Origin of the sequence: Cupriavidus sp. KB_39, assembly GCF_052114485.1 — a bacterium.
GTDB lineage: Bacteria > Pseudomonadota > Gammaproteobacteria > Burkholderiales > Burkholderiaceae > Cupriavidus.
Genome location: NZ_JBFREV010000018.1, coordinates 1 through 114,062, shown reverse-complemented (window position 1 = coordinate 114,062; position 114,062 = coordinate 1). Strand labels below are relative to the sequence as shown.

98 protein-coding genes and 1 pseudogene are annotated in these 114,062 nt (G+C 66.6%); 52 read left to right on the top strand and 47 right to left on the bottom strand.

Features of this window, described 5'->3' with window-relative positions; all coding sequences use genetic code 11:
• Positions 1-532: 532 nt before the first annotated feature.
• Both AB4Z27_RS15525 and AB4Z27_RS15520 read left to right on the top strand, forming a co-directional pair.
• Complete coding sequence (locus AB4Z27_RS15525) at positions 533-820, top strand: hypothetical protein (RefSeq protein ID WP_441644751.1); 288 nt, start codon at positions 533-535, stop codon at positions 818-820.
• 314 nt (positions 821-1,134) lie between these two features.
• Entirely contained in the window at positions 1,135-1,419 is a 285-nt protein-coding gene (locus AB4Z27_RS15520; protein WP_441644750.1) for a hypothetical protein, read from the top strand.
• 69 nt (positions 1,420-1,488) lie between these two features.
• On the opposite strand, the gene AB4Z27_RS15515 is transcribed toward AB4Z27_RS15520, so the two are convergent.
• The 10 genes from AB4Z27_RS15515 to AB4Z27_RS15470 form a co-directional block, all read right to left on the bottom strand.
• Complete coding sequence (locus AB4Z27_RS15515) at positions 1,489-2,481, bottom strand: zonular occludens toxin domain-containing protein (protein WP_441644749.1); 993 nt, start codon at positions 2,479-2,481, stop codon at positions 1,489-1,491.
• Positions 2,478-2,816 carry a hypothetical protein gene (locus AB4Z27_RS15510; RefSeq protein WP_441644748.1) on the bottom strand — a complete coding sequence of 113 codons (339 nt, stop codon included), beginning with the start codon at positions 2,814-2,816 and terminating at the stop codon, positions 2,478-2,480. The genes AB4Z27_RS15515 and AB4Z27_RS15510 overlap by 4 nt, the downstream gene beginning before the upstream one ends.
• 11 nt (positions 2,817-2,827) lie before the next feature.
• Positions 2,828-4,369 carry a hypothetical protein gene (locus AB4Z27_RS15505; RefSeq protein ID WP_441644747.1) on the bottom strand — a complete coding sequence of 514 codons (1,542 nt, stop codon included), beginning with the start codon at positions 4,367-4,369 and terminating at the stop codon, positions 2,828-2,830.
• 75 nt (positions 4,370-4,444) lie between these two features.
• A complete protein-coding gene (locus AB4Z27_RS15500; protein ID WP_441644746.1) occupies positions 4,445-4,714 on the bottom strand; it encodes a major coat protein in 270 nt (89 codons plus the stop codon).
• Between the two features lie 337 nt (positions 4,715-5,051).
• A complete protein-coding gene (locus AB4Z27_RS15495) occupies positions 5,052-5,258 on the bottom strand; it encodes a hypothetical protein (protein ID WP_441644745.1) in 207 nt (68 codons plus the stop codon).
• A gap of 9 nt (positions 5,259-5,267) precedes the next feature.
• Positions 5,268-5,465 carry a hypothetical protein gene (locus AB4Z27_RS15490; protein WP_441644744.1) on the bottom strand — a complete coding sequence of 66 codons (198 nt, stop codon included), beginning with the start codon at positions 5,463-5,465 and terminating at the stop codon, positions 5,268-5,270.
• 2 nt (positions 5,466-5,467) lie between these two features.
• On the bottom strand, positions 5,468-5,770 hold the full coding sequence (locus AB4Z27_RS15485) for a hypothetical protein (protein WP_441644743.1): 303 nt from the start codon (positions 5,768-5,770) through the stop codon (positions 5,468-5,470).
• Positions 5,754-7,115, bottom strand: a complete 1,362-nt coding sequence (locus AB4Z27_RS15480) for a replication initiation factor domain-containing protein (RefSeq protein WP_441644742.1) — start codon at positions 7,113-7,115, stop codon at positions 5,754-5,756. Before AB4Z27_RS15480 ends, AB4Z27_RS15485 begins: the two co-directional genes overlap by 17 nt.
• Positions 7,112-7,300 (bottom strand): hypothetical protein, encoded by a 189-nt coding sequence (locus tag AB4Z27_RS15475; RefSeq protein ID WP_441644741.1) that lies wholly within the window; start codon positions 7,298-7,300, stop codon positions 7,112-7,114. The genes AB4Z27_RS15480 and AB4Z27_RS15475 overlap by 4 nt, the downstream gene beginning before the upstream one ends.
• A complete protein-coding gene (locus AB4Z27_RS15470) occupies positions 7,300-7,422 on the bottom strand; it encodes a hypothetical protein (protein WP_441644740.1) in 123 nt (40 codons plus the stop codon). The genes AB4Z27_RS15475 and AB4Z27_RS15470 overlap by 1 nt, the downstream gene beginning before the upstream one ends.
• Before the next feature lie 121 nt (positions 7,423-7,543).
• Here AB4Z27_RS15470 and AB4Z27_RS15465 point away from each other — a divergent pair, with 121 nt between their 5' ends.
• Positions 7,544-7,942 carry a helix-turn-helix domain-containing protein gene (locus AB4Z27_RS15465; RefSeq protein WP_441644739.1) on the top strand — a complete coding sequence of 133 codons (399 nt, stop codon included), beginning with the start codon at positions 7,544-7,546 and terminating at the stop codon, positions 7,940-7,942.
• Positions 7,943-8,002: 60 nt separating this feature from the next.
• Here AB4Z27_RS15465 and AB4Z27_RS15460 read toward each other — a convergent pair whose 3' ends face one another.
• The 4 genes from AB4Z27_RS15460 to AB4Z27_RS15445 form a co-directional block, all read right to left on the bottom strand.
• A complete protein-coding gene (locus tag AB4Z27_RS15460; protein WP_441644738.1) occupies positions 8,003-8,464 on the bottom strand; it encodes a group III truncated hemoglobin in 462 nt (153 codons plus the stop codon).
• Positions 8,465-8,551: 87 nt separating this feature from the next.
• Positions 8,552-9,046, bottom strand: coding sequence for an RrF2 family transcriptional regulator (locus tag AB4Z27_RS15455; RefSeq protein WP_092297930.1), 495 nt, complete (start codon positions 9,044-9,046; stop codon positions 8,552-8,554).
• Between the two features lie 127 nt (positions 9,047-9,173).
• Positions 9,174-11,291 (bottom strand): TonB-dependent receptor family protein, encoded by a 2,118-nt coding sequence (locus tag AB4Z27_RS15450; RefSeq protein ID WP_441644737.1) that lies wholly within the window; start codon positions 11,289-11,291, stop codon positions 9,174-9,176.
• A 139-nt stretch (positions 11,292-11,430) separates the two neighbouring features.
• A complete protein-coding gene (locus AB4Z27_RS15445) occupies positions 11,431-11,826 on the bottom strand; it encodes an RrF2 family transcriptional regulator (RefSeq protein WP_177219975.1) in 396 nt (131 codons plus the stop codon).
• A 374-nt stretch (positions 11,827-12,200) separates the two neighbouring features.
• Here AB4Z27_RS15445 and AB4Z27_RS15440 point away from each other — a divergent pair, with 374 nt between their 5' ends.
• The 8 genes from AB4Z27_RS15440 to ccsB all read left to right on the top strand — a co-directional run bounded on the left by AB4Z27_RS15440 (position 12,201) and on the right by ccsB (position 23,112).
• Entirely contained in the window at positions 12,201-13,139 is a 939-nt protein-coding gene (locus tag AB4Z27_RS15440) for a multicopper oxidase domain-containing protein (RefSeq protein WP_092297921.1), read from the top strand.
• 20 nt (positions 13,140-13,159) lie between these two features.
• A complete protein-coding gene (locus AB4Z27_RS15435) occupies positions 13,160-13,864 on the top strand; it encodes a c-type cytochrome (protein ID WP_441644736.1) in 705 nt (234 codons plus the stop codon).
• Complete coding sequence (locus AB4Z27_RS15430) at positions 13,861-14,232, top strand: c-type cytochrome (protein WP_441590912.1); 372 nt, start codon at positions 13,861-13,863, stop codon at positions 14,230-14,232. The genes AB4Z27_RS15435 and AB4Z27_RS15430 overlap by 4 nt, the downstream gene beginning before the upstream one ends.
• Before the next feature lie 26 nt (positions 14,233-14,258).
• On the top strand, positions 14,259-15,182 hold the full coding sequence (locus AB4Z27_RS15425; RefSeq protein ID WP_441644735.1) for a multicopper oxidase domain-containing protein: 924 nt from the start codon (positions 14,259-14,261) through the stop codon (positions 15,180-15,182).
• Between the two features lie 72 nt (positions 15,183-15,254).
• Positions 15,255-16,679: an efflux RND transporter periplasmic adaptor subunit gene (locus AB4Z27_RS15420; protein WP_092297912.1), complete on the top strand. Its 1,425-nt coding sequence runs from the start codon at positions 15,255-15,257 to the stop codon at positions 16,677-16,679.
• A gap of 66 nt (positions 16,680-16,745) precedes the next feature.
• A complete protein-coding gene (locus tag AB4Z27_RS15415; RefSeq protein ID WP_441644734.1) occupies positions 16,746-19,898 on the top strand; it encodes an efflux RND transporter permease subunit in 3,153 nt (1,050 codons plus the stop codon).
• Entirely contained in the window at positions 19,895-21,931 is a 2,037-nt protein-coding gene (locus tag AB4Z27_RS15410) for a cytochrome c biogenesis protein ResB (protein WP_441644733.1), read from the top strand. Before AB4Z27_RS15415 ends, AB4Z27_RS15410 begins: the two co-directional genes overlap by 4 nt.
• Complete coding sequence (ccsB, locus tag AB4Z27_RS15405; protein ID WP_441644732.1) at positions 21,928-23,112, top strand: c-type cytochrome biogenesis protein CcsB; 1,185 nt, start codon at positions 21,928-21,930, stop codon at positions 23,110-23,112. Before AB4Z27_RS15410 ends, ccsB begins: the two co-directional genes overlap by 4 nt.
• A gap of 24 nt (positions 23,113-23,136) precedes the next feature.
• Here the strand turns inward: ccsB and AB4Z27_RS15400 are convergent, their stop codons facing one another.
• On the bottom strand, positions 23,137-23,277 hold the full coding sequence (locus AB4Z27_RS15400) for a hypothetical protein (protein ID WP_441644731.1): 141 nt from the start codon (positions 23,275-23,277) through the stop codon (positions 23,137-23,139).
• Between the two features lie 114 nt (positions 23,278-23,391).
• Positions 23,392-24,303 (bottom strand): LysR family transcriptional regulator, encoded by a 912-nt coding sequence (locus AB4Z27_RS15395; RefSeq protein WP_092297906.1) that lies wholly within the window; start codon positions 24,301-24,303, stop codon positions 23,392-23,394.
• A 142-nt stretch (positions 24,304-24,445) separates the two neighbouring features.
• Between AB4Z27_RS15395 and AB4Z27_RS15390 the strand changes: the two genes are divergently transcribed.
• The 6 genes from AB4Z27_RS15390 to AB4Z27_RS15365 all read left to right on the top strand — a co-directional run bounded on the left by AB4Z27_RS15390 (position 24,446) and on the right by AB4Z27_RS15365 (position 33,012).
• Positions 24,446-25,210, top strand: a complete 765-nt coding sequence (locus AB4Z27_RS15390; protein ID WP_441644730.1) for an SDR family oxidoreductase — start codon at positions 24,446-24,448, stop codon at positions 25,208-25,210.
• A 19-nt stretch (positions 25,211-25,229) separates the two neighbouring features.
• The gene (locus tag AB4Z27_RS15385) at positions 25,230-26,129 is read left to right on the top strand and encodes an SDR family NAD(P)-dependent oxidoreductase (protein ID WP_441644729.1); all 900 of its coding nucleotides are present in this window, start codon (positions 25,230-25,232) and stop codon (positions 26,127-26,129) included.
• A gap of 582 nt (positions 26,130-26,711) precedes the next feature.
• Entirely contained in the window at positions 26,712-28,061 is a 1,350-nt protein-coding gene (locus AB4Z27_RS15380; protein WP_441644728.1) for an HlyD family secretion protein, read from the top strand.
• Positions 28,062-28,193: 132 nt separating this feature from the next.
• Complete coding sequence (locus AB4Z27_RS15375) at positions 28,194-29,459, top strand: hypothetical protein (RefSeq protein ID WP_369823508.1); 1,266 nt, start codon at positions 28,194-28,196, stop codon at positions 29,457-29,459.
• Between the two features lie 2 nt (positions 29,460-29,461).
• Positions 29,462-31,444 carry a glycosyltransferase family 2 protein gene (locus tag AB4Z27_RS15370; protein WP_441590897.1) on the top strand — a complete coding sequence of 661 codons (1,983 nt, stop codon included), beginning with the start codon at positions 29,462-29,464 and terminating at the stop codon, positions 31,442-31,444.
• Between the two features lie 5 nt (positions 31,445-31,449).
• Positions 31,450-33,012 carry an efflux transporter outer membrane subunit gene (locus tag AB4Z27_RS15365; RefSeq protein WP_441644727.1) on the top strand — a complete coding sequence of 521 codons (1,563 nt, stop codon included), beginning with the start codon at positions 31,450-31,452 and terminating at the stop codon, positions 33,010-33,012.
• On the opposite strand, the gene AB4Z27_RS15360 is transcribed toward AB4Z27_RS15365, so the two are convergent.
• Positions 32,984-38,479: a trifunctional serine/threonine-protein kinase/ATP-binding protein/sensor histidine kinase gene (locus AB4Z27_RS15360; RefSeq protein WP_441644726.1), complete on the bottom strand. Its 5,496-nt coding sequence runs from the start codon at positions 38,477-38,479 to the stop codon at positions 32,984-32,986. The two genes, AB4Z27_RS15365 and AB4Z27_RS15360, sit on opposite strands and share 29 nt — an antisense overlap.
• A gap of 277 nt (positions 38,480-38,756) precedes the next feature.
• Here AB4Z27_RS15360 and AB4Z27_RS15355 point away from each other — a divergent pair, with 277 nt between their 5' ends.
• The 10 genes from AB4Z27_RS15355 (at position 38,757) to AB4Z27_RS15310 (ending at position 50,497) form a co-directional block, all read left to right on the top strand.
• Positions 38,757-39,128 (top strand): c-type cytochrome, encoded by a 372-nt coding sequence (locus AB4Z27_RS15355; protein WP_441644725.1) that lies wholly within the window; start codon positions 38,757-38,759, stop codon positions 39,126-39,128.
• Positions 39,129-39,179: 51 nt separating this feature from the next.
• The gene (locus tag AB4Z27_RS15350; protein ID WP_441644724.1) at positions 39,180-41,558 is read left to right on the top strand and encodes a DNA polymerase II; all 2,379 of its coding nucleotides are present in this window, start codon (positions 39,180-39,182) and stop codon (positions 41,556-41,558) included.
• A 113-nt stretch (positions 41,559-41,671) separates the two neighbouring features.
• Positions 41,672-43,363, top strand: a complete 1,692-nt coding sequence (locus tag AB4Z27_RS15345; protein WP_092297888.1) for an MBL fold metallo-hydrolase — start codon at positions 41,672-41,674, stop codon at positions 43,361-43,363.
• A gap of 18 nt (positions 43,364-43,381) precedes the next feature.
• Positions 43,382-44,326, top strand: a complete 945-nt coding sequence (locus AB4Z27_RS15340) for a LysR family transcriptional regulator (protein ID WP_441590888.1) — start codon at positions 43,382-43,384, stop codon at positions 44,324-44,326.
• 84 nt (positions 44,327-44,410) lie between these two features.
• Positions 44,411-44,848 (top strand): hypothetical protein, encoded by a 438-nt coding sequence (locus AB4Z27_RS15335; RefSeq protein ID WP_441644723.1) that lies wholly within the window; start codon positions 44,411-44,413, stop codon positions 44,846-44,848.
• Positions 44,849-45,042: 194 nt separating this feature from the next.
• Positions 45,043-45,192, top strand: a complete 150-nt coding sequence (locus AB4Z27_RS15330) for a hypothetical protein (RefSeq protein WP_177219971.1) — start codon at positions 45,043-45,045, stop codon at positions 45,190-45,192.
• Positions 45,193-45,455: 263 nt separating this feature from the next.
• Positions 45,456-46,694: an AI-2E family transporter gene (locus AB4Z27_RS15325; protein WP_441590886.1), complete on the top strand. Its 1,239-nt coding sequence runs from the start codon at positions 45,456-45,458 to the stop codon at positions 46,692-46,694.
• 155 nt (positions 46,695-46,849) lie between these two features.
• The gene (locus AB4Z27_RS15320) at positions 46,850-47,911 is read left to right on the top strand and encodes a cyclase family protein (protein ID WP_092297876.1); all 1,062 of its coding nucleotides are present in this window, start codon (positions 46,850-46,852) and stop codon (positions 47,909-47,911) included.
• 59 nt (positions 47,912-47,970) lie between these two features.
• Positions 47,971-49,221 carry an ABC transporter substrate-binding protein gene (locus tag AB4Z27_RS15315; protein WP_092297873.1) on the top strand — a complete coding sequence of 417 codons (1,251 nt, stop codon included), beginning with the start codon at positions 47,971-47,973 and terminating at the stop codon, positions 49,219-49,221.
• Between the two features lie 169 nt (positions 49,222-49,390).
• The gene (locus tag AB4Z27_RS15310; RefSeq protein ID WP_441644722.1) at positions 49,391-50,497 is read left to right on the top strand and encodes a porin; all 1,107 of its coding nucleotides are present in this window, start codon (positions 49,391-49,393) and stop codon (positions 50,495-50,497) included.
• Between the two features lie 190 nt (positions 50,498-50,687).
• Here AB4Z27_RS15310 and AB4Z27_RS15305 read toward each other — a convergent pair whose 3' ends face one another.
• A complete protein-coding gene (locus AB4Z27_RS15305; RefSeq protein ID WP_092297973.1) occupies positions 50,688-51,575 on the bottom strand; it encodes an RNA polymerase sigma-70 factor in 888 nt (295 codons plus the stop codon).
• A gap of 169 nt (positions 51,576-51,744) precedes the next feature.
• On the opposite strand from AB4Z27_RS15305, the gene AB4Z27_RS15300 reads away from it, so the two are divergent.
• Positions 51,745-52,062 carry a hypothetical protein gene (locus AB4Z27_RS15300; protein ID WP_441591168.1) on the top strand — a complete coding sequence of 106 codons (318 nt, stop codon included), beginning with the start codon at positions 51,745-51,747 and terminating at the stop codon, positions 52,060-52,062.
• A 27-nt stretch (positions 52,063-52,089) separates the two neighbouring features.
• Here the strand turns inward: AB4Z27_RS15300 and AB4Z27_RS15295 are convergent, their stop codons facing one another.
• Entirely contained in the window at positions 52,090-53,769 is a 1,680-nt protein-coding gene (locus AB4Z27_RS15295; protein WP_092297867.1) for a thiamine pyrophosphate-binding protein, read from the bottom strand.
• Between the two features lie 279 nt (positions 53,770-54,048).
• Here AB4Z27_RS15295 and AB4Z27_RS15290 point away from each other — a divergent pair, with 279 nt between their 5' ends.
• The 5 genes and pseudogenes from AB4Z27_RS15290 (at position 54,049) to AB4Z27_RS15270 (ending at position 58,815) form a co-directional block, all read left to right on the top strand.
• A complete protein-coding gene (locus AB4Z27_RS15290) occupies positions 54,049-55,044 on the top strand; it encodes a Bug family tripartite tricarboxylate transporter substrate binding protein (protein ID WP_092297864.1) in 996 nt (331 codons plus the stop codon).
• 3 nt (positions 55,045-55,047) lie between these two features.
• On the top strand, positions 55,048-56,142 hold the full coding sequence (locus tag AB4Z27_RS15285) for a malate/lactate/ureidoglycolate dehydrogenase (protein WP_441590879.1): 1,095 nt from the start codon (positions 55,048-55,050) through the stop codon (positions 56,140-56,142).
• 22 nt (positions 56,143-56,164) lie between these two features.
• Positions 56,165-56,953 (top strand): 2-dehydro-3-deoxyglucarate aldolase, encoded by a 789-nt coding sequence (garL, locus tag AB4Z27_RS15280; protein WP_092297858.1) that lies wholly within the window; start codon positions 56,165-56,167, stop codon positions 56,951-56,953.
• Between the two features lie 21 nt (positions 56,954-56,974).
• Positions 56,975-57,880, top strand: a pseudogene (locus tag AB4Z27_RS15275) (2-hydroxy-3-oxopropionate reductase); the annotation flags it as partial.
• Positions 57,880-58,815: a LysR family transcriptional regulator gene (locus AB4Z27_RS15270; protein WP_441590877.1), complete on the top strand. Its 936-nt coding sequence runs from the start codon at positions 57,880-57,882 to the stop codon at positions 58,813-58,815. The pseudogene AB4Z27_RS15275 and the gene AB4Z27_RS15270, both read left to right, overlap by 1 nt.
• A gap of 31 nt (positions 58,816-58,846) precedes the next feature.
• Here the strand turns inward: AB4Z27_RS15270 and AB4Z27_RS15265 are convergent, their stop codons facing one another.
• Positions 58,847-59,185, bottom strand: coding sequence for a hypothetical protein (locus tag AB4Z27_RS15265; RefSeq protein ID WP_092297967.1), 339 nt, complete (start codon positions 59,183-59,185; stop codon positions 58,847-58,849).
• 313 nt (positions 59,186-59,498) lie between these two features.
• Between AB4Z27_RS15265 and AB4Z27_RS15260 the strand changes: the two genes are divergently transcribed.
• A complete protein-coding gene (locus AB4Z27_RS15260; protein ID WP_092297849.1) occupies positions 59,499-59,984 on the top strand; it encodes a GFA family protein in 486 nt (161 codons plus the stop codon).
• A gap of 89 nt (positions 59,985-60,073) precedes the next feature.
• Entirely contained in the window at positions 60,074-61,408 is a 1,335-nt protein-coding gene (locus AB4Z27_RS15255; RefSeq protein ID WP_441644721.1) for a PQQ-dependent sugar dehydrogenase, read from the top strand.
• 96 nt (positions 61,409-61,504) lie between these two features.
• Here the strand turns inward: AB4Z27_RS15255 and AB4Z27_RS15250 are convergent, their stop codons facing one another.
• The gene (locus AB4Z27_RS15250; RefSeq protein ID WP_441644720.1) at positions 61,505-62,566 is read right to left on the bottom strand and encodes a porin; all 1,062 of its coding nucleotides are present in this window, start codon (positions 62,564-62,566) and stop codon (positions 61,505-61,507) included.
• A gap of 202 nt (positions 62,567-62,768) precedes the next feature.
• Here AB4Z27_RS15250 and AB4Z27_RS15245 point away from each other — a divergent pair, with 202 nt between their 5' ends.
• Both AB4Z27_RS15245 and AB4Z27_RS15240 read left to right on the top strand, forming a co-directional pair.
• Positions 62,769-63,473 carry a response regulator gene (locus AB4Z27_RS15245; protein ID WP_092297840.1) on the top strand — a complete coding sequence of 235 codons (705 nt, stop codon included), beginning with the start codon at positions 62,769-62,771 and terminating at the stop codon, positions 63,471-63,473.
• Positions 63,474-63,492: 19 nt separating this feature from the next.
• Positions 63,493-64,899 (top strand): sensor histidine kinase N-terminal domain-containing protein, encoded by a 1,407-nt coding sequence (locus AB4Z27_RS15240; protein WP_441644719.1) that lies wholly within the window; start codon positions 63,493-63,495, stop codon positions 64,897-64,899.
• On the opposite strand, the gene AB4Z27_RS15235 is transcribed toward AB4Z27_RS15240, so the two are convergent.
• On the bottom strand, positions 64,896-65,423 hold the full coding sequence (locus AB4Z27_RS15235) for a DUF3016 domain-containing protein (protein ID WP_441590870.1): 528 nt from the start codon (positions 65,421-65,423) through the stop codon (positions 64,896-64,898). The genes AB4Z27_RS15240 and AB4Z27_RS15235 overlap by 4 nt on opposite strands.
• A 233-nt stretch (positions 65,424-65,656) precedes the next feature.
• On the opposite strand from AB4Z27_RS15235, the gene AB4Z27_RS15230 reads away from it, so the two are divergent.
• On the top strand, positions 65,657-65,932 hold the full coding sequence (locus AB4Z27_RS15230) for an FmdB family zinc ribbon protein (protein ID WP_092297832.1): 276 nt from the start codon (positions 65,657-65,659) through the stop codon (positions 65,930-65,932).
• A 27-nt stretch (positions 65,933-65,959) separates the two neighbouring features.
• On the opposite strand, the gene AB4Z27_RS15225 is transcribed toward AB4Z27_RS15230, so the two are convergent.
• From AB4Z27_RS15225 to AB4Z27_RS15195, 7 genes are all read right to left on the bottom strand, one after another.
• A complete protein-coding gene (locus AB4Z27_RS15225; RefSeq protein ID WP_441644718.1) occupies positions 65,960-66,790 on the bottom strand; it encodes an alpha/beta fold hydrolase in 831 nt (276 codons plus the stop codon).
• A gap of 30 nt (positions 66,791-66,820) precedes the next feature.
• Entirely contained in the window at positions 66,821-67,555 is a 735-nt protein-coding gene (locus tag AB4Z27_RS15220; protein WP_441644717.1) for a sensor histidine kinase, read from the bottom strand.
• A gap of 131 nt (positions 67,556-67,686) precedes the next feature.
• Positions 67,687-68,349 carry a response regulator transcription factor gene (locus AB4Z27_RS15215; RefSeq protein ID WP_441644753.1) on the bottom strand — a complete coding sequence of 221 codons (663 nt, stop codon included), beginning with the start codon at positions 68,347-68,349 and terminating at the stop codon, positions 67,687-67,689.
• Between the two features lie 86 nt (positions 68,350-68,435).
• Complete coding sequence (locus tag AB4Z27_RS15210) at positions 68,436-69,719, bottom strand: MFS transporter (RefSeq protein WP_092297826.1); 1,284 nt, start codon at positions 69,717-69,719, stop codon at positions 68,436-68,438.
• A gap of 21 nt (positions 69,720-69,740) precedes the next feature.
• Entirely contained in the window at positions 69,741-72,566 is a 2,826-nt protein-coding gene (locus AB4Z27_RS15205) for a molybdopterin-dependent oxidoreductase (protein WP_441644716.1), read from the bottom strand.
• On the bottom strand, positions 72,547-73,401 hold the full coding sequence (locus tag AB4Z27_RS15200) for an FAD binding domain-containing protein (protein WP_441644715.1): 855 nt from the start codon (positions 73,399-73,401) through the stop codon (positions 72,547-72,549). Before AB4Z27_RS15200 ends, AB4Z27_RS15205 begins: the two co-directional genes overlap by 20 nt.
• Positions 73,402-73,403: 2 nt before the next feature.
• Positions 73,404-74,096: a TetR family transcriptional regulator gene (locus AB4Z27_RS15195; RefSeq protein ID WP_092297817.1), complete on the bottom strand. Its 693-nt coding sequence runs from the start codon at positions 74,094-74,096 to the stop codon at positions 73,404-73,406.
• Positions 74,097-74,430: 334 nt separating this feature from the next.
• Between AB4Z27_RS15195 and AB4Z27_RS15190 the strand changes: the two genes are divergently transcribed.
• Positions 74,431-75,828 carry a GAF domain-containing sensor histidine kinase gene (locus tag AB4Z27_RS15190; RefSeq protein ID WP_441644714.1) on the top strand — a complete coding sequence of 466 codons (1,398 nt, stop codon included), beginning with the start codon at positions 74,431-74,433 and terminating at the stop codon, positions 75,826-75,828.
• A gap of 6 nt (positions 75,829-75,834) precedes the next feature.
• Here AB4Z27_RS15190 and AB4Z27_RS15185 read toward each other — a convergent pair whose 3' ends face one another.
• Together AB4Z27_RS15185 and AB4Z27_RS15180 are read right to left on the bottom strand one after the other, a co-directional pair.
• Positions 75,835-76,794, bottom strand: a complete 960-nt coding sequence (locus AB4Z27_RS15185) for a quinone oxidoreductase family protein (RefSeq protein WP_441644713.1) — start codon at positions 76,792-76,794, stop codon at positions 75,835-75,837.
• A 49-nt stretch (positions 76,795-76,843) separates the two neighbouring features.
• Positions 76,844-77,410: a TetR/AcrR family transcriptional regulator gene (locus tag AB4Z27_RS15180; RefSeq protein ID WP_441644712.1), complete on the bottom strand. Its 567-nt coding sequence runs from the start codon at positions 77,408-77,410 to the stop codon at positions 76,844-76,846.
• Positions 77,411-77,551: 141 nt separating this feature from the next.
• Here AB4Z27_RS15180 and AB4Z27_RS15175 point away from each other — a divergent pair, with 141 nt between their 5' ends.
• Positions 77,552-78,385 (top strand): class I SAM-dependent methyltransferase, encoded by an 834-nt coding sequence (locus AB4Z27_RS15175; RefSeq protein ID WP_441644711.1) that lies wholly within the window; start codon positions 77,552-77,554, stop codon positions 78,383-78,385.
• A gap of 134 nt (positions 78,386-78,519) precedes the next feature.
• Positions 78,520-78,912, top strand: a complete 393-nt coding sequence (locus AB4Z27_RS15170) for a lysozyme inhibitor LprI family protein (protein ID WP_441590861.1) — start codon at positions 78,520-78,522, stop codon at positions 78,910-78,912.
• Positions 78,913-78,938: 26 nt separating this feature from the next.
• On the opposite strand, the gene AB4Z27_RS15165 is transcribed toward AB4Z27_RS15170, so the two are convergent.
• The 4 genes from AB4Z27_RS15165 to AB4Z27_RS15150 form a co-directional block, all read right to left on the bottom strand.
• Positions 78,939-80,519, bottom strand: a complete 1,581-nt coding sequence (locus tag AB4Z27_RS15165; protein ID WP_441644710.1) for an EAL domain-containing protein — start codon at positions 80,517-80,519, stop codon at positions 78,939-78,941.
• A 104-nt stretch (positions 80,520-80,623) separates the two neighbouring features.
• On the bottom strand, positions 80,624-81,472 hold the full coding sequence (locus AB4Z27_RS15160; RefSeq protein WP_092297796.1) for a tetratricopeptide repeat protein: 849 nt from the start codon (positions 81,470-81,472) through the stop codon (positions 80,624-80,626).
• A 21-nt stretch (positions 81,473-81,493) separates the two neighbouring features.
• Positions 81,494-82,414, bottom strand: a complete 921-nt coding sequence (ku, locus tag AB4Z27_RS15155; protein ID WP_092297794.1) for a non-homologous end joining protein Ku — start codon at positions 82,412-82,414, stop codon at positions 81,494-81,496.
• Between the two features lie 136 nt (positions 82,415-82,550).
• Positions 82,551-83,489, bottom strand: a complete 939-nt coding sequence (locus AB4Z27_RS15150) for an AraC family transcriptional regulator (RefSeq protein WP_441644709.1) — start codon at positions 83,487-83,489, stop codon at positions 82,551-82,553.
• 150 nt (positions 83,490-83,639) lie between these two features.
• Here AB4Z27_RS15150 and AB4Z27_RS15145 point away from each other — a divergent pair, with 150 nt between their 5' ends.
• Positions 83,640-84,176, top strand: a complete 537-nt coding sequence (locus tag AB4Z27_RS15145) for a carboxymuconolactone decarboxylase family protein (protein ID WP_092297788.1) — start codon at positions 83,640-83,642, stop codon at positions 84,174-84,176.
• A 35-nt stretch (positions 84,177-84,211) separates the two neighbouring features.
• Here AB4Z27_RS15145 and AB4Z27_RS15140 read toward each other — a convergent pair whose 3' ends face one another.
• Positions 84,212-85,411 carry a BamA/TamA family outer membrane protein gene (locus AB4Z27_RS15140; RefSeq protein WP_255370910.1) on the bottom strand — a complete coding sequence of 400 codons (1,200 nt, stop codon included), beginning with the start codon at positions 85,409-85,411 and terminating at the stop codon, positions 84,212-84,214.
• A 483-nt stretch (positions 85,412-85,894) separates the two neighbouring features.
• On the opposite strand from AB4Z27_RS15140, the gene AB4Z27_RS15135 reads away from it, so the two are divergent.
• Positions 85,895-86,335 carry a MarR family winged helix-turn-helix transcriptional regulator gene (locus AB4Z27_RS15135; RefSeq protein WP_441644708.1) on the top strand — a complete coding sequence of 147 codons (441 nt, stop codon included), beginning with the start codon at positions 85,895-85,897 and terminating at the stop codon, positions 86,333-86,335.
• A gap of 31 nt (positions 86,336-86,366) precedes the next feature.
• Here AB4Z27_RS15135 and AB4Z27_RS15130 read toward each other — a convergent pair whose 3' ends face one another.
• Both AB4Z27_RS15130 and AB4Z27_RS15125 read right to left on the bottom strand, forming a co-directional pair.
• Positions 86,367-88,220, bottom strand: coding sequence for an NAD(P)-binding protein (locus tag AB4Z27_RS15130; protein WP_441644707.1), 1,854 nt, complete (start codon positions 88,218-88,220; stop codon positions 86,367-86,369).
• A gap of 4 nt (positions 88,221-88,224) precedes the next feature.
• A complete protein-coding gene (locus AB4Z27_RS15125; RefSeq protein WP_441644706.1) occupies positions 88,225-89,502 on the bottom strand; it encodes a cytochrome c in 1,278 nt (425 codons plus the stop codon).
• Between the two features lie 188 nt (positions 89,503-89,690).
• Here AB4Z27_RS15125 and AB4Z27_RS15120 point away from each other — a divergent pair, with 188 nt between their 5' ends.
• Positions 89,691-91,103: an aminotransferase-like domain-containing protein gene (locus tag AB4Z27_RS15120; RefSeq protein WP_441644705.1), complete on the top strand. Its 1,413-nt coding sequence runs from the start codon at positions 89,691-89,693 to the stop codon at positions 91,101-91,103.
• An 18-nt stretch (positions 91,104-91,121) separates the two neighbouring features.
• On the opposite strand, the gene AB4Z27_RS15115 is transcribed toward AB4Z27_RS15120, so the two are convergent.
• The 3 genes from AB4Z27_RS15115 to AB4Z27_RS15105 all read right to left on the bottom strand — a co-directional run bounded on the left by AB4Z27_RS15115 (position 91,122) and on the right by AB4Z27_RS15105 (position 96,197).
• On the bottom strand, positions 91,122-92,603 hold the full coding sequence (locus AB4Z27_RS15115; RefSeq protein WP_441644752.1) for an ABC transporter permease/substrate-binding protein: 1,482 nt from the start codon (positions 92,601-92,603) through the stop codon (positions 91,122-91,124).
• Between the two features lie 100 nt (positions 92,604-92,703).
• Positions 92,704-93,099: a cupin domain-containing protein gene (locus AB4Z27_RS15110; RefSeq protein WP_441644704.1), complete on the bottom strand. Its 396-nt coding sequence runs from the start codon at positions 93,097-93,099 to the stop codon at positions 92,704-92,706.
• Between the two features lie 32 nt (positions 93,100-93,131).
• Positions 93,132-96,197 carry a DNA translocase FtsK 4TM domain-containing protein gene (locus AB4Z27_RS15105; RefSeq protein WP_441644703.1) on the bottom strand — a complete coding sequence of 1,022 codons (3,066 nt, stop codon included), beginning with the start codon at positions 96,195-96,197 and terminating at the stop codon, positions 93,132-93,134.
• Between the two features lie 173 nt (positions 96,198-96,370).
• Here AB4Z27_RS15105 and AB4Z27_RS15100 point away from each other — a divergent pair, with 173 nt between their 5' ends.
• Complete coding sequence (locus tag AB4Z27_RS15100; protein WP_441644702.1) at positions 96,371-97,609, top strand: EAL domain-containing response regulator; 1,239 nt, start codon at positions 96,371-96,373, stop codon at positions 97,607-97,609.
• Here AB4Z27_RS15100 and AB4Z27_RS15095 read toward each other — a convergent pair.
• The 3 genes from AB4Z27_RS15095 to AB4Z27_RS15085 form a co-directional block, all read right to left on the bottom strand.
• A complete protein-coding gene (locus AB4Z27_RS15095; RefSeq protein WP_441590842.1) occupies positions 97,566-98,165 on the bottom strand; it encodes a DUF4136 domain-containing protein in 600 nt (199 codons plus the stop codon). The two genes, AB4Z27_RS15100 and AB4Z27_RS15095, sit on opposite strands and share 44 nt — an antisense overlap.
• A 4-nt stretch (positions 98,166-98,169) precedes the next feature.
• Positions 98,170-98,583, bottom strand: a complete 414-nt coding sequence (locus AB4Z27_RS15090; protein ID WP_092297765.1) for a DoxX family protein — start codon at positions 98,581-98,583, stop codon at positions 98,170-98,172.
• Positions 98,584-98,704: 121 nt separating this feature from the next.
• Entirely contained in the window at positions 98,705-99,724 is a 1,020-nt protein-coding gene (locus AB4Z27_RS15085; RefSeq protein WP_092297762.1) for a LysR substrate-binding domain-containing protein, read from the bottom strand.
• A gap of 155 nt (positions 99,725-99,879) precedes the next feature.
• Here AB4Z27_RS15085 and AB4Z27_RS15080 point away from each other — a divergent pair, with 155 nt between their 5' ends.
• The gene (locus AB4Z27_RS15080) at positions 99,880-100,500 is read left to right on the top strand and encodes an FMN-dependent NADH-azoreductase (RefSeq protein WP_092297759.1); all 621 of its coding nucleotides are present in this window, start codon (positions 99,880-99,882) and stop codon (positions 100,498-100,500) included.
• Positions 100,501-100,783: 283 nt separating this feature from the next.
• Positions 100,784-102,073, top strand: a complete 1,290-nt coding sequence (egtB, locus tag AB4Z27_RS15075; RefSeq protein ID WP_092297757.1) for an ergothioneine biosynthesis protein EgtB — start codon at positions 100,784-100,786, stop codon at positions 102,071-102,073.
• Positions 102,074-102,208: 135 nt separating this feature from the next.
• Here egtB and prpR read toward each other — a convergent pair whose 3' ends face one another.
• A complete protein-coding gene (gene prpR / locus AB4Z27_RS15070) occupies positions 102,209-104,143 on the bottom strand; it encodes a propionate catabolism operon regulatory protein PrpR (protein WP_369823506.1) in 1,935 nt (644 codons plus the stop codon).
• Between the two features lie 351 nt (positions 104,144-104,494).
• Here prpR and prpB point away from each other — a divergent pair, with 351 nt between their 5' ends.
• The 5 genes from prpB (at position 104,495) to AB4Z27_RS15045 (ending at position 111,922) form a co-directional block, all read left to right on the top strand.
• Positions 104,495-105,403 (top strand): methylisocitrate lyase, encoded by a 909-nt coding sequence (gene prpB / locus AB4Z27_RS15065; RefSeq protein WP_441590839.1) that lies wholly within the window; start codon positions 104,495-104,497, stop codon positions 105,401-105,403.
• 89 nt (positions 105,404-105,492) lie between these two features.
• Positions 105,493-106,647 carry a bifunctional 2-methylcitrate synthase/citrate synthase gene (gene prpC / locus AB4Z27_RS15060; RefSeq protein ID WP_092297748.1) on the top strand — a complete coding sequence of 385 codons (1,155 nt, stop codon included), beginning with the start codon at positions 105,493-105,495 and terminating at the stop codon, positions 106,645-106,647.
• A gap of 66 nt (positions 106,648-106,713) precedes the next feature.
• Positions 106,714-109,311 (top strand): Fe/S-dependent 2-methylisocitrate dehydratase AcnD, encoded by a 2,598-nt coding sequence (gene acnD, locus AB4Z27_RS15055; protein ID WP_441644701.1) that lies wholly within the window; start codon positions 106,714-106,716, stop codon positions 109,309-109,311.
• A 28-nt stretch (positions 109,312-109,339) separates the two neighbouring features.
• On the top strand, positions 109,340-110,536 hold the full coding sequence (prpF, locus tag AB4Z27_RS15050) for a 2-methylaconitate cis-trans isomerase PrpF (protein WP_441644700.1): 1,197 nt from the start codon (positions 109,340-109,342) through the stop codon (positions 110,534-110,536).
• 237 nt (positions 110,537-110,773) lie between these two features.
• A complete protein-coding gene (locus AB4Z27_RS15045; protein WP_255370909.1) occupies positions 110,774-111,922 on the top strand; it encodes an asparaginase in 1,149 nt (382 codons plus the stop codon).
• A 43-nt stretch (positions 111,923-111,965) separates the two neighbouring features.
• On the opposite strand, the gene AB4Z27_RS15040 is transcribed toward AB4Z27_RS15045, so the two are convergent.
• Positions 111,966-113,156, bottom strand: coding sequence for an SEL1-like repeat protein (locus AB4Z27_RS15040; protein WP_441644699.1), 1,191 nt, complete (start codon positions 113,154-113,156; stop codon positions 111,966-111,968).
• A gap of 66 nt (positions 113,157-113,222) precedes the next feature.
• Positions 113,223-114,062, bottom strand: an 840-nt coding sequence (locus tag AB4Z27_RS15035; RefSeq protein ID WP_441644698.1) for a phospholipase D-like domain-containing protein, incomplete at its 5' end; no start/stop codon positions are given.

Here is a 114,062-nt window from a genome sequence, read left to right as displayed (position 1 = left end):
CAACTTCGCGCATGCTCATGGTCACCAATCCTTGTCTGTGCATGGCTGCCTCCCAAAGCGCCCGACGAAACTCGGAGCGTACGGGGAGGCAGCCTCAGGTGACATCTCTATTCGTCGCAAAGGTGACATTACTAATAACGGCCAACATCCCTTATACGCATAATGCGTATTATGTYAAATGCGACGGGTGTCAAAGAAGCCGATGCGAGCAATCGAGGCAAGCCCGAAAACAGCACCGGCCTGACCGACAACACATCAGCAGATCTAGTACCTCCCTCGTTGAAACGCCTGCCTCGTGCAGGCGTTTTTTCTTGGCCGCGATCTGCCGGTAATAGCGCCGCCGAGCTGCGTCTTGCAAGCCGCGACGAAGCGTTCGAATGAAGTAGTACAGATGCCGGATCTCCCGCGCCACGGCTCGCGTTTCTTCTTCGGTCATTCAAGGAGCATCGACATCTGAAACAACGCCTATATGCGTCGTGAGAGGGATTGACGGAAAACGCTACAATCTGCCGAAAACGACAAGGGGTCAGATATGGGCATCTATGACAGAGACTGGTGGCGGGATCGGTACAACGAACGCACCGGCCGCGACGAGTCGAAGGATTCCGCGTGGAGAAAGCCGGCATCCGGACCGAAACGCAGCGGAACGCCGCCGCCGAGCACGAACGACAGCTTCCAAAACGTGCCGCACGTTCCTCCGCGCCGCCCGCCGGATCTCCCCGGTGCAAACTGGCATTGGACAATCAAGCTACTCGCATTCACGTGGTACGCCACGCTCATGTTCCTACTGGCCAAGTACATCGCGCCGCTGCTCCGTTGAAACATGAAATGAGGGCTTCGCCCTGTGGGCGCTCGCCGCGCGGCGTCCCCGGTCGCCCTGCCGAGGCGTCATCAGCCCACTGAGCCCGCCGTCCCAAACCGCGAACCATAGCCGACTGCTGGCGAACTTTCGCGGCATATCCTCCCTACGCTTCGCTGCGGTCCGGTATTCCACGTTTCGCCATCAGCCGGCTATCGGATCGCAGGGACGACGAACTCAGCGGACTGATGCCGAAATCCCCTCGGCAGCACGCCCGGAGACCAGTACGTCCGGGACTCAGAATCTAGCGGCCCGATGCCTGAAAGGAGCAAACCATGGAACAAATGAGCCTGAAGTTGATCGGTGGTGTATGCAACGCTGTGTGGCTGTCGGCAGCAAAACGGAAGCGCATCAAGCGCGCGCTTGGCCTGTTCCGCCCGATGGTCCAGCTCCGCCTGAAGTTGTACGTGCGCAAGCTGGTGCGCATGAATAAGGGTTTCGTTTGGACCCGCCCGGATGGCAAACAATTCTTCTGCAAGACGCTGCGCAGTCTCGCAGCTCGTGTCATGGACTATGACGGAGCGATGCTGCGCGGTCTGCTCAAGATGGTGACGAAATGATCGGGTTCCTTTGGGGCTTCCTCGGTGGCGTGGGAATCGGACTTATCGTGATCGCGCTGTCAATGGCAACTAAACGTTAGCAGCTGCAAGAACCCTACGCATACGCTCCCGCCGTTCAGCCGCGGTCATGCCATAACCTGGCCTCGCAGCTCGTCGCTCACGCCGGTACAGCGCTTCGATCAATCGTTGACGCTTCTCCGGATCTTTCTCTCGCTGGTACACCAGCATCACAGCGCGCCGGTTCTTAACCTGCGTCATGCGCACCTTTGGCTTGAAGATGCTCAGCAGATTTCGCGCGACACGAATCCATGCGGGCACCTCTGTCTTATGTTTGTAGCCCTCAAGATGCCAATGCGACAGGTACGAAAACACGCCGTGCGCGTAGTTCTCTTCGAACACCTGCGTCGTGTCGTATCCTGCATGGATGCCCTTCCCTGTGAATGTCATACGATCACACACAAGGCCAGCCGGATCTACACCGAGCCGCATCACGCCAATGTGAAAACGCGGCAGCGTGCCCTTGCTCTGATAGGCCGTGGCGAACTTAATCAACGGCGTAATGAGCGGAAAGGCGATCTTGTCAACGCGGTGAAAACGCACGGTGTATTCAATCAGTGACTCACGCAACTGACGGTCGACCTGATTCACGTTCTGCATGATGTAGTACACATCCCAGCCGTACTTGCGTGCATGCACAAGCCAGTCCAGAACCGGCATCCGCTCCTTGTCCTGAAATGCCCGAGCATTCAGCCATGTCCCCATTTCGTCCAGGACAAGCTTGCCGTTCTCGTCTTCGTTGAAATCGGTCGTCAGCCGCGGCTGACCATCAGCTCCAATCACAATCCCCGGATTCCCGCTCCCCAACGCTACGAGATCCGCAACCGTTGGCTTGTCAGGAAGCCGTATAGCGCTCGCTCTGCAATCCCGAGGGGTAAGCTTGTCCAGATGCAAATTTAAGTTCGTAGCGACGCGCTGACCACGCAGCATGGCCTTACGCATGATGATGACCGCCCCAGACGATTTCCCGGTGCCCTTCTTCCCAACTAGTGCATAGTCGCTCATAACATGTTCACCAGCTGGTCAAGCACCTTCTTCTTCCACACATACACCGTAATAGCAGTGAACCCAGCTACCCAGCACGAGAACGCCGCAGCTGTGGCGCCATTCCATATCAAGCCCCAGCCCATCGCAACATACTGCGCCAGCTGACCAGCTCCACCCAAGGTGGGCACGCATGCATCAATACAGGCCGTGACCGCGCTGTACAGCCCTACAAGCAGCCCCAGTGACACTACGACGATGGCAAGTATCCACGCCTTGCGCACATCGAAGAACTTCATAAACACCGTGAGCAAAAAATTGAACAGCGCCAACAACAAACCGGACAGAATCGGCATACCCCCTCCCCTTACGTCTTGATCGCTTCGCGAACATCAAAGGCCAACGCCACCAAGAAACCTAGCGCGATGAACACCGCAAACACATCCTTCGCCATGTAGTAATGCGGACAGATGTCAAAGGTCAGATCTCGGTTTGACGCCGTATCGTGAATAGTCGGCGGCTGACAAACCTCGCTGCCATATGTGGGCAACACGTTAAACAGCTTGATCCAATGCGCCGAGGCTTCACGTGCCTTGGCATCGATCTCCGATACTTTGCCGTCGAGCAACGTACTGTTATCGGTCTTCATCTGATCAAGCGACTGCGTGGCACTCTTCGCTAGCTGCGCGGCGTCGTCAGCAGTCTTCGTGTCCGTCTCATCAATCTTGCACGCCGGCTTCCCCGGCAATCCGCAAGTCTCGACCTTCACCGGCTCGCTACCGGTCGCCGGAGCAGTACTCTCTTCCGTCGTTTCTGTCGACGTTGTGCCATCTGGATTCGTTGTGGTCGTAACGCACTTCCGACCCACGTTCAGAGGTGTTTCTTTGGCCGTCGCCATGTTGCTATTCGCAGTGCCTGTATAGGTGCACGTGGTCTGTTTCTTCGTGACCTTGCCAGCCGAATCGGTATTCGTCGTCGTGGGCCCAACATCCTGAACGGTGCCCGTACCAATTACCTCCGCCAGCTGCGCCATCGCTTTGGCCCACTCTTCATTCTGCTGCGCCGGATCTTCAAAACCCCAAGTCTGCTGTTGGAGATATGGATTTGCCTGCATGGCACGCTGCCATGCTTGATTGATCTCATCAGACGTAGCAGGCGTCGGCTGCGTCCCCGGGGTGTAACCCGGTGGAATGCATTCCGTTGCCGTCTGTGCGTAGCCAGCAGGACAACCACGCGGATGTTGCCCCAACGGACCGTCCCAGACATAGCCGGTGTTATCTTTGATCGCGCAATAGAACTGCGTGAAGGTCGACAGATCACCGTTAGCAACGCGCCAACTCACATAGCTCCAACCGCGCGTTGGCTGTTGGCCATTCCAGTAACCGACATCCGCCTGACAAGCAGCCTCCGGCGTCGGATAAAAGCCGGTGGTGTATCCGGAAACGTAGTAGCCGCCTGCAATAGGAAACGGCTTACCGTTTGGCGCCTGCTCCCCCTGCCCTGGCTTACACCATGTGCCATCGGCACACTTCTCGAGTCCGTATTGCAGCAGCACCGTAGCGCCAATCGCGATCATGCCGGGAATCGACACAGCACGGCCAGCCATGGTCGCCAGATCGATCAGCCTCTTTTCCTTCAGCGCAATCGACCCAACCTTGCGAGCTCCATTGATAATGTCAAGCGTGCTGTTGGAACTCACCTGCAAGCCCGATGCCGACCCCGCGATAATGCGCGACATCGACCGCTGATAGTTGTAGTCAACCCCTGCCGCCCCGCTGAGCTGGGCATGTGCCGGCAACGGGATGAGCATCGAAAGAAGAAGGGCCAGCGCGATAATGGCTGGCCCTAAGAAGAGATCAATCCCGGTAGACGCAAAAGCTTGCCGCGTCCGGACATCGTAGGCGTGCATGGTATGGATCCAAGTAGCTACAAGCGGTGAGGAAGAACCCCACCGCCACCAACAGCGCAGCGGTGAGGCGTCGCATTACTTCGCCTTGCCCGAGATCTTCTTGTACATACCCATGCCCCAGTAGCCGGCCACGACGATGGTCAGCACCGCGAAGCCAGCGGCGATATACGAAGTAGCCGACGACTTGAGCGTGTCGATTGCAGCCAGACCCGGGTCGGTCGGCGTGGTTTGCGCCAGCGCATTGCCCATGGCAATGACAATACCGCCGGTGACAAGACCCACCTTGCTCATGGCGCGGCCCGAGGCTTGCTTGGCGTTCAGAATTGCTTGCTTGAGTGCGTTCATTTTTCCGTCCTTGAAAAGTTGATGTATGGCGAAGGTCGCCACCCTTACCCCAACGATGCCTCCACGGCCCGTATGAAGATCCTGTGCTGCGTACCAGCGGCCCAACCAATCGCCCAGGCACACAGAGCCCATCCAATCACCGCCGTCACAGCTTTTCCTTGATGTAGATGATGAAGTCCACGGCCATGCCGCCGAAGAAGCGTATGGCCACCATTGCAGCCACGTACGGCCAAATTTGGCCGAGCACGTCACCGAATGCGCCCACCGATGTACCCGAGCGCGAACAGACCCACGAGCGCGAGATAGAACACCAGCTCGCCATTGTTGAGTCCGTACATCATTGACCCCTTTCCCGCCGCACAATCGCAGCAGACTTACGACGCTGGCGCCGCCTATCCCCGAACAGCTGCACCAGCTGATGCAACGCATCCCAGAGCATCAGCGCCCCGAGCGCGCCGCAAAAGCTGACGACAAGCAAGACCATCGAGAGCCGATTCACCAGCTCCACCGCATCCTGTTGCGTCAGCATCACGACTGCATCCATGTGACCCCCTTACGCTCTTCCCGCCGACACGATCGCCACCACGTCGAAGCCTTCATCGCAATGGTCTACCGCCGTCTCGATCGCTTCTTCGCGCGTGGCGAACGTGCCCGCCTCTCTCAGCCGGCGCGTAACACCCACGTCACCACCAGCTGGGCACAGGAAATAGCCCGAATGGACCTCCTGTACGACGAACACGACGCCGCCCATGATTAGGCCGCTGCCTTGGCGGTGGACAGCGGCACCAGCGAATGCACGATGGTCTTCATCGTCTTGCCATTCGTGGTGATCTCCATATCGGCCTTCGCCTTGAACGGCAGTTCGATCTTGGCGTACTTGTCGTACTCGTCCGACTTGCCGATGGTGTATTCCGCCGTGGCAGCACCGCGCGCCGTGCCCTTGGACTCATCGAACGGTGTCAGCACGTAAGCCTTGCACGAGTCATAAGCGACGCCTTCCATATCGCCCTTGGATGCCTTGAGGCCGTACACGATCACTTCACTGGTAAAGCGCATGGTCATTTCCTTTCGCGGCTGGTGGCATGACCGATTCCTCTGTCCAGCCATCATCAGAGGGGTCAAGATCGTTGTGACGCGGATAGCGCGGTCGCTGGTGCAGCGGGGTGTCGCAGAACTCGTGACCTGGCACCTTCAAACGCTCGGGCCAGTCATCGGTTTTTGCCATCACGCGCTGAATGAAGGTTTCCTCGCCGAGCAAGCCCACCAGCACGCGTACGTACTTGCCGTAGCTGGCTCGGATGTTGTCAAGCGATGCATCGACGTTGATCTGCGCGGTCTTCCGCTTGATCTCCATACGCTCTGGCTGGCGACCCGGATCGATGAACCGCATACAGGGATAGGACGCGACAAAGAAGGCAGAAGGGTCGATAAGCACATCGAACGGGATAATCCGCTTCACGTTGCGATACTCGACCTCGATCCGCACCCACTCCGAGCTAGCATCACCCTGCTCCATACCCTTCTCGTAGATGCGACACAGCTTGCCGTTGCGGCGTAAGCCGATATAGAGCGAACGACCCTTGCCGTTGGGCTTCTTCCAGTTGCCCTTGTACTCGTGATGCGGAGCGTTCACCGATGCCGTGAACAGGCCATCGTCGTACCACTGGTCCGCCTGATCAACGGTAACTTCGCCACGAAAACAGTCATGCGCGAGGTCTACCCGCGTAATGCTCGGACGCTTGGCCTTGCCGACGAGGAACTGGTGCAGACGGTGCTCCCATCCGTCTTTCGCCGCGATGCAGCCTGCCCCGTTGATGCTGACCATGATCGTGGAGCGCTGGTTCATCCCGCCGATGCCGACATGGCCATAGTTGTCGCCCAACTCCCACGCGTTGAGGTAGAAGTCCCGCGACCGCTTGAGATCCTGTGTCACGCCATAGCCGAGGATCTCCGTCRGCTGCTCTGACAGCGCCATGATGTAGCCGAGGTCATCCACCGCGCCATTCACCACGTCATGCCGGAATGTCTCTTCGCCAACGGTGAAGCGCAGCGTGTCAATCATGGCCACCTGACCATTGACCGGTACGCGGACCATAACGGCTTTGACTTCGCCCGAGTCCGTCATAACCAGCTGCATTTCGGTCGGTTGCGCTACTGCCGCCGTGTCCGTTCCCCCCGTGTTACTAGAGGGGGGGGCAGAAGCCGCACCGGCGCCCGCCGCCCTGCTGCGCATGACAGCGAGCGCCCCCGCGCTCTGCACCACCTGAGCAACGGGAGTCTTCTGTTTGATGGGGCTGGTCTGGTCCGGGCGAGCGCGGCCAGTCTGGCGGGCTTGGACGTCAGCCAGCACGTATGGCTGGTCCGAGAGCGTTGCGTACGAAGGAGCGCGAGTCTTGCTCATGCGCGCACCTTGGGGATGCCAGCTCGTACGACTGCAATAGCAAGCAGCAGACATGCGAGCCCGAAGCAAAAGCGGATGAACATCACAGGTTCGATACCCATTGCCCAAAGCAGTGAATACCAGCCATTGCTATCCACGATGACCGCGAACAGCGCGATGAGGAACGACAAGAGAATCAGGCCCATCACATGCCCCACACGTCGCCGAGGATCTCAGCTGCGAGCAGCTCGGCCAGCTTCTTGCCGACCGACACTGCCAGCACGCTGGGCAGTACCACCGCCACCGCCACCCCCAAGAAACTCGCCATCGTTTACCCCTCGCGGTTTACCGACTATGATTCGGACATTCACAGTCCGAGAGAACTTATCACGGGCCGAGAATAGTTCACGGACCGAGAGAATTGCAAGCACTACCTTCGAGGGGTATCTATGAAACTGGACAGCTATCTGAACGCGCTGATCGCAAAGCAAGGGCTAAAGAACGACCGCGCCCTCGCGGATTACCTCGGCGTCGGCAACAACACGATCAGCCAATGGCGTAATGGCGTGCGCTCGCCCGACAACGAGATGTGTCTGCGCTTGGCTATCGAACTGAATGAAGATCCGATGCGGATCATGATGGCCGCTGGAATGGACCGTGCGGAGCGCACCGGTCAGCGGTCACTGTGGGAGGTTTTTTCGAAGAGGATGCACGGCCACGCCGCGCCGGCAAGCCTCGCAGTCCTGGCGGCGCTGGTGGGCGGTAGCGTCACAAAATTTGTGACATCCCCTGCCCTGCAAGCCAGCACTGACGCCATTTTGTGGGTCAAGGACTGCGTATTATGTTAAATCAATGATCCGAGGCCGAAAGCCCTGCAGGCAGCCTTGCCCCGGCCATGCTGCGGCTGGCTACCTGCCTGTGTACCGTTCCAGCAGCTCCCGTTGCCCGGCTGGCACCTCGTAGGACATGCCGTACATCCCCAACTGCAGGCTCTTGGCAATGCGCAATGCCGGCCGCACGAACTCGGCTGCTATTGGTTTGTTGAAAGTGGCTTGTGCCGTGTCGATGAAGAGTTCGAGCCAGCGGTCGAAATGATGGCCCTCGATCCCCGCGAGCATCATATGGCGGGACAGGACATGCCCCCGGTAGCGCTTGCTCCCAAGGACAATGCTTGACCAGAACGTGTCCATCGTTGTGAGATGCTGGTCCCATCGGCCGGAGATGACTCGGTCGAAAAGCGGGCCGATACTCTCGTCGGCGCGAACCCGCRCGTAGAAGGCACGGACAAATGCCGATATTTCGGCTTCGTCGGGCAGATGCGCGCCTTGGGCCACGGCGTCGCTGGCGGTCTGAAGGTTATTCCCGGGCATCGTCAYCCCTAAAAGATGCATCAAGAATGCATCTTATCATCTATATAGTCGGGGCTGACGAATGCGCAGATAAACCCCTGCCCTTCGTCAGGTCTTCGCAGCTTGCCTCGAGACCTTGACGGGGATCCGCGCCAGCACAGACGCGGCAGCGTGCTCGTCCAGCACGCGCTGCATCATCTTCGGCTTGAGAATGAGATCTTCGAGCGTGTGTTCGTCCAACACCCGGAAGTATGCGTCCAGCGCCGCGTGCAGCACGCCGCGCAAGCCACATATCGGGGTGATGACACATTGATTGCCTTCCGCGTGGAAGCATTCGACCATCGCAAAATCACTCTCCATCGTGCGAATCACTTCGCCGACGTTGATCTTGGACGCGGGACGGTTGAGCTGGACGCCGCCGGAGCGGCCCCTGAGGGTATGCAGGAAACCCTCCTGCCCCAGCCGGTGCACGATCTTGATCAGGTGGTTCCTGGGAATGCTAAAGCTGTCCGCAATCCGCTGGATCGTCACCAGTTCGTCCGGGTGCGCAGCAATGTAGATTAACGTACGTAGTGCATAGTCGGTGTAGTCGGTCAGTCTCATCTTCGATCCCCACTCGCCTCCAGGACGGGACGCGTCAGTATATCTTACGCGCCAAATGCATCTTTTAGGGAATCGACCCCCGAGTCAAGTGGAATGCGGCCGCCAGGACCGCCGCATCCCACCACGATCAGAACTTGTACTTCACCCCCGCATACAACGCGCGTCCGACCCCTGGGTAGAAAACCGCCGTGTTGGCAGTGCGCGCATTCGCCACGGTGCCGAAGTCACTGACGTAGCGTTTGTCGGCCAGGTTGCGGGCGTCGAGGAACAGCGTGACGCCGCGCTGGAATTCGTAGCTGGCCTGGATGCCGAACAGCACGTAGGCCGGCACCTTCATCGTGTTGGCGTAGTCCACGTAGGCGCCGGTCGGCACCCAGTCGATCGTGCCCGCCACGCGCGCGGAGCCCCTGTTGTAGGCCACGGTCGTGCGGAGCACATGCTGCGGCACGCCCGCGATGCGGTTGTTGCCGTAAACCGGATCGTTGTCGAAGCGGAAATCGCTGTAGTTCCACATTTGCGACAGCGTGAGCCGGTCGCCTGCGCCAATGATATTGCGCAGTATCTCGGCGCTGGCGCCCAGCTCCACGCCCTGCAGGATGGTCCGGTTGGCGTTGAACGTGGAGGCTGGCACGTCGGGGCTGACCGTGTACTGCAGCATYTGGTCGCGCACCAGCGAACGATAGAGTGTCARGTCCCAGCCGAAGCGGTCCAGTTGCCCGCGCGTGCCCGCCTCCACCGTCCAGCCGCGCTGCTGCGCCAGTGGCACGAACTGGTTGGTCGCGCCGATGGTCTGGTTCAGGTCCGAGAAGTCCGGCACGTCGGCGCTGCGCGTGATGTCGACGAAGGCCTGCACGTCCTTGCGCGGCTCCCACAGCACGCCGAACTTCGGGTTCACGCCGCTGTAGGTGGCGCTGTCCGACTTGGCCGTTGGGCTGGCGGACAAGCCGCCGTAGTCCTGGTACTCCCGCCGGTTGCGGTACGCCTTCGCTCCCGCCATCAGCGCGACCGTAGGCCGCACGTACAGCCGGTCTTCGAGATAGGCCTCGTAGTTGAAGGCATCCTGCCGGGCGTTCAGCGTCTGTGCGCCGCGGTCGCCATTAACGTTGACGTATTGGCGGGCATTGTTGTTGCCACCAAAGAAGCGTGCCCCGGCGATCAACTGGTTGCGCATGCCGCCCAGCGTGAAGTTGCCGGTGTAGCGCGGCGCAAAGCCGTAGGTCCAGTAGTCCTGATCGATGACCTGAAAGATCGGGTGGTACAGGCTCTTGTGGATGATCCAGGTGCTGAAGTCCAGCTGGCCGTTGTCCAGCTTCACGCTGGTCACGTTGGCCAGCCGCTCGGTGCGCGTGTTACGTGCCTGGTCCCCTGCCAGCGCACTGGCGGACGCCTTGCGCGGATCGTTGAGCGCCTCATTGAGCGTGAGCGTGCCTGGCAGCAGYTGGTCGACCACGTAGGCCCCGAAGTAGAAACGCGTTTCCACGGCCGGGCTGAAGCGGTAGCCGAAGTTGGCGTTGAGCTGTTCGTACTGCCCGCGTTCGTGATTGCGGTAGCCCTCCGAGTGATTGACGCTGAGATTGGCGAGGAAGTCGAATGCGCCGATCTGTCGCGATACCTGGCCGCTGGCGCGCGCGGTGCCGAAGCTGCCACCGTCCACGCGCAGCATGTTTGGCGCATCCGCCGTCAGCGCGGTTGGCGTGGTGAAGTTGACGGCGCCGCCCAGCGTCGAGCTGCCGAATGCCAGSCCGTTGCCGCCCTTGTAGACCTCGGCCGCGGAAAGTCCGATGGGATCGATCTGGTAGTAGTCACCGCTGCCGTCCGCGAAGTTGGTCGGCACGCTGTCCTGCAGGATTTCCAGGCCACGCGTGTGGAAGCCGCGCGAGATGCCGGAGCCGCGGATCGACAGGCGCAGCTCCTGGCCGTAGCGCTCCTGTACGTAGACCCCGGGCGAGTCCTTGAGGACATCGCGCAGATTGCTGGCGTAGGTATCGGTGTAAGACTGCGCATCGACAAATCCGACCGACCCGGCCGATTGGAACAGCGTGTCACGCTGGCGGGCCACGCCGGGCACCGTGAGTGAACCCTCGGCTGGCGCCGCTGCGCTGACGGTGATGGTGGGCAGCGTGGGGAGTGGCGCGTCATTGGATGCCTGCGTGGCGTTGGTTTGCGCGATGGCCGCGCCGCTCAGCGCGAGCGTCTGTACGACTACAGCAATGGCGGTCTTGCGCCAGGCTTTTTCAGATCTCATTTTGTTCTCGTCTACGTTTCAGGTGCCGTGGTATGGACCCCGGGCAAGCAACGGAAGCATACGAAGCACGTATCGGCCTGCGCCATGCGACATGGCAGCGCACGGCATTGAAAAGGTCTATTGCGATGTCGGGCATCGATCAGGGCAGCAGATCCGCTATCGAGTAGCCATCGAGCACGGTGAGGTAGGCCACCAGCGCCCCACTCAGCGCCGCGTGACAATCGGCAACGCTCGAGACCACGCAAAATCCCCCGGCGCGAAAGCACGCCATCAAGTCCAACCTGTATTCCAAGACCCGGACCACGTCGCCCACAGTGATGGCCGATGCAGGACACGCCAGGCGTGTTCCACCGATACGCCCGCGCGCGGTGTCGAGGTAGCCAGCACGGCGCAGCGCGTGGACGATCTTGACGACGTGATTGAGCGGCAGCCCAATGGCGTCGGCGATGTTCCTCGCCGTCTGCGGCCTGCCATCGTTGCGCGCGAGATGGACCAGCGCATGCAGTCCGTACTCGGTATAGACGGTCAGGCGCATCACGCATTCCGGCAAGGCGGCACCGTCGGATGGCGTAAAAAGACAGCGACATAGGTATCCATTTGCTCGCAAGACTTCCCGWTCCATGTTTCGATGAAGTCTATTAAAGATGCATAMCCAATACAACATAAATGCTMTGCATCGGATAAARAGGCAAATTTCCGTTGCATGGAGGACGCGATAGTCCTCACGGGTGGTGTGGCTTAACCCGCTCTGCCGCATCTAAAGATGTATAGTGAATGCATCTTTAAAGGCGAAGGCCGGCCACTCAAACAATCGGGGGTACCAAGTTGAAGTCCTTACTTTCCGCAATCCTTGCCACATCGGCGCTTCTGACGGCGCACGGTGCTTGCGCGGCAACCCGGAACTTCGAGATGAACATCGAAGACACCCGGGTCACGTTGGTAGACAAGCAGCAATTCCATACGTTTGCATTCAACGGGCAGGTGCCAGGCCCGCTGTATGTGGTGGATGAAGGCGACGATGTCAACGTCACCGTCAACAACCTGACCGCCCTGCCCCACACCGTGCACTGGCACGGCATGTACCAGAAGAACTCCTGGAAGAACGACGGCGTGCCGGGTGTYACCCAGGAGGCCATCAAGCCCGGCGACTCTTTCAAGTATCAGTTCAAGGCGGCGCCGTCCGGCACCATGTGGTACCACTGCCACGTCAACGTCAATGAACACGTCGCCCTGCGCGGCATGTGGGGTCCGTTGATCGTCCGGCCGAAGAATCCGACCGCTCTGGAGAAGAAGGTCACCAAGGAATTCATCCTGATGTTCTCCGAGTGGGACTCCAAGTGGGCGGACAAGCCCGGCTTCGGCGGCCTGCCATCAGACAAGCCCGACTACTTCACGATCAACGGCAAGGCTTATCCGGACACCCAGCCCATCCGTATCGAGAAAGGCGACGTGGTCCGCCTGCGCCTGATTGGCGCTGGCGACGGCACGCACAGTTTCCACCTGCACGGGCACAGCTTCAAGATCGCCTTCAAGGATGGCTTCCCGCTGGCCAACCCCATCATGGCCGACACCGTGCTGTTCGGGCCCGGTGAGCGCTACGACCTGATCTTCGAAGCCGACAACCCTGGCCGCTGGATGGTTCACGACCACGTCGACTCCCATACCGTCAACGGCGATCGTCCGATGGGCGGAATCATGAGCGTCGTGGAGTATGCGGGCGTGCCTTCGGACCCCTGGTACGACTGGGCCGGCAAGAAGTACCAGCCCAACTTCTACTACGAGGAATCGCTGAAGAAGGGTCCCGGTCAGTACAGCAACGACTTGCTCAAGGGCAAGGCCGTCCAGTAATCGACCCAGGAACGATCTCGATGAACATCCCTCACCTCACGCGCCTTGCCGTGGCCGCCCTCGCCTTCACGGCGGCGGGCACCGCCGCCCAGGCGAAAACCGGGCAGGAAGTCCTGCAGGCGCAATGCGTGGCCTGCCACGCCGTCACGAAACCCCAGAAGCTCGATGTGGATCGTCTGTGGCAACGCAAGGGCCCGGACCTGTACTACGCGGGCGTCAAGTTCAACCAGCCATGGCTGGAGAAGTGGCTGCAGAGCCCGACCACCATCCGCCCCGCGGGGGTGATGGTGGCCCGGGCGGTCAAGGCCTCTGCCGACAAGGGGCCCGACACCATCGACCCCGCCGCGCTGAGCCCGCACCCGAAGCTGGACAAGGACGAGGCCGCCGCCGTAGCCGCCGAGTTGATGAAGCTCRGCGGCGATGCCGGCCTGGTGGAGAAAGGCGGCTTCAAGAACGATCCRCCCAACGCCTCCATGGCCAGCCTGCTGTTTGCCAAGCTGCGCGGCTGCGCCTCCTGCCATTCGGCCAAGCCGGGCAACGGCGGCAGCTCTGGGCCGGAGATGGTGGATGGTGGCGCGCGGCTGCAGCCGGACTACGTGGTCGCCTACATCAAGGATCCACAGAAATTCGACCCGCATGTCTGGATGCCGCGCCTCGACCTCAATGATGCCGATATCCAGAAGCTGGCCGGATACATCACCACGTTGAAGGGAGAGCCGAAATGAGGCGCCAGACGACTTTCCTGATGCTCGCGCCGCTGCTTGTGGCCGCTGGCATCAACCGTGCGCATGCCGACGACCAGTTCGCGCATGCCACACGGCTCTACAACACGTATTGCGTGCAGTGTCACGGTGTGAACCGTGACGGCAACGGTGTGAACAGCCGCGACATGGCGGTCAAGCCGCGCGATCACACCGACACCAAGGCTATGGGTGACACACCGGATGAAACGCTGTTGAAGGCGATCAAGGGAGGTGGTCTCGCTGTAGGGAAATCCGTTCTGATGCCGAAATGGGAGGGCCTGCTCACCGACGACGACATGAAGGAAATGGTCAGTTACCTGCGCTTCGTAAGCAAGACTGGCACCAAGTAATACGCAACCGAGGAAACACAAGACAAATGAAAGCCMTTCCAACCCTGCTCTTTGCCGCCGCCGCTCTCCTGGCCGGCGTGCAGGCGCATGCGAAGACCGTCAAGGTCACGATGACAGCCAAGGAGATCGACCTGCCTATCGACAACAAGGGGACGATGTACCGCACCTGGACCTTCGACGGCCAGGTGCCGGGCACCGTGGTCCATGTCACCGAAGGCGACACGATCGAGTTCACACTGATCAACGACAAGGCGAACAAGAACTCGCACTCGATGGACTTTCACGCGGCACGCGTGGATGTCGTCAAGGACTTCGAGGCCGTGAAGCCGGGTGAAGAAGCCCACTACACGTTCACTGCCGACTACCCGGGGGTGTTCTTCTACCACTGCGGCGCGGACCCGATGATCCAGCATATCGCACGCGGCATGTACGGCACGATCATCGTGGATCCGAAGGATTCCAAGGCCATGCCGAAGGCGGATCGCGAGTATGTGCTGATCCAGTCCGAGCTGTACGCGAATCCGGACAACCAGGCGGACATGATGGCCAACAAGTGGACCAACGTCATGTTCAACGGCAGCATCTTCAAGTACGACCCGGTGCATGATCCGAGCGCCACCCGCGTGCTGCAAGCCAAGCCGGGCGAGCGCGTGCGGATTTACTTCGTCAACGCCGGTGTGAACGAGTTCTCGTCGCTCCACCCCATCGCGGGTATCTGGGATCGCGTCTACGGCAGCGGCAACCCCAAGAACGTCCACGTGGGCATGCAGAGCTTCGTGGTTGGGCCGGGCGATGCCGCCACGTTCGACCTGATCTCGCCGAAGGAAGGCGCCAACGCCATCGTGTCGCACTCGCTGCGTCAGGCGCTGTCGGGCGCCATCGCCATCATGCAGTTCTCCAATGATGCCGATCCGAAGGCCGGCAAGGGCGACAACATCCTCGTGAGGTAAGCAGCGCGGGGCTAACGGCTGGCCGAGGCGGGGACATCGTCGCGGCCGGCCACAGAGAGCAAGGTGAAAAACATGAAAGAAGGTGCGATGCTGGGCATCGGCGGCGCTACCGTGGCACTGCTGGCTGGTGTGGTGGGAATGGTGGCTTCGTACGACTACGTCAACGATCCACTGATCAGCCAGGCGCGGGCGGTGACCGCCGATGCTGGGGCGCATGCGGATGGCGGGCACGACCAGATGCACGGTCGACCTGAAGCCGGGAATGCACTGCTGACGGCGGCAACCAAGTCCGCCAGCGGCGTCACGCAGTACACCTGCCCCATGCATCCGAACATCGTCACGGCCCAGCCGGGCAGCTGCCCGATCTGCGGCATGCACCTGGTCAAGGCCGGCGCCACCCAGTCGATGCCGCAGCACCAGCACGCGCAGCAATCCGCTGCCGCCGCGCCGATTGCCGTGACCGTGGGCGATGCCGCCTACCGGCAGATGGGCATCGCGGTGGAGGTCGTCACGCACCGCCAGTTGAAGCCGGTCATCAACACCTATGCCGTGCTCGAATCTGACCAGGGACGTGCCACGTCCGCCACGCCGAAGTTCGAGGGCTGGATCAAGCGCCTGGGCGTCGCCGCAACCGGCGAGCGGGTGCGTCAGGGCCAGGTGCTTTACGAGATCTACTCCGCCGAGGCGCAACAGCGCCAGCGCGACTACCTCGACCTGCTGACCCGCCGCGACGGCCTGACCTCCGGCGGCATGGCCGCGCTGGAACAGAGCAACGCGATGCTCGGCAGTCTTGCGCGCGAAATTGCCCGCCAGCGGGACCGCCTGCGCGAAGCCGAGATTCCGCCGGCGGTCATGGCAAAGCTCGATACGGAGCGCCGCATTACCGAGGTCATTCCCGTGCTGGCGCAGCGCGACGGCATCGTTTCCGCCATCAATGTCAGGCCCGGCGGCTTTGCCGGACCCAGCCAGCCGGTGCTGACCTACGGCGACCCGCGCGGCACTAGCGCCACGCTGTCGCTCTATCCCGATCAACTGCCACTGCTTGCGCAGGGTGGCCAGCTCACGCTGACCTCGGACACCGTGCCCGGCTGGCGCGCCACCGCGCCGCTGCGTGCCACCACGGCGGAGGTGGACCCGGCCACCCGCAAGGCCCGTGTGCGCGTGACGCTCAACCAGGTGCCCGCCGCCCTCGTCGCCGGCACCTTCCTCCATGCCATCGTCGAGGTCGCGGGCGAGACCACGCTAACGGCACCGCGCGATGCCGTGCTGCGCACCGGCCACGGGAGCTTCGTCATGGTCGCGCTGGGCGAAGGACGTTTCGTGCCGACCGAGGTGCGGCTGGGCAAGGAAGACGCCGAGCGCGTTGAGATTGTCGACGGACTGGCCGAAGGCGCGGCAATCGCCGTGAACGGCCAGTTCCTGCTCGGTGCGGAGGCTTCTCTGGCGGCCACGCGCCAGCGCATGGGCGGCGGCGCGGCCGCGAAAGAGATCCTGTAACGACAAGGCGACAGCGCGGCGGCAGCGCATCCGCCCCAATGACATCGGCATGACGGAGAACATATCGTGATAGGACGCATCATCGACTGGTCCATAGCGCATCGCGCGGCCGTCCTGCTTGCCGCGGCGATGCTTTGCACGGCGGCCATCGTCTCGCTGCGCAGCTTGCCGCTCGATGCCCTGCCCGATCTCTCCGATACGCAGGTCATCGTCAAGACCGACTACACCGGGCAGCCGCCTCAGCTGGTCGAGGATCAGGTGACCTATCCGCTGGCCAGCGCGATGCTGTCCATTCCGGATGCCGACGCCGTGCGCGGCTTCTCCATGTACGGCCAGTCCTACCTGTACATCGTCTTTCGTGATGGCGTGGCGCCTGCCGTGGCGCGTGCGCGCGTGACCGAGCAACTCAACCAGATCCGCGACCGCCTGCCCGCCGGCGTGTCGCCCACCTTGGGTCCGGATGCCTCGGGCGTGGGCTGGATCCTCGAATACGCGTTGGAGGACCCATCCGGGCAGGTGCCGCCGGATCGGCTCAAGGCACTGCAGGACTACTATCTCGCGCCGGAACTCCGCGCCATCCCCGGCGTGGCGGAAATCGCGGGTGTGGGTGGCAAGGGTCGGCAGTACGAGATCCAGGTGGATCCGCAGCGGCTGGCATCGCTCGATCTCTCGATCGCGGATGTTGCCGGCGCCGTGCGCGAGAGCAACCAGGCCATCGAGGGCGGCGCGTTCGAGCTGGCGCGCTCGCGACTGGTGGTGCGCGCCAATGGCCTGCTGCGCAAGCCTGCCGACCTGGCCGAGATTCCCGTGGCGAACAGTGCAGACGGCGGCGCGATCCGGCTCCGGGATGTCGCCACCATCGCCACCGTGCCGCGCCCCACCGAGGGTGCCGTCGACGTGGACGGCCACGGCGATGCCGCCAGCGCCATYGTGGTCATGCGCCAGGGCCAGAACACCCTCGACACCATCGAGCGGGTCAAGACGCGCCTGGGCCAGTTGCAGGGCGGTCTGCCGGCGGGCGTGAAGGTGACCATCCAGTACGACCGCTCCTCGCTCATTCTGCGCGCCGTCGATACCCTGCGCACCAAACTGATCGAGGAATCGCTGGCCGTCGCGCTCGTCTGCCTGGTGTTCCTGCTGCACCTGCGCTCGTCGCTGACCGCCATCGTCACGCTGCCGGTCGGCATTCTCGGCGCCCTGCTCGTGCTGCGGTTGCAGGGCAGCACCGCCAACATCATGTCGCTGGGCGGCATCGCGATTGCCGTGGGGGCGATGGTGGACGCCGCCATCGTCATGGTGGAAAGCATGCACCGGCGCCTGGAAAAGGAACCCGACCCCGCACCCGCGCGCCGCTGGGAGATGGTGCGCGCCAGCGCGAACGAGGTGGGTCCCTCGCTGTTCCTCTCGCTGGTGGTGATCGCCGTGTCCTTCCTGCCGGTCTTCGCGCTGCAGGGGCAGGAAGCGAAGCTGTTCTTCCCGCTGGCCTTCACCAAGACCTATGCGATGGCCTTCGCGGCCGGGCTGGCCATCACGCTGACGCCGGTGCTGATGGGCTACGCGGTGCGCGGCAAGATCCGTGGCGAATCCCGCAACCCCGTCAGCCGTGTCCTGCGTGCCGTGTATGCGCCGCTGCTCTTCGGCACGCTGCGCCATGCCCGTCTGGCGCTGGTCGCCGGCCTCGCCCTGGTGCTGAGCGCCGCGTGGCCGCTCTACCGGCTGGGCAGCGAGTTCATGCCGCCMTTGGACGAAGGCGACCTGCTCTACATGCCGACCACGCTGCAATCGGTCTCCGCCCCCGAGGCGCAGCACATCCTGCAGATGACCAATCGCATGATCCTGCAGGTACCGGAGGTCGAGCACGTGTTCGGGAAGGTGGGTCGTTCGGACTCGGCCACTGATCCGGCGCCGCTGTCGATGATCGAGACCACTATCCGCCTGCATCCGCGCGACCAGTGGCGCCCCGGCACGTCGATCGAGGACGTGATCGCAAAGCTGGACGCCGCCGTGCGCGTGCCAGGCCTGACCAACTCCTGGGGCTATCCCATCCGCACGCGCATCGACATGGTGTCTACCGGCATCCGCAGCCAGCTCGCGCTCAAGGTCAGCGGGCCGACACTCGCGGGCATCGACACCATGGCCGGCGAGATCCAGGCCGTGCTCAACCGGGTGGAAGGCACGCGCTCGGTGTTTGCGGAGCGCGCGGGCAGCGGCCGTTATCTGGATATCGACATCGACCGCGCCGCGGCCGGGCGCCTCGGCATCCGCATCGCGGACATCCAGGGTGTGATCGAAGGCGCGCTCGGCGGCCAGCAGTTGACGGTGATGACCGACGGGCGGGAGCGCATCCCCGTGACGCTGCGGCTGCCGGCCTGGCAACGCGAGACGCCGGACGCCATCGGCGCGCTGCAGGTCAAGGCGCCATCCGGCGCGCTCGCGCCACTGCGCGATCTGGCGCACATCCGCATCAGCGATGGCCCCACCGAGATCAAGAGCGAGAACGCCAAGCTGATCGGCTACGTGTTCGTCGACGTGGCTGGCGCCGATATCGGCGGCTACTACCGCCGCGCCAGCGCCGCGCTGGCGGCGGCCGGCATCCACCAGCAGGGTTACACCGCCACCTGGACCGGGCAGTACCTGCAGTTCGAGAACGCGTCCGCCAACCTCGCACTGATCGGCATCGCCACGGCTGCGCTGGTGCTGGGCCTGCTCTACCTGCACTTCCGCAGCCTGCGGCGCGTGCTGCTGGTGCTGCTCTGCCTGCCCGCCGCCGTGGCCGGGGGCGTGTGGCTGGTGTGGTGGCTGGAYTACCAGATGTCGGTCGCGGTTGTGATCGGCCTGATCGCGCTGGCCGGGGTGGCCACCGAGTTCGGCGTGGTCATGGTGCTCTACCTCGACCAGGCGGTCGGCCGCTGGCGGCATGATGGCGGGCACCTCGGCTCGGCGGGCTTCTACCGCGCCGTGGTGGGCGGCGCGCTGCTGCGGCTGCGGCCSAAGGCCATGACGGTYTCGGTGATCCTTGCCGGGCTGCTGCCGGTCATGCTGTCCGACGCCACGGGCGCTGACGTGATGAAGCGGATCGCCGCACCGCTGCTGGGTGGGATGCTGTCGGCGCCGGTGTTCTCGCTGCTGCTGATGCCGGCGCTCTACGTCATGCTGTTCCGCGAGCGTGCCGCCCGCGCGCCGCGCCTCGGCACACTGGATAGGGAGGTACGGGTATGAGCACGAACGCCCCMACCCGGCCATCGGCCCACCCCGCACCCATCGCACTCGGGGAACGGGTGCGGAAGGCGGCCCGCGCGTTGTATCACCTGCTTGGCTCGATGCGCTTCGCCGTGGCGATCCTCGTCATCGTGGCGCTGGCGGCCTGCATCGGCAGCATCGTGCCGCAGAACGCCGGGCCGGCCGCCTATGTCTCCCAATACGGCACGACCTGGACGGCGGTGCTGGTGTTCCTCGGCATGACCGACGTCTACCACGCGAGCTGGTTCGGCGCGCTGCTGGTGGTCATGTCCACGTCGACGGCGATCTGCGTGGTGCGCAATACGCCCGCCATGCTCCGGCAGGTCTTCGATCGGCAGGATCAGGTGAACCGCAAGTTCGTCGAGACCCTGCCCTGCCGCGTGCGCTTCCGTCACGACGCAGGCGAGGCCGCACTGCTGGCCACCCTGATGCCGGCGCTGCGGCGCGAGCGCTTTCGTGTCGCCACACGGCGGACTGCCGATGGGGCGCTGCTGGTGGCGGCGCGGCGCGGTGGCGCGCGGCGCGTCGGCTATATCCTGACGCACGCCGCAATCGTCCTGATTACCGTGGCTGCGTTCCTTGACAGCGATCTCGCCGTRCGGGGCCGCGTGCTGGCCRGCCTCCAGCAGATCGAGACCCGCGACCTGCCCGTCGATGCCGTGCCGCCCAGCAGCGTGCTGCCGGCCGGCACGCTCAGCTATCGCGGCCAGCTCACCCTTGCCGAAGGTGAATCGGCCAGCAACGCCATCGTCCCCATCGGGGATGGCTATCTGGTCCAGCCGCTGCCGTTCACCGTGCGGCTGCACCGCTTCCACATCGAGCGCTATCCCAACGGCCAGCCCCGGGACTTCRTCAGCGACCTGGAGATCCAGTTGCCCGGGCAGCCGCCGACACGCCACGCGCTGCGCGTCAACCATCCGCTCGCCGAGCACGGCGTCACGCTCTACCAGTCCGGATTTGCCGATGGTGGCAGCACGCTGAACCTGCGCATGCTCTCCCGGACTGGCGCGGCGGTGCCGCTGGCGGCCACCGTGGGCAGCGATGTGCCGCTGCTGATCGATAACGCGCCCTGGACGTTCCAGGCGAGCGACCTGCGCATGGACAACATCCAGGACACCGGCAACGCGCCGGCACAGGGGCTGCTGCGCCGCTACCTCGAAGGCCGGTCCGGCACCGTCGCCGACCTGGGACCGACCATCGAATACGTGCTGCGCGACCCGGCTGGCCAGCCCCGCACCATGGTGACGTACCTGCGGCCGCTGACCTTTGGCGGCGACCGCTACTTCGTCAGCGGCGTGCGCCGGGCGGATGGCGAGGGCTACGAGTACATCCGCGTGCCTGTCGATGCGGACGGATCGGCGACCACGTTCGAGCGATTCGAGCGCCAACTGCAGGATCCCGCCGCGCGGCAGCGTGCGGCGCGCCGGATACTGGCCAAGCCCTCCGCGGAAATGGCGGACGTGGCGGCCCGTGCGCTGGAGGTGTTCGCCCATGACGGCTCGCCCGGCATCGCCGCGCTGGTGGAGGCGACGGTGCCCGAGGCGGAACGCGGCGCAGCCACCACGCTGCTCTCCGGCCTGGTGGTGCGCGCCGCGCGCGCGCTGGCCGCCGAGGACGACGAGCAGGGTCCACAGGACGCCTCCGCCCGGCGCCGCCTGCAGGACCTGCTGAACGCCCACGACGACATGGTGGCCAGTGACGCGCCCGCGTGGGCGCTGGCCGGCACCGTCAGCCAGCGCGCCGCCTCCGGCCTGCAGGTCGCCCGGCGTGGTGGCGATGCGCTGTTGATCGTCAGCCTGTCGATGCTGGCCATCGGCGTGTGGCTGCTGTACGCGGTGCGCGAGCGGCGCCTCTGGCTGTGGTGGGACCCMGCCAGCCGCGTGGCGGTGGCCGGTCTGCGCGCCAATCGCAAGATGCCCGGGCTCGAAGCGGAACTGGCTGCATGGCTGGCGCCGCTCGGCCCCCTCCCGCCGGTGGGCGCCGGCAACCGTGACTTATCGGAACCATCATGAAAACTGCCATTGCAGAGCCCGCCCCGGCGGGTGCCTCCGCCCCCGCCCTGAACGCCGCTGCGGTGGGAAACCCGCCACCGGCGGGCGCCTTCCCCGGCAAGCTGTTCGCCATCGCGCTGGCGGGCGGGGTCGCCGTCTGCTACGCACGCTGGTGGGCGGCCATGGACGGCTACGAGGTCGTGATCCTCGCGCTGGCCGCCGCCGGGCTGGTCTATGCCGGCAACGCGTGGCCGCCCCTGCGGGCGTTCATGGCCGGCACGGGTGCCGTGGCATCGCTGCTCTGCTGGCAGCTCGGCCGCGATATCGGCGGCGCCGTGGCCGTCGRCAACCTCGCCAGCGGCCCGGTGAGTCAGCCGGTGTTGCTGGGCTCGGGCGCGCTGATCGGCGTTGCCACGCTGGCCTCCATCGCCGGCTGGGTAGGACAGCGGGCGCRCCTGGCCGCGATCGGCCGTGCTGCCACGTGGAGCGGGCTGGGGCTCGCGGCTGCGGCCTTCCTCACGCGCTGGTACGAGTCGTACCGCATCGGTGCCGGCATGGGCCACATACCGGTCAGCAATCTCTATGAGGTGTTTGTCGTCTTCATCATCCTGACCGGCCTGATGATGCTGTACATGGCGTCCCGCTATCGCGCGGCGGGGTTCACGGTGTTCACCCTGCCGCTGCTGTGCGCGGCCTACGCCTTCCTGTTCTGGTATGGCGGCGCGCGCGGCGCAGGCGCGATCACGCCGTTGATTCCGGCGCTGCAGTCGTATTGGATGAAGCTGCACGTGCCGGCGAACTTCCTCGCCTATGGCGCGTTCTCGATCGCAGCCATGCTCGGCGGCGCGCGCCTGCTGTCGGGACGGCGTTTCATGAGGTCGCGCATGCCGGATCCGGCATGGATCGACGAAGCGGTGTACCGCGCCATCGCGAGCGGCTTCGCCTGCTTCACGGTCGCCACGATCCTCGGCGCGCTGTGGGCGGCGGAAGCCTGGGGCGGCTATTGGTCATGGGACCCCAAGGAAACCTGGGCCCTGGCGGTCTGGCTGAACTACGCGGCGTGGCTGCACCTGCGCATGCTGGGCAAGGTGTGCGCGCGCGTGCTGGCGTGGTGGGCGGTGGCCGGCCTGTTCGTCACGCTCTTCGCCTTCCTTGGCGTCAACATGTACCTGGCTGGCCTGCACTCGTACGGTTCACTCTGAACGCGGCCGACGGTTACAAAGCGCTCACACCGCGCGCACGTCCACCAATTCGCCTGCCGCGCCACGCTCCCCTTGGGGATCGACGAKATCGGCGATGGCCATGGTGACGCTGACGCCCGAGAACAGGAAAGCGACGGCRAGGGCGAAAAGGGTGGCGACTTCCATGAAGCACTCCAGCTACGTTTAGGAGTTTCCATTATATGATGCGTCGCACCATCTGYAAATATTTTGTATGTGGTATATCACGAGAGATTGAGCATCTCGCCTGGAAATGATCGATCAGTCGCTTTCCGTCTCTTTTCTGCATCGATCGGCGAATTCCCGGGCGGCCCAGTCGAGAAACGCCCTCACCCGTGGCGATAGCTGCCGGGACCGCTGATACAACAGCGAGACCGGCGCCGAAGGCGGCGGCGTGTCCGGCAGGATCTCCACCAGTTCGCCATCGGCCAGTTCCCGTTCGATATGGAAGCGCGGCACCTGGGCCAACCCTAGCCCCAGCTTGATCCCGGCCAGGTAGCTTTCCGTCCCGGTCACGGTCAGTACGGCCGGTATCGATACGGCCTGTATTTCCCCGTGGACGTCGAACTCCAGCGGCGTGACATTCCCCGTCGTAACCGATCGGATGCCCACCATCTGGTGCCCGTCGAGCGATGCCAGGCTCGTTGGCGTGCCGAACCGCGCCAGGTAAGCCGGCGTGGCGCAGGTCAGCCGGTCCAGGGTCGCCACTTGCCGCGCCACCAGCTCGCTATCGGGCAATTTGCCATAGCGGAGCACGCAATCGACGCCCTCCTGCACCATGTCGACCCAGCGGTCGCCCTCGCTCATCGAGATCTGGATATGCGGATGCCGGGCGAGGAAGTCCGGAAATCCCGGCAGCAGGAAATGGCGCGCGATTGTGCCCTGCACCTCCAGCCGCAGCAGCCCCTTCGGCTCGGCGCCGTTGAAGGCGCCCTCGGCGTCCTCGATGTCGTCCAGGATGGTCAGGCAGCGCCGGTAGTACGCCTCCCCGTCCAGCGTCGGCCGCACTACGCGCGTGGTCCGCTGCAGCAGCCGAACTCCCAGCCGCCCCTCCAGATCGTGGATGACCTTGGTCACCGTCGATCTCGGCACCTCCATGTCGTGCGCCGCCAGCGTAAAGCTGCGCCGCTCCACCACCCGCGTAAATAGCCGCATTGCGTCGAACCGGTCCACCCCACCCTCCGCCGATTGTTTCCCTGCCAGAACAAGTGCGGGCAATTTTAGACCGATTATCTATCCGCTCCAATCGCGCATAGTTCACTCAACCCGCAGCGCCACACAGCGAATGGCGGCCACCCAACCCCGGAGAAGAACCATGAGCACCACCCAGAACAGCACCCAAGCCAAGTCCAACCAGCAGGTCGCCATCGTGACCGGCGCCTCACGCGGCATCGGCGCCGCCATCGCCCGCCGGCTGGCGCAGGASGGCTTCACCGTCGTCGTCAACTATGCCGGCAGCGCTGGCGAAGCCGAGGCGCTGGTCGCCGAAATCGAAGCCGCCGGCGGCCGSGCGATTCCGGAGCAGGCCAATGTGGCCGAYCCGGCCGCCGTGGCGCGYATGTTCGATGCCGCCGAAGCCGCTTTCGGTGGTGTGGACGTCCTCGTCAACAACGCCGGCATCATGAAGCTGGCGAAGCTGGCCGACAGCGACGACGCCTTGTTCGACAGCCAGATCGCCATCAACCTCAAGGGCACGTTCAACACGCTGCGCGAAGCGTCGCGCCGCCTGCGCAACGGCGGCCGAGTGATCAACCTGTCGTCGAGCGTGGTCGGCCTCTACCAGCCCGCCTACGCGGTGTACGCCGCCACGAAGGCCGGCGTGGAAGCCATGACGCATGTGATGACGAAGGAAATGCGCGGCCGGAACATCACGGTGAACGTCGTGGCACCCGGCCCCACTGCCACCGCCCTGTTCCTCGACGGCAAGCCGCAGGAAGTCATCGACAACCTCGCCCGGCTCGCCCCGCTGGAGCGCCTGGGCGCGCCGGAGGACATCGCCAACACCGTGGCCTTCCTGGCTGGCCCCGATGGCGCCTGGGTCAACGGGCAAACCATCCGCGTCAACGGCGGCATCATCTGATGCAGGAGCGGAGTCCATCATGAAGAAAGTCATCCTCATCACTGGCGCGTCGAGCGGCTTCGGCCGCCTGACCGCCGAGGCCCTCGCCAAGGCCGGCCACACGGTCTACGCCTCCATGCGCAACACGGCCAGCCGCAATGCCGAAGTCGTGGCGCAAATGGCTGCGTTCGCCCGCAGGCATGACGCTGATCTGCGTACGGTGGAGCTGGACGTACAGTCGCAGCCGTCCATCGATGACGCCGTGGCCAGCATCCTCGCCGCCACGGGCCGCATCGASGTGCTGATGCATAACGCGGGCCACATGGCCTTCGGCCCCGCCGAGGCGTTCACGCCGGAACAATTCGCCCAGCTGTACGACATCAACGTGCTCAGCACCCAGCGCGTGAACCGCGCGGTGCTGCCCCATCTGCGCCGCCAGAAGCAAGGGCTGCTGGTCTGGGTCTCGAGCAGCAGCTCGGCCGGCGGCACCCCGCCCTACCTCGCCCCCTACTTCGCGGCGAAGGCGGCGATGGATGCCATCGCGGTCCAGTACGCGCGCGAGTTGTCGCGCTGGGGCATCGAGACATCGATCATCGTCCCGGGCGCGTTCACCAGCGGCACCAACCATTTCGCGCACACGGGGTTGCCTGCCGATACCGCGCGCGCGGAGGAATACGAGTCGGGCCCTTATCCCGGCTTTGGCGATGAAATCCAGCACGCGTTCGCCGGCATCGTGCCGCCCGATGCGGATGCGGGACAAGTGGCCGACGCCATCGTCGATGTCGTCAACGCGCCGTTCGGCAAGCGGCCGTTYCGCGTGCATGTCGATCCGACGCAGGACGGCGCCGACGTCGGCTTCGCCGTGCTGGACCGCCTGCGTGCCGAGATGGTCCATCGCGTGGGCATGGGAGATCTTCTCGTGCCGCGCGTCGCGCAGTGAGCACGCTGCAATCTCTACGACCTCGTAACATTTTCCCCCACGCTTCTTCCATCACAACTGCACCGAGACACTGCATCATGCCCTGATGCAGTGCTCTCACGTCACCGCTTCATTACTAGTGTTGCGTGACGCGCGCATGACCCTTGTCGCACGCGGCCAACCGAACGGCCGTACTAAGTATYGCGATATACAGTCCTTACACTTCCTTACAGCACGCCCCCGTCAAACTGACTACCTTTGAATCGCTCCGGCAATGCCATGCCGATCCCATCCGCGATATGGTGTGACGGAGCATCAATGGGCGTGTATCGCCTCGCTGTACCGGTCCGCTWTTGTGGGCCTCTCAAATGACCGGCCTGCCTGCCCGGTCTGGAAGTAAAGCCAGTTCCGGCGCGTAGCAACAGCCCGGGACCACGCGCATAAGAACTACCTGGGGACGACGACGTTGCGCCTCCGCGCGCGCCAACACCGCGTGCGGGGTGCAGCTTTTGCCCGTGATTTCCGCGATTCCGCTCCGGCCATCGCGGTGGGGACGCTTTTGCCCGTTTTTTGACGGGCGCTGACTATTGTTCGGAGGATGGCATGCAGAACGACAAGCCCGACAACAAACCAACGTTGCCGACGCGCCGGCCCACCTCCCCCGCGCCCCCGCCCGGCGGTAAGCTCGACGACCCCCTCGTCGCGCGGCGTGGCGGCACGCTGAGCCTGCGGCCGCTGTGGCAGATCGTGCCGCGGCTGGCCAGCTACGGGATGGTGGCCTTCATCATCTGGGTGGTCCTCTCCGTGATGTTCCCGCCCGTGTTCACGCGGTCTTCCGAGCGCGCCGTGGTGAACAGCCCCGTGAACCTCGTCACCACGCCGGTCGAAGGCATCGTGACGAAGCAGATCGTGGCTGTGGGCAGCACCTTCGCGCAGGGGCAGTCGCTGATGACGCTCCAGAATCCCAATATCGACCGCTCGCTGCTGGTGGAACTGCTCGGCAAGCAACTCGACAACCAGAAGCGCTATGAAGCCGCCAAGGCCAAGCTCGAGGGCAACCAGGCGCGGCTGGCGTCCACCGGCGACGACATCAAGCGCTACCAGTCGGCGGCGCAGCGCGAGCATGCGTCCAAGCTGCGCGGCATCGAGGCGCGGCTCTCCGTGGCCAAGCAGCAGATCGACCAGCAGACCGACCTCGTCAATCGCAACCAGGCCATGCAGTGGGCCGGGGCGGTGAGCCAGGCCTATACMGATGCCTCGCGCAACCAGCTCACCGTGCTGGCCGGCAATCGGGATGCGATCCAGGCCGAACTGGATACCGCACGCGGCAGCAGCGAGGCGGCGCGCGGCAAGGTGTACATGTCGAGTACCGACGGCGCGCTGGGCTCGCTCGCGCAACGGCAGGACGAGTTGCGCGCGGAGAACGTGCAGCTCGAAGCCGAGATCAAGCAGTTGGAGGAGTACGGCCAGTCGGTCGACAAACTCGTCGCCGCCGAGCAGGAGCGCGTGGAGCGGGTCACCAACCTCGACATCAAGGCCTATGGCGGCGGCATCGTCGAGGATGTGACCGCCCCGCCGGGTACGCGCGTGGCGGCCGGCGCCACCTTGATGCGCACCACCAACTGCGCCCAGCCGAGCGTGGTGGCGGTGTTCCCGCGCAGCCTCAGCAAGGACCTCCTGCCCGGCGCCAAGGTCAAGGTGCAGGTCGATGGCGTGGCCGTRCCGCTGTCGGGCGCSGTGTCCGAGATCCTGCCGCGCGCCCCCGATGGCGACCAGGCGCGCTACTTCGTGCCCTTCCCGCCCATCGAGAAGAACGAGATCTATCTGATTGCCAAGCTGAACAAGCCTCTGCCTGACTTGCCCGGCAGCAGCGGCAGCGGCACGGACCGCTGCGCGCTCGGCCACTGGGCCAAGGTCAGCCTCGATCGCCCGTGGTTCAAGAGCCTGATCTGAGATCGATTGCGTTCGATTGCGTTCGACTGGATCGGCAATCCGCCACGTTCCCCACGCCCGCAGGAAGGAGACCTCGCCGTGCAGCGTTATTCCCTACCCTCCCAAGCGCTGGCGTGCGCGGGGGCGTGCCTGATGGCCGCCGCGCTCGCCACGCCGCCCCCCGCCATGGCCGCGCCCCCGGTTCCGCCCGACGCCGCGCGCCAGCAATTGCGCGATGGCGCCTGCCAGGCGCTGACCGCGCGCGTCGGCGCCTTGCCCGGCAAGGGCCCGGTCATGCTCGGCAGCTACGAGCCGGCCCCCGGCGGCGAGCCCCTGCCCGCCCCGCTGCGCCAGTCGGCCTTCGTCTATGACAACGCGCTGGCCGGCATCGCCCTCATTGCCTGCGGGCAGCCCGCCGCCGCGCGCCGGATTGCCGATGGCGTGGTGGCCGGCGTCACGCGTGACCGCCACTACCACGATGGCCGCGTGCGCAAYGCCTACCGCGCCGGCGCCGTGCCCGATGGCCCGGTGCCGCTGCCGGGCTGGTGGGACGAGCCGAGCAAGAAATGGTTCGAAGACCGCTACCAGGTGGGCACGGCCACCGGCAATGTCGCCTGGGCCGCGCTGCTGCTGCTGGCGGTCTATGAATCGACGCAGGACCGYCGCTACCTGGACACCGCCGGCACGCTGATGGGCTGGATCGACAAGCAGACCTTCGCCAGCGAGCCCCCGGCGGCCTTTATCGGCGGCTTCTTCGGCCATGAGCCCGCGCCGCAGCGGCAGGGCTGGAAGTCCACCGAACACAATGTCGATGCCTACGCGGCGTTCCGCTGGCTGGGCCGCTACAGCGATGACCCGCGCTGGCGCACCGGCGCGGACCGCGCCAAGCGCTTCGTGGAGGCGATGTGGCAGCCCGGCGAAGGCCGCTTCGTCATCGGCACGCGCGACGATGGGCGCTCGCTCAACGCCGGGCCGTCCGCGCTCGATGCCTCGCTATGGCCGCTGATCGCCGTGCCCGAATCGGCCAATACCTGGCGCCGCGCGCTGGACTGGACGCGGAGCCGCCACGCCGTGGGCGGCGGCTACGGCTTCAACGCCAGCCCCGATGGCGTCTGGACGGAAGGCACCGGACAGGCCGCGCTGGTCCTGCGCGCCATGGGCCGCGAGGACGAGGCCCGCCCGCTCTGGCCGCTGCTGCTGGCCCAGCGGGCGCCCTCGGGCTACCTCTTTGCCACGCCCGAGCGCCGCATCCGCACCGGTCTCCAGATCGGCCCGGACAGCACCACCGACGATTTCTACTACTACCACCTGCCCCACCTCGGGGCCACCGCGTGGGCCATCCTGGCCGCGGCCGGCTGGAATCCGTTCCAGCCCGGCGGACGACAGGCCGACACCGCCAATGTCGCCAACAAGGAGTGACGATGTTCGCCGATTTTCTCGAAAACCGGATGCTGATGGAGATCAACGCCGGCGCCTTCCTGATCGCGGTGCTATGCCTGCGCGGCAGCCGCCATCGCGCGGCGGACCGTTGGCTGTTCGGCATCGCCGCCGGGGTGCTGCTGTCGTGCTACTACGTCTGGCGCTGCACGCAGACCCTGCCGGACTGGCGCATGGACTTCCCGAGCGTGTGGTCGTACGCGTTCTTCGGCTTCGAGACCCTGACGATTGCCTACACGCTGATCTCGATCGTCACGCTGACGCGCACCTCGGACCACAGCGCGGCGGCCGATGCCGGCGAGGCGGTCCTGCGCCGCAGCCCCGAGGTGCCGCAGGTGGACATCTTCATCGCCACCTATAACGAGGGGCTGGACGTACTCGAAAAGACCATCGTCGCCGCACTGGCCATCGACTATCCCAACTTCCGCGTCTGGGTGCTCGACGATACCCGGCGCGACTGGCTCAAGGACTTCTGCGGCACGGTCGGCGCGCGCTACGTGACCCGTCCGGACAACACCCACGCCAAGGCTGGCAACCTCAATAACGGGCTGCAGCACAGCGCGGAGGCGGGYGGCGCGCCGTTCATCATGGTCCTGGACGCGGACTTCGCGCCGAACCGGAACATCCTGCTGCGCATCATCGGCCTGTTCGACGACCCCGTGGTCGGCGTGGTGCAGACGCCGCAGTTCTACTACAACGCCGACCCGATCCAGTACAACCTGCGCTCCACCGAATGCTGGGTGGACGAGCAGCGGGCCTTCTTCGACGTCATGCAGCCGGCCAAGGACGCCTGGGGCACCGCGTTCTGCATCGGCACTTCGTTCGTGGTGCGGCGCGACGCGCTGACCAAGATCGGCGGATTTCCGACCGGCACGGTCACCGAGGACATCCACCTGACCTACCGCCTGATGCCGCACGGCTACATCACGCGCTGGCTCAACGAGCGGCTCAGCGTGGGCCTGTCTGCCGAAGGGCTGCCTGARTACATCAGCCAGCGCAGCCGCTGGGGGCTGGGCACGATCCAGGTGGCGCTCACCGCCGATGGYCCCCTGCGCGGGCGCGGCTATTCGCTGCGGCAGCGGCTGCACTACGTGCACGGCCTGCTCCACTGGCTGAGCCGCCCGTTCACCTTGATGCTGCTGGCCGGCCCCCTGCTCTACTGGTATTTCAACGTGCCGACGCTATATGGCGATCCGGTCCAGTTCCTCGCCTATGGCGTGCCGGCGCTGCTGCTGTACTGGGCCTACAGCATCTGGATCACCGGCTCGCGGGCGATGCCGATCTTCACCGAGGTCACCCAGATCGTGGCGGCACTGGCGGTGACCGCCACGCTGGCCAGCGCCGTGTTCAAGCCGTTCGGGCGACCGTTCAAGGTCACCAACAAGGGGCTGGACCGCTCGAAGCTGGTGATCCACGGCAAGTTCGCCGCGCTCTACGGCGGGATGTTCCTGCTCACCGGCATGGGGCTGGCCCGCGCGGTGGCCGCCGATGGCTCGGCGCCCGGCCTCGCCTTCAACATCGGCTGGACGCTGGTGTCGATGGTGCTGTACTTCGCCTCCCTGCTGGTGTGCTTCGAGCTGCCGCGCCCCCGCAAGGAAGAACGCTTTCCGCACCGGGAGCGCGCCGTGCTGCGGCTCTTCGGCAAGGATGGCAACGCYTACGAATTCCACGGCACCACGCGCGACCTCTCCTGCAACGGCGCGGGCCTGCTGCTCGACGGCAACGCGGCCGTCACGCGCGGCATGGACGGCGCCGAAGGGGCGATCTGGCTGGAACCGCTGGGCTGGGTGCCCTGCCGCGTGGCGCGTGCGCGCGGCAACCTCGCCGGCGTGGCGCTGCGCCCCGACACGGCCGCCCGCCACCGCCTGATCCGCCTGCTGTTCAGCGAGCCCGCACACAACATCGCAGACCGTGGCCGGCCCGGCGTGGCCATCGCCCAGCTGCTGCGACGCGCTTTTTCGGGATAACCACCATGACCAAGACAATCACGACGATGCGCTACCTAGTCCCCCTGCTCCCGCTGGCGCTGGTCGCCTGCACGCTCGAACCCACCTACCAGCGGCCCGAGTCGCCGGTGCCCCAGCAATGGCCGACCGGCGCCGCGTACCAATCTGGCGCATCCGGTGCCCAGGCGGCCTCACCGGGGCAAGCGCAGGCGCAGGCACCCGCCGCCAGCCTGGGCTGGGAAGATTTCTTCACCGATGCGCGCCTGCGCCGGCTGATCGAACTCGCGCTGGCCAACAATCGCGACCTGCGCATTGCCACGCTGTCGATCGACCAGGCGCGCGCGCAGTACCGCATCCAGCGGGCGGCGCAGTTCCCGGCCATCAATGGCAGCGCCGGCTTCGCCAGTTCGCGCATCAGCGGCGACCTGCGCCCGCCGGGGCAGGACCCGATCATCAACGCGTGGACCGCCGGCGTGGGCTTCAACGCCTTCGAACTGGACCTGTTCGGCCGGGTGCGCAGCCTCAAGCACGAGGCGCTGGAGCAATACCTCGCCATCGAGGAGGTGCGCCGCAGCGCGCAAATCAGCCTCGTGGCCGAGGTTGCCAGTGCCTACCTGACGCTCCGGGCCGATCAGGAACTGCTGAAGATCTCGCAGGACACGCTCAAGGTGCAGGAAGACGCCGCGCAGATGATCGACCGCAGCAAGCGCGCGGGCGGCATGGCCCAGCTCGACACCCATCGCGCCCAGACCCAGCTGGAGACGGCGCGCGTGGGCGTGGAGCAGTACACGCGCCAGGTGGCGCAGGATGAAAACGCGCTGGCGCTGCTGATCGGCGGGCAACTGCCGGCCGACTTGCCGGCGCCGCAGCCGTTCGAGAACAATTCCTTCGTGGCCGAATTGCCGGCCGGGCTGCCCTCCACCGTGCTCGAGCAGCGGCCAGACATCATGGCCGCCGAACACCGGCTCAAGGCGGCCAACGCCAATATCGGCGCGGCGCGGGCGGCCTTCTTCCCGACCATCTCGCTGACCGCCAGCGTCGGCGCGGCCAGCAGCACGCTGGCGGGGCTGTTYTCGGGCGGCATGGCCTGGGTCTTCGCGCCGCAGATCACCCTGCCGATCTTCAAYGCGGGCGCCAATCAGGCGCGCCTGACCGTCTCCGAGGTGCAGAAGGACATCAACGTGGCCGCCTACGAGAAGACCATCCAGGGTGCGTTCCGCGAAGTGGCCGACGGGCTGGCCGCGCGCGGCACCTACGACCGCCAGACGGCTGCGCAGGAGGCGCTGGCGAAGGAGATTACCGAGACGCGGCGCCTGTCGGAAATCCGCTTCAAGAACGGGGTGGATGACTACTTCGGCGTCTTCGATGCCCAGCGGCAGCTCTACAACGCCCAGCAGACGCTGGTGACGATCCGCCTCGCGCGGCTGACCAGCCGGGTGGGCCTGTACAAGGCGCTCGGCGGCGGATGGACGCAGGCGACGGTGGCCCAKCCGGCCCAGCCCGCACCCGGCGCGCCAGCCGCGCCAGCCGCCCCCGCCGCGAAAGCTGCCACGCCGGCCGTCACGCAGCCGGTTGCGCAGGCACGGTGAACTGGACCACGGCGCCCCGGGGCTGGTTCGGGCTCGCCCAGAGCCGGCCGCCGTGGGCCTCGATGATCGACCGGCAGATCGACAGMCCCATGCCCAGGCCCGTGGCCTTGGTCGTGTAGAACGGGGCGAACACGCGCTCGGCGTCTTGCGGCGCAAAGCCCGGGCCGGTGTCGCTCACCGTCACCAACACGCTGCCGGCCTCGGCCTGCACGGTGCGGATAAGCAATTGCCGGGCACCGTCGCCGCTGCCGCCCATGGCCTCCAGCGCGTTCATGATCAGGTTGAGCAGCACCTGCTGCAGTTCCACGCGGTCGCCTTCGATGGCTGGCAAGCCATCCGCAAGCTGCGCCTGCACCGTGGCGCGGCCCTTGTCGGCTTCGCCACGGGTCAGCTCGACCACCTCGCCGATCGCCTGATTGATGTCCACCAGCTCCTTGCGCGGCGGCGCCTTCTTGATCAGYTGGCGGATGCGCCCGAGCACGTCCCCCGCGCGGTTGGCGTCCTTGACGATACGGGTGAGCGCCTGGCCCACCTCGTCGATATTGGACGGTTTGGCGCCCAGCCAGCGCAGTGCCGCCTGCGCATTGGTCACCGTCGCCGCAATCGGCTGGCTGACTTCGTGCGCGATCGACGCCGCAAGCTGCCCCATGGTGGCCACGCGGTTGGCGTGCGCCAGTTCRGCCTGGACTTCGCGATAGCGCTGCTCGCCCTGGTGGACCCTTTCCTCCGCCTGCTTGCGCTCGGTCAGGTCGAGCACGAACGCCACGCCCTCCTTCCGGCCGGCTTCGAACGTGGCCAGGCCGACGATGACCGGCAAGTAGCTGCCATCCTTCCTGACGTACGCCTTCTCGAAGGGCCGCGCGTGCCCCGTCCGCACGGCCTCGGCCAGTGCATGGTGGTTGACCGGGCGCAATTCCGGCGGCGTCAGGTCGTCCCAGCCCACGCGTCCCGAGAGCAGTTCCTCGCGCTCATATCCCACCATGCGCAGGAAGGCATCATTGGCTTCGAGAATCTCGCCCTCGCCCCGCCAGAAGACGATCCCGATGATGTTGGCGTCCACGAGTCGCCCGATCTTCGCTTCCCGTTCCGCCACGTCGCGGTACAGCCGGGCGTTTTCCAGCGAGATGGCGGCCTGCGAGGCCAGCAGCTTCAGCACCGCGATCTGGGCCGGGCAGAACACGCGGGCGGTCAGGTTGTTTTCGAGGTACAGCGCGCCGATGAGCTTGGCCTGGTTCATCAGCGGCAGGCAGAGCACGGAGCGGGCGCGATGCTGGCGAATGTACGGGTCGGCGGAGAAGGACGGCTCGGCCACGGCGTCGTCGAGGAACACGTTCTCGCGCGTGCGCAGGGCATGGTAGAGGACCGATTCCGGCAGCATGGCCGCGCTCACGGGCGCCGCGCGCAGTTGCAGCAGGATCGCGTCGCTGCCGGTCGTGGCTTCCGCCGCAATTCGCAGTTCGCCGCCGTCCGACAGGATCAGCAGGCCGCGTTCGGCGCCGGCCTGCTCGATGGCCGTGCGCATGATCATCTCGATCAGGTTGTCCAGGACGATTTCGCCCGAGGCGGCCTGTGACACCTTGATCACGGTGGCAAGGTCGAGATGTTCGACTGGCGTGGCGATGGTGTTCGTCGCCCCGGGCGCGGCTTCCTCCGTCCGCAGTTGCGGATATTCGGCCTCCAACTGCCGCACCTTGCCCGCAGCGCCCCAGCGCAGGTAGCCGTAACGGGCGTCCCGCAAATAGACACGGGCGATCTTCGCCAGACCACGCGCCGCATAGAAGYGTGCCGCGAGTTCGTTGACAAGCGCCTCATTGTGCACATAACCGCCATCCTGCGCGMGCTGGATGGCGGTCTCGTAGCCAAGTTCGGCGTCCACCACGCGGTCTTCGAGCCGGGCGATTTCGGCAGCCACCAGCGCGGCATGGCCGGCGAAGTTCTCCGGGCAGAGATCGGCCCAGATGCGGAGTTCGCGTTGCTGGGCGGCCAGGATGTCCATATGTGGCTGGCGGTCGTCGGCTGGCATGGCGGTGCACAGGCCGGCCCGGGCCAGCGCGCTATAGAAGACGTACTCGCCCTCTTCGATGAACCCGTGCGCGGCCGGCAGCAGCGGTTCTGCCCGGGACGCGGCCTCCAGGGCGCCCGCATGGTCGCCGGCGACATAACGCGCCTGCAGTTTGCGGATCCAGTACCAGCAGGCGTTCAGGATGGAGCCCATGGGCAGGCGGTCCTCGACCTGGGCTTCGTTGAACTGCGCGTCGTCCAGGCTGCCGAATGCCGGCGTCAGGCCGCGCAACATCCGGATCAGCGCAAGCTGGGTCTCCAKGAAGCCGATGACGAGGCCGAAGCGCTTCATCTTCACGTAGGCCAGGCCGCGTTCGGCTTCGCTCTGGGTCTCCGCCAGCGGCGTGCCGATGAACAGCAGGTTGGCGGCGAGGCTGTTGCAGACGAAGGCGCCGAACGGCACGTCGCCAGTCCGGTTCGCGGCGTCGAAGGCGCGGCGCAACTGGTCGTTGGTGGTCCGCACAGGCTCCGCCCAGCGCCGGGCGAACAGCGCGTAGGACAGGTAGGTGCGGGCTTCGTAGTGATCGAGCCCGCGCCGCTCCGCCAGTTCGCAGCCAAGCTGGCCGAACTGGAAGGCGCGCGCGTAGTCGCCAAAGCGCCGCCCGACCACCCGGGGCACGTTGGTGTAGGCCACGCACGAGGCATCGGCGTTGCCGTGCTCCAGACTGAGGTTGGTCGCCTTGCAGATGGTCAGGGACGCGAGGTTGGCATCCGTATGCGACGCCGGCACGAAAAGCTTGATCAGGACGTCGACGGTACCGATCGAGGCGGGATCCTCCATCGGCGGCGAGTCGATCAGCGTTTCGATCGGCCGATCGCCGAGTTGGGACCGGATGCGCGCGTACTCGGCCTGCACCGCCGTCTCGTCCGGGTGCGGGGACCAGTCGATCCCCACATGGCGGAGGAAGGCGAGGCAAACGGCGATGGCGTTGTCGCGCTGGCCGAGCACCACGTAGATGTCCACCTGCCAGCAGGTGACCTGGGCACGTTCGACCGTCGTCGTGGCGCGCGCGGACAGCGCCGCGAACCGCGCTTCGGCCACCGGCGCCTGCCCGGACAGGAACTCGCACTGGGCGCGACCCGACTCCAGCGCGAATCGCAGCGCAGGCCGGCGGACCCAGCCGTCGTCGTTCAGGAGGGCCGCGCCCGCCGCGAAATAGGTGAGCGCCGAGGCGTAGGCCGTCGCCGCCTTGGCGCGCTCGCCGGCCAGCAGGTTGAATTCCGCCAGTTGGTCCCGTTCCTCCTGTTCGGCGATCAGCGCCGCGCCCCGGTTGAGCTGGCCCACGATCTCGAAGATCGCGCCTTGGCGCTCGCCCGGTGCCGTCTGGGCGGCAATCAGCCGCCCGACCCGGAGGTGGGCCTCGGCGCGCGAGGCTTCGGGGATCATCGAATAGGCGGCTTCGTGGATCCGGTCGTGCACGAAGGCGTAGGCGCCCTCCTGCCGCTCGACCAGCTCCTGGCGAATCGCCTCCCAGAAGGCCGCGTGGACCTGCCCTTCGGCCATGCCGAGGATGGTCGAGAGCGTGGTGATGCCGGCGACGTTGCCGAGGCAGGCCAGTTGCTGCAAGGCCTGCTGGGTCGCGTCGGGCAGGCGGGCCAGCTTGCCGACCATCAGCTCCACCACGTTGTCGGTGTAACCCTTGGCGTGGATGCGGTCGGCCTCCCAGCGCCAATCCCGGGCGGCATGGTCGAAGGTCAGCAGGTTCTCATCGACCAGCCCGTGCAGGAACTGGATCACGAAGAACGGGTTGCCGACGGTCTTGTCCCAGATCAACTGCGCCAGCGGCGCGATGCGCGCCGGCTCGCCATGCAGCGACTCTGCCACCAGTTGCTCGACATGGCCGCCGGTAAGCGGCGCCAGCCGGATTTCGTCGATCCTGACACCCTTGCCGCGAATGGCGCGCAGCGTGCCCGCCAGCGGATGCGCGTCGTCGACCTCGTTGTCGCGATAGGCRCCGATCAGCATCAGGTAGCGCAGGTCCGCATGGCTCAGCAGGTCTTCCAGCAGGGCCAGCGTGGCGGCGTCGAGCCACTGGAGGTCGTCGAGAAACAGCGCCAGCGGATGCTCGGCCCGGGCGAATACGCCGATGAAGCGCCGGAAGACGAGCAGGAAGCGGTGCTGCGCCTGCTGGGGCTCCAGTTCGGCCACCGGCGGCGGCTCGCCGATGATCAGCTTCAGTTCCGGGATCAGGTCCGTCATGAGCCGCGCATTGGGCYCCAGCGCCTCCAGCAGCGCGCCGCGCCAGCGTTCGAGCTCCGCATCGGGCTTGCCGAGCAGCGAGCGCACCAGGCCCTGGAAGGCCTGCACCAGCGTGGAATACGGGATGTCGCGCTTGTACTGGTCGAACTTGCCGGACGCAAACAGCCCGCGCGGCGGCACCTGCACCCGGTGCAGTTCATAGACCACCGACGACTTGCCGATGCCGGAATAGCCGGAGACCAGCACCATCTCCGGCACGCCGCCGTCGACGATCCGCGCGAAGGCGTCGAGCATCGTATCGACCTCCTGCTCACGCCCGTACAGCTTCTCGGGTATCCGCAGCCGGTCGCGCGTGCCGTGCCCGTCGAGTGGGAGTGCGTCGATGCTGCCCTGCCGCCTCCAGTCGTCCAGACAGCGCCGCAGGTCATGCTCGAGCCCGGCGGCGGTCTGGTAACGCTCCTCGGCCGTCTTGGCCAGCAGCTTCGCGACGATGTCGCAGAGCATGTCCGGGATGGTCTCCACCCGCGTGCGCGCCGCCACCGGGAGGCGGGCGATATGGCAGTGGACCCACTCCATGGCGTCGGTCGCCACGAATGGCAGCACACCGGTCAGCATCTGGTACAGCGTGACGCCCAGGGCATAGAGGTCGCTGCGCGAGTCGATCGACCGGTTCATCCGCCCGGTCTGCTCGGGCGCCATGTAGGCGAGCGTGCCGGCGATGGTCTCGGGCGGCTCCGGGGCCTGCCGTTCGCGTGGCAGCCGCGAGGCAAGGCCGAAACCGGTGAGCCGGGCCTGGCCGTCGGCGCAATTCACGAGGATATGGGTGGGCTTGAGGTCCTTGTGGACCAGCCCGCGCTGGTGCAGCTTGCCCAGTGCCGATGCGATGCCGATGGCGTGCCCCAGGAACGTCTCCGTCTCCATCGGCACGCCCAGTTGCTGCGAAAGCGGTTCGCCGCCGGCGTCCTCCAGGATCAGCAGGCTCCGGCCACCTTCGTGGACCAGTGCCAGCGGACGGGCGGCCCAGCTGCCATCCAGTTCGTCCTTCAGGCCGAATTCGTGGGCGAGGCGATCCAGCGAGGCAGGCAGCGGATGCTCGGCGGCGGGCCGCGCCAGCAGGACGGTCGGCCCGTTGCCGCCGCCCGGGTGCCGCCCTCGATGGAAGACGCGCTCCCCATCGTCCCACTGCATCTTCACGCTGTCATTCATTGGCACCGGCACCTGTCTATATCTATGCGCGAAAAGGCGCCGCGACAGCATATACCAAGCCGCCAGCCGCAAGCTGCCCGGAAAGCACCGCGCGACAGGATTGTCCGAGTTTCAGGGCTGTCTGGCGGCCCGCTGTTGTCGGCTTAAATATCGGGTCGAGATAATCATAGTTATCAGGCSATGTCGAATCGTGATTCGGCCGATTTTTCGGGGTGACGAAGGGAAAAGCCGAGGGGGCGGCTACACTGTCGCCGCTGCAATTCCTCGCTGACCTACCATGCGTTTTCCCTTGATCGCGCTGACTGCCTGCCTCGTCATGCAGGCCAGCGCCCACGCCGCCGGCGATATCGAGACCGGACGTGCCGTGTTCGACCGCAAGTGCGCCTCCTGCCACAAGATCGGCCCGGCGGCGCGCGGCACCTTCGGCCCCCACCTCAACGGCATCGTTGGCCGGCCGGCGGGCACGACTTCCGACTACCGCTATTCCGATGCCATGAAGACGTCGAAGGTGGTCTGGACCYCCGAGACGCTCCGCGCCTTCATCCACGCCCCGAACAAGGTGGTGCCGGGCAACAAGATGCGCTTCTGGGGCATCGGCGACGACAGCGAGATCACCGACCTGCTGGCCTTCCTGCAAACGGTTCGGTAGGGGCTAGAATCCCGCCAGCACCTCCCCACAGGTTTTCCATAGGCYTCCAGCGTGGCACTTGAGCAGGGCTTCATCCTGACCCGGCACTGGCGCGATACTCCCGCCGGTACCGAGGTCGATTTCTGGCTGGCCACGGACCAGGGGCCGCGCCTGCTGCGCCTGCCGCCCCAGCCGTCGGTGGCCTTCGTGCCCGAGGCCCAGCGCGATCAGGCCGAGCCGCTGCTGCGCGGCGAGCGCGATGTGGACTTGCGCCCGCTCGAGTTGCAGGACTTCCACCGCCGGCCCGTGCTCGGGCTCTACTGCCAGCAGCACCGCCAGTTGATCCGGATCGACAAGGCGCTGCGGCAGGCTGGCGTGGATGTTTACGAGGCCGATATCCGCCCGCCCGAGCGCTACCTGATGGAGCGCTTCATCACCGCGCCGGTCTGGTTCGACGGCCAGCCGGACGCGCACGGCGTGCTGCGCCACGCGCAGATGAAGCCGGCCACCGACTATCGCCCCACCCTGCGCCTGGTCTCGCTCGATATCGAAACCACCGCCCATGGCGAGCTGTATTCGATTGCGCTGGAAGGCTGCGGCCAGCGGCAGGTCTATATGCTCGGCCCGGCGCCGGCGGGCGATCCGGCCCCGCTGGACTTCGCGCTCGAATACTGCGACACCCGCCCCGCCCTGCTCGAAAAACTCAACCAGTGGCTGGCCGAGCACGACCCGGACGCCATCATCGGCTGGAACCTCGTTCAGTTCGATCTTCGCGTGCTGCAGGCCCACGCAGTGCAGTTCCAGGTGCCGTTGCGGCTGGGCCGGGGCGGCGCCGAGATGGAGTGGCGCGAGCACGCCAGGCAGCAGCACTACTTCGCGGCGGCGGCCGGGCGGCTGATCATCGACGGCATCGAGGCGCTGCGCGGCGCCACGTGGAGCTTCCCGTCGTTCAGCCTGGAGTCGGTGGCCCAGACCCTGCTCGGCGAAGGCAAGGCGATCGACAACCCCTACGACCGCATGGACGCCATCGACCGCATGTTCGCCGAGGACAAGCCCGCGCTGGCACGCTACAACCTGCGCGACTGCGAGCTGGTCACCCGCATCTTCGCCGCCACCGAGCTGCTGACCTTCCTGCTGGAGCGCGCCACCGTCACCGGCCTGCCGACCGACCGCAGCGGCGGCTCGGTGGCCGCCTTCACACATCTATATATGCCGCTGATGCACCGGCAGGGCTACGTGGCGCCGAATCTGGGCGAACTGGCGCCCGAGGCCAGCCCCGGCGGTTTTGTCATGGATTCGCGCCCCGGCCTGTACGAGTCGGTGCTGGTGCTGGACTACAAGAGCCTGTATCCRTCGATCATCCGCACCTTCCTGATCGATCCGATYGGGCTGGTGGAGGGGCTGGCCCACCCCGATGACGCCGATTCGGTGCCCGGCTTCCGGGGCGCGCGGTTCTCGCGCRGCAAGCACTGCCTGCCGGCCATCGTCGCGCGGATCTGGCAGGGCCGCGAGGCGGCCAAGCGCGAGCAGAACAAGCCGCTCTCGCAGGCGCTGAAGATCATCATGAATGCGTTCTACGGCGTGCTSGGATCGAGCGGCTGCCGCTTCTTCGACCCGCGCCTGGCGTCGTCGATCACCATGCGCGGCCACGAGATCATGCGCCAGACGCGCCTGCTGATCGAGGCGCGCGGCTATGACGTGATCTATGGCGACACCGACTCCACCTTCGTCTGGCTGCGCGGCGCCCATGCCGAGGACGATGCGGCACGCATCGGGCGTGAACTTGTCGCCTACGTCAACGACTGGTGGCGCGACCACCTGCGCCAGACCTTCGACCTGGACAGCGCGCTGGAACTCCAGTTCGAGACCCACTTCCGGCGCTTCCTGATGCCAACCATCCGGGGCGCCGAGTTGGGCAGCAAGAAGCGCTACGCCGGTCAGGTCATGCGTGCCGATGGCCGCGCCGAGATGGTGTTCAAGGGGCTGGAGACGGTGCGCACGGACTGGTCGCCGCTGGCGCAGCAGTTCCAGCAGASGCTCTACGCGATGATCTTCAACCGCGAGCCGTACCGCGATTAYGTGCGGGACATCGTGCGCCGCACGCTGGCCGGCGAACTGGACGCGCAACTGGTTTACCGCAAGCGCCTGCGGCGCCAGCTTGGCGACTACCAGCGCAACGTCCCGCCTCACGTGCGCGCCGCGCGGCTGGCCGATGCCTATAACGATAGCCAGGGCCGCCCGCGCCAGTACCAGAACGGCGGCTGGATCAGCTATGTGATGACGGTGGCCGGGCCGATGCCGATGGAGACGCTCGATCCGCGCCAGTCGCCGATCGATTATGACCACTACATCACAAAACAGCTCCAGCCGATTGCCGACGCCATCCTGCCCTTCCTCGACGATGATTTCGACACGCTGCTGACTGGGCAGATGGCGCTGTTTCCGGACTGAAATCCGCCCCCATCCCAAGAGCAGCGCGGRATTCCTGCTGCATCGCGGCAGATTCGAACCGCCCGAACCCATTACACTTGGCGCCTGTTCTGATACTGCGCCCCATTCCGTCCATGTCCGAGACCCACGCCACTGCCGCCCCCGTTCGCTCCAAAGCCCTGCGCGCCGCCGCCAGCGTGCTGGTGCTACGCGACGGCCCGGCGGGCATGGAGGTGCTGATGATGCGCCGCCCCCAGCGCGACGACGACCGCAGCGCCGGTGCCTTTGTCTTCCCGGGCGGCACACTCGATGAGCAGGATACGGCACTTCACCCCTTGTGCGATGGCCTCGACGATGCCGCCGCCAGCGCCCGGCTCAATGTCGACAAAAACGGGCTCGACTATTACCTCTGCGCCGCACGCGAAGCGTTCGAGGAAGCCGGCCTGCTGTTCGCCCGCGATGCCAACGGCCAGAATGTGGATCTCGATGCACTCGACGCGGACACCTACGGCAGCCTGCGCGAAGCCGCCGGCTACGGCGGCGCCGGCATCGCCCATGTCTGCGAACGGCTGGGCGTGCGCCTCGCCGTGGACCAACTGGCCTACGGCAGCCACTGGCTGACGCCGCCGGGCCTGCCGAAGCGCTTCGACACGCGCTTCTTCTTCGCGCTGGCGCCGGCTGGGCAGACCGCGCGGCACGATGGCGTTGAAGCGGTCGAGCATCGCTGGATGCGGCCCGTCGATGCGCTCGACCCGGCGAACGAGATCTCCCTGGTCAACGTCACGCGGCGCATGCTCCAGTCGATTTCGCACTTCCCGACTGCGCAGGCGTGCTTCGACCATGCCCAAAAGCTGCGCAACATCGTGCAGATCATGCCGCGCCTGGCCACCGGCCCCAAGGGCGTGCGGCCGGTGATGCCGGARGAAGCGCCGTACGCGGAAATCGCCCGGATCGACCCCGATGGCGCCGGCCATGGCCGCTACGCGCTGGCGCCGGGCGCAGCGGTGAAGCTCTCCGAACGGGTCTGGCGCGTCACGGCGGACAACGGCAACGTGATGACTGGCCCCGGCACCAACACCTACTTCGTGGGCGGCGGCGCGGACAACACCTGGGCGATGATCGATCCCGGCCCCGCCGATCCGGCCCATATCACCGCCGTGCTGGCCGCCGCGCCGGGCCCGGTGAAGTGGATTCTCGTCACGCATACCCACCTGGACCATTCGCCCGCCTCCGTGGCGGTGCGCGAGGCCACCGGCGCGCCGGTCTGGGGGCGCGTCACGGCCGTGCAGGACCGCCAGGACCAGACTTTCGCGCCGGACCGCATGCCCGAGCACGGAGAGCGCATCGTGCTCGGCCCGCACGCCACGCTGCGGGTGGTACACACGCCGGGGCATGCATCGAACCATCTCTGCTACCTGCTCGAGGAAGAGAAGACGCTGTTCACGGGCGACCACGTCATGCAGGGCTCCAGCGTCGTCATCAATCCGCCCGATGGGGACATGCGCGCCTATCTGGCGTCCCTGCAGGCGCTGCTCGACGAAGACCTGGAGTGGATTGCGCCGGGCCACGGCTTCCTGATGCCGCGCCCCCGGGATGCCATCCGGCTGCTGATTCGCCATCGGCAGCAGCGCGAGGCCAAGGTGCTGAACGCGCTGCGCGCGCTGGCGCCGGCCGATATCGGCACGCTGCTCGCCAGCGTCTACGACGACGTGCCCGAGCGCATGCATCCGGTGGCGCAGCGCTCGCTGCTGGCCCACCTGCGCAAGCTCGAGGAAGACGGCGTGGCGCGCGAGACCGAGGCGGTCTGGCATCTGATTTCGGCATGAGCCACAAGTGARCCGCGCATGAACTTCAGCCTTTCCGATCTGCGCGCCTTCGTGGCGGTGGCCGAACTGAGCAGCTTCCGCGCGGCAGCGACGGAGTTGCATCTGTCCCAGCCGGCGTTGTCGCGCCGGATCGAGAAGCTGGAAGACGCCCTCGGCGTGCGGCTGTTCGACCGGACGACGCGCTCGGTGGAGATGACCGCCGTGGGCCGGGAGTTCTCGCGCAAGGCGCGCGAACTCCTGAACGGGCTGGAGGAGTCGCTGCTCGGCATCCGGGACGTGGCCACCCGCGTGACCGGCGAAGTCACGGTGGCGTGCGTGCCCTCGGCGGTGCGCTACTTCCTGCCGGCGGTGCTGCGCAAGTACCACGAGACGTGGCCGCGCATCGTCGTGCGGCTGATCGACGAAGGCGCCAACGAGGTGCTGAACCTGATCGTGCGCAACGAGGCCGACTTCGGCCTGAACTACATCGGCACGCAGGAGCCSGAYGTCGAGTTCGAACCCGTGCTCAAGGAACCGTTCGTGGTGGCCTGCCCGCCCGACCATCCGCTGGCGCGCAAGCGCAAGGTCACCTGGGCCGAACTGGGCCAGTACGACTACATGACCGTGGGCAAGGCCAGCGGCAACCGCATGCTGCTGGACCTGGCGCTGACCGATGTACCCGATCGCCCACAGTGGTATTGCGAGGTGCGGCACGTCAGCACGCTGGTGAGCCTGGTGGAAGCCGGGCTCGGCGTGGCGGCGGTACCCCGGCTGGCCATGCCGCCGGGCAAGCATCCCACGCTGACCAGCGTGCCGCTGGTGGAGCCCACCGTCTCGCGTACCGTGGGGCTGATCCGGCGGCGCGGCCGGTCCCTGTCGCCGGCGGCGCAGCAACTGTATGACATGCTGCTGACCGCCAATGCCGAAATGCAGGGGGCCAAGACGCTGCCTGGACACCGAAAGCGCGGCAACCCCCGTACCTGAAATATCTGGATACCTTGCCGCACTGGCAGCGCGGCGCATCGCTGCCTACATTGGATGACATCGCTATTCGTCCAAGGCGCCGCCATGTCCAGACAATTTGCCATCCTGCTGCTGATGCTGGCCGCCTCCGGCGCCGCCCATGCCGTCACCAAGTGCCAGAGCGGCAAGGACACGCTCTATACGGCGGCATCGTGCCCGGCGGGCTACCGCGATGTCACGTCCACCATGCGTGCCAATGTGACCACCATCACCAAGACCCCCAAGATCCGCCAGGACGAGCAGGCCTACCTGCAGAGCCGCGCCCAGATGGCGCAACAGATCCAGGYCTGGCAGGGGCGCGAGGACGAYCTCGACCTGCGCGCGCAGAACGYCTTCTGGAAYCAGTGCCGGGCACTCGAGTACCAGGCGCGGGCCGCCGAGCGCGCCATGCATACCACCGAGTACTGGAGCCGCGCGGACCGCTACCGCAGCGACGTCCATGCCCTGCGCTCGCAGCAATACGAGATGGGGTGCTACTTCTAGGGCCGAGGCTGATGCGAGGCGGTCATGATCCATGCCCCTCGTAGAACCTGCCGATATTAGTCAGGCTTAGATCGGCATACAGAAAATTTCAGGCAAATCGGCGCCGGTGAAACGTCTTGTCTCACATACAATTCGTTCCCATCGGCCCGCCAACGAAAGCTGGCAACGCGGTCGCAACCTACTCCTGTGATGCCATGCTGACTCTCACTGTGATCGTTGCGTATATGCTGGCCTGTATCGTCGCACTGGCCTTCGGCGCCCGCTGGGTGCTCAAGAATGACCCGCTGCTCAAGCAGTCGGGCGCCCGCCCTCACGGCGACGATCATTCGACGCTGACGCGCTAACCCGCCATGCGCTGATCGCCCCCCGGCTACGCCAGCCACGCAATCCCCAGAAGCCCGGTTCACGAGACCGGGCTTTTGCTTTGGTGSGGCTTTCGTGTATCAGGCTGCACACGCCCAAGCCCGCCTTGGAAGGTCGCGCCGCTGTCCTACACCGCGACCCGGAACGCACCGACACCCTCCCGCGCCCCGYAGTGACTATSGTTATGGCAGGCGTCCGCCTCGTGACGCCATGTCCTTCTTGTCTGCGAGCCGCCCCGCCATCCATGTCGCGCGTACCGATCCAGCCCGCCATGCGGGCCGCCCCGCCCGGCACCGTGGCCGGGCCTGATGTTGTGCCGGATGTCGTACCGGAGGGGGTGCCCGCAGTCACGGCTGAGGTGCCCGCCGACGCCGCGCCGGCGTCACCCACCCGTACGCCCCCCAAGCTGTCCGTCTCTGTGCGCCGCGCCAGCACGGCGTTGGTCATTCTGGCGACGCTCGCATCGCTCTACACCCTGCACCTCGCCCGCGACTTCATCGTGCCAGTGGTGGTGGCCATCGTCATCGCCTACCTGCTCGATCCGATGGTCGAGTGGCTCCAGCGCCAGCGGGTGCCGCGCGCCGTGGGCGCGACCGTGGTGCTGCTCGGCATGCTGGCCCTGCTGCTGTGCGGCGCCTATCTGCTCCAGGGGCAGATTGAATCTATTGTCGACCGGCTGCCCGCCATCGCCAGCAAGCTCTCCCGCTCGCTGGGCGAACTGGTGAGCGGCGACGACTCCATGCTGCAAAAGATCCGCCGCGCCACCACGGTACTGGTCGGTACCGGTCAGCCACCGCCGACCAAGGGCGCGCCGATCGTCGTCGAACGTTCCGCCGACGCCCTCAACAACGCCATCTGGGTGGGATCGATGGGCGTCTTCGCGATGCTGGCGCAGGCCATCGTCGTGCTGTTCCTGACCTGGTTCCTGCTGCTGGGCGGCGACATGTTCAAGCGCAAGTTCATCAAGATGGCCGGCACCACCATCAGCCAGAAGAAGATCAGYGTGCACATGCTCGACGAGATCAACCGGGCGATCCAGCGCTACATGCTGATGCTGGTCATCACGAACGCCGCGCTGGGGCTTTGTACGTACATCCTGCTCAGGTATCTGTCGATCGACAATGCCGGCGCATGGGCGCTGGCGGCTGCCTCGCTGCACCTGGTGCCGTACTTCGGCGCGGTACTGATCGCYCTGTGCCTGGGCGTGGCCGGGTTCATGCAGTTCGGCACGCTGTCCGTCGCGGCAGCGGCGGCCGGTGGGTCGATGCTGATCGCCACGCTGATCGGCTCCGGCATGACCACCTGGATGACGGGCCGCATGGCGCGCATGAACGCCGTCGCCGTCTTCGTCTCGCTGCTGCTGTTCACGTGGCTCTGGGGCACCTGGGGGATGCTGCTGGCGATTCCGCTGGCCGTCATCGCCAAGGTCGTGGCCGACCACGTCGAAGGGCTCGAGGTGGTGGCCGAGTTCCTCGGCGAATAGCCGTCCCCCTCGCCTTCCTCCTCCTATTTCGTCACGCGAAACTTGATGCGACGCAGAATGACCGCGCCGCATGGATCACGTATAACCGSATGCTGCGCCGCGATGTGGCGGCGGCGCTTCAACCGGCAACATCTTTCGCGAGGGAGGTATCAGGCATGCGTTGGCAGCAACGTCCGCAGGGCTCCAACTGGGGCGATTTCGGTCCTGACGATCAACTGGGGCGCGTCAATTTGATCGGCCCCGAGCAGGTGGTCAAGGGCGCGCGCGAGATCCAGGCGGGGCGCAGCTTCTGCCTCTCGCTGCCGCTGGACTACCCCGGCGGCAACAAGCTCAATCCGCGCCGCCATCCGCCCGAGTTGCGCCCCACCTTCCGCGACGACTCCCCGTACATGAACTTCCCGCTGGCCAAGGTGAACCCGGCCGCGACCGATGTCATCAGCGACGATCAGGTGCTGCTCTGCCTCCAGTACTCCACCCAGTGGGACTCGCTGGCGCACGTGGGCGCGCTGTTCGATGCGGACGGCGATGGCAAGCTCGAGCGCGTCTACTACAACGGCTATCGCGCCAACGCGGACATCGTCGGCCCGGTCGACTATGCCGATGACGACCAGTTCGCCGCCCACGATTGCAGCCACGGCCATACCCATAGCCACGCGGATGCGCTCGGCATCGAGAACTTCGCCGTCAAGGGCATGCAGGGCCGGGGCGTGCTGGTGGATCTGGCCGATGTGTTCGGCATGGACTTCCGCAACGTCGGCTACGACGACCTGATGCACGCCATGGACACCCATCGCGTGGAAGTGGAGCCCGGCGACATGCTCCTGCTGCGCACCGGCTTTGCCGAAGTCGTGCTGTCGATGCAGCGCGAGCCCGACGAAGCGGTGCTCCACCACAGTTGCGCAGCGCTAAACGGGCGCGACGCCCGGCTGCTGAACTGGATCACCGATTCCGGCATCGCCGCGCTGATCGCCGACAACTACGCCGTGGAGCGCTACCCGGCCCTGCCGCCGCCCGACGAGGCGAAGACGCATCCGCTGCTGCCGCTCCACCACCATTGCCTGTTCAAGCTGGGGCTGCCGCTTGGCGAACTCTGGTATCTCAAGGACCTGGCGGACTGGCTGCGCGCGCACCGCCGCTCGCGCTTCATGCTCACGGCGCCGCCGCTGCGGCTGCCGGGCGCGGTGGGCTCGCCGGTGACGCCGGTGGCCACGGTGTGATCCGCGGTGTGCGTTTTTAAATCGTAGAAGAACTAGATAAAAAACTGGAGGAGACAACCATGAAGACTTCAGCGACATGGCGGCGKACGGCCGCKGCCCTGCTGGCGCTGGCCGGTGCTGGCGGTGTGGCCGGCATCGCCTCGGCCCAGCCGAAGGCAGGGATTTCCGATGATGTCGTCAAGATCGGCCTGCTGCTCGACATGAGCGGCCTCTACGCCGACGTGACCGGGCGCGGCAGCGCCACGGCGGCGCAGATGGCCATCGACGACTTCGGCGGCAAGGTGCTCGGCAAGAAAATCGAGCTGGTGGTGGTGGATCACCAGAACAAGGCCGACATCGCCGCCAACAAGGCGCGTGAATGGTTCGATACGGACAAGGTCGATGCCATCCTGGATGTGGCGGCTTCGGCACCCGCGCTGGCCGTGCTCGACGTGGCGAAGCAGAAGAACAAGATCGTGGTGTTCTCCGGCCCCGGCAGCGAGCGCCTCACCAACGACCTGTGCACGCCGGTTTCGGTCCACTACGCCTACGACACCTACGCGCTGGCCAACACCACGGCCAAGGCCATGGTCCAGCGCGGCGGCAAGACGTGGTTCTTCCTGACCGCCGACTACGCGTTCGGCCACACGCTCCAGCAGTCAGCCACCACGGTGGTCACCGAGGCCGGCGGGCAGGTGCTCGGCGCCGCGCGCCATCCGCTCAGTACCAGCGACTTCGCCTCCTACCTGCTCCAGGCGCAGGCGAGCAAGGCGCAGGTGGTGGGCCTGGCCAACGCRGGCGGCGACACGGTCAACGCCATCAAGGCCGCCTCCGAGTTCGGCCTGACGCGCGACGGCAAGCAGCGCATGGCCGGACTGTTGCTCTATATCAACGACATCCACGCGCTCGGCCTCAAGACCGCGCAGGGGCTGGTGCTGACCGAGGCGTTCTACTGGGACATGAACGACGCCACGCGCGCSTGGTCGCGCAAGTACTTCGACAAGGTCAAGAAGATGCCGAACATGAGCCAGGCAGGCGTCTACTCCTCCGTCACGCACTACCTGAAGGCCGTGCAGGCGGCCGGCACGGACGAGACCGCACCGACCATGGAGAAGATGAAGGCGATGCCGATCAACGACTTCTTCGCCAAGAACGGCCGCATCCGCGCCGATGGGCGCATGGTGCACGATATGTATTTGTTCGAGGTCAAGACGCCGGCCGAGTCCAAGTACCCGTGGGACTACTACAAGGTGCTGGCCACGGTGCCGGGCGACCAGGCGTTCATCCCGCCGTCGAAGTCGCAATGTCCGTTGCTCAAGGGCAGCCGCTGACGGAGCGCTGARGGGCGCTTGACGCCCCAATTGTTCAAATCCCGGGACAGTCTGTCAGCCCAGACGCGCTTCTCCCGTTCCTGATCCCTCGTTACATTGCAGTCGCCGCCGGCACGCCCGAGCCCTTACGGGGTGCGCGGGCGGCGACCATAACAAGGATCACGAACGCATGAAGACCCGTCTCGCCTGCCTGGCCACGCTGGCCATCCTCCCTGCCCTGCCCGCTGCTGCCCACGCCCAGGGCAGCATCACGCTCTACGGCGTCGTCGACGCTGGCGTGGAATTCCTGACCAACGTGCCGAACGCGGCCACCGGCGGCAGCAACAACGTCGWGCGGATGTCCGCCGGCAACCTCTCCACCTCCCGCTGGGGCCTGCGCGGCGCCGAAGACCTGGGCGGCGGCCTGAAGGCCGTCTTCACGCTGGAAAACGGCTTCGACCTCGACACCGGCAGCGCCAACCAGGGCGGCCGCATGTTCGGCCGTCAGGCGTTCGTCGGCCTGCAGAACCAGTACGGCACGCTGTCGCTGGGCCGCCATCAGACCGTGCTGTACGACTTCTCGCTGGCCTATGACCCGATGGCCATCGCCACGCGCTACTCGGTGCTGATGCACGACAAGTGGATGTCCGGCCGCGCCGAYAAYTCGGTGAAGTTCACCGGCCAGACCGGCGCGCTGTACTACGGTCTGTTCTACAGCACCGGCTACGACAGCAGCGCCGGCGGCGAGGTGCCGGGCGACTACAAGGCCGGCCGCAACTTCAGCGCCAGCGTCGGCTACACGGCCGGCCCGCTGTCCGCCCGCGTGGTGTACGACGAAGTGCGCGGCAGCACCGTCGTCACGGACGACAACCGCGAGCGCCGCGCCACCCTCGGCGCCAGCTACGACTTCGGCCGGGCCCGTGCCTTCGCCGGCTATCGCTGGTACTACGGCGACTTCGCCAGCAGCTCGCTGCGCACCAACCTGTACTGGATCGGCGCGAACTACCAGGTCACGCCGGCCATCACGCTGACTGGCGCGGCCTACTACACCGACGTGCGCAACAGCGGCGGCGACCCGTACAGCTTCGTGCTGTCCGGCACGTACGCGTTCTCCAAGCGCACCGACCTGTACACCATCGTCGCCTACGCCCAGAACCGGGACGGCTCGGCCATGGGCCTGTCCGGCTTCGGCCCGTCGCTGAACCGCAGCGCCAGCACCCTGACGGCCACAACCGAACAGGTGGGCGCCGGCCAGAACCAGTTCGGCGCCATCGTCGGCATCCGCCACCGCTTCTGAGCGCAGCGGCCACGCTGAAATCCACTTGACGGAGACTTTCCCTTCGTCTTTGGGCCCGCCTTGGCGGGCTCTTTTTTGGATCAGGCCGCAGAAAACGCCCGCCGGGCGTTATGCCGGTGCAGCCGGGACAAGCCCGTACCTGGACATGACTGCGAYCACGGCGCACSAACTCACAGCGGCCGCCCCTTCCYTACGCCTCTCCGCCAAAATACGCCGCAATCCGCGCCAGTTTGTCCGGGTTGCGTTGCACGTGGATGCGGGCGATGCGGTCGCCTTCGACCACAAAGGTCTGCGCGGACTCCAGCGCGCCGTCGAAGTAGCGCAGCAGCGCCCATTCGCCATTGAGCAGCACCAGCCGCACCCGGAGGCCCTCGCCGGGGAATCTGAGGCGGGTGGCGTAGAACAGTTGCGCGATGCGGCGGGCGCCTTCGAGCGGCTTGGGGAAGGTCTGGACCCTGCCGCCGCCGTCGCCGGCCAGGGTGGCGTCGTTGGCCAGCAGCGCCTGGATGCCGGCGAAGTCGCCGCCCTGCATCGCCTGGGCGAACGCCTGGACTATGTGCCGATGGGTGTCCGGGGACACCGTGAAGCGCGGCCGGTCGTCGCGTAGCTGGGTTTTTGCCCGGCTGACCAGCTGGCGGCAGTTGGCCTCGCTCTTGCCGATCACGCGCGCCACCTCGTCGTAGTCGTTGTCGAAAACCTCGCGCAGGAGGAAGGCCGCGCGGGCCTCGGGCGTCAGGCGCTCCAGCAGGAGGAGGAAGGCGACGGAGATGTCGTCGGCGCGCTCCTTGATGGCCTCGGGGTTGTCCGGGCTGTCCGTGATCAGCGGCTCGGGCAGCCAGATCCCGGTGTAGTGCTCGCGCTGGATCTTGGCGGCGCGCAGGCGGTCGATGGCGATGCGAGTGGTTACCGAGACCAGCCAGGCTTCGGCATTTTCGATTTCCGTCTGGTCAGCCGTGTGCCAGCGCAGCCAGGCGTCCTGTACGACGTCCTCGGCCTCGGCCACGGCGCCGAGCATCCGGTAGGCAATCCCGTGCAGGCGCGGGCGCAGCTTGTGGAAGGTGGCGGTGGTGTCGTCCATGATTCGATGCGAAAAGGCGGCTGGCAGACCGCCATGGTGGCCACGCGTGCCGGCCCAGCGCAAGAACTTTCAAGCATTTTCCGACGCACACCTTGAAAATTCCGATKCACTGTATATATTTACAGTAACTGTATGAATGAACAGTATATCGGAGTGCGGAATGGAACACCTGATCCACCTGATCCGTGTGCAGAACGAATATGACCGCCAGGTGCTGGTCTGGCTGCGGGGGCGCATTGGTGATGCCGCCCTGCTGTCGGCCGCGCACCGGGCCACCGTCGACGATAAAAAGCCTTATCTTTCAACGATTTGCCGCCTGATCGGGATTCGGGCGCCGTCGCGCCGCGCGCTGGCGGACGAGGCTCGCAAGAGCCATCGCGCGGTGGGCGAGCGGTATCTGGAGCAGATCCGCGAGATCCTGGCCCGCCCGACGTCCGGCCATGAAAAAGCCGGGCACGAGGCCCGGCCACAAGCGGCGCTGTTCTAGATCGCCTAGACAGCGTCTGATCCGGGCTCAGGCCGGCAGTTCGGTCACGCGCATTGCGGGCGTGATCTGGAGCGGATCGGTCATCAGCTCCAGCACGGCCGGCTGGCCGGCGTTGCGGGCGCGCTCGAACGCTGCCGCAAAGTCCTCCGTCTTCTCCACCCGCTCCGCCCACGCCCCGCAGGCGCGCGCCATCGCCACGAAATCCGGGTTGGCGATGGTCGTGCCGCTCTGGCGGCCCGGGTAGCGCTTCTCCTGATGCATGCGGATGGTGCCGTACATGCGGTTATTCACCAGGATCACGATCAGGTTGGCGCCATGCGCGGCGGCCGTGGCGATCTCCTGCGGATACATCAGGAAGCAACCGTCGCCAGCCAGGCAGACCACGGTCTTCTCGGGCGCGCGCAGCTTCGCGGCAATCGCGGCCGGCAGGCCGTAGCCCATCGCGCCGCAGGTGGGCGCCAGTTCCGTGCGCGGACGCTTGTACGCGTAGAAGCGGTGCAGCCAGACCGTRTARTTGCCGGCGCCGTTGCTGAGGATGGCGTCTTCGGGCAGCACCGCGTTCAGGTGCGACATCGCGGCAGCCATATCCACCCCCGTCAGTTCCGCATGGGGCTTGGGCGGCGTGACGAAGGCCTCGTGCTCGGCCCGGGCGCCGCTGGTCCAGTCCTTCCATCCGATAGAAGCCGGCGCCGGCAGCGCGGCCAGCATGGCTGCCGCAGGCACCACGCCCGAATGGATCGGCAGTGCCGACTGGTAGACGCGGCCCAGCTCGCCGCTATCGGCATGGATATGCACCAGCTTTTGCTTCGGGCGCGGGACTTCCAGCAGCGTGTAGCCATCGGTGGCGATGTCGCCCAGCCGGGTGCCGACCGCCACGATCAGGTCGGCCGTGCGCACCCGCTCGGCCAGCTTGGGGCTCACGCCCAGGCTCAGATGGCCGATGTAGTGCGGGTCGCGGTTATCGATCACGTCCTGCCGGCGGAAGGCGCAGGCCACGGGCAGGTTCCATGCCTTGACGAAGGCGGCGAAGTCACGCACTGCCGCGTCGGTCCAGCCGGCGCCGCCGGCGATCACCAGCGGCTGGCGGGCCTCGGCCAGCGCGGCGGCCAGCGCCCGGGCATCCTCGGCGCGCGGGGCGGCCGCCACGGTGCGGTACGGCTCGGCATCGGCGCAGTCCACCAGATCGTCGAGCACGTCTTCGGGCAGCGCCAGCACCACCGGGCCGGGCCGGCCGGACGTGGCCACCTGGAAGGCGCGCGCCACCATCTCGGGAATCCGGGCCGGATCGTCGATCTCGGCCGCCCACTTGGCCATCGTGCCGAACACTGCCGCGTAATCCACCTCCTGGAACGCCTCCCGGCCCTTGTGGGCGCGGGAGATCTGCCCCACGAACAGGATCATCGGCGTGGAGTCCTGCTGGGCGATATGCACGCCGATGCTGGCGTGGGTGGCGCCCGGCCCCCGGGTGACGAAGCAGATGCCGGGGCGGCCGGTCAGCTTGCCGTCGGCCTCGGCCATGTTGGCGGCGGCGCCTTCGTGCTTGGTGACGACGAGGTCGATGGCCGGCTGGTCGTGCAGCGCGTCCAGCACGTCCAGAAAACTCTCGCCGGGCACGCAGAAGATGCGCTCCGTGCCATGCAGGCGCAGTTGGTCCACGAGGACACGGCCGCCGGTGCGGGCCTGAAAGGATGGGGTTTGAGCGGTCATGACGAAAAGTATGGACAGGATCGGAGGCGGCGCCAAGGTGGAGCCAAGCAGGCGCCAGACCCGAAGCAGGCGGCGATGACAGCGATTTTTCCGTTTGACGGGCGCCGCCGCGGGGTCTATCGTGCATTTCTGTTATGCGTTTTATGCAAGGCAGCCCGCCTCGCGCCCGTGTAGATTGGCTACCGAGGCGATGCTGCCATGACAGCGCGCCCGCCCGCGACACCTGACGGCCATCCCGRCCGTCCCATAACAATGCTCGCGAAAACAGGAGACCATGCAATGTCCTTCCCTCATCGATTGATGCGGCCGGCCCTGGCCGTGCTTTGCCTTGGATGCATGGCGGCGGCCCCACTGGCGCAAGCCCAGTCCGCCGACCAGTACCCCAGCAAGCCGATCAACTACGTCGTGCCRTTCGCGGCGGGCGGCACCACGGACCTGCTCGGCCGACTGATCGGCCAGCGGCTGTCGCAGGTGCTCGGCCAGTCGGTGGTGGTGGAAAACCGCGCCGGCGCCGGCGGCAATATCGGTTCGGACTACGTGTCCAAGGCCGCGCCGGACGGCTACACGCTGCTCGGCGGCACCATCAGCTCGCACGCCATCAACGTGAGCCTGTACCCCAAGATGCCGTACGACCCGGTCAAGAACTTCCAGCCGGTGGCGCTGATCGGCACGCTGCCCAATGTGCTGGTGGTGAACGTGAACAGCCCGTACAARTCGGTGCAGGACGTGATGGCRGCGGCCAAGGCCAAACCGGGGTCGATCAACTTCGGCTCGTCCGGCAACGGCACCTCCCAGCATCTGGCGGCCGAACTGTTCGCCAACATGGCCGGCCTGAAGATGACCCACGTGCCCTATAAGGGCAGCAGCCAGGCGGTACAGGCGCTGCTCGGCAATCAGGTCGATATCGTCTTCGAGAACAGCGTGGCCGCCATGCCGATGGTGCAGTCCGGCAAGTTCCGCGCGCTGGCCACCACCGGCGCCAAGCGCGCCGCCGAGCTGCCCGATGTGCCGACCATGGCCGAATCGGGCCTGCCGGGCTATGAAATCGTCTCGTGGCAGGCGATCTTCGCGCCGGCCGGCACGCCGATGCCCATCGTCAACAAGCTGGCCACCGAGATCGGCAAGATCATCCACCAGCCGGACGTCAAGGCGAAGCTGGTGGGCATGGGCGTGGAGCCGTCTGGCGCCGGCCCGGCCGAACTCGGCAAGTTCCAGAAGAGCGAGGTGGCCAAGTGGGCCAACCTGATCAAGGTCGCCAACATCCACCTGGAGTAACGCATGGCAGAACACCGTATTCCGACCGCCGGCCTGCATCGCTGGGTCGTGGACCTGTGGCTGGCGGCGGGGTCCGATGCGCGTGAGGCGCAGCTGACCGCCGACCACCTCGTCGGCGCCAATCTCTCGGGCCATGACTCGCATGGCGTGGGCATGATCCCGAAGTACGTGCTGTCCTGGCAGGGCGAGCAATTGCAGCTCAATCAGCAGGTCAGCGTGGTGCATGAGTCCGGCGGCATCCTGAGCCTGGACGGCAACCGGGGCATGGGCCAGGCCGTGACCGAGGAGGCGATGCGCATGGGCATCGCCCGCGCACAGGAGCACGGCGTGTGCGTGATGGGGCTGCGGCGCTCGCACCATCTGGGCCGGGTGGGCCATTGGGCCGAGCAGGCCACGGCGGCCGGCATGATCTCGATCCACTTCGTGAATGTGCTGTCCAAGCCGCTCGTGGCGCCGCATGGCGGCTACGACGCGCGCTTCGGCACCAATCCATTCACGATCGGCGTGCCGGTGGCGGGSGCCCCGCCGCTGGTGCTCGACTTCGCCACCAGCGCCATCGCAATGGGCAAGGTGCGCGTGGCCAACAACAAGGGCGTGCCGGTKCCGCCGGGCAGCCTGATGGACCCGAACGGGCATCCCACCGACGACCCGTCGGTCATGTTCCCGCCGCCCGGTACGCCGCACGGCGCGCTGCGCACCTTCGGCGAGCACAAGGGCTACGTGCTGGCCGTGATGTGCGAGCTGCTCGGCGCGGCCGTGACTGGCGGCCACACCATCCGCCCGGAAACGCTGACGCACGAGCATGCGGTCTGGAACAACATGCTGGCGATCATCTTCGATCCGGCCCGCCTCGGCAGCAGCACCACCTTCGGCCATGAGGTGGAATCCTTTGTCGATTGGCTGAAGGCGTCCCGGCTGCAACCGGGCAACGATGCCATCCGCCTCCCCGGCGACCCCGAGCGCGCATGGCGCAAGGCGCGCGCCGACTTTATCCCCGTGGATGCCGGCACGCTGGCCCAGCTCGACGACGCCGCGGCGCGCGTGCTCCAGGCGCGCGGCCAATCCCCCGGCCCGCTCTCCGCCCTGGCGGCGGACTGAACCCAAGGCTCAAGGAATTCTCATGACGACCCCTCACCTGCCCCAGCTTTCCCCGCTGCCCAACCAGTTCCGTGCGGACATCCTCGCGCGCAAGCGCCTGATTGGCTGCTGGACCTCGCTCGGCCAGCCGGTTACCACCGAGATCATCGGCCTGGCCGGCTTCGACTGGATGCTGCTCGATGGCGAGCACGCGCCCAACGACGTACTGACCTTCGTGCCGCAGCTGATGGCGCTCAAGGACAGCACCAGCGCGCCCGTGGTCCGGCCGCCCTGGAACGATCCCGTGCTGCTCAAGCGCCTGCTGGACATCGGCTTCTATAACTTCCTGATCCCGTTCGTGGAGTCGGCCGAGGAAGCCCGCCGCGCAGTGCGGGCCACGCGCTACCCGCCGGACGGCGTGCGCGGGGTGTCCGGCGTACAGCGCCAGAACCGCTACGGCACGCTGCCGGACTTCTTCAAGACCATCAACGAGAACATCTGCGTGCTGGTGCAGATCGAGAGCCGCAAGGGCGTGGAGGCTGCCGACGAGATCTGCGCCGAGCCCGGCGTGGACGGCATCTTCATCGGCCCGAACGACCTCGCCGCCGCCTACGGCCACCTCGGCGACCCGAACCACCCGGAGGTGCAGGCCGCCGTGGCGCAGATCTACGACGCCGCCAACCGCGCCGGCAAGGCCATCGGCACGCTGACTCCCGTGGAGGCAGACGCCCGCCGCTACCTCGACATGGGCGCGCACTTCGTCGCCGTGGGGCTGGACCACACGCTGCTGCGCGACGCCTCCCGCGCGCTGCGCGAGCGCTTTGCGCAATGACGCTATCTATATAGGAAAACGGATATGAGCAAGATCGGATTCATCGGACTCGGCGTGATGGGCGCGCCGATGGCGCAACACCTTCAGGCGGGCGGCCACACGGTCTACGCCCACACGCGCAGCGGCGTGCCGCAGGCGCTCCAGGATGCCGGCATGCAGGCCTGCGCCAATGCCACCGAGGTGGCGCGTCAGGCCGACGTCATCTTCCTGATGCTGCCCGATACGCCGGACGTGGCGCGCGTGCTGTTCGGCGAGCACGGCGTGGCCGAGGGCCTGAGCCAGGGCAAGACCGTGGTCGACATGAGTTCGATCTCCCCGATCGAGACGCGCGAGTTCGCGGCCCGCATCGAGCAGCTGGGTTGCGAGTATGTGGATGCGCCGGTGTCCGGTGGCGAGGTGGGGGCCAAGGCGGCCACGCTGTCGATCATGGCCGGCGGCAAGCAGGATGTGTTCGACCGCGTGCTGCCGCTGCTCCAACTGATGGGCAAGAACATCACGCTGGTCGGCAATGTCGGTGACGGCCAGGTGGCCAAGGTGGCGAACCAGGTGATCGTGGCGCTGACCATCGAGGCCGTGAGCGAGGCGCTGGTGCTGGCCGCCAAGGCCGGCGCGGACCCGGCGCGCGTGCGTCAGGCGCTGATGGGCGGCTTTGCCAGCTCGCGCATCCTGGAAGTGCATGGCGAACGGATGATCAAGCGCACCTTCGACCCGGGCTTCCGCATCGAACTGCACCAGAAGGACCTGAACCTGGCGCTGTCCACGGCCAAGGCGCTGGGGGTGGGACTGCCGAACACGGCGTCCTGCCAGCAGCTGTTCAACGTCTGCGTGGCGCAGGGCGGCGCGGGTTGGGACCATTCGGGGCTGGTCAAGGCGATCGAGCATATGTCGTCGTTCGCCATCGGCGACAAGCCCAAGACGGCGGGCTGATGTCGGCGCTGAACTCCGACGACCTTGCGTGCTTTGTCTGCGTGGCCAACACGCAGAGCATCTCCCGCGCGGCGCTGGAGCTTGGCGCGGACCAGTCCACGGTCAGCCGCCAGATCGCCCGGCTGGAGGCGGCGCTGGACACGCGCCTGTTCCACCGCAGCGGCCGGGGCGTGGTGCTGACCGAGTCCGGCTCCACGCTGCTCGGCTACGCGCGCCAGGTGGCGGTCACGCTCAACGAGGCCCGTGCCGCCGTGCGCAAGTCCACGGCACAGGGGCCGTCCCAGTTGGTCATCGCCGCGCAGCCGACCATCGCCAACACGGCCTTCGCGGCCATCGGCACGGCGCTCAAGCAGCGCTTTCCGGCGACCAAGCTGCGCTTTGCCGAAGGGCTGGCCAGCCCGATCCTTGCCTGGCTGGCTGCCGGCGAGATCGACGTCGCCCTGCTCTACCTGCCCGAGCAGCAAGGCGCGCTGAAGGTGGATGTCCTGCTGGAAGAAGACCTGACGCTGGTGACGCCCACCTCGTGGAGCCACCTCGGCCTGACCTTCCCGGTGCGGCGGCTGGGCGAAGTGCCGCTGATCCTGCCGAGTACCGGGCATGGCCTGCGCGTGCTGGCCGAATCGCTGGCCGCGCGCGCCGGCACCACGCTGAACATGGCGCTGGAGTGCGATGCCTCGAATACGGTGTCGATGCGGCTGGTGGAGGATGGCTGCGGCGCCACGCTGCTGCCGTTCGCCGCCGTGGCGGACCGCGTGGCCCAGGGGCGGCTGCACTCGGCCCGGCTGGTGGAGCCGGTGGTGACGCGCCAGGTAGTGCTGGCCACGGCGCGCAATCGCACCGTGGTGCCCGAGCTGTGGGACATCATGCAGACCGTGCGGCAGTCCGTGCGGAATATCGTGATGTCCGGCGCGTGGCCGGGAGCGCGGCTGGTCTAGCCCCGCCCCCGGGAATCCGGGTGGGATTCGCTTACTGCTTCGGCGCCTGCAGTTCCTGCTTGGCGGTTTCGTTGGCCGCCTTGTTGGCGTCCTTGCGCTCCTGCTTGGCGGCGCCAACATCCTGCTTGTATTCGCCCTTCGCGGCGGCCTTCTCGGCCTTGTACTGGTCGCTCGCAACCTTGCGGGCTTCGCGGCGCTCCACCAGCGGGTCCTTCGGCGGTTGAATCTGCGTCATGCCCGGCGGCACGGCGGCGTTGCCGCCGGCGGGCGCCGGGGCGGCCGTGGTCTGGGCGAAAGCGGTGGCGGACAACAGCCCAGCGGTCAGGGCGCCGATCAGCGAGCCAGTGCGGATGATTCGGTTCGTGGACATGTTCTTGGACATATGAGACCTCTCAAGATGTTGTTATCTCGGACGGTGCCCGCGTACAACCTGTGGCAGCGCGGGCACCACGCAATGCCGCACGCAGGATGTCTTGCCTTCCTGCGCCGCGCACCGAAGTTTAGAAGCCGACTCGTGCCCCGCGTGCCGCATTCCAACATCTCCTTACAAAAACTCATCGGCGCTGACAGACACTCTCCGACAACGCCACACTTTTCGCGAATTCTGCAGATTTGGCGTGCTTGAAGCGACCGGCTCCGTCGCCCACACTGGGAGGCATCGACCGTGCCAACCAGGAGGGATCATGCATCTCGAAGGCTCGTGCCAATGCGGCGCCGTGCAGTTCAGTCTGGAGTCCGATTCGCCCTGCCCCTATATGCATTGCCATTGCTCGATCTGCCGCAAGACTGGCGGCGGCGGAGGCTATGGCATCAACCTCGGCGGGGATGCCCACTCGCTGCGCGTTCGCGGCAAGAAGCATGTCTCGCGCTATCACGCCGTGATGCGCGAGCCCGGCCAGCGCCCCAAGCGCTCGAAGGCCTTCCGCCATTTCTGCGCCGAGTGCGGCAGTCCGCTGTGGCTCTGGGACCCGCGCTGGCCCGACATGGTCTACCCCAACGCGAGCGCCATCGACACGCCCCTGCCCCGCCCACCCGAAGTGGTGGAGGCTTCGCTGGAGAACGTCGCGCCATGGGTGGATGTGCCACGCGGCAAGGGCCATCGCCATTGCGAGACCTGGCCGGAAGAATCGCTGCACGACTGGCACAAGCGGCACCGCCTGCTGGCCTGAGTGGCCTAAAGTCGGACACTGGCCGACAGACGCYTGCCAAGTGATTTCCTATGCTCCAAGCAAGGCGCCCCGCGCGCAAGGAGCCTGACATGCCGAGCTTCCRCCYTCTTCCTCTCCCCCTGGCCGTCTGCCTGACCGCCGCTGCGCTACTCGCCACGGGATGCGGCGAATCCGCCAAGCTGCCGGAGTCGGCCGGCATCGGCGCCTCGCCGCAATTGCCCGAGCCGAACAAGACGYTGATCCCGACCGTGCATATCGCGCCGGCCAAGGGCTGGGAGGACGGCAAGAAGCCGGTGGCGGCGGATGGCATGACGGTGACCGCATTCGCCGACAAGCTCGACCATCCGCGCTGGGTCTACGTGCTGCCCAATGGCGATGTCCTCGTGGCCGAGTCGAACGCGCCGCCCAAGCCGGACGACGGSAAAGGGATCAAGGGCTGGGTCATGAAGCAGGTGATGAAGCGCGCCGGCGCGGGYGTGCCGAGCGCCAACCGCATCACGCTGCTGCGCGACACCAACGGCGACGGCGTGGCCGACGAGCGCTCCGTCTTCCTCAAGGACCTGAATTCGCCGTTCGGCATGGTGCTGGTCGGCAACGACTTCTACGTGGCCAATACCGACGCCGTAGTGCGCTATCCCTACGCGCCGGGACAGCCGAGCATCACCGATCCGGGCCAGAAACTCGTGGATTTACCAGGCGGGCCGCTGAACCATCACTGGACCAAGAACATCATCGCCAGCCAGGACGGCAACAAGCTCTACGTCACGGTCGGCTCGAACAGCAACGTGGCCGAAAACGGCATCGACAAGGAAGCGGGCCGCGCCGCCATCTGGGAGGTGGATCGCCAGACCGGCCAGCACCGCGTGTTCGCCAGCGGCCTGCGCAACCCGAACGGCATGGCCTGGGAGCCGACCAGCGGCATGTTGTGGACGGCCGTGAATGAGCGCGATGAAATCGGCAGCGATCTGGTGCCGGACTACATTACCTCCGTGCGCGATGGCGGCTTCTACGGCTGGCCGTACAGCTACTACGGCCAGCATGTGGATGTGCGCGTGAAGCCGCCGGCCCCCGATCTGGTGGCGAAGGCCATCGTGCCCGACTACGCGGTGGGCACGCATACGGCTTCGCTAGGGCTGGCCAGCGCCGCCGGCAACAGCCTGCCGGCAAGGTTCCAGCACGGGATGTTCATCGGCCAGCATGGCTCATGGAACCGCAAGCCGCGTGCCGGCTACAAGGTGATCTTCGTCCCGTTCGAGCAGGGCAAGCCCAACGGYGCGCCCTTCGACGTGCTGACCGGCTTCCTGACCGCCGACGGCGACGCCCAGGGCCGCCCGGTGGGCGTGGCCGTGGACAAGCGCGGCGGGTTGCTGGTGGCCGATGACGTCGGCAATGTGATCTGGCGCGTGACCGGCGCGACTAAATAGATAGCGCCGAAAAGCAAAAACCGGCGGCGCGAGCCCCTCGCGCCGCCGGAAGACCACCCACCACGATGGTCCAAACAACAATCCGACTGTGAAGAATCAGAAGCGGTGCTGGAGACCCGCCGTGACRCCGACCTGATTGTTGGCAGAGCCCACAAAGTCGCGCGAGAGACTCACGGTCTGACCGTTGCGCGCCTTGGCATAGCCTGCGGACAGGTAGGCCATGGTGCGTTTGGAAAGATTGTATTGAGCGCGCAGCGAGAACAGGATCGGATCGCYGTCCGTCGCGCCCTTGATGTTCTGCTTGTACACCGCGCCGTAGAGCGTGAAGGCCGGCGTGAAGTCGTACGCCGCGCCCACCCAGTACAGGTCGCTCAGCTGCGAGGCCGCGCCGTTCGTGAAGGTGCGCTTGTAGTTGCGGTAGCCGCCGTACAGCGCAAGCGAGCCGAAGTCATAGCTCAGGCCGGCGTGGACGCCCTGGATGTAGTCCATCGTATCGGCCGGCGTGGTGCTGCCGCCTGCGCCGTTCTGGCGGTCCCAGGTCACGGCCGTGGCGAAGCCGCCCGACGAATACCCGACGCCGACGTCGTATTTCGACGAAGACTTGAACTCGCCCGGCACCTCGCCCAGCGAAACCGTGGCGCCCAGTTTCACGCCGCCGAACGTGCCGTCATAGCGAACCACATTGGTCGCACGCGAGAACATGCCGTCCTTGCGCCCGCCCGACGCCGTGGACGAGGTCGCCCACGAGTAGTTCGGCGCGTAGCCCATCGGGTCGAACGGCAGCATGAAATCGTAGGTCGTGGTGAAGTCACGGCCCAGCAGCAGGCGGCCCCATTTGTTCTGCAGGCCCACGGTGGCGCGGCGGTCGAACAGTGTGTTGTCGGTGTCCAGCTTGCCGGTGTCGATGGCGATACCGCTTTCCAGTTGGAACACGGCCTTCAGGCCGCCGCCCAGGTCCTCGGTGCCGCGCAGGCCCCAGCGCGAGGTATTCTTGCCGCCCGAGATCACCTTGACTGCCGAACCACCGCCCGGCCCGGCGTGGTTGAGGTACTCCACGCCCGAATCCACGATGCCGTACAGCGTGACGCTGGACTGCGCTGCCGCACCGCCCGTAGCAACGCAAGCCATCCCGGCAACGACCCATGCCATCCGTTTCATGCCTGTCTCCTGTGTCTTTTTTGTGAGTGAACGGCGCGAATGGTATGGGAGGCTCACTTTCAGATCGCTTTCGAAAATCCTTCAAATACGGACCGTTGCGGGCGTGCGGATTGGGGCTTTCCCTAGCTAGCCCGCCCCGCTGCTTCCCGGTATCAATCACGCGCTGTTGCCGTTCCCCTGCCGCTACTGCCGTCCCCCTGCCATGCGTATCCTGCTTGCCGAAGACAACCTGAAACTGGCCGCCTCCCTCGTGGAGTCCCTGGGCCAGAGCGGCTTCACGGTCGATTGCATGCACGACGGCGCGAGCGCCGACAACCTGCTCTCCACGCAGGACTACGCGCTGGCCATCCTCGATATCGGCCTGCCCCGCCTGGACGGCCTGGAAGTGCTGCGGCGCCTGCGGCAGCGGCGCAACCCGGTGCCGGTGCTGATCCTGACCGCGCACGGTTCCGTCGAAGACCGCGTGCGCGGCCTGGACCTCGGCGCCGACGACTACCTCGCCAAGCCCTTCGCCCTGACCGAACTGGAAGCCCGCGCCCGCGCGCTGATCCGGCGCAGCCACGGCCACGACCGCACCGCGCTGCACTGCGGGCCACTCCACTACGACGCCGTCAGCCGGGCCTTCACGCTGCACGGCACACTGCTGGCGCTGACCGGGCGCGAGCGCGCGGTGCTGGAGATCCTGCTGATGCGCGATGGCCGGGCCGTCAACAAGGCCGCGCTATCGGAGAAGATCTTCGGCATCGAGGAGTCGGTGAACCCGGACGCCATCGAGATCTACGTCTACCGGCTGCGCAAGAAGCTGGAAGGCAGCGGCGTCGGCATCGTCACGCTGCGCGGGCTGGGCTACCTGCTCGAGGTGCGCGCCCCGGCCCCCGAGGACGCCAACCTCGCCGCCCAGCCGTGAGCCGGTCAGGACCTCGGCGATGAAATCGGCGAGCCTGCGCTGGCAGCTCTCGCTGTGGCTGCTGCTGCCGCTGCTCGGGCTGCTGGCGCTCGACGCCTGGCTGACCGACCGCCGCGCCATGGCCGCCGCCCACGAGGCGTTCGACCGCACGCTGGCCGCCTCGCTCAAGGCCATGCGCGAGGGCATTAGTCTGCGCGACGGCCGCGTGGAGGTGGAGGTACCCTACCTCGCCCTCGAAGTCTTCGACGCCGAAGCCGGTTCGCGCATTTACTACGAGATCCGCGACGAGACCGGCGCCACCATCACCGGCTATCCGGCCCTGCCGATGCCGGCCCAACCCGTGCGCGCGCTCTATCGCACGCAGTTTTACGATGCCGACTATCGCGGCGAGCCGGTGCGGATGGCCGCCATGCCGCTGCCGCTGCACGACGTGCGCTCCGCGCGCACGCAACTGGTCTGGGTGCTCGTGGCCGAGACCACCGAGCCGCGCGCGCAACTGGCCAATGACATCCTGATGGGATCGCTGCTGCAGGAGCTGATGCTGGTCAGCCTGGCGCTGGCCATCGTCTGGTTCGGGGTGCGGCGCGGGCTGCGGCCGCTGCACCGGCTGTCCGAGGCGATAAGCGCGCGTGGCCCGGACGACCTCCAGCCGCTGGACGCCGCCACGCTGCCCGTGGAGACCCAGCCGCTGGTCAACGCCGTCAACCAGTACGTGGCGCGGCTCCAGCGCATGGTCGAGGGGCGCAAGCGCTTCTTTGCCGATGCCGCGCACCAGCTCAAGACGCCGCTGGCCATCATCCAGGCCGAATCGGAACTGGCGCTGCGCGAACGCGAACTGGCCGGCGCGCGGGCGCATCTGGCCCGCCTCAACAGYTCGGTCCGGCAGGCGGCGAAGGAGGTCGAGCAGCTGCTGTCGCTCTCCCGGCTGGAGCCGGACAGCGGCTACGCGCCCACGCTCCACCGGCTGCGGCTCGGCGCGCTGGCGCAGGCGGTGGCCCTGGACTGGGCGCCACTCGCCCGGCGGGACGGGGTGGATCTGGGTTTCGAAGGAGACGTTGCCGAAGCTGGCGACGCGCAGGATGAGATCGACGGCCAGCCCGAACTCCTCCAGGAACTACTCGGCAACCTGATCGACAACGCGGTGCGCTACGCGGGCGCTGGCGCCATGGTGACGGTGCGTGTGCGCGGCACGCGGYTACAGGTGGAGGACAACGGCCCCGGCATCGCGCCGCAGGACCGGGAACCCGTGTTCCAGCGCTTCTATCGGGGSGARGCCRGCGCAGCGCGCGCCGGYAGCGGGCTCGGRCTATCCATCGTGCGGGAAATCGCCCGACTCCACGGCGCGGCAATCGTGCTCGGCGACACGCCCGGCGGCGGCCTGACCATCGCGCTTCATTTCCCGCCTGCCGGGGGCGAGGCGGCCTAGCTCTTGCCCGTCAGCTTGCCGATCCGGCGCCCGAACCAGTCGTCGATCATGACCTTCTCGTAGCGCAGCCGGTCCGACGGCCCGTACAGGTTCACGCCCCAACCGAAATTCATGTTCGAGATGCGCTCCTGCGCGCTGGCCACCACCTCGTCACCGTGGCGCAGTTCATATTGCAGCGTCATGCGCGGCCACGTGGCATCCCGGATCACGCGCACCTGCTGCGCGTAGCGCCAGTCGATATAGCCGGCCAGATCGATGTCCAGCACCTCGATCGTCAGCGAATACCCCTCCGGCAACTTGCGCGCCGCCAGTTTGGCGAAGTGCTTTCGGATGTCATCGAGCACCTGCCGGTCACTGCCATACGACTGCGACCATGAGGCATCGGTATAGGTCTCGGGATGGATGAACGTCACCGACAACGCCGAAGACGGCTGCCCCTGCGAAGGCGCCGGCGCCCCGCCGGCCGCCCCGGACACCCCCAGCGTCGCCAAGGCAACCAGAACGGGAAGAAAGTACGTGGACATGGCATCACGCCTGCAGAAAGCACGGCCTGGAACGCCGACGRACGATGCCCGGACAAATCAGGACAGGAACGCATGCGCCACCCGGCATCAAGCCGCTGAGCCCGGGATGGTTTCAGGATAGGTCAGCGGGGGAAACGCATCTGGCCCCTAACCGCCCGGGTTCCCCGCCATCGACGTTTCACAAGGCCTGGCGTAAGCTGAACCCCTCTTATTTCCCGACCCAGCGAGAAGCGATGCCCACCTATGACTACCGGTGTGACGATTGCGGCGATTTTGCGTTGATGCGGCCGATGGCGCAGCGGGACGAGCCGGTTGGCTGCCCGCACTGTGGCAAGGCTGCGGCGCGGGCGCTGGTGGCCGCGCCSGCGTTGGCGGGGGCACCGGGGGCCGTGCCGTCGGAGTTGGCGGGCCATGGTGCAGGGTGTGCCTGCTGCGGGCCGGTGAAGCTGGCCGGGCGTGCCGATGGCGGCCGGGGTGGCGCGGGGTGGTCCAAGTTCAGCTCGGGCTGACCGGRCCAGTCTACGTTTATCGTCCGCTCAGCGCGCCAGCCACGCCAGCAGCAGCGCGTTGACGGCCGTATCGGCCTCGTATTGGACCCAGTGGCCGGCGCCGGGCACGATCTCGCCGCGCCGGCCTTCCCGCCCGTCGATCAGGCTTGCCAGCACCTCTGGCGGATCGGCGGTCACGTCGTGCTCCCCGAAGGCCATCAGCACCGGYCCRCCGAAGCGGTCCAGCGCCGCGCGCAGCCCGCCGGCGCGTGAAATCTGCTTGCTGCGGAAGCGCGTGTCGCGGCAGGACTCGGTGTAGGCGAGCAGCGCCAGCGCATCCACCTTGGCGGGGTCCGCGATCATGAACGCGGCGACGTTCTGCTGCATCGCCGCCGCCAGCGTCTCGGGGCTCTCGGCGCGGCGCCAGTCGACCAGCGCGATGGTCTGCCGCCGTGYGCCGCCGTGGCCACCCGGCCCCAGCAGCGCCAGCCCGCGCACGTTGGGCAGGCGGGAGGCCAGATGCGAGGCCGTCAGCCCGCCGAACGAGAAGCCGACCAGATCGACATCGCCCATATCGGGCAGTTGGGCGAAGTTCGCCACCACGGCCTCCACCAGCGCCGGCATGTCGGTCCCCACCGGGTCTCCGGAGACGCCGTAGCCGGGCAGATCGGGCACCCAGACCGTATGGCGGGCCGCCAGCGCCTCGATATTGCGCACCCAGTGCAGCCAGCTGCCGTGGCCGCCGTGCACGAGCAGCGCATCCGGCCCGCTGCCAAAGCGGCGCCACACCATGCGGCACCCGGCCGCTTCCGTGACGCGGGTCGTGCCCTGCGCCGTCAATCGTGCGACGAATGCTGCCGCCGATGTGTCTTCCTTCAAAATCCTGCCTCCCCAGTGAATCCGCGCCGCTCAGAGCGGCAGCGACAAGCTCGCTTCCAGGCCGCCCTCGCGCCGATTCTGTAGCTTCAACTCCCCACGCATGGCCTTGGCCAGTCGCAGGGCGATGGCCAGCCCCAAGCCGCTGCCCGGACCCCGGCTGGCGGTGTGCGGCGACCGGTACCATGGCCTCAACACGGCATCCAGCTCCGATGGCGCGATCCCGGGTCCGGAATCGATCACAGCCAGATGCAGGCGCCTATTCTCCATGCGAACGGCGATGCGGACAACGCTGCCATAGCGAAACGCATTGTCGATCAGGTTGACCAGCACGCGGCGCARCGCGTGTGGACAGGTGACGATCGGGCGTCCCACCTGCCCTTCCAGCGCCAGTGCGCAGCCCGCATCCCGATAGTCCTGGACCAGCACGTCGAGGAGGCTATCCGCGTCCACGCTCCGCAGCGGCYGTACAAGGCCGCTCTGCATGCGCGCGCAGGACAGACTGGCTTCGGCGAGTTCCCGCATTTCGTCGAGATCACGCTCCATGGCGTGACGCAGCGGCGCGTCGTCGATCATCTCGCAACGCAGCAGCATGCGTGTCAGCGGCGTGCGCAAGTCATGCGCATACGATGCCTGCATGGTCAGCAGCTCGGATTCTCGCGCCTTGCATCGCYGGTACATCCATTGCGCACAAACCAGTGCAAAGAGCAGCAATCCGGCGCATCCGAGCAGGAGCACACTCGTCAGGGCTCCCGGTTCCATAGTCATTGGCATTCTCCGTTCGCCGTCAACCAAACGGCGCTGCGGAATATCACCATGACGCGGTGCAAGGCGCCATCATCCGGTGAGATGGCGGTCCCTAAACCTTCATTTACGCGAACGCTTCGCCGGTGGCCGGGCTAGGCAGCGCGCGCCTCGCCCAGCGCGCGCATGATCTGAACGGCCTCTACCACCGTGCGCGCGTTCATCTTGCGCATCGCGTGGCCGCGATAAATCTTCGCGGTGATCTCGGCAATGCCCATGGCCGCGGCAATCTGCTTGTTCATCATGCCGGCCACGACATGCCGGAGGACCTCGCGCTCACGGGCGGTCAGCGTATCCCAGGACCGTCGCAGCCCGCGCAACGACTGCTCCGTTTCAAGCTGCTGCATGTCGCGCTCCAGCGCGGCAATGACGGCGTCGATCATGTCCTGGTCCCGGAACGGCTTGGCCAGGAAATCGACCGCACCRGCCTTCATGGCCTTCACCGACATGGCGATATCGGCGTGGCCGCTYATGAAGACGATCGGCATGTGCGGCTGGCCCTTTTGCATTGCCGACTTCTGGAACGCGAGCCCGCTTTGCCCGCGCAGGCGGACATCGAGCACRAGACAGGCGGGGCCGATCACTTTCGGCGCGCGCTGAAAGTCCTCCACGGACCCGAACGCCCGGACCTGCAGATCGATGGACTCCAGGAGGCTGGTCAGGGCTTTGCGCATCAGTTCGTCGTCGTCCACGATATGGACCGTGCCCTGGGCGAGCACCTGCGGATAAGCCGTGGAAGCATGGTGGGGGGCAGTCATGGTCGGAAACGGTGCGCTATAGAAGAAGTGAGTCTGGAATGCTCTGACATACGCCGGCAGGCGCGCATCCATACCAAGGTATGGGTCTACACGGTATCCAGCGCCTGCCCCTTTGTCTCGGGCAACAGCAAGACCATGAGCAGCACCACGCCGTACGCGGCCCCCGAGAAAATGGCGATGGCCATGGCAAGACTCGTGGAGTGGCTGAGCATGCCGACCAGACTCGGAAACAGGGCGCCGATGCCGCGCCCGAAGTTGTAGGTAAAGCTCTGCCCGTTGGCGCGGCTTTCCGAGGGATACAACTCCGTCAGGTAGGCGCCGACCCCACTGAAAATGCCGCAGGACGCGAAGCCCAGCGGGAAACCGAGCCACAGCATCTCCGCGTTGGAAAGGGGCAGCGTCAGGTAGAGGTATACCGAGGCGATCGACAGCAGCGCAAACAGGATGAAGTTGCGCCGGCGCCCCCAGTAGTCGGACAGATAGGCGCCGACGACATACCCACAGAAGGAGCCCACGATGATCACCATCAGGTAGCCGCCGGTGTTCAGCACGGACAGGTGCCGCTCCAGCTTCAGGTAGGTGGGCAGCCATGTCGACATCGCATAGAAGCCGCCCTGGATGCCCGTGCACAGCAGCGCGGCCAGCACGGTCCGGCGCAGCAACGCCGGCGAGAAAATGACCCACATCGAAGCGGGCTTGACCCCTTGTCGCCTTGCCTCGGCCGCCGTCGCGAACACTTCGGGCTCCGGCACGTGCTTGCGCACGTACAGGACGAGCAGCGCGGGCAGGACGCCCACCCAGAACAAGCTGCGCCACGCCAGCGACTCGGGTAGCACCGAGAACGCAATGCTGTAGAGAATCGCCGCGAGCCCCCAGCCGACCGCCCAGCCGCTTTGCACCAGGCCGACCGCCTTGCCACGGTGCTTCGGGGCGATGATCTCCCCGATCAGCACGGCGCCCACGGCCCATTCCCCGCCGAAGCCGAGCCCCTGCAAGGCACGGAGCACGAAGATCTGCTCGAAATTCTGCGCGAAGCCGATCGCGAACGTGCAGACGGAGAACCAGAGGATTGTGCCCTGCAACACCTTGACCCGGCCGTAGCGGTCCGCCAGCATGCCCGCGATCCATCCGCCAATCGCGGAGAAGATCAGCGTCACGGTGCCCAGCAGCCCTGCCTGGCCCCGGTCCAGTCCCCAGACGTCGATCAGTGACGCGAGGACAAAGCTGAACACCATGAAATCGAAGGCATCGGTGGCCCAGCCGATGAACGATGCCAGGAACGTCCGCCTGGCTTGCGGGCTCAGTTCCGCATACCAGTCCAGGCTGGATGGGCTCGGCAACGCGGGCTGGTCAATGTTTTTTGTTGTCATTGTCTAGGCCGTTCGAAGGAACTATCGGGGCACGCCGGATGCCGCGTCGCGGGCGGCAAGCGCGCGACGGATGACATCGGGGGTAGCAGGCGCCTCGCGGATCCGCACGCCAATCGCATCATGGATGGCATTGAGGATGGCGGCCGCCGTGGGCACCAATGCCGGCTCGCCAATGCCTTTTGCCCCGTAGGGGCCGATGGCCGTGGGCGCCTCGATGAAGATCGACTGGACCTCGGGCATGTCGTGCACCGTGGGAATCAGGTAATCGTGCAGATTGTTGTGMCGGCCCGGGTGGTATTTCTCCATCAACGCCATGCCGAYGCCCTGCGCCACCGCCCCCTCGACCTGCCCTTCGAGCAGCGTCGGGTTGACCATGCGGCCCACGTCATGCGCCGCCACCACTTTCAGCACGCGGACGCGTCCGCTCTCGCAGTCCACCACCACTTCCGCCATCTGGGCGCCGAACGCATAGGTCGCGTAGGGACTGCCTTGCCCGGCGGCATCTAGAGAAGTGATGGGCGGATCGAAACGCTCTTCCGCCGCGACGACATAGCCGTGGGCGTCGACCGGGAGCGTCCGAAGATCCAGGGCATGATCGTCGATGGCGATGCCGCTCGCACTGACCCGGATCTTCGCATCGGCCGCCGCGCCTGCCAGCGCCAGCAGCCGGTGGCGCAAGGCCGTACCGGCAAGATAGGCTGCGCGGCCCGTGATGAAGGTCTGGCGCGACGCCGAGGTGCGGCCGCAGTCCGGTGTGAGATGCGTGTCGGGCCCGATGAACTGTAGTTGGTCGACCGGAACACCGAGCGCGTCGGCGGCGATCTGGGGAATGACCGTGTTCGCGCCCTGCCCCGCGTCCACCGCGCCCTGATGCAGGACCACCGTGCCGTCCGGCCGGACACCGAAGCGTACCGTGGAAGGATTCGGCAACGCCGTGTTGCCGCAGCCATAGAAGAACGCGGCGATGCCGACGCCATGGCGAATATGGCTGGGCGAGGCTGCGTTCAGGCTGGCGATGCGGCTCCGTGCCGCCTGCCATGCCGGACGCAGCGCGTCGAGGCATTCGACCAGCTCCACGCTGTGGTCGAGCACCTGCCCGGTCGGCAACGAGTCGCCGGGCCGCAGGGCGTTCTTCGCCCGAAACTCCAGCGGATCGATGCCCGCCGCGAGCGCAAGTTCGTCGATCAGTTGCTCCTGCGACATCATCGTCTGCGGCACGCCGAAGCCACGGAACGCCCCGGCGGGGGTGATGTGGGTATGGATGGCACGCGTGTGCGCACGGTAGTGCGGCAGGACGTACGGGCCGCCAGCGTGCACCGGCACCCGATTGGCCACAGCGGTGCCCCAGGAGGCAAAGGCACCGGTATTGAAATCGCCCTCGAACTCCACCGCGCACAACCGGCCATCGGCATCGGCGGCCATGGTAGACGTCATGCGGCCCGGGTGGCGCTTGGTCGAGGTGCCCATCGATTCTTCGCGCGAGAACACCATGGCCACGGGCCTGTCGAGGTGCCACGCCGCGATGGCGAGCAGCGGCTGGACCGTCATGTCCAGCTTGCCGCCGAAGCCTCCGCCGACGGCCGTGGCCACCACGCGCACCCGCTCGGGCGGCACGCCAAGGATACGGGCCAGATCGCCGCGATGCGGGTGCGGCGCCTGGGTGGACGAGTGAATCTCGATCATGTCGCCGACGCGCCGCGCCCAGCCCGCCTCCGGCTCRAGGTAGGCGTGCTCGACGAAACTCGAGTTGAACGTGGCGCTCACCACGTGACGGGCGTCCTGAATCGCGCGCCCGGTGTCGCCGCGGCGTACGTGCCCTTCGATCAGCACATTACCCGGACGGTTGGCATGGAGCTGCGGGCTGCCTTCGCTTACRGCTTCYGCGGGGGTCAGAACCGGCGCGAGGGGCTCCCACGCCACGGGAAAGCGCGCCAGGGACAGGGCCTCGATCGCCTCGCGCTCGCCGACGACCAGCGCTACCGCTTCGAGATAGTGCCGCGTCTCCGCTTCCGGCAGGACAGGCTGATCGGCGTACGGGGTGGCCACACCATGCAGATTGATCCCGGGGACATCGGCATGGGTCAGGATGCGATGCACACCGGGATGCGCATCGACGAACGCGTTCAGGTCGCCGAACGCGAAACGCGCACGGTGATGGGGGCTGCGGACCGCGCGCACGACCAGACTGTTGGCCGGGTAAGCGTCGCCGCCGAAGCGCTGGCTCCCATCGACCTTCTCCGGCCCATCCAGCCGAGTCAGGGGCACGCCCACGGCGGGGCCTTCGGATGGCGGGGGGGKGCAACGCCGCACCCCGCTGCCGCAACCGACTTCGGTCACGGCGTCCACGATCTTCTGGTAGCCGGTGCACCGGCACAGCACGCCCTCGATGGCGGCACGGGCAGTTGCGCGATCGGTCACGCGGCCGGCGTCGATCGCCGTCGCCGACGCCATCAGCATGCCCGGCGTGCAGAAGCCGCATTGCACCGCCTGATGCGCGAGAAACGCCTGCTGGAGCCGCGCGCCACACTGCGTGCCTTCGGCCAGTCCCTCGACGGTCACGACGCGGCGACCCGCCACCTGCCCCACGGGGGTCAGGCAGGCATAGCGCGGCTCGCCATCCACCAGGACCGTGCAGCTTCCGCAGTCACCCTGGCGACAGCCGTCCTTCGTGCCGAATTGCCGCAGCCCGGYGCGCAGGTAGTCGAGAAGGCGCTGGGACTGGTCCGCTGGCAGCGGCAGGCGCTTGCCGTTCAGTTCGAAGCCCTCTTCTCCGGGCGGCGTCGGTGCTTCGCCGGCAGCGCCTGCGTTGGGAACGGAAAGGGAAATGTCATCCAGCAGATACGCCATGAGCGGCCTCCTCGATGCAATGGGTCAAGGCGCGCATGATGGCGAGCCGTGCGAGATGGGTGCGATGGGCGGCAGTCGCGCGGCAGTCTTCTATCGGAGACAGGGCTGCAAGCGAGGCGCCGTCGATGATGTCGCGCAGTGCTTCCGGCCGCTGCGCCAGCAATGACGCCTCCAGTGCCGGCATCCGCAGCGCGACCGCCGAGGCGCCGCCGACAGCAACGGCGGCGTCCTCCACTGTGTTCACTGCGGACATGCGCAGCCGCACGGCGGCTGATACCACGGCGAGGGCCGAGCCGTCACGATTTGTGCATTTGACGAACGCCGTGCGGTCCGCGTCGGCCGGCAGCGGAAACAGGATGGCGACGAGCAGTTCATCGGCCTTCAGGGCGACCTGACGGGCGCCCAGGAGAAATTCGTGCAGCGGCAGCCGCCGCACGCCCCGGACACTCGCCAGTTCGACCTGCGCATCAAGCGACAGCAAGGGCGGCACGCCATCCGCAATCGGCGACGCGTGGCACAGGTTGCCACCGACGGTGCCCTGGACGCGAATCTGCAGCGAGCCAACGGCCGCCGCCGCGTCCCGGAGCGCCACCGGCAGCCACGTGGTCAGTGCGACGGATTCCCAGGCGCTGGCGGCGCCGATCCGCACCCAGCCATCGCACCGCTCGATGCGGCGCAAGGCGTCGATGCGGCTGATGTCCACCCATTCCGACCGGGCCGGCACGAGCGCCAGATCGGCGAAGGCATCGGTTCCGCCGCAGACCACACGCCGCCGTGGATCATCCGCAAGCGTTGCGAGCGCTTCCTCCACGGTGTGGGCACGGAAATAGTTCATGGCTATGGGGCGGAAGGCGGCATTGCCGGGGCGGGGGCATCCGCGCGGACGGCGCGCAACACACTATCTATCACAAATTCTTCCCAATGGCGCACCGCTTCCGGGGTATCCAGTTCCTCGCCAAGGAACACCGACAAGGTGTAGCGGTTCGACGTATAAAAATAGGCCGCCGATGCGATCAGGAGGAACACATCGCGCGCATTCAGGTCCGGGCGGAACAGACCCCGCTCGGCGCCACTCGCCAGTATCCGGGCCACGATCTGCACCGCATGCGCCGAATATTCGCCCCGGCGCTCCAGCTTGGACACATGCCGGCCCTTGTGCTGGTTCTCCGTGTTGAGCAGATTGACGAACTCGGGATTGCGCCGGTAGTAGTCCAGCTTGAACCGGATCAGGATCTCGAGCGCCTCCACCGGCCTCGCCGGATCCGGCGCCACCTTGGCTTCGGCCTCGTCCATTCGCCGGTAGATGTCTTCCAGCACCGCGACGAACAGCCCCTCCTTGCTCCCGTAGTAGTAATAGATCATCCGGTCATAAGACTTCGCCAGGCTGGAGATCTTTTCCACGCTGCCGCCTTCGTAGCCGTATCGAGCGAAGACCTTGGTCGCCGCGCGAAGAATCTTGTCGCGGGTGGCTTGCGCCGTCGCTTCCCGGATGCCGGTTCCGCGCACAGCCTTTTTTCCTGCTGGGGTCATATCACTCCTATGGTGGCGGCATGCCGATCCGCCGCACCAACATTCTCCGACCAGAACTCGTACTGCAATTTTCATACAGTGAGTGCTACATGAGTGAATGATCATACATGGCCCTAAAAGCAGTTGCAAGATAGCGACGAAATACCGTTGTAGTTCAACAGCTTAGAATCAATAGTCACCTCGGTTAGGCGAGCTGGAATCTACACCTCATCAGATTTCCATCTGTCATTGTCAACGCCGATGTGCTAACGTTGGTTAATGGAGCGTTCACTACATGAAGTGAATGGATCCAGGTTGAACGGGGTCCACGACAGGTGGGCGAGAGGCAAGAAGAATGAACAACGAACTCGACAATTCCCGGCGCACCGCGCCGGCCTGGAAACCGGCCTCCGAGAGGAGCGCCGCCGAAACCGCGCCARCAMTCGATGGCCCCCCATCGTCATGGCTACCCGACCTTGACATGCACACGCTACGGCGGGCCTCCCGGACCCTGGCCACGGAGGTCATGCCGGCCAGGCGCCTGGGCACCCTGCTCCATGCCGCCATGCAAAGCACGGAGGCCACGTGGGGCTTTATCGCGGTCGTGCACGCAGACAGCTGGGAGACCGTAGCCAGCGCCACGGCATCGGACGCCCAGGCCTTTTGTACCGAGCCCCTGCCYATGGCCGACCTGCCGCTGTCCATCCTGTCGACRGCCATCCACATGCAGAGCGGACTGGCGCTCCACGATGCCTGCGCCGCGCATCATTGGGGGGTCGACGACTATGTCCGACGTTGCGCGCCCCGCTCCGTAGTCTGCGTGCCGATGCGGTGCGATGGCGCGGCGGTCGGCGCCTTGTATCTGGAACACCGGCACGCGGCAGGCGCCTTTACCCCGGCAAAGATCGCCGTGGTCGAGATCATTGCCTTGCAGGCCAGCTTCGCCCTGGAAAACGCGCGCCTTCATGACGCGCTTTCGGTGCAGGGCGCGCGGCTGAGCAGTACCGAGGAAAAAATGCGCGATACGCTCTCGGAACTGGCGCGTGCCAGCCAGCTCAGGGCGCTCGGGGAGATGGTGGCGTCGATCGTGCACGAAGTTGCGCAGCCCGTCTCGGCCCTCGACTCCTCTGCCCGGGCCGGCCTGAGATGGCTCGATCGCAGCACCCCGAACATCGATGCCGCCCGSGARATGCTCGCGCACATCTCCGCCTGCGCCATGCGCGCCCGCACCATCATCAGCGGCCTGCGCGCGCAGGCGCGCCAGGTCGAGCCGACCTTCACCGCCTTCGACCTCGGCGAGGCCGTTCGAGAGGCGGCAGAGATCGTCGCCTGCACGCTCGATGCCATGAACGTGCATTTGCGCCTCGATGCATTCCCGCCTTCGACGCAGGTACGCGGCGAACGTGTGCAATTGCAACAGGCCATCATCAGCCTGCTGATCAACGGCGCGGAATCCATGCATGGGCAGCCGGCTGGCGAAAGACTGCTGGTGCTGGCATGCAGCCCCTCGCAAGACGTGCTGCGCATTGACATCGACGACGGCGGCGAAGGTTTCCATCCGCAACTGGCGGACCGCATCTTCGAGCCGCTGTTCACCACAAAGCCGAACGGCATGGGCATGGGCCTGACCATTTGCAAGGCCATCGTGGACGCGCATCAAGGTCAACTGGACCTGACCCCGCGYCCGGAAGGCGGCACGCGCGCCACCATCACGCTGCCGCGCCTGCCTGCCCTCTGGAGCGCGATGCAATAGGCACGTTCACGGCACCAGGAGCAGCTTGCCGGTGGTCGCCCGCCCTTCCATKTCGGCATGGGCTTGCGCGGCGGCCGCCAGCGGATAAACACCGCCGATGGTCGTGCGCAACTTGCCGTCGAGGACCCACCGGAAGAGCTGCGCCGCGTGCGCCCGAAGGCGTTCCGGCGTACGCACATGATGGGCGAAGACCGCGTAGCCAAGCTTGACGCTCTTCGGCAGGCTCATGATGTCGATGAGACCGGGGCCACCCAGGACCGGCCCGAACCAGCAGAACGTCCCTGCAACCCGGAGCGAATCCATTGACCCTTGAAAGGTCGCGGGACCGGAGCCGTCATAGACGACGTGCACGCCCTCGCCGCCGGACAGGCGCACGGCCTCTTCGGCAAATTGGCCAGCCTTGTCCACGATGACGTGGTCCGCTCCGGCATTCCGCGCGATCACCGCCTTGCTCTCCGACGATACGCGGCCAATCACCCGGCCGCCCCGGAGCTTGATGATCTGCGTCAGCAGCAGCCCAACGCCACCGGCCGCCGCGTGTACGAGCGCGACGTCGCCAGGTTGCACGGGATAGAACTCGGTCGCGAAGTGGCTGGCGGTCAGCCCCGCCATCATGATGGAGGCAGCAGTCCGATCGTCGATGCCATCGGGCACGGGCACCAGGGAGGTTGCCGGGACCACGGCCATCTCGGCATAGCTGCCGGGCGCGTAAGCCCAGGCCACGCGCTGACCGAGCTGGATGTCRTCGACGCCTTCACCGGTGGCCACCACCCGTCCGGCACCTTCGACGCCCAGCGCCTTCGGGTAAGGCATTTCCGTCCAGAACTCCCCCCGCCGGACGCCAATGTCCATGAAATTCACGCCCGAAGCGGCAACCTCGACCAGTACCTCCCCTTTTCCAGGCACCGGGATGGGCGCCTCGACCACATCGATCACGTCCGGGCTATTCAGCATTACGACTTTCATTTGTCATCCTTTTTTGAACGTTCGTTCCAAAATAGAGAAAAAAAACAGCTCACCGCAGCGCTTTCAGCGTGAGCTTTCCAAAGGTGCGCAATTCCGCCTCGCCGGCTCCAGCACGGGCAGCGAGCCGAATGGCAGCGAAATTCGCCTGCAGGAATCCGGCGATGTGATGCGGATCGAGATCCGCTGCAATATCGCCGTCAACCTGTGCTTCCTTGATTCTGGCGGTAAAGGCCTTGGCCAGGACGTTCGCCGCATCATGACGAATCTGGGTCAGGTCCGCGCGCTCGGTACCAAACTCGCTGATCGAACTGACGCCCAGACACGGCKCGCCGGCGTGGATTACCACCCGTTCGACCATCCGCTGGATGCCCTCGAAAGCCTTGGCATTGCTGTATAGCGTGGCAATGTGCGCCTGCGTTTCCGCCCCGGCATAGCGCTCCACCGCGGAACAATACAGTTGCCATTTATCGTTGAACGTGGCGTAGAGGCTCTGCCGCCCGATTTTCATGGCGGCGGTCAGCATCTCGGTGGACGTACCCGCGAAGCCATGCTCCCCGAACACGCCTATTGCCGCGTCGAGGACTTCGTCCTTGTTGAATTCTCTTGGTCTGGCCATGGGTGAAATCTAGGCGTTCTGGAACGATAAGTCAAGAATTCCGGCCATTTCGATTGTGAGGGCATCCGGCGGGGCGCGGCGCAACTGGCATATTGCTGGCTTCGACGCGTGCAGACAACGCCAGACCACCCGGAGACCCGCATGGATGCCACCCGCCCGACCGATGACTCCCAGACCGCGCTATGGAATGGCACGGCCGGCAATGCCTGGGTCGATGCCCAGGCGATCCTCGACCAGTTGTTCCACCCGTTCGAAGACCTGCTGGCCCGGACCACCGCCGAGCATCAGGCGCGCGCCGTCCTGGACGTGGGATGCGGCACCGGCGGCACTACCGTGGCCGTGGCCCGGGCGGCCGGCCATGCGACCGGGATCGATATCTCCGCCCCGATGATCACCGCCGCCCAGGCCCGCGCCGCCCGCGAGCAGGTGCCGGCGCAGTTCATCCTCGCCGATGCCCAGACGCACGCCTTCGCCCCGGCCAGCTTCGAYCTGATCATCTCCCGCTTCGGCGTGATGTTCTTCGACGACCCGGTGCGCGCCTTCGCCAACCTGCGCCARRCCCTCCGCCCCAACGGSSYGCTGCGCGTCATCGCCTGGCGCAGCGCCGGCGAAAACCCCTTCATGACCACCGCCGAACAGGCCGCCGCCCCGCTGCTGCCCGAACTGCCCCCGCGCCAACCCAACGCCCCCGGYCAGTTCGCCTTCGCCAACGCCGCCCGCGTCGAACAAATCCTAAAAGACAGYGGCTGGCACGACATCGACCTCCAGCCCATCGACGTCACCTGCACCTTCGCCGAAAAAGACCTGCTCACCTACATCACCCGCCTCGGCCCCCTGGGCCGCATCCTCCCCAACCTCGACGAAACCCGGCAGAAAGCCATCATCGACGTAGTACGCCCGGCGTTCGACCCGTACGTGCACGGCGAGACAGTCAGGCTGGATGTGGCGTGCTGGATGATTGGGGCGGAGGGGTGAGGTTTGTCGGGTGTCATTGGCCGCTATCGCGCAATTGAATAGGATGGCCGGCTTGATATGACATCGCTTTTGAGAGGCACTCCGACATCATGCGCGCAATAAGATTCGTCGCCCTATGGCTGGCACTTGGTTCAATGCCGGTTTACGCGGCGCCCGCTGCCACGGTCAACGAGCGGACCTTGCGCGAAGCGTGCGGAGCGTATTCGCAGGCTGGCATGCGCGAATGCCTTGTGGCGAAAGTCGACGAAAGTCGGAAAGCATTGAAGGCTGCCGAGGCGGAGGCCAGTGGCCGACTTGCCGGATGGGATGAAGACCCCAAATACGTCAATTTCGCAAAAGTGCGATTGGCTGCCAGCACGAAAGCCTTTGCCACCTATCGCAAGGATCAGTGCTCGCTTGCCGCAGCGCTGGGCGGCGGCGCGATTGGCAACGCGTTGGAAATCTGGCGGTTGGCCTGTGAGGCCGAGCTTAACCACTGGCGCGCCGACCAGCTTCAGCGGGCCACGGTCGACCTGCCTTTGAAGTAAATGTGATGGCCCCCCTGCGCCACCACCTAAGCCGCCACCACCGCCTTCGACTCCTGCACCTCCCCRTCCCCCAGGATCTCCCGGGCGCTGGCCGGGCGGCGGTACAGGTAGCCTTGGGCGCAGTCGACGCCGACTTCGGCCAGCAAGGCGTGCTGTGCTTCTGATTCGATGCCTTCCGCGATGACCACCAGCCGGAAGTGGTGGGCCATTGCCACGATGCTGCGCAGCAGGGCCCGGCCGTCCGGGGAGACGTCCTGGGTGAATTGCCGATCGATCTTCAGGTAGTCGAACGGGAAGTTGCGGATCATGTCGAGGTTGTTGTTGCGCGTGCCGAAGTCGTCCACGGCCAGGCGGATGCCGGCGTGGTGCAGGCGGTCGAACGCCTCCATGGCCGCGCCGTGGTCGGCCAGCAGGTGGCGCTCGGTGATTTCCATCACCAGCCCGGAGCCGTCCGGCATCGATGCCTGCAATGCCGCCAGTTCCGCCGCGAAGCCCTTGCGCCGCAGGTTCAGCGGCGCCACGTTCACGGCMACATGGAGCGCGCGCGTCGGGCGGTAGCGGTTCATGTCGTCCACGGCCTGATGCAGGACGAAGCGCGTGATGTCGTCGATCATCGCCGTCGATTCCACGGTTTCGATGAACGACGAGGGCGGAATCATGCCCCAGCGCGGATGGCGCCAGCGCAGGAAGGCTTCCACGCCGATGGTCTCGCGCGTGCGGACCGCCACGATCGGCTGGTAGGCCAGATGGAACTCGCCACGCCGCAGGCCCTGCCGCACGGCCTGGAGCAGCAGCCGCTTCGGCGCGGCCACGGCCAGGAAGCCGGCCACGGCCAGCAGCCCGAGCAGCAGCCCGATGGCGCCGATGAACAGGGCGTAGCGGTGCAACAGCTCGGAGGAGAACGCCGGGGATGCCGCCACCGCCACGGTGAGGGGATAGGCGGTGGAGCGGGCTAGCGTGCTGCGTGGGATGGCGGTGGGCGCGTCGCGGTAGGTGCCGTCCTGGTCCATCGTGGCCTCGCCGACGCTCAGGGCGATGGTGCCGGCGCCGAATTCCTTGCCGTGCGCCAGGGTGTCCACGAGGTAGGTGCCGTCGATCAGGAAAATCGCGCCCTGCGAGGGCTCGGTGGCGCTGGGCAGGTACAGCACCAGCGCGGGCGCCTGTTCGCGGAACGGCGTGCGGCCGACCAGCACGATGCGCTGCTGTCGCGCGGCGGCCTTGTTATCGCCGAAATACCAGCTCAGCGGCACCTTGATCTCGCCGCGCGCCGACGAGCAATAGATCACGTCATTGGCCACCACGGCCGCCGCGCGCGCATAGGGGATGTAGCTTTCGCGCTCGCGCAGCGGGCGGCCGATCTCTGCGCAGGGCCGGCCGGCCAGCGGCGCCACGTGCAGGGCGCCCTCGCGCTCGACGGTGGCGATGATGCGCTCGATGGCGGCCACCACGTCCTGGGCGACGATCGACTCGCGGCGATCCACCAGTTGCTGGGCATACTGCTGCCCCACCCACAGCGCACTCGCCGTGGTCACGGCGCACACCACCAACGACACCAGCCACGTGACGGGCGAGAAAGACCATCCCTCGAAGCGGTCGCGCCATGCCATGCCCAAGACTTCCCCTCCGCCAACCTGGACTGTCCGCTGATTGTGGGCCGGCCTGCCGTTTCAATGCTGTCCGACAAGCGCCTACATGCGCGTCGCTGTGGCGTTTAGTCCACTGGCTCGAGCCTGCGGTACTGGTTGTAATGCCGGATGGCGCGACGCGGGTCGCCGAGGGCCTCGTGCAGCCGCGCGGCGTTGTAATGCGCATCGGCGAAATCAGGGGCCAGTTCGATGCACGCGTGGTAGCTCTCCAGCGCCTCGCGCGGCGCGCCGGCGTCTTCCAGCGCCACGCCGAGGTTGAAGTGCAGCAACGGCTGCGCGGGCAATGCCGCGAGCGCGGCCCGGTAGCTGGCCACGGCATCGGCATGGCGGCCCTGCTCGCTCAGCAGGCAGCCCAGGTTCAGCCAGGCGTCGAGGTAGTCCGGCGCCGCCGCTACGGCCTGACGATAGGCCGCTTCGGCGCCGGGGGCGTCGTCATGCTGCTCGCTGGCCACGGCGCGTTCGAACCAGCCGGTGGGATCGGTGTCGCCGACCGAGGGGGACGGCGCTGCCGGTGCGCGCGCGTGTCGCAGATCGACGATATTGCCCGATGGGTGCGGCGGTCTGCCGGCCGCGTCCAGGTCGAGCACGAACTGGCCGGTGTCCACGTGCCAGCGGCCCTGGCGGTCTTGCACGGTCACGTCGCCGCCCACGGCGGACAGGCGCAGGCCGGTAGGCGGCCGCCCCTCGCCCAGCCCTTGCAGCCGTTTCAGGGAGCGCGTGATATGGCGCGTGGGAATACGCGAATCGCGCAGCGACTGGGCCGTGCGCAGCAGCACCACATCCTGGAACGTGAACCGATAGGCCTGGCGCGCGCCGCGCCGGGGGGCGATCACGCCAGCGGCGATCAGCGCCGTCACCACGGTGCGCGAAATGCCCAGAACGCCCTGGACATCGCGCATGGAGTAGTCATCCATCAATACGCATCCGTCATCGCGCTAGCCCTGCTTGCGAGCGCGTTTTGGCTCGGCGGCGGTCTTGGCCGGCGCCGCAGCGGCACGGCGGGCGGTCTTGCGTGGCGCGGTTTCGGCAGCGGGGGCGGCAACCTTCCCCGCACTCTTGGCCGCCGCCGGCTGGCGCTTGTTCGCGCCGATGCTCTTGCGCAGGGCCTCCATCAGGTCGATGACCTCGCCGCCGGACGGCGCCGGGGCCTCGGCCGCCACGGTGATCTTCTTGCCGGAGATCTTCTTGTCGATCTGCTCGAGGATGCGTTGCTTCTCCTCGTCGGTATAGGCCGAGGCGTCATAGCCCTTCACCGAGTTTTGCTCGATCAACTGCTGCGCCAGCGCCAGTTCGGCGGGCTGCACGTCGGTCTCCTCGACGTGCAGGTCGGCCATGTCGCGTACTTCGTCGGCATAAAGCAGTTGCTGGAGGATCAGGCCATCGTCGCCGACGCGGATCTGCACCATGTACTGCTTGCCCTTCCAAGACCACTTGGCCAGCGCGCAGGTCTTGGTCTTGCGCATGGCCTCGGCCAGCAGGTTGTACGGCTTGGCGCCGCGCTTGTCCGGGCCCAGGTAGTAGGGCTTGTCGTAGTAGATCGGGTCGATGGCGCCGGCGGGCATGAACGAGACGATGTCGATGGTCTGCTGCGCGGCCTCTTCCAGCGCGGAAAGCTCCTCGGGCGTGAACGTGACGTAGCGGTCTTTCTCGAACTCGTAGCCCTTGACCATCTCGGCGCGCTCCACCACCACGTCTTCCTTCAGGCAGATGTACTGCTGGCGCAGGCGCGAGCCGCAGCCCTTGTGCAGCAGGTTGAAGCTGATGCCGGACTTGCTCTCGGTGGCCGAGAACACTTTCACGGGAATCGACACCAGCCCAAAGCTGATGGATAGCGAGGCGATGGAACGTGCGGCCATGGCGCAGCCCTCCTGGAGACTCCTGTCGTTCCGTCGAGTCTAGTCAACGCGGGGCCCTGCCCGCCAGCGGGCGCGTGCCGCATGTTCGTGACGGRTCACCTCCCACAGCAAAAATGTCGATCATGGCTCACATCGATCAATCGTCGGCGGCCCGGCGCGCACGATGCTGGCGCCGGTACGCGCCCGGGGCGATGCCGAAATGCTGGGCGAACACGCGGCCGAACGCGGCCTGCGAGGCGTAGCCGCACTGCTCGCCCACGGCGGCGGCGGAGAGCCCGTCCTGCCGCAGCAGCCGGGCGGCGCGATCCATGCGCAGCGTGGTCACCAGTTCCAGCGGGGTCATGCCGCCGAGTTGGCTGAAGCGCCGCGCCAGGGTCGCGCGCGAGACGTTGCACAGCGCGGCCAGGCTATCGACGGTCCACGGCTGTTCGGGCGCCCGCACCACCGCCTCCACCACGCGCGTCATGCGGGCGTCCGCCATCAGCGCGATCAGCCCGCGCGACACCCCGCCCCGATCGATCAAGGCCCGCAGCAGCACCGTGAACAGCGCCGTGGACAGGTCCGCCACAATCGCCGCCCCACCCGGCCGTGGCCGGTCCGCCTCGGCATGCATCATGCCGATCAGCCCGCGCAGCCAGCTCGCATTCCCGTTRAGGTTGGGATCGTCGGTGCCGATGCACAGCACCTCCGGCAGCGTGCGCAGCAGCACATCGGCCGAACTGCCCAGCACGAAGGTGCCGCACAGGATGTCCAGCGGCGCGGCGGCGCCGGGCACGGTGACTTCGGTGACCACCCCGTTGAAATGGCGCGACGCCGCCACGGCGCGCGAGCCGGCCTGCAGGCCGATCAGCGTGTGGGCGGCGCCATGCGGGAACAGCAGCACGTCGCCGGCGGTGGCGCGCAGGCGGCCATCGCCCACGGCAATCTCGATCTCACCTTCGAGGATCACGTGATACGGCACGTGCCCCGGCGCRGCCTGGGCGTTGAAGGTCGACCAGACCCCCGCCACGCGGCAATGCAGGTCCACGGTGCCCGATGGCGCGAGCAGGCGTACGAGTTCGCTGAGACTATCCATTGAGACGATTGAGCAAATAGTTGAGTGAATTCTAGTCCATTCGGATCGTCGACGCCCCTACTATGGAGTCCAAGGAAGCGCCACGCAACGGTGTCTCCGCAGCAAGGAACCCAGAACTCTCACCCATCGCATCAGCAAGGAGTTGCAATCATGACCACCCGTCTCCATACCGCCCCCGTCCAGCAAGCCACCGGCCAGACCGCCGAACTGTTCGGCGCCATCCGCAAGGGCCTCGGCAAGGTGCCGAATATGTACGCCACCATCGGCAGCAACGCGCCGGCCGTGCTGGCGCAGACGCTGCAGGCCGGCGAAGTCGTCAAGGGAAGTTCACTCTCTGCGCGTGAACGGGAAGCGATCAACCTGTCCGTGAGCGAGCACAGCGGTTGTGACTACTGCGTGGCCGCCCACACGATGATCGCCAAGCTGGCTGGCTATACCGCTGAGGAAACGCGCCAATTGCGCCAGGGCAGCTATCCGCAGGACGCCCGGACCGACGCGCTGGTGCGCTTCGTCCTCGAACTGGTGGGCACGCGCGGCACGTTGCCGGCCGCGAGCGTGGAGGCAGTGCGCGCCGCCGGCTTCAACGACACGCAGATCGTGGAGGCGGTGCACGCGGTCGGCGCCATCCTCTTCACCAATATGATCAATCGCCTGAACGACACCACACTGGACTTCCCGGCCGTGTAAGGATCAGGGCGGATGGGCGGTGCGTGGTCAGCCACTCAGCGCCACGCGCTGCCCATCTGGATATAGAAGGCGTTCTGGTCCCGGCTGTGGGCGATGTCGATCCCCATCGAAATCCCCAGCTTCCGYGCGATGACATAGCGGAAGCCGGTGCCCACGCTGACCACGGTGCTGGCGTCCGAGAAGTCGTTCCARCGTCCGTAGGCCTTGCCCACCCCGCTGAAGGCGAGCACCGACCAGCGCGGCGTGACGTCCCAACGCAACTCCACCTCGGAAACCACGGCGTTGCGGTCCTGGTAGCGGCCTACCTGTACGCCGCGCAGGTCGACATAGGGCTGTGCATAAAACGGCACATCACCCGTCGAGAACTTGGTGTCGGCGCGCAGCCCCAGGATCAGCGTGCGGGCGATGGGCAGCCAGGTGAAACCCCGGGCGTTATACATATTGAAGTCCTGCGAACTGCCGAGCGCCCCGCGCGCGAACTGGGCCTCGAATTCGGCATAAATCCCCTTGCCCGGGAAGAAAATATTGTCGCGGGAGTCATAATCGACCACGAGTGCACCCTTTCCGATGCGCTGTTCGCTGGTCACTCCCCCCACTTCCGGGGCGTTGCCGCCGAATTTGAACGTGGCCGTGGAATCGAAATAGGTATAGCGCGGTCCGACATACCAGTGCGAATCGGCCACGCGGAATAGCACCTGCTGCACCAGAAAAACCCCGTCCAGCGAATAGTGACGCGGCTGGTTCGACAAGCCGAAATACTCCAGATTCGCGCTCACCTTGGCGATCGCGCCGAGGTAGCGGATGCGGTCGCCCTGCCAGGTATGGAAATGCGCGAGCCCGGCCGCCCAGGTGCCATTTTCGGTATAGGCGCCGCCGATGCCGGTGATATTGGGTGGCGCAGGGCCCTCGCCGCTGGCGTGGGCCTCGGCGGCCCGGTCGGCCAGCGATTGCGAGAAGAACAGCAGCCCGAGCCCGAAGCCATAGCCGACGGCCGGCTCCGTGATGATGGTCGGCACGGGCAGCGCGCCCTTGTGGTGGAGCAGGAAATCGCTCATGTCGAGCATGCCGTCCTCGGGGTCGAAGAACGACAGCGGCGGTTTTTCCGACTTGCCTGGCGGGGCGGCTGGTGGCTGTGCCTGCGAAGGGACCAGCGCGTCCGGCACCGGTTGGGCATGGCCSACCGATGCGGCGGCCGCAATCAGGCCCGCCATCGAGGCCCGGGCGAAAGGATGCATGGTGGCTCTCATCGATGAGCTGGCGTGCTAAATGGGGCGACGCCCTGCGGCGAATGTAACGTAGCCTGCGCCTCCATGACCGGATCGCCGATATGAACGTTCTTGCGCGCGTGTTTAGTTTTCTTTTCCAGGCGCCCTGCGCGAGTGTCGATGCCGTACCTTGCAACTTACCCGCTTGGGTCATCCATCATTATCTCGATGGAAATCGTGCCACCCGGATGGGTGATTATCTAGGGGATTATTCTTGGGCGGCAATTTAGATACCAGCGGCATTTACATCAAATCACAATAAAATTGAATTCACATTTTTTACAAGATTTGCCAGACTAGCTGCGGACATGGCATGGGGCACATGTCCCGGCGCGCACCGCGTATGCGCGCACGCCACCGAAGGCAAAGAACAGACGGCCGTATCAGCCGCGCTCACGCGCTGGCGAGCCGTCGCGCGGCTTGATCGATTGGATGCAAGAGGGGGTAAGCGCAGTGAACCACTACACCAAAGACAACTTCCAGCTCACACAGAGCATCGGCTTCCATCTCAACAAGGCGCGCAACAGCCTGCTGCTGGAGATGGATTCGGCCCTGCGTCCGCTGGACATCAATGGCCAGCAGATGGGCATCCTGCTGTCGCTGAACCGCGGCATGGCGACCACGCCGTTCGAGATCAGCAAGCTGCTCGGCATCGACAGCGGACTGATGACGCGCATGCTCGACAAGCTGGAGGAAAAGCGGCTGCTGGAGCGCAGCCGGAGCATCGACGACCGGCGCGTGGTCAATCTGATCCTGACCGAGAAAGGCAAGGCCGTCGCCACGCAGATCCCCGATATCGCGCCCGAGGTGCTGAACCATCACCTGAAGGGCTTCAGCGAGSAGGAATTCGAGGAATTCCGCCGGCTGCTCCAGAAGTTCGTCACCGGCAACTGACCGGAGCCGCCCGCCTCCCGCTCCTGCCCCGCTAGGCTGCGGGGCGAGACAGGCTGTCCACGGCGCGCCACGCGGTATCCACCGCGCCCGTCACCGATGCACTGCCGGCGCTGTCCGCGCCGGCAATCCGCACATTGCCGACCCCTCGCCCCGCCTGTTCCAGCGCGGCCTGCAGCGAGGCGTCGTCGGGCGCCAGCCCGCCCGGCATATAGCTGTAGCCATGCGCCCAGCGGTTCAGCGTAATCCCACGTATCTGTTTCGATGAAGCGAAGCCGCCCGGGGCCAGCATGCGGTCCAGTTGGGCGCGGATTTCGCGCTCGAGGGCGTCGAAGGGCGTGCCCAGCAGGAAGGCGCGACCGGCGCGGAAGCGCTCGCGCGCGCTCATGCCGCTGTCCGGCACCGTGGGCACGTAGAGCATGTGAAGCACCGCCGGATTGGCCGGATCGGCCGCAGCACCAGCCGGCGCCTCCAGCCACAGGTCCGAGTACGCCATGGTCGGCGCATGAATGCGCCACGCCTTGAGGGTCTCGAAGGCGCGCCAGTCGTCCAGCGCCACCTTCGTATACACCAGCGGCGCCTTCACGCACGCGCGCAGCGTGGCCTTGGCCGGCGCCGGCAGCGTCGGCAGGATGAACGGCACCATCATGTTGTAGCCGGCCACCACCACGTGCTGCGCCTCCACGCGTTGCAGGTTGCCTTGCCAGCCATAGGTCACGCGCGTGATGCGCACATCGGGTTCGATGGCCACCGCCGTACTGTTCAGGCGCACGCGCACCGGACTGCCGTCGCGGTCCAGCCGGGCATAGTCGAAGCGGGCATCGGCCAGCCCCGCGCCACCACGCGATGCCGGGGACACGCCCGGCACCAGCGCCTGGATCAGCGCCCGGGCCAGCGTGGCGTTGCCATCGGCAAACCAGAGCCGCGAGGCTGGCGACTTGCCGAGGCGCGGATCGAGCACCGGCTTGGGCATGCCCGCCCCCGCCGGCAGACCGATGGCGATAGCCTGCGCCACCGAGATGCCGTCCGCGTCGAGCGCATAGGCATCGTGGCTGCGGCTGCGCAGGAAACGCACGGCCGGCAGGCCAAGCCCCGCTTTCTCGCGCAAGAAGATCGCATAGCGCGTCCGCTGGAGGTAGGCCGTGCGATCGGTCCCACTCATCTCGGCGAGGTAATCCACCCCGCCCTGCGCCAGCCGCAGCAGCGCCTGCCGGTCTGCCGGGGGCAGTGGCGCGGCATCGAGAAAATGGGCGATGCCGTCGGCGGGCGGCTGGCTGGCGGCGTTCCGGGCATCGATCCCGTCTGCGAACGGATCGCCCGCGAGCCACTGGTCGCGGCCGAAGTGCTCGGCGTCGAAGAACACCGCGCGGCCCATCCCCCGGCGCTGATAAGCGTCGCCCGGGCCGGGTGCCGGCGCGGTGCGGATGTCGATGCCCACCCCGGCCAGCATCGTGCGCATGGCCGCGCTGTCGGTGGCGGATGGCGGCATCTCGGCGCTGCCGCCATAGCTCACCAGCGTCTTGCCGCGCACCGTGAATTCGTTGCGCTTGGCGTGGCCGCCGAAGTCGTCGTGATTGTCGAGGATCAGGATGCGCCGGTCCGCGCCGAACTTCTGGCGATAGAACCAGGCCGTCGCCAGCCCGCTGATGCCGCCGCCCACTACCACGAGGTCATACGACTCACGCGCCAGCACGGTCGGGTATGTGGTGCCTTCGCGCGCCAGCCCGTGGGCCAGCGTAAACGTGCCGGCATGGTTGCCGCGCAGCCCGGTGAGCGMYGGCGGGTAGCCGGCCGCCGTGGCCTGTGCACGCACCAAGCCCGCCGGGGCGATACCGGCCGCGATGGTCAGCGCGGCGCCATTGAGGAAGTCTCTGCGAGTGATCGTCATGGCGTCAGCGCGATGGAGGCCGTGCGGGTTCGGGCGTGGGCGTGCCGAGTTCGCGCCGGCGGGCGGCCACGGCGGCCTCCGTCACGGGCGCGGCACGGTTGCCCCAGCTGCCGCGGATGAACGTGAGCAGGTTGGCCAGCTCCTGGTCTTCCATGGTCCAGCCATAGCCGGGCATGTGGTAATCGGTGGGCGCGGTGCTCACGCGCGCGGTGACGGCGCCTTCGAGCAGCAGGTTGATCAGCGACGCCGGGTCTGGATCGGCCACGGTCGGGTTGCCCGCCAGCGGCGGAAACACCCGCGCGAAGCCACGTCCGCTGGCGTTGTGGCAGGGCATGCAGAACGTGGCGWACTGGCGCGCACCGGCCGCATCGAATCGACCCTGCTCCAGCAGCGTGGTCACGGTGGGGTCGTAGCGGAATGGCTGGGTCTCGCCGCGCGTGCCGGGCAGTGACTTCAGATAGGTGGCCACGGCGTCCAGGTCGCCCGGCGCCATATGCTGCGTGGACGCGGCGATCACCGTGGACATCGGCCCGAACGAGGTGGCGTGGGCATTRCGGCCGGTGCGCAGGTACTCGGCCACGTCCGCCTTCGTCCACGCGCCGAGGCCCGTGATCTGGTCGCCCGTCAGGTTGGTGGCCGACCATCCTTCGACGGACGCGCCAGCCAGGAAATGCCGGCTGCGCTCGTCCAGKCCCTTCTCCCCATACAGCSGCCCGCGCGGCGTATGGCAGGCGCCGCAGTGCGCCACGGCCTGCACCACGTAGGCGCCCCGGTTCCAGGCGGCGCCCTTGGAGGCATCGGTACGCACGGGGTCATCGCGCAAATTCAGCCAGTTCCAGGGCACCAGCAGCCAGCGCATGTTGTACGGCCAGCGCATCTCGGCGTCCGGGTTGGACTGGCTGACCGGCCTGACCTCGGCACGCAGGTAGGCGTAGAGCGCCGCCACGTCGTCACGTGTCATGCGCGCATAGGACGTGTACGGCATGGCCGGATAGAGGTGCTTGCCGTCACGCGCCACGCCGCGGCGAACGGCGCGGTCGAAATCATCGAGCGAATACTCGCCGAGGCCCGTGGCGGCGTCAGGCGTGATGTTGGTCGAATAGACCGTGCCGGCGCCGGTGCGCAGCGGCAGACCGCCGGCCATGGGCGCCCCGCCCTCCTTGGTATGGCAAGCGGCGCAGTTAGCGATGCCGGCCAGGTAGCGGCCGCGTGCGATCTGCTCCGGGGACGGCGCGCTCGCCGGCGCCGCTGCCCGCGCGGGCAGCGCGGTCAGTACGCTCATCACGGTCAAGGCCGCAAGCGCGGCGAGGGCGGCCGGCAACCACCTTCCGAAACATCGCATGGGGCGCATCCTGTAATCGGACTGCATGGGGACGGATTGGACCCGACATCTTGCGGCCTGAGCCCGAAACGGAACAGAATCAGCCGCATGACTTTTTACCGTATCAGATTTGCGCCGATTMCCAAAGCATGAAACGTTATGAAGCGTTGGCCGAGACACTGGCCGCCGACATCCGCAACGGCACGCTGCCGCCCGGCACGCGCCTGCCCTCCATCCGCAAGACCGTGGCCCAGTATGGCGTGAGCCCGTCCACGGCCTTCCAGGCCTACTACCGGCTCGAGGAGCGCGGGCTGGTGCGGGCGCGCGAGCGATCCGGCTACTACGTGGCGGGCGCGGCCACCCGCGTGCTGCCGGCGCCCCGGGCGCACGCGCCGCAGAAGGTGTCGACCGAGGTCGATGTCTCCCGGCTGGTCTTCTCCGTGCTCGACGGCGCGCGCGAGCGCGATCTGGTGCAGTTCGGCTCCGCCTTTCCCTCGCCCGAGCTGTTCCCGTGGGAGCGGCTGGGCAAGGCGCTGGCGCGCGCCGGCCGCGAACTCGATCCGTGGAACAGCGTGGACGACCTGCCGCCGGGCAATGCCGCGCTGCGGCAGCAGATCGGCCTGCGCTACCTCGGCACCGGCGCGCCGCAGCCGGTGGACGACATCATCGTCACCAACGGCGCGCTCGACGCCCTGAACCTCTGCCTGATGGCCGTGACCGAGCCGGGCGATGTGGTGGCCATTGAATCGCCGGGGTTCTACGCCGCGCTCCAGGCGCTGGAGCGGCTCCGGCTCAAGGCGGTGGAAATTCCGGTCGATCCCGTCGATGGCCTCGATCTGGACGCACTGGAGGCCGCCCTCGGGCGCCATCGCATCAAAGCGTGCTGGTTCATGACCCAGTTCCAGAACCCGATGGGCGCCAGCATGGCCGAGGACCGCAAGCGCGCGCTGGTGGCCCTGCTCGCGCGCCACGGCGTGCCGCTGATCGAGGACGATGTCTATGGCGAGYTGTACTTCGGCAACCGCTGCCCGCTGCCGGCCAAGGCGTTCGACACCGAAGGGCTCGTGATGCACTGCAGTTCGTTCTCGAAGACGCTGGCGCCGGGTTTCCGCATCGGCTGGSTGGCGCCCGGGCGCTACGGCGAAGCCATCCGCCATCTGAAGCTGATGACTACGCTCTCCGCTGGCGTGCCCACGCAGCTGGCGTTGGCCGAATACCTGCGCCATGGCAGCTACGACAAGCATCTGCGCCGGCTGCGCCATGTGCTGGAAATGCAGCAGGGGCAGATGATCGACGCCATTGGCCGGTATTTCCCCGACGATGTACGCGTATCGCGGCCTGACGGCGGTTATTTCCTGTGGGTGGAGTTGGGCGAAGGCTTCGACGCGCTGGCGCTGCATCAGGCGGCCCGGGCGGCGGGTATCGGCATTGCGCCGGGGCCGGTGTTCTCGGCGCGGCAGGGCTTTCGCCATTGCATCCGGATCAACTACGGGCACGCCTGGAACGAGACGGCCGAGGCTGCGGTGAAGACACTGGGCACACTGGCGAAAGCCGGCCGATAGCCGACGAAGCCCGACGATTCAGGCACGGCGACGCCAGGCCCAGTAGGCTTCCASCAGCCCGAAGCCGCCYTGCATRACGAGGGCCAGCACCGCCGCCGGCACGGCGCCGGCCAGCAGCAGCGTGGAATCGTTGAGCGCCAGACCGGTGGCGATCCGCTCGCCGTAGCCGCCGGCCCCGACGAAGGCGGCGATGGTCGCCGTGCCCACGCTGATGATGGCGGCCGTCTTCACACCGGCCAGGATGATCGGCATCGCCAGCGGCAACTCCACATAGCGCAGCACCTGCCCGGTCCGGAAGCCCAGCGCGCGCGCCGCATCCCGCATGCCCGGCGCGATTTGTTGCAATCCAGTACAGGTGTTTCTGACAATGGGCAGCAGCGCGTAGAGGAACAGCGCAACCATGGCCGGCCAGACGCCGATCTGGCCCAGCAGCGGGATCAGCATGGCSAGCAGGGCCAGCGAGGGAATCGTCTGCARSACGCTCACCACGGCCAACACCGCCTGCCCGAGCCGGCGCCGGCGCGCCGCGACAATCCCGAGCGGCACGCCCAGCAGCGTGGCCGCCCCTACTGCGCCGCCGACGAGCGACAGATGCCGCACGGTCAGCCGCCAGGTATCGGCGCTCCAGAGCACCCCGCCGAGGCCATCGCGCCGGTCGCCCTTCTTTTCCCCCGTCGACGCGACCCCCGCCCCGCCCACGAACCGCCGSGCGATGGCCSCGAASGACTCSCCATCGATCTCGGCCGCCGCATTCATGTCGATCATGTCCGTCACGCTGATCCGGCCGGCCAGYCCCTGYAACGCCTGCCATGCGGCCGGATGCCGGCGCGGCGCGTCGAGCCGATAGACGATCACGGCTTCGTAAGGTGGAAAGACATGCCGGTCGTCCTCCAGCACGCGCAGGTGGAATTTGCGGATCTTGGCGTCGGTGGAATAGATGTCGGTGGCGTCGATCTGCCCCTCGGCCAGCGCCTCGTAGGCAATGCCATGGTCGATGCCGACCGGCCGCTGCGTCAGGCCATAGCGCTGCGCCAGCATCGGCCAGCCATCGGCCCGGCCCAGGAACTCGTGCGACAGGCCAAGCCGCAGCCGGGGCTGGCCGGCAAGGTCGGACAGCTTGCGCAGATTGCCCGCGCGGGCGTCGGCCACCGCAATCGCATAGGTATTCTCGAAGCCCAGCGGGATGCCCGCGCCAAGGCCCATCGGCGCCAGCGCCGCGTTGATCTGGGCCAGCGTGGCCCCCGGCGGCAGCTTCAGGATCTCGCCGGCCAGCGTGCCGGTGTAGTCGGGATAGAGGTCGATGCTGCCCGCCTTGAGCGCCTCGAAGACGATGGCGGTGTTGCCCAGGCCCGGCAGATGGCGCGCCTCGCTGTGCGCAGCGGCGGCAGTCTGGGTCAGGATTTCACCGAGGATGTACGACTCGGTGAAGCGCTTGGAGCCAACGCGCAGCGGCTCGGCCTGGGCAGGGCGGGCGCACAGCAGGGCCGCCATGAGCGCCATCCACGCCACGAGCAGCGGGAATGCGGTGGGAAAACGCTGGGTCGAGGCAGGCAAGCCGGGGCTCCGCGTGGGGATGTCCCGACATCATAACGGCAGTGGATCAGGAAGTTGGGCCAGCCTGGYTGGCGGATTGGCCGGGGGRTTGGTCGCCGGAGGGCTGGCGTGCAACATGCACGGCCAGCCAGATCGTCGGCTGGGCGGCGTCGGTCCAGGCCACGCGGTGGCGGCAATGGGCCGGCAGGTGCAGCCAGTCGCCGGCGCCCAGCGTGTGCGTGGCGCCGGCCTCGATCTCCACCGCGCCGCTGCCGCTGACCACGACCACCCATTCGTCCTCGGGGTTGTCGTACCAGAAGCCGGGCGGGCTGGCCTGCCCGTTGGAGACGATCCGCTCGATCCGCACATCTCCGGCACCCGGCCATTGGGTCAGCGCGGTAAACACCTCGCCCGGCGCGTTCGCCGGCACGTCTTGCAGCAGGTTGCCGTGGATCGGTGTCATCGCTGGTTTCCTCCGCCTGGCCTGCCGGGGCGTTACTCGGGTCCGCCCGGGGCGAGCACCTCGCGCGTGCCGTTGCGGCCCATCGGCGAGACAAGCCCCGCCGCTTCCATCTGCTCGATCAGCCGTGCGGCACGGTTGTAGCCGATGCGCAGCTGGCGCTGCACGGCGGAAATCGACGCCCGCCGCGAGTTGAGCACGAACGAGGCCGCGTCGTCGTACAGCGGGTCGGATTCGCCCTCGCCGCCGGTCTCGCCAAACAGGTCGGTGGCGCCTTCCGGCGTGTCGCCGGCCAGGATGGCTTCATCATAGTCAGGCTCGCCGAACTGCTTCCAGTGCTCCACCACCCGGTGCACCTCGTCGTCCGCCACGAACGCGCCATGCACGCGCTGCGGGTAGCCGGTGCCGGGCGGCAGGAACAGCATGTCGCCCTGCCCCAGCAGGCTTTCGGCGCCCATCTGGTCGAGAATGGTCCGCGAATCGATCTTCGACGACACCTGGAACGCCACGCGCGTCGGGATATTGGCCTTGATCAGGCCCGTGATGACGTCCACGGACGGCCGCTGCGTGGCCAGGATCAGATGGATACCGGCGGCGCGCGCCTTCTGCGCCAGTCGGGCGATCAGTTCCTCGATCTTCTTGCCGGCCACCATCATCAGGTCGGCCAGTTCGTCGATTACCACCACGATGAGCGGTAGCGTGGACAGCGGCTCGGGCGCGTCCGGCGTCAGCGAGAACGGGTTGCGCACCTTCTCGCCGGCCGCCTCGGCCGCGCGGATCTTCTGGTTGTAGCCGGCCAGATTGCGCACGCCGAGCGCGGACATCAGCCGATAACGCTTTTCCATCTCCCCCACGCACCAGTTCAGCGCGTGCGCGGCCTGCTTCATGTCCGTGACCACGGGCGCCAGCAGGTGCGGAATGCCCTCGTACACGGACAGTTCGAGCATCTTGGGGTCGATCATGATCAGGCGCACGTCTTCCGGCGTGGCCTTGTACAGCATCGACAGGATCATCGCGTTGACCGCGACGGACTTGCCCGAGCCGGTGGTACCGGCCACCAGCAGGTGCGGCGCGCGGGCGAGGTCGGTCACCACGGGGTTGCCGGTGATGTCCTTGCCCATCGCCAGCACCAGCCGCGAGGCATGCGCCTGGAACGCCGCGCCGGCCACGATCTCGGACAGCCGGATCATCTGGCGCTTGGCATTGGGCAGCTCCAGCCCCATGCAGGTCTTGCCGGGAATGGTTTCCACCACGCGGATCGACGTCACGCCGAGCGCGCGCGCGAGGTCCTTCATCAGCCCCACCACCTGTGCACCACGCACGCCCATGGCCGGATCCACCTCGAAGCGCGTGATGACCGGCCCGGCGCTGGCGCCGACCACCGACACCGGCACCTTGAACTCGGCCAGACGCTGGGCGATCAGTTCGCCCGTTTCGCGCAGATGTTCTTCGGACACTTCCTCGCCGTTCTCGACGGCCGCTTCGAGCAGACTGGCGCTCGGGAGGCGGTAATCCACGATACGGGGCGGCGGCGGGGTGACCGGGGCGGGGGTTGCTACAGGCGCAGCGGCCGGCGTCAGCGGCACGGTCCGGCCGACCACCGCAGGCAGCACGATGCGCGGCTTGGGCGCGGGCTGGACCAGCGTGTTGGCGTCGAACGCGGGCGGGACGTCGTCGCTGGTGTCGTCGCTTGCATCGTCTTCCGATGCCTCGGCGGCGGCTGGTGACGGCGTGGGCGCTTCGATGACGAAATCGGCGGATGCCACGGCGTCCGCCACGGAGAACGTGGGTTCGGGTTCCGGCTCTGGCTCGGGTTGGGGTTCAGCGATGGGCTCCGGTGCGGCTTCCGGCTCGGCAAGCACTGCCGCCACGGGCTCTTCCACCGCTTCTGGCTCGGCAACGGGCGTTTCTGCCACTGTTTCTGCCACTGCATGGGGCGCCRCTTCCTGCCCTGCCSGGCCCGCCAGCGCGCGCAGTTCGGCCAGCARYTCCAAGGCCTCCTGGCGGATCGCGGCCATCGTCACGGGTGCGTCGGGTGTCGCGGGGACGGCRGCAGGCGCGGGRGTATCCACGGTATCCACTGTGGCGAGATCGTCGATCCCGTTCACGATCGCTTCCGCGCGTGCCACGACTTCGGGCTCCATCGGCATCGTCGCCGTGACGGCGGGCGGCTCCATGACGGCCACGTCGGACGGGGCCGCCGCCACCGCCGCCGCTACCGTCGCAGCCTGTGCGGCTTCCGGCAGCGTGGTGATGGCCGAGCGCAGGCCCARCGCGGGATTGCGGAAYGGGCTGCTCACCACSGTCGCGCGCGGCGCGGCGGGCTTTTGTGGCGCAGGGGTGGGAGCGGGGTTGGGTACACCGGCCCGGGCCGGCGACACCGGCGCCGGCTTCGCGGCTGGCGGCGGCATCACGGGCGCCGGTTTGGCGGGCGCGGCCTTCACAGCGCCGGGCGAATCGGCGTGATGCAGCCAGATCTCGCCCGGTTGCGGCGGCGACTGGCGCGTGCGCGGGGGCGGCTGCCATGCGGGCTGCTTGCGTGCGGAGACGGCTTCGATCTGCTTGGTGCGCGGGGGCGTGGGGCTCCAGCCGGCGGCGCTATGGGTAGGCAGGGACGTGGTTTCCCAACGGTCCAGCCCCTCGCGGCCAGCGGCCATCGACGGCGACGCTGCCGCGCCAGCGAATGCGCCGGCATCGGACCGGGACTCGGGTCGTGCGGCGGGACGTGCCGGCTGACGCGGCGCATCTTCCTGCGCGCGCGGCTTGCGCAGCAGGAACAGGCTGCGCCACGTTTCGCCAAAGACCATCGGTGCGGCCAGCCCTAGCACGGCCAGCATCATCAGCAGCGCGCCGGTCCAGCCCAGCAGGTTCGACGCCAGCCCCGCCAGCGCGTGCCCCACGGCGCCGCCGGCGCCCTCGCCTTCGGCCGCCGTCAGGGACTCCAGCGTGGCGCTGGCGCCCAGCACCAGCAGCGTACCCAGCCACACCCGCAGCGAGCCACGACCAAACGGCCGGCGGTCGCCGGCGAGCGCGCGCGTTGCTGTGCGCCATGCCAGCGGCAACAGCCAGAAGGTCGACAATCCGAACCAGCCCAGACCCATGATGAATATGAAAACGTCAAAACTACGGGCAGCGATTGTAGCGGGTCTGAGCGCCCCGGATGGCGCCAATCCCGGCCAATTGCCAAAAATCAGAGGATTCTCTGACTCTGCATGACCAGCGACGACGCGGGAGTACCATCGCCGCAACGTTCTTCTCYCCTCCSCCTCTCCGTATGACCTCGCCGATTTCCACGCTGCGCATTCTTCTGGTGGAAGACCACGCATTCCAGCGCGCSGTGGCCGCCGACATGCTGCGCGCACTCGGCGCGACGCAGATCGTGGAAGCCGACGATGGCGCGACCGCGTTGGACCGGCTCACCGCGCAATCGTTCGACGTGGTGTTCTGCGACATCGCGATGCCCCGGCTCAACGGCCCGGGCCTGATGGCCGAGCTGGCGCGGCGCGGGGATCGGGCTTTCGCGGCCACGGCACCGGCCTGGGTCTGGATGACCGCGCAGGATGCCGACATCCTCGATTCGCACCAGCGTCTGGCCGAAGCGCTCGGCCTGCGTGCGGTACACGCGCTGCGCAAACCGCTGGAGCAGGCCGAGTTGGCTGGCATCCTGGCCGAGGCGGCCCGGGGCGATGGCGCGCGGCCGGACGCGGCGACGCCCGACGATGCCACCCTGCTCGCCGCCGTGCCCGATGGCCTCCACATCGTGCTCCAGCCGCAGTTCGCCCTCGCCACGGGCCGGCTGGCGGGGGCCGAGGCGCTGTGCCGCTGGCGCCATCCCACGCTGGGCAACGTGCCGCCGGACCGTTTCATCGCCCGGCTGGAAATGCTCGACGCCGCCGACCCCATCCTCTTTATGGCGATTGATGCCTGCGTGGCCATGCATCGGCGCCTGCGCGCAGCCGGGCTGGAGATCGTGCTGGGCGTCAACGCCTCGGCGCGCACGCTTTGCCGGCCGGAGACGCTGCCGAGGCTGGACGCGATGGTCGCCGCCGCCGGCCTGCCCCGCCGGCAACTGGTGATCGAACTGACCGAGGAATTCCCGGTGCCGGACACCGTGGCGCTGTCCGTGGCGCTCAACCAGTTGCGGCTGCTGGGCTATGGCGTGGCGATCGACGACTTCGGCGTGGGCATCGCCACGTTGAAATTACTCGCGGATCTGCCATTCACGCAGATCAAGCTGGATCGCTCGTTCGTCAAACATGTGGATGGGGACGACCAGCGTACGGCGATCTGCCGGCACGTGATTGCGCTGGCGCGCGACCTGGGGCGCGAATGCGTGGCGGAAGGCGTGGAAACGGTGTCGCAGCGCGCGGCGCTGGCGTCGCTTGGCTGCGATCTGGGACAGGGCTATCTGTGGTCGGCCCCGCTGGCGCCGGACGATTTCCTCGCCGCGGCGCCGGCATGGGCCGGCCTTACGGCGCCGCCCGGAACGGATATTTCGCGAAAATCTGAGTGACGACGGCGTCCAGCGCCGGCTGGCTGTCCTGCGGATCCACGCGGCTCGCATCGCCCTGCGCCACGCCCTCCCAGACCAACTGGTTCTTCCGGGCATCGACCAGATCGATATTGAGCGTGCCTTCTGTATACACGTAGGTGTCGTTGTAGAAGCCGTAGCCCGGCCACGGCCCGTACATGCCGCCGCGATAGGCGTAGTAACCCATGTAGCCGGGCGGCGGCATCGGCGCCGGGTCGCTGACCACCTTCTGGCGCAGCCGCGCGTTGAAGTTGACGAGCAGGTCCGGCGACTGCTGGGTATACCGATAGCCGCGCGCCGTCATTTCGCGCTGGACCGCCGTCTTCAGATATTGCGTGGTCAGGCTCTCGTAGCCCTGTCGGTCGGTGCCGGGCCGGGCGACGAAGCCAAAGGTGCGATAGGCGGAGAAGTCCGCCGTGCGGTTGTAGTCGGTGCGGATATCCGGGCCGGTGGCGCAGCCGGCGAGTGCGGCAAGCGCCGCAGCGCCGAATACGCCCCGGGCGCGGCTCACGATCTGGGTCGGGAGATGGGTGCGCATGATGTCAGTTCCACTTGCCGTCGACGCCGCCCACGCTGAGGCGGCCCGCGCCCAGCAGCGCCACGGCGATGGCGCTGGCCAGGAACATGCCCTGCAACTCCAGCTCCCAGCCGCCGTTCTTGTTGATCATATTGAGCTGGCCCGCATGCACCAGTGCCAGCGCGAAGATCATGTTGATGGCCACGATCAGCGCCGCCGGCCGCGTCCATAGGCCGATGATCAGCAGGATGGGCGCCACCACCTCGCCGATATAGACCCCGTAGGCCACATAGGAAGGCAGCCCGGCCTGGGTCACCGTCTGGATGACGAAGCCGGGTCCCGCCATCAGCTTGGCAATGCCGTGGAGCAGGATCAACACGCCCAACACGATCCGGATAACGGCCTTGCCCAGGTCCTGCGAACCTTGCGTGCGACTCATTGCTGCGCCTCCTTGCCCTTGGTTTGGAAACGGGGGTACGGCCCCCGCCCTCCGGGGCGCCGCACAAGTACCTTAGTGTGTACCGGCGTGAAGGTAAAGGCRCAATGCCCAGATGGCGAGGTCAGGGCTGGGGCTCGTCCTTCGGGGGCGAAAGCATGGTCGAAGACGGGGCCAACGGCGGAGGCGCCGCGAAAGGCGGCGCCGCGTGCATCGGCATGACGCCCGTCGTCATCATGCCCACCCGGCGGGCGGTCTCGGGCAGTACCTCGGCCAGGAAATCGAGGAAGCGGCGCAGCGGCGGCGTCACGCCTTTGCGTGACGGAAACACCGCATGGAGGACGCCCATCGGCAAATCCCACTGGGGCAGGACGACTTCCATGTCGCCGCGCGCGATCTCGTCGCGGCAATACATGCCCGGCAGCATGGCCACGCCCACGCCGGCCAGCACGGCCTCGCGCAGCAGCGCGAATTCGTCGCAGACGAGCTTGGGGTCGTACTGGATATGGACGGATTCGCCGGCTTTGTCGAACAGCGTCCAGATGAACTTGCCATCGTGCGGCCGCTGGCCGACGCCGGGCATGCCTTCCAGCGCCTGCGGGGTGCGCGGGCGGCCGATGCTGTCCAGCAGCGCCGGGCTGGCCACCATCCGCAATTCGCCCTTGCCGAAGGTACGCACGGCGAGGCTGGAGTCCTCGAGCACGTCGCGCACGCGCAGGGCCAGGTCGTAGCCCTCGCCGATCACGTCYACGCGCCGGTTGGTGGCGTCGATTTCCAGCTTGATGCCGGGGTTGGCGCGCATGAAGCCGCCGATCCACGGGGCGAGCAGGATCTGGGCGATGGCCACCGGGCAGCTGATGCGCAGCGATCCTCCCGGCTGCTCGCGGGCATGTTCGATCACTTCCCGCGCGGCTTCGGCGGCCTGGAGCATGTCCCGGCAGCGGGCGTAGTACTGCTCGCCGAGTGGCGTTACGCGCACCTGACGTGTAGTCCGGCGCAGCAACTGGACGCCCAGGTCGCGCTCCAGCTGGGCAATGCGGCGGGAAAGCCGCGACTTCGGCACGCCGCTGGCGCGGCTCGCGGCCGAGAAGCTGCCGTGTTGTACCACCTGGGCGAACAGCGACAGGTCATTGAGGTCTTGCATCCGGGTCTCCGGTGAGGCGATGGCGGCGATTGGGGGCGTTGAGGACGCAGGTCGTTGCGAAGGTAGAACAATTATTTGCATTTTGCCTCACTACCGGCACCAATGCCCAGCCGCTATCTTTCATTCCATCCAACCGAACCCTAGTGGAGAAAGACATGAACATCCTGCAGATCGATTCCAGCGTCCTTGGTGACAACTCCGTTTCGCGCTCGCTGACCGCCAGCGTGGTGGCCGACCTGGTCGCCAAGAACCCCGGCGCCAAGGTGACCGTGCGTGACCTGGACCAGGACGCCCCGGCMCACCTGACCGGCAACCTGCTGCCCGTGCTGGGCGGCCCGAAGGATGGCCTGAACGCCGTGCAGCAAGCCGAACTGGATCGCACCGAAGCCTGGCTGGCCGAACTGCTGGCTGCCGACGTCGTCGTGATTGGCGCACCGCAATACAACTTTGGCATCCCGAGCCAGCTCAAGGCGTGGATCGACCGCGTGGCACAAGCTGGCCGCACCTTCCGCTACACCGAAGCCGGCCCGGAAGGCCTGCTCAAGGGCAAGCGCGCCATCGTGGTGTCGTCCCGTGGTGGCGTACGCCAGAACGCCGACGCGCTGGATCTGCATGAAATCACCGTCGATACGGTCCTGCGCTTCCTGGGCATCGCCGACATCTCGATCGTGCGCGCCCACGGCCTGGCCATGGGCCCGGACAGCCGCGAAGCTGGCCTGAGCGCCGCCCGCACGGCCATCGCCGCGCTGAACGACGCCACCCGCGCCGCTGCCTGATCTGCTGCCAGAACTGCTTTCCGCTCCTCCGTGGTAACGGTGCCGCCTCCCTTGGCACCGGTTTTTCCTCCAGGCCGCGCCCTTCCGGGCGCGGCCCTTTTTTTGCGTCCGGGCCTTGCGGCGGTGCGTCACGCGTGCCGCCGGGTGTAGGCATCGGCCTACGGCCCGCCTCACCTTCCCCCGGCTCGCTCCGCCGGGMGAACGGGTCTATCATGGGTCGGATTCGGGTCGATTCCCATCGGCCTGCCGTCGCGTCGCATTCGAGTCGTCCCTGGGAGCCTGCATGACCTCTGCACTGTTGCCTGCCGCCGCCAATCATCCACCGCACGAGCCCGCCCTGCTCGGCCAGTACCGGCACGTGCGCGCCGCCACGGAAGCCATGGTGGCGGATATTTCCGACGCCGACTCAACCGTGCAATCCATGGACGACGCCAGTCCTGCCAAATGGCATCTGGCCCATACGACGTGGTTTTTCGAGGAATTCGTGCTCGCCGCGCGCATCCCGGACTACGAGCCGGTGGATCCGCAGTACCGCTACCTGTTCAACTCCTATTACGAGGCAGTCGGCGCGCGGCATCCGCGTCCGCGCCGGGGGCTGCTGACGCGGCCGTCGCTGGACGAGATCCTGGCCTATCGGGAAGCCGTGGACGAATCCATGCTCTCGCTGCTCACCGATGCCCAGACCGACGCGGAAGCCGCGCTGGTCACGCTCGGCCTCAATCACGAGCAACAGCACCAGGAACTGCTGCTGACCGACATCCTGCATCTGTTCGCCCAGAATCCGCTGCGTCCGGCATATGCGCCCGCGCTGACCGCGCCGGTCATCGCCGATCCGCGCCCGGCGCCGGAGTGGCTGAAGTTCTCGGGCGGCGTGGTGGCCATCGGCCATGCCGGCGATGACTTCGCGTTCGATTGCGAAACCCCGCGCCATAACGTGCTGCTGCAGCCGTATGCGCTGTCCTCGCATCCGGTCAGCAACCATCAATGGTTCGAATTCATCGAGGACGGCGGCTACCAGACGGCCGGGCTGTGGCTTTCCGATGGCTGGCGCTGGGTCTGCGACAACGCCATCCAGGCGCCGCTGTACTGGGAAGAGCGCGACGGCACGTGGTGGCAGATGACGCTGCGCGGCATGCAGCCGGTGGATGCGGACAGCCCAGTCACGCACGTGAGCTTCTTCGAGGCCGACGCCTTCGCGCGCTGGGCCGAGCGCCGGCTGCCGACCGAGGCCGAATGGGAGCACGCGGCGCGCAACCTATCGGCGACCGGCAATTTCGTGGAAGGCCGCACGCTGCGGCCGCTGCCGGATCGGCAGAACACCTCGGGAGCCTTGCGCCAGATGTTCGGCGATGTCTGGGAATGGACGGCCAGCGCCTTCCTGCCCTATCCCGGCTTCCGCCCGAGCGCGGGCGCGGTAGGCGAGTACAACGGCAAATTCATGAGCAGCCAGATGGTGCTGCGCGGCGGCTCATGCGTGACGCCGGAATCCCATATCCGGGCCAGCTATCGCAACTTCTTCTATCCGCACCAGCGCTGGCAGTTCACGGGCGTCCGGCTTGCGGACGATGTGTGATCCGCTGATTGGCTGACTAACTCACCGACCGACCGACCGACCGCATGCCCTGCCAGCCCAACTTTCGGTGGTGGGGCAAAATTTCGGCGGTTAATTGAAAAATTTAAGATTCGAAGAGGCCGATCGATGTTCTGGTCAGCCCTCCTTCAGCCGACGCCAGAGCGTGGTGGCACTGATCCCAAGCTGGGCGCAGGCGGCCGTCCGATTGCCGCCGCATTCGGCCAGCACCCGGCGGATGTGCTCCGCCTGGCTCGCCTTGGCCACGCCGGCCAGCGAGCGGCTCTCTTCCGATGGCGCGGTCAGCATCGCCATCTCCATCTCCATCGGCACCCTTGGCGCCCCCTCGCCGTTCTCCGAAGAAAACAGCTCCGGCACRGCCGCCTGCAGCTCGCGCTGCAACGCCGCCGGCTGGAGTTCGGCGCCTGCCACCAGCACGGCAATCCGCTCCGTCACGTTCTCCAGCTCACGGATATTGCCGGGCCAGGCATAGCGGGTCAGGCGCTCCCGCACCGTCGCGGGCAGTCGCTGCGGGGCCTTGGTGCCGAGCCGCTCCTGCGCGCGCCGGTATAGCAGTTCGGCGAGATCGGGCAGATCGGCCACGCGCTCGCGCAGCGGCGGCATTTCAATGCGCAGGATGTTGAGCCGGTAGTAGAGATCCTGGCGGAAGGTGCCCTCACGCACCCGCGCGGCGAGGTCCCGGTGCGTGGCGGCAATCACGCGCACATTGATCGGCACGGCCTCGATGCCGCCAATCGGCAGCACCTGTTTTTCCTGGAGCACGCGCAGCAGCCGGGTTTGCAGCGCTGGCGGCATGTCGCCCACCTCGTCGAGAAACAACGTGCCGTTGTGGGCCGATTCGAACAAGCCCGCCTTGCCCCCGCGCCGGGCGCCGGTGAACGCGCCTTCCTCGTAGCCGAACAGTTCGGATTCGAGCAGCGACTCGGGAAACGCCGCGCAATTCACGGCGATGAACGGGAAAGCGCGGCGCGGACTGGCGTCGTGCATGCCCTGCGCCAGCACTTCCTTGCCGGTGCCGCTCTCGCCGCCAACCAGCACCGTGGAATCGACCAGCGCGTAGCGCCGCGCCAGCGCGCGCAGGTCGCTCATCGCCGGGGAGGCGCCGGCCAGGTCGTCCAGGCTGTAGCGCACCCCGGCCGGGCGGGCGCGGGCGCGCGAGCGCAGGTTGCGGTCGGCGCGATGGATGGCGTTGGCGTCCTGAATGGTCAGCACCGCGCCCGTGGTGCCGGCTTCCCCGACGATGGGAATGCGGTTGACCACCACCATGCGGTCGCCCAGCCGGTGGATGGCCTCCAGCTCGCGGGTGCCGCTTTCCATCACGGCGTCGAGCGCGAGGCCCGGCGCCAGCGTGGACAGCTTGCGCCCTACGGCCACGCCGGTCGGGGTGCCGAGGAACCGTTCCATGGCCGGATTGAACGCCTGCACGCGGCCTTCAGTGTCCACGGCGGCCACGCCTTCGTTCAGGTGGGCCAGGATCGTATTCACGTAGTCGCGCCGGGTGGATTCGATACGCCGCAGCCGCGCCGCCTCGATCGCATCTTCCAGCGCCAGCCGCACCGCATTGCCCGAATATAGGAAAACGCCCATCAAGCCGTATTTGTCGGCCAGGTCGGTCACCATGCCCGGCCCCACCACCACGCGGATGCCCTCTTCCTTGAGCGCCCGCACACGTGCCGTGGCGTCATCCTCGGTCAGATAGGTGTAGCGGGGGATGTCGAGCGAGAACGCGCGCACGAATTCGTCGACTTCGGCGTAGGTCGAGGCATGGGTGACCAGCGCCACCTTCGGCGAAATCCGACGCGCCGTGGCCAGCGCGCTCATCACGTCGAAGCCGGTCACCTTGACCAGCACCACGGGCACATCCACATGCTGGCGCAGATAGGCACCGTTGGAGCCGCCCGCCACCACCACATCGACGCGACCCTCCCGCACCTCGCGGTTGATGGCGCTGGCGGCGGCCTCGAAGGCCCGCCCGACGATGCGGAACTCCGCACGGGCCGCGTAGGCCGGGATCAATTCKGCGAAGGCGCGCGAGAGACGGCTGATGCCCATCGCCCAGATGCGGGGACGGCCGCCGGCCGGCATGGCGGGCGCGTGGAGGGGCGCGGAGGAAGGCAGGAGACTCATGATGGGAACGGCCGTGTAGACGGTTGCATTGTGCGCGGGATGGTTCGATCTTTCAATCCTGAACGACTTGCATTTCATATTTGAAATGTGAATGTGATGAAAGCGACTATGTCGGACCTGACGCGATGGTTGAGATTACCGGCGTAGATAGTTGTTTATTAACGATATCTATCTATCTGAATGGCCATCCAGCGAAGCCAGCCACCACATGGCACACCCCTTGCGCTCTATCTGGCCGCTCTCAATGCCATTCCAGAACACTCCAAGCACACGCCCATGACCTTTTCCGCCTCCGAACTCGCCCGCTCCGCCGGCGCCCGCTTCCGCCAGGCCCTGGCCGACGAAAGCCCGCTGCAGATTCCCGGCACCATCAACGCCAACCACGCGCTGCTGGCCAAGCGCGCGGGCTATCGCGCCATCTACCTGTCCGGTGGCGGCGTGGCCGCGGGCTCGCTCGGCCTGCCTGACCTGGGCATTTCCAACCTGGATGACGTACTGACCGACATCCGCCGCATCACCGACGTCTGCGACACCCCGCTGCTGGTGGACGTGGATACCGGCTTCGGCGCTTCCGCCTTCAACGTGGCCCGCACCACGCGCTCGCTGATCAAGTTCGGCGCCGCCGCGATGCACATCGAGGACCAGGTTGGCGCCAAGCGCTGCGGCCACCGTCCGGGCAAGGAAATCGTCACCCAGGGCGAAATGGTCGATCGCATCAAGGCCGCCGTCGACGCCCGCACGGACGAGAACTTCGTCATCATGGCCCGCACCGACGCGCTGGCCGTGGAAGGCCTCGACAAGGCCATCGAACGTGCCGTGGCCTGCGCGGAAGCCGGCGCCGACGCCATCTTCCCCGAAGCCATGACCGACCTCGACATGTACCGCCGTTTCGTCGATGCCGTGCGCGTGCCGGTGCTGGCCAACCTGACCGAGTTCGGCGCCACCCCGTATTTCACGCTCGACGATCTGCGCAGCGTGGGCGTGGCGATGTCGCTCTACCCGCTCTCCGCCTTCCGCGCCATGAACAAGGCCGCCGAGAACGTGTACGAGGCCATCCGCCGCGACGGCACCCAGAAGAACGTCGTCAGCACCATGCAGACCCGCGCCGAACTGTACGAGCGCATCGGCTACCATGATTACGAGCAGAAGCTCGACGCGCTGTTCGCGCAGGGCAAGGCCAAGTAAGCCAGCCCGCCCGACACCATCCGCCTCGATCTACAACGATCTGCACCCATCAGTACCCATCAGCACCCAGACCAACAAGGAGACCCACAATGTCCGAAGCTCAACCGCTCGCCACGCCCAAGCCCAAGAAGTCCGTCGCCCTGTCCGGCGTGACCGCGGGGAATACCGCGCTTTGCACCGTGGGCCGCAGCGGCAATGACCTGCACTATCGCGGCTACGACATCCTGGACATCGCCGATACCTGCGAATTCGAGGAAATCGCCCACCTGCTRGTGCACGGCAAGCTGCCGACCAAGGCCGAACTGGCCGCCTACAAGGCCAAGCTGAAGTCCCTGCGCGGCCTGCCCGCCAACGTCAAGGCGGCGCTGGAATGGGTCCCGGCCAGCGCCCACCCGATGGATGTGATGCGCACGGGCGTGTCGGTCCTCGGCAACGTGCTGCCCGAGAAGGACGACCACAACACGCCGGGCGCGCGTGATATCGCCGACCAGCTGATGGCCAGCCTCGGCTCGATGCTGCTGTACTGGTACCACTACAGCCACAACGGCCGCCGCATCGAGGTGGAAACGGACGATGACTCCATCGGCGCCCACTTCCTGCACCTGCTGCACGGCAAGGCGCCGTCCAAGCTGTGGGAACGCGCGATGCAAACGTCGCTGATCCTCTACGCGGAGCACGAGTTCAACGCCTCCACCTTCACCGCGCGCGTGATCGCCGGTACGGGTTCGGACATGCATTCGTCGATCTGTGGCGCCATCGGCGCGCTGCGCGGCCCGAAGCATGGCGGCGCCAATGAAGTGGCGTTCGAGATCCAGAAGCGCTACGACACCCCGGACGAAGCCGAGGCCGACGTGCGCCGCCGCGTGGAGAACAAGGAAGTCGTGATCGGCTTCGGCCACCCGGTGTACACCACGGGCGACCCGCGCAACCAGGTGATCAAGGAAGTGGCGCGCAAGCTGTCGAAGGACGCCGGCTCGACCAAGATGTTCAGCATCGCCGAGCGCCTGGAAACGGTGATGTGGGATGCCAAGAAGATGTTCCCGAACCTCGACTGGTTCAGCGCCGTGAGCTACCACATGATGGGCGTGCCGACGGCGATGTTCACGCCGCTGTTCGTCATCGCCCGCACCTCGGGCTGGGCCGCGCACATCATCGAGCAGCGGATCGACAACAAGATCATCCGCCCGAGCGCCAACTACACGGGGCCCGAGAACCTCAAGTTCGTGCCGATCGAGAAGCGCTGACCGGTGCAGCGCGGGGCCCCCTGCCCCGCGCCGCCCGCCACGGACGCTCCATAACCACCCCACGCCATGAACACTGCCTACCGCAAGCCGCTGCCCGGCACCAAACTGGACTACTTCGACGCGCGCGCCGCCGTGGAAGCCATCCACCCGGGCGCCTATGACAAGCTGCCCTACACCTCGCGCGTGCTGGCCGAGAATCTCGTGCGCCGCTGCGACCCGTCCACGCTGACCGCCTCGCTGCAACAACTGATCGAGCGCAAGCGCGAACTGGACTTCCCGTGGTTCCCCGCACGCGTGGTCTGCCACGACATCCTGGGCCAGACCGCGCTGGTGGACCTGGCCGGCCTGCGCGATGCCATTGCCGACCAGGGCGGCGACCCCGCGCTGGTCAACCCGGTGGTGCCGGTGCAACTGATCGTCGATCACTCKCTCGCCGTGGAATGCGGCGGCTTCGATCCCGATGCGTTCACCAAGAACCGCGCCATCGAAGACCGACGCAACGAAGACCGTTTCGATTTCATCAACTGGACCAAGAAGGCGTTCCGCAACGTGGACGTCATCCCGCCGGGCAACGGGATCATGCACCAGATCAATCTGGAGCGGATGTCGCCGGTGATCCACGCCGAGCAAGGCCTGGCCTACCCCGATACCGTGGTGGGCACGGACAGCCACACGCCGCACGTGGACGCGCTGGGCGTGATCGCCATCGGCGTGGGCGGCCTGGAGGCCGAGAACGTGATGCTGGGCCGCGCCTCGTGGATGCGCCTGCCTGACATCGTCGGTGTGGAGCTGTCTGGCAAGCGCCAGCCCGGCATTACCGCCACCGACATCGTGCTGGCCCTGACCGAGTTCCTGCGCAAGGAAAAGGTGGTCGGTGCCTATCTGGAATTCCGTGGCGAAGGTGCCTCCAGCCTCACATTGGGCGACCGCGCGACCATCTCGAACATGGCCCCCGAATACGGCGCCACGGCCGCGATGTTCTATATCGATGAGCAGACGCTGGCCTACCTGCGCCTGACCGGCCGGGAAGACGCGCAAGTCGCGCTGGTGGAAACCTACGCGAAGACGGCCGGCCTGTGGGCCGACTCGCTGGCCAACGCCGAGTACGAGCGCACGCTGCATTTCGACCTGTCCACCGTGGTCCGCAAYATGGCCGGCCCGTCGAACCCGCACAAGCGGCTGCCGACGTCCGACCTGGCCGCGCGCGGCATCGCCGGCCAGTGGGATGACGTGCCGGGCCAGATGCCCGACGGGGCCGTCATCATCGCCGCCATTACGAGCTGCACCAACACCAGCAACCCGCGCAACGTGATTGCAGCGGCACTTCTGGCCCGCAATGCCAACKCGCGCGGGCTGACGCGCAAGCCGTGGGTCAAGTCGTCGCTGGCGCCGGGCTCCAAGGCGGTCGAGTTGTATCTCGAGGAAGCCAAGCTGCTGCCCGATCTCGAAAAGCTCGGCTTCGGCATCGTCGCGTTCGCCTGCACCACCTGCAACGGCATGTCCGGCGCGCTCGATCCGGTGATCCAGAAGGAAATCGTCGACCGCGACCTGTACGCCACGGCGGTGCTGTCCGGCAACCGCAACTTCGACGGCCGCATCCACCCGTACGCCAAGCAGGCGTTCCTGGCCTCGCCGCCGCTGGTGGTGGCCTACGCCATCGCTGGCACGATCCGCTTCGACATCGAGCGCGATGCGCTGGGCAAGGACGCCGACGGCAAGCCGATCTACYTGAAGGACATCTGGCCGAGCGACGAGGAAATCGACGAGATCGTCGCCAAGAGCGTGAAGCCGGAGCAGTTCCGCAAGGTCTACGAGCCGATGTTCGCCATTTCGGTGGACCAGGGCGAGGCCGTGAGCCCGCTCTACGACTGGCGCGCCCAGAGCACCTACATCCGCCGTCCGCCGTACTGGGAAGGCGCGCTGGCCGGCGAGCGCACGCTGCGCGGCATGCGGCCGCTGGCAGTGCTGGGGGACAACATCACGACGGACCACCTGTCGCCATCGAACGCCATCATGCTGAACAGCGCGGCTGGCGAGTACCTGGCGAAGATGGGCCTGCCCGAGGAAGACTTCAACTCGTACGCCACGCACCGGGGCGACCACCTGACCGCCCAGCGCGCCACCTTCGCCAACCCGACGCTGATCAACGAGATGGCCGTGGTCGATGGCACGATCAAGAAGGGTTCGCTGACGCGGATCGAGCCGGAAGGCAAGGTCGTGCGSATGTGGGAAGCCATCGAGACCTATATGGAGCGCAAGCAGCCGCTGATCGTGGTGGCCGGGGCCGACTATGGCCAGGGCTCGTCGCGTGACTGGGCGGCCAAGGGCGTGCGGCTGGCCGGCGTGGAGGCCATCGTGGCCGAGGGCTTCGAGCGCATCCACCGTACCAACCTGATTGGCATGGGCGTGCTGCCGGTGGAGTTCAAGCCGGGGGTGAACCGCACCACGCTGGGCCTGGACGGCACCGAGACGTACGACATCGTCGGCGCCCGCAAGCCGCGCGCCGAACTGACGCTGGTCATCCATCGCAAGAACGGCGAGCGCGTGGACGTGCCGGTGCAGTGCCGGCTGGACACCGCCGAGGAAGTGTCGATCTACGAGGCCGGCGGCGTGCTGCAACGGTTCGCGCAGGACTTCCTGGAATCGGCGCGTGCCGCGGCTTGATGGGAATTCACCGGAAACTGGACGAAGCATGACTCACGTAGCGCAAGTCAAGATTCCCGCCACCTACATGCGTGGCGGCACCAGCAAGGGCGTCTTCTTCCGCCTGCAGGACCTGCCCGAGGCCGCGCGCGTGCCCGGCGCGGCGCGCGACAAGCTGCTGATGCGCGTCATCGGCAGCCCGGACCCGTACGGCAAGCAGATCGACGGCATGGGTGCGGCTACGTCGAGCACCAGCAAGACGGTCATCATCAGCGCCAGCACGCGGCCGGACCACGACGTGGACTACCTGTTCGGCCAGGTGTCGATCGACCAGCCGTTCGTCGACTGGAGCGGCAACTGCGGCAACCTCTCCGCCGCCGTGGGGCCGTTCGCCATCAGCAACGGCTTCATCGATGCCGCGCGCATCCCGCGCAGCGGCAGCGGCGTGGTCACCGTGCGGATCTGGCAGGCCAATATCGGCAAGACCATCGTCGCGCACGTGCCGGTGACGGATGGCGCGGTGCAGGAGACCGGCGACTTCGAACTGGACGGGGTGACCTTCCCCGCCGCCGAGGTGCAGTTGGAGTTCATGGACCCCGCCGAGGAAGGCGAGGATGGCGGCGGCGCGATGTTCCCGACCGGCAACCTCGTCGATGACCTGGAGGTGCCCGGCGTGGGCACGCTCAAGGCGACGATGATCAACGCCGGCATTCCGACGATCTTCGTCAATGCCGACGCCATCGGCTACACCGGCACCGAGCTGCAGGACGCCATCAACGGCAATCCGAAGGCGCTGGCGATGTTCGAGACCATCCGGGCCTACGGCGCAAAGCGCATGGGGCTGATCCGCGACATCGACGAGGCCGCACGGCGCCAGCACACGCCGAAGGTGGCGTTCGTGGCGCGGCCGGTCTCGTACACGGCGTCCAGCGGCAAGGCCGTCAACGCTGGCGACGTGGACCTGCTGGTGCGCGCGCTGTCGATGGGCAAGCTGCACCACGCCATGATGGGCACGGCGGCGGTGGCTATCGGCACGGCGGCGGCGGTGCCGGGCACGCTGGTCAACCTCGCAGCCGGCGGCGGCGAGCGCGAGGCGGTGCGCTTCGGGCACCCGTCCGGCACGCTGCGGGTGGGCGCGCAGGCCAGCCAGGCCGATGGCCAGTGGACCGTCACCAAGGCCATCATGAGCCGCAGCGCACGCGTGCTGATGGAAGGCTGGGTGCGCGTGCCGGGCGACGCGTTCTGACCGTTTCGCCCGACTCGTCTCCCAACTCGCAATACCTCTAAAAAGCGGCATCCTTCCCCCGGGGAGGATGCCGCTTTGTCTTATGGGGCATACGTTTGCGGGCGATGACGGTTGTCGACGCAACCGCCGCCGGTGGGTATAGTGCTCGCTCCGTCCGACGCCGGACGGAGTCCATGAATCGAAGACACGGGGCGGCGCTTCCACAAGACGCCCGAACCTGCCGACATGAGGAGCATCATGCAACGTACCTGCCTGAAATCGCTTGCCAAGCCGATGGCGACACCCATCGCCGCGCTGCTGCTGTCCGCCGGGCTGATGTCCGGCCTGGCCCACGCGCAACTGGCTCCGGCCCCGGGCGCTGACCCGGCCACCACCACTACCGCCCCTGCCGAGGCGCGCAAGGCCAACGTGGTCATCATCGGCACGGGCGGCACCATCGCCGGCGCAGGCGCATCGGCCACCAACACAGCGGCCTACCAGTCGGCCGTGGTGCCGGTGGACAAGATCATCGCCTCGGTGCCCGAGATTTCGAAGGTCGCCAACGTCAAGGGCGAGCAGGTCTTCCAGATCGGCTCGGAGAGCTTCAACAACGAGCGCCTGCTGAAGTTGGGCAAGCGCGTGTCCGAACTCCTGAAGCAGCCGGACGTGGACGGCATCGTCATCACGCACGGCACGGACACGATCGAGGAAACGTCGTACTTCCTGAACCTCACGCTCAAGAGCGACAAGCCCGTGGTAGTGGTCGGCTCGATGCGCCCGGGCACGGCGCTGGGCGCAGACGGCGCGCTGAACCTGTATGACGCGGTGCTGGTGGCCTCCCGGCCCGAGTCGCGCGGCAAGGGCACGCTGGTGGTGCTGAACGACGAGATCCACACCGGCCGCGACGTGACCAAGACCAACACGTTCAAGACCGAGACCTTCCGCTCGCCGTTCGGCCCGCTCGGCTATGTGGTGGAAGGCCGCACGCTGTACTACCGCACGCTGGCGCGCCCGCACACCACGCAGACCGAGTTCGATATCGACAAGATCGACAAGCTGCCCGAAGTCGCTGTGGTCTACGCCTACGGCAACGTGAACCCGGCCAGCATCGACGCGGCAGTGAAGAATGGCGCCAAGGCCATCGTCTATGCCGCCACCGGCAACGGCAGCGTGGGCGACTACATGGTGGAACCGCTCAAGGCGGCCCGCGCCAAGGGCGTGCAGATCGTGCGCGCCTCCCGCACGGGCAGCGGCGTGGTGGTACGCAACGCCGAGCAGCCAGACGACAAATACGACTGGATCGTCACCGACGACCAACTGCCGCAAAAGGCACGCATCCTGATGGCGCTGGCGCTGACCAAGACCAACGACCCGAAGGCGCTGCAGCAGATGTTCTGGAAGTATTGAGCGGTTGCGTCCCCTCTTCCGCCTGCGGTGGAGGGGACGGCTATCAAACTACCTCGTCATAGGCCGTCAGTTTCCAGGTCACGGGCAGTTCCACATAGCGGACGCCGAGAACATCATCGAGCCAGTCAAAGATGCGGTGCCTGGTGAGGACTAGCGGGGGCATCGGCTTGCCTTTGCGGAAGACCTGCGTAGCCTCCCATCGGTGGCTGAATCCGGTGGCGCACCATTTCCCGGATTCAGGGCACGGCTCGCCCGTGGCGGCAAGGGTCCCCAGCGCCGCCCTGGGCGGTGGTGGAATGGGCAGGCCCGTGGCGGGGTCAAGGTTCTTGGCCTTGCACAGGCGGTGGATGAACTCGTCGGACGGCTTCGGCGGCGGCTCGGCGGCTTCCTGTTCCTTTTGCCATTGGAAGGTACCGTCCCAGGGCGGGAGTTTGGCCGGGGGCAGGGGGACGATGTTGTCGATGTCGGGGAGCTTGGGGTTTTGGCCGTCGTAGCGGTCCAGGAATTTGCCGATTTGCTCATAGCGGCGGGAGCGCTCGGGATCGTGCGGCAGGGCGAGATAGTGCATATCCTCGGCTGGAACCCCTTTGAATCCCTGTTCGAGGGCAAGAACAGACAGTACATTTCCGGCTGCCACGCCCTTTTGATACGCACTCAGCGCATCCGAGTATTTCTCAGCGGTGCTCAAATGTATTCCCAACGTATGTGCTGCCGCGCCGTGCCCCTGGCCTGCAGCACATTGACGCATGTTCCGCGCGATCTCCGGGGCTTTGTCCAACGGCGCGAGCAACTCCGCCACATATGCCTGGGCATTCGCGCTACCAAGATCGGCCGCCTTGCGAAAGTACCGCAGCGCCATTTCTCTGTCCTGCTTGAGTCCATAGCCCAGGTTCAAGTAATAGCCAATATCGTAGTACCCCGAGGGTACGCCTGCATCGATTAACTGTGCGGCGAGGTCGATACTTTCCTTTTGTGCGAAAGGTGATGACGCGAGACCGTGTGATACCAACTGCTGTAAGTTATTGTTGGCTTTATAGTGCCCGTGGGCAGCCGCGATCCGATAGTAGCGAGCCACTTCGTCGTACTCTTTCGGGCCCTTTGATTTCTCAAGGAAGCGGGCGTACCGAAAAAGCTTGTCGGCCTCCGCGTCGAGTACTGGAAGATGGTCRGCCTCGATAACGCATTCAAAGGCGAGATTGGTTCGGACGCTAGATAAATCTGCAACGGTTTGCATGGGATTCTCCTTTGGGCATGCCATCAAGACCGACGTCATAGTTACTAAGAATAAGGATCGCATTTGTCAATCCAGATAGGTCCGCTTAGGATCTTCTCGGTAGAATTCGATCAAGGACRCTATGGGAGCCATTTTCATCACCGCCCTTTCCTTGTTCTTCTTTATTATATCTCCCCACCATTTAAACGCCTGCCTCACATCCGCCTGCGCCCCATTCCCACCCGTATGTATCTCCCACAACCGCTTCCGCAACGGCCCGGTCACCCCCGTATGTTCATGGCAGATATTCAATTCACTATCCGCCGCCATGCTGCGGGTATTGATATTCGCCGAGCCCAGCGTCATGAACACGTCGTCGATAATCATCAGCTTTGAATGCACGTACACGTGCTCCCATTTGCCGGGTGGAGAATCCGGTGCGACCAGCGTGCAGACGTGGACCTTCAGGCCGGGGATTTCGGTCGGCGCGATGGCCTCCTGGGGCGCTTTCATCTGGTCGACCAGTTCCGCCTGCTTTTCTCGCGCCTGCCTCAGGTTCTCGACGGCTTCCGCCAGCTTCTTCACGGTGATCGCTGCGTCCACATACGGGCGCATTCCCTCGGCGCCCTGTATGGCTCCACGGGCTTGCTTCTCCGCCGCGACCGCCTCGTCATATTCCTTTTGCAAGGCCTCGCGCCGCTTGTCCTGCCGTTCGAGTTTCGCCACACCGGGGATGGTGTCGGCGCGGCCCAGGGCCTCCAGCATCCGGTAGGTGTTGACCGTGCCGGGGCCGATGCCCTCGTCGCTCGCATTGGTGACGACAAACAGGTGGATGGGGCCATGCTCGCCCGGGTCGCGGCCCCAGGCTATCTGCTTTGCGGCGGCCGCCTTGATTTGCTCGGCCAATGGCGGAAAGCGGAAATACTG

What these genes read in the sequence shown, in the direction of transcription:
- AB4Z27_RS15420 (WP_092297912.1), top strand. Translation starts at nt 15,255, where the DNA reads ATGAAAGAAGGTGCGATGCTGGGCATCGGCGGCGCTACCGTGGCACTG.
- AB4Z27_RS15465 (WP_441644739.1), top strand. Translation starts at nt 7,544, where the DNA reads ATGAAACTGGACAGCTATCTGAACGCGCTGATCGCAAAGCAAGGGCTA.
- AB4Z27_RS15235 (WP_441590870.1), bottom strand. Translation starts at nt 65,423, where the DNA reads ATGTCCACGTACTTTCTTCCCGTTCTGGTTGCCTTGGCGACGCTGGGG.
- AB4Z27_RS15195 (WP_092297817.1), bottom strand. Translation starts at nt 74,096, where the DNA reads ATGACCCCAGCAGGAAAAAAGGCTGTGCGCGGAACCGGCATCCGGGAA.
- AB4Z27_RS15445 (WP_177219975.1), bottom strand. Translation starts at nt 11,826, where the DNA reads ATGCGCCTGACCGTCTATACCGAGTACGGACTGCATGCGCTGGTCCAT.
- AB4Z27_RS15470 (WP_441644740.1), bottom strand. Translation starts at nt 7,422, where the DNA reads ATGGCGAGTTTCTTGGGGGTGGCGGTGGCGGTGGTACTGCCCAGCGTG.
- AB4Z27_RS15490 (WP_441644744.1), bottom strand. Translation starts at nt 5,465, where the DNA reads ATGGGCGGCGTCGTGTTCGTCGTACAGGAGGTCCATTCGGGCTATTTC.
- AB4Z27_RS15210 (WP_092297826.1), bottom strand. Translation starts at nt 69,719, where the DNA reads ATGACAACAAAAAACATTGACCAGCCCGCGTTGCCGAGCCCATCCAGC.
- garL (WP_092297858.1), top strand. Translation starts at nt 56,165, where the DNA reads ATGACGACCCCTCACCTGCCCCAGCTTTCCCCGCTGCCCAACCAGTTC.
- AB4Z27_RS15265 (WP_092297967.1), bottom strand. Translation starts at nt 59,185, where the DNA reads ATGTCCACGAACCGAATCATCCGCACTGGCTCGCTGATCGGCGCCCTG.
- AB4Z27_RS15090 (WP_092297765.1), bottom strand. Translation starts at nt 98,583, where the DNA reads ATGAGTCGCACGCAAGGTTCGCAGGACCTGGGCAAGGCCGTTATCCGG.
- AB4Z27_RS15330 (WP_177219971.1), top strand. Translation starts at nt 45,043, where the DNA reads ATGCTGACTCTCACTGTGATCGTTGCGTATATGCTGGCCTGTATCGTC.
- AB4Z27_RS15160 (WP_092297796.1), bottom strand. Translation starts at nt 81,472, where the DNA reads ATGGATGACTACTCCATGCGCGATGTCCAGGGCGTTCTGGGCATTTCG.
- AB4Z27_RS15095 (WP_441590842.1), bottom strand. Translation starts at nt 98,165, where the DNA reads ATGCGCACCCATCTCCCGACCCAGATCGTGAGCCGCGCCCGGGGCGTA.
- AB4Z27_RS15430 (WP_441590912.1), top strand. Translation starts at nt 13,861, where the DNA reads ATGAGGCGCCAGACGACTTTCCTGATGCTCGCGCCGCTGCTTGTGGCC.
- AB4Z27_RS15260 (WP_092297849.1), top strand. Translation starts at nt 59,499, where the DNA reads ATGCATCTCGAAGGCTCGTGCCAATGCGGCGCCGTGCAGTTCAGTCTG.
- prpF (WP_441644700.1), top strand. Translation starts at nt 109,340, where the DNA reads ATGACTCACGTAGCGCAAGTCAAGATTCCCGCCACCTACATGCGTGGC.
- ku (WP_092297794.1), bottom strand. Translation starts at nt 82,414, where the DNA reads ATGGCCGCACGTTCCATCGCCTCGCTATCCATCAGCTTTGGGCTGGTG.
- AB4Z27_RS15495 (WP_441644745.1), bottom strand. Translation starts at nt 5,258, where the DNA reads ATGGATGCAGTCGTGATGCTGACGCAACAGGATGCGGTGGAGCTGGTG.
- AB4Z27_RS15145 (WP_092297788.1), top strand. Translation starts at nt 83,640, where the DNA reads ATGACCACCCGTCTCCATACCGCCCCCGTCCAGCAAGCCACCGGCCAG.
- AB4Z27_RS15045 (WP_255370909.1), top strand. Translation starts at nt 110,774, where the DNA reads ATGCAACGTACCTGCCTGAAATCGCTTGCCAAGCCGATGGCGACACCC.
- AB4Z27_RS15170 (WP_441590861.1), top strand. Translation starts at nt 78,520, where the DNA reads ATGCCGGTTTACGCGGCGCCCGCTGCCACGGTCAACGAGCGGACCTTG.
- AB4Z27_RS15500 (WP_441644746.1), bottom strand. Translation starts at nt 4,714, where the DNA reads ATGAACGCACTCAAGCAAGCAATTCTGAACGCCAAGCAAGCCTCGGGC.
- AB4Z27_RS15515 (WP_441644749.1), bottom strand. Translation starts at nt 2,481, where the DNA reads ATGAGCGACTATGCACTAGTTGGGAAGAAGGGCACCGGGAAATCGTCT.
- AB4Z27_RS15505 (WP_441644747.1), bottom strand. Translation starts at nt 4,369, where the DNA reads ATGCACGCCTACGATGTCCGGACGCGGCAAGCTTTTGCGTCTACCGGG.
- AB4Z27_RS15245 (WP_092297840.1), top strand. Translation starts at nt 62,769, where the DNA reads ATGCGTATCCTGCTTGCCGAAGACAACCTGAAACTGGCCGCCTCCCTC.
- AB4Z27_RS15270 (WP_441590877.1), top strand. Translation starts at nt 57,880, where the DNA reads ATGTCGGCGCTGAACTCCGACGACCTTGCGTGCTTTGTCTGCGTGGCC.
- AB4Z27_RS15455 (WP_092297930.1), bottom strand. Translation starts at nt 9,046, where the DNA reads ATGAGACTGACCGACTACACCGACTATGCACTACGTACGTTAATCTAC.
- AB4Z27_RS15510 (WP_441644748.1), bottom strand. Translation starts at nt 2,816, where the DNA reads ATGCCGATTCTGTCCGGTTTGTTGTTGGCGCTGTTCAATTTTTTGCTC.
- AB4Z27_RS15200 (WP_441644715.1), bottom strand. Translation starts at nt 73,401, where the DNA reads ATGAACTATTTCCGTGCCCACACCGTGGAGGAAGCGCTCGCAACGCTT.
- AB4Z27_RS15485 (WP_441644743.1), bottom strand. Translation starts at nt 5,770, where the DNA reads ATGCGCTTTACCAGTGAAGTGATCGTGTACGGCCTCAAGGCATCCAAG.
- AB4Z27_RS15520 (WP_441644750.1), top strand. Translation starts at nt 1,135, where the DNA reads ATGGAACAAATGAGCCTGAAGTTGATCGGTGGTGTATGCAACGCTGTG.
- AB4Z27_RS15475 (WP_441644741.1), bottom strand. Translation starts at nt 7,300, where the DNA reads ATGGGCCTGATTCTCTTGTCGTTCCTCATCGCGCTGTTCGCGGTCATC.
- AB4Z27_RS15320 (WP_092297876.1), top strand. Translation starts at nt 46,850, where the DNA reads ATGCGTTGGCAGCAACGTCCGCAGGGCTCCAACTGGGGCGATTTCGGT.
- AB4Z27_RS15525 (WP_441644751.1), top strand. Translation starts at nt 533, where the DNA reads ATGGGCATCTATGACAGAGACTGGTGGCGGGATCGGTACAACGAACGC.
- egtB (WP_092297757.1), top strand. Translation starts at nt 100,784, where the DNA reads ATGACCTCTGCACTGTTGCCTGCCGCCGCCAATCATCCACCGCACGAG.
- prpB (WP_441590839.1), top strand. Translation starts at nt 104,495, where the DNA reads ATGACCTTTTCCGCCTCCGAACTCGCCCGCTCCGCCGGCGCCCGCTTC.